86 protein-coding genes and 2 pseudogenes (2 of these 88 running past the window's edge) are annotated in these 115,343 nt (G+C 60.8%); 31 read left to right on the forward strand and 57 right to left on the reverse strand.

Annotation, left to right across the window (positions count from 1 at the left end; translation table 11 throughout):
• The 3 genes from hemE to gltB all read right to left on the reverse strand — a co-directional run.
• On the reverse strand, positions 1-687 hold the 5' portion of the coding sequence (gene hemE, locus AAE484_RS05415; RefSeq protein WP_341937326.1) for a uroporphyrinogen decarboxylase. 399 nt of this gene lie to the left of the window's left edge; the window shows 687 of its 1,086 coding nt (coding positions 1-687); its start codon is at positions 685-687; its stop codon lies beyond the left edge, outside the window.
• Between the two features lie 33 nt (positions 688-720).
• Positions 721-2,139 carry an FAD-dependent oxidoreductase gene (locus tag AAE484_RS05420; protein WP_341937327.1) on the reverse strand — a complete coding sequence of 473 codons (1,419 nt, stop codon included), beginning with the start codon at positions 2,137-2,139 and terminating at the stop codon, positions 721-723.
• A 113-nt stretch (positions 2,140-2,252) separates the two neighbouring features.
• Positions 2,253-6,704 carry a glutamate synthase large subunit gene (gene gltB / locus AAE484_RS05425; protein WP_341937328.1) on the reverse strand — a complete coding sequence of 1,484 codons (4,452 nt, stop codon included), beginning with the start codon at positions 6,702-6,704 and terminating at the stop codon, positions 2,253-2,255.
• A gap of 493 nt (positions 6,705-7,197) precedes the next feature.
• On the opposite strand from gltB, the gene AAE484_RS05430 reads away from it, so the two are divergent.
• Positions 7,198-9,144 carry a hypothetical protein gene (locus tag AAE484_RS05430; protein WP_341937329.1) on the forward strand — a complete coding sequence of 649 codons (1,947 nt, stop codon included), beginning with the start codon at positions 7,198-7,200 and terminating at the stop codon, positions 9,142-9,144.
• A gap of 230 nt (positions 9,145-9,374) precedes the next feature.
• The gene (locus tag AAE484_RS05435) at positions 9,375-11,303 is read left to right on the forward strand and encodes a hypothetical protein (RefSeq protein WP_341937330.1); all 1,929 of its coding nucleotides are present in this window, start codon (positions 9,375-9,377) and stop codon (positions 11,301-11,303) included.
• Here the strand turns inward: AAE484_RS05435 and AAE484_RS05440 are convergent.
• From AAE484_RS05440 to AAE484_RS05475, 8 genes are all read right to left on the reverse strand, one after another.
• Positions 11,292-12,824: an AAA family ATPase gene (locus AAE484_RS05440; protein WP_341937331.1), complete on the reverse strand. Its 1,533-nt coding sequence runs from the start codon at positions 12,822-12,824 to the stop codon at positions 11,292-11,294. The genes AAE484_RS05435 and AAE484_RS05440 overlap by 12 nt on opposite strands.
• 50 nt (positions 12,825-12,874) lie before the next feature.
• Positions 12,875-13,981: a 3-dehydroquinate synthase gene (gene aroB / locus AAE484_RS05445; protein ID WP_341937332.1), complete on the reverse strand. Its 1,107-nt coding sequence runs from the start codon at positions 13,979-13,981 to the stop codon at positions 12,875-12,877.
• A 74-nt stretch (positions 13,982-14,055) separates the two neighbouring features.
• Positions 14,056-14,577 (reverse strand): shikimate kinase AroK, encoded by a 522-nt coding sequence (gene aroK, locus AAE484_RS05450; RefSeq protein WP_341937333.1) that lies wholly within the window; start codon positions 14,575-14,577, stop codon positions 14,056-14,058.
• A gap of 3 nt (positions 14,578-14,580) precedes the next feature.
• Positions 14,581-16,710 carry a type IV pilus secretin PilQ family protein gene (gene pilQ / locus AAE484_RS05455; protein WP_341937334.1) on the reverse strand — a complete coding sequence of 710 codons (2,130 nt, stop codon included), beginning with the start codon at positions 16,708-16,710 and terminating at the stop codon, positions 14,581-14,583.
• A gap of 36 nt (positions 16,711-16,746) precedes the next feature.
• Positions 16,747-17,280: a pilus assembly protein PilP gene (locus AAE484_RS05460; protein WP_341937454.1), complete on the reverse strand. Its 534-nt coding sequence runs from the start codon at positions 17,278-17,280 to the stop codon at positions 16,747-16,749.
• 2 nt (positions 17,281-17,282) lie between these two features.
• The gene (locus tag AAE484_RS05465; RefSeq protein ID WP_341937335.1) at positions 17,283-17,894 is read right to left on the reverse strand and encodes a type 4a pilus biogenesis protein PilO; all 612 of its coding nucleotides are present in this window, start codon (positions 17,892-17,894) and stop codon (positions 17,283-17,285) included.
• A gap of 2 nt (positions 17,895-17,896) precedes the next feature.
• Complete coding sequence (locus AAE484_RS05470) at positions 17,897-18,472, reverse strand: PilN domain-containing protein (RefSeq protein ID WP_341937336.1); 576 nt, start codon at positions 18,470-18,472, stop codon at positions 17,897-17,899.
• A complete protein-coding gene (locus AAE484_RS05475) occupies positions 18,472-19,539 on the reverse strand; it encodes a pilus assembly protein PilM (RefSeq protein ID WP_341937337.1) in 1,068 nt (355 codons plus the stop codon). The genes AAE484_RS05470 and AAE484_RS05475 overlap by 1 nt, the downstream gene beginning before the upstream one ends.
• A gap of 154 nt (positions 19,540-19,693) precedes the next feature.
• On the opposite strand from AAE484_RS05475, the gene AAE484_RS05480 reads away from it, so the two are divergent.
• The gene (locus AAE484_RS05480; protein ID WP_445928831.1) at positions 19,694-22,237 is read left to right on the forward strand and encodes a penicillin-binding protein 1A; all 2,544 of its coding nucleotides are present in this window, start codon (positions 19,694-19,696) and stop codon (positions 22,235-22,237) included.
• A 28-nt stretch (positions 22,238-22,265) separates the two neighbouring features.
• Here AAE484_RS05480 and AAE484_RS05485 read toward each other — a convergent pair whose 3' ends face one another.
• Together AAE484_RS05485 and rpmE are read right to left on the reverse strand one after the other, a co-directional pair.
• Positions 22,266-23,105, reverse strand: a complete 840-nt coding sequence (locus AAE484_RS05485; protein ID WP_341937339.1) for a thermonuclease family protein — start codon at positions 23,103-23,105, stop codon at positions 22,266-22,268.
• A 190-nt stretch (positions 23,106-23,295) separates the two neighbouring features.
• Positions 23,296-23,514 (reverse strand): 50S ribosomal protein L31, encoded by a 219-nt coding sequence (gene rpmE, locus AAE484_RS05490; protein WP_341937340.1) that lies wholly within the window; start codon positions 23,512-23,514, stop codon positions 23,296-23,298.
• A gap of 286 nt (positions 23,515-23,800) precedes the next feature.
• On the opposite strand from rpmE, the gene AAE484_RS05495 reads away from it, so the two are divergent.
• The 6 genes from AAE484_RS05495 to AAE484_RS05520 all read left to right on the forward strand — a co-directional run bounded on the left by AAE484_RS05495 (position 23,801) and on the right by AAE484_RS05520 (position 29,682).
• The gene (locus AAE484_RS05495) at positions 23,801-26,008 is read left to right on the forward strand and encodes a primosomal protein N' (protein ID WP_341937341.1); all 2,208 of its coding nucleotides are present in this window, start codon (positions 23,801-23,803) and stop codon (positions 26,006-26,008) included.
• 101 nt (positions 26,009-26,109) lie between these two features.
• A complete protein-coding gene (locus AAE484_RS05500) occupies positions 26,110-26,685 on the forward strand; it encodes an SPOR domain-containing protein (RefSeq protein WP_341937342.1) in 576 nt (191 codons plus the stop codon).
• A 138-nt stretch (positions 26,686-26,823) separates the two neighbouring features.
• A complete protein-coding gene (hslV, locus tag AAE484_RS05505) occupies positions 26,824-27,363 on the forward strand; it encodes an ATP-dependent protease subunit HslV (RefSeq protein ID WP_341937343.1) in 540 nt (179 codons plus the stop codon).
• Between the two features lie 52 nt (positions 27,364-27,415).
• A complete protein-coding gene (gene hslU / locus AAE484_RS05510) occupies positions 27,416-28,735 on the forward strand; it encodes an ATP-dependent protease ATPase subunit HslU (protein WP_341937344.1) in 1,320 nt (439 codons plus the stop codon).
• A complete protein-coding gene (locus tag AAE484_RS05515; protein WP_341937455.1) occupies positions 28,735-29,106 on the forward strand; it encodes a DUF971 domain-containing protein in 372 nt (123 codons plus the stop codon). The genes hslU and AAE484_RS05515 overlap by 1 nt, the downstream gene beginning before the upstream one ends.
• 33 nt (positions 29,107-29,139) lie before the next feature.
• On the forward strand, positions 29,140-29,682 hold the full coding sequence (locus tag AAE484_RS05520; RefSeq protein ID WP_341937345.1) for a DUF4136 domain-containing protein: 543 nt from the start codon (positions 29,140-29,142) through the stop codon (positions 29,680-29,682).
• 360 nt (positions 29,683-30,042) lie between these two features.
• On the opposite strand, the gene hldE is transcribed toward AAE484_RS05520, so the two are convergent.
• The 7 genes from hldE to AAE484_RS05555 form a co-directional block, all read right to left on the reverse strand.
• Positions 30,043-31,470 (reverse strand): bifunctional D-glycero-beta-D-manno-heptose-7-phosphate kinase/D-glycero-beta-D-manno-heptose 1-phosphate adenylyltransferase HldE, encoded by a 1,428-nt coding sequence (gene hldE, locus AAE484_RS05525; RefSeq protein ID WP_341937346.1) that lies wholly within the window; start codon positions 31,468-31,470, stop codon positions 30,043-30,045.
• Positions 31,471-31,558: 88 nt separating this feature from the next.
• Positions 31,559-33,340 (reverse strand): lipid A export permease/ATP-binding protein MsbA, encoded by a 1,782-nt coding sequence (gene msbA / locus AAE484_RS05530; protein ID WP_341937347.1) that lies wholly within the window; start codon positions 33,338-33,340, stop codon positions 31,559-31,561.
• Positions 33,330-34,208, reverse strand: a complete 879-nt coding sequence (locus tag AAE484_RS05535; RefSeq protein ID WP_341937348.1) for a glycosyltransferase family 2 protein — start codon at positions 34,206-34,208, stop codon at positions 33,330-33,332. The genes msbA and AAE484_RS05535 overlap by 11 nt, the downstream gene beginning before the upstream one ends.
• Before the next feature lies 1 nt (position 34,209).
• The gene (locus AAE484_RS05540; RefSeq protein ID WP_341937349.1) at positions 34,210-35,478 is read right to left on the reverse strand and encodes an O-antigen ligase family protein; all 1,269 of its coding nucleotides are present in this window, start codon (positions 35,476-35,478) and stop codon (positions 34,210-34,212) included.
• 57 nt (positions 35,479-35,535) lie between these two features.
• Entirely contained in the window at positions 35,536-36,465 is a 930-nt protein-coding gene (locus AAE484_RS05545; protein WP_341937350.1) for a branched-chain amino acid transaminase, read from the reverse strand.
• Between the two features lie 47 nt (positions 36,466-36,512).
• Positions 36,513-39,458, reverse strand: a complete 2,946-nt coding sequence (gene glnE / locus AAE484_RS05550; protein ID WP_341937351.1) for a bifunctional [glutamate--ammonia ligase]-adenylyl-L-tyrosine phosphorylase/[glutamate--ammonia-ligase] adenylyltransferase — start codon at positions 39,456-39,458, stop codon at positions 36,513-36,515.
• Between the two features lie 186 nt (positions 39,459-39,644).
• The gene (locus tag AAE484_RS05555; RefSeq protein ID WP_341937352.1) at positions 39,645-41,423 is read right to left on the reverse strand and encodes a GspE/PulE family protein; all 1,779 of its coding nucleotides are present in this window, start codon (positions 41,421-41,423) and stop codon (positions 39,645-39,647) included.
• 198 nt (positions 41,424-41,621) lie between these two features.
• Between AAE484_RS05555 and AAE484_RS05560 the strand changes: the two genes are divergently transcribed.
• The 4 genes from AAE484_RS05560 (at position 41,622) to argA (ending at position 46,260) form a co-directional block, all read left to right on the forward strand.
• Positions 41,622-42,302: a TIGR00153 family protein gene (locus tag AAE484_RS05560; protein ID WP_341937353.1), complete on the forward strand. Its 681-nt coding sequence runs from the start codon at positions 41,622-41,624 to the stop codon at positions 42,300-42,302.
• Positions 42,303-42,328: 26 nt separating this feature from the next.
• A complete protein-coding gene (locus AAE484_RS05565) occupies positions 42,329-43,603 on the forward strand; it encodes an inorganic phosphate transporter (protein WP_341937354.1) in 1,275 nt (424 codons plus the stop codon).
• A 173-nt stretch (positions 43,604-43,776) separates the two neighbouring features.
• Positions 43,777-44,943 carry an acetylornithine deacetylase gene (gene argE / locus AAE484_RS05570; RefSeq protein ID WP_341937355.1) on the forward strand — a complete coding sequence of 389 codons (1,167 nt, stop codon included), beginning with the start codon at positions 43,777-43,779 and terminating at the stop codon, positions 44,941-44,943.
• 3 nt (positions 44,944-44,946) lie between these two features.
• On the forward strand, positions 44,947-46,260 hold the full coding sequence (gene argA, locus AAE484_RS05575; protein WP_341937356.1) for an amino-acid N-acetyltransferase: 1,314 nt from the start codon (positions 44,947-44,949) through the stop codon (positions 46,258-46,260).
• Between the two features lie 96 nt (positions 46,261-46,356).
• On the opposite strand, the gene AAE484_RS05580 is transcribed toward argA, so the two are convergent.
• The 11 genes from AAE484_RS05580 to AAE484_RS05630 all read right to left on the reverse strand — a co-directional run bounded on the left by AAE484_RS05580 (position 46,357) and on the right by AAE484_RS05630 (position 56,962).
• Positions 46,357-47,817 (reverse strand): tetratricopeptide repeat protein, encoded by a 1,461-nt coding sequence (locus AAE484_RS05580; RefSeq protein WP_341937357.1) that lies wholly within the window; start codon positions 47,815-47,817, stop codon positions 46,357-46,359.
• A 15-nt stretch (positions 47,818-47,832) separates the two neighbouring features.
• Positions 47,833-48,387 (reverse strand): energy transducer TonB, encoded by a 555-nt coding sequence (locus AAE484_RS05585; RefSeq protein ID WP_341937358.1) that lies wholly within the window; start codon positions 48,385-48,387, stop codon positions 47,833-47,835.
• Positions 48,388-48,462: 75 nt separating this feature from the next.
• A complete protein-coding gene (locus AAE484_RS05590; protein ID WP_341937359.1) occupies positions 48,463-48,867 on the reverse strand; it encodes an ExbD/TolR family protein in 405 nt (134 codons plus the stop codon).
• A 41-nt stretch (positions 48,868-48,908) separates the two neighbouring features.
• A complete protein-coding gene (locus AAE484_RS05595; RefSeq protein WP_341937360.1) occupies positions 48,909-49,436 on the reverse strand; it encodes a MotA/TolQ/ExbB proton channel family protein in 528 nt (175 codons plus the stop codon).
• Between the two features lie 10 nt (positions 49,437-49,446).
• Entirely contained in the window at positions 49,447-50,829 is a 1,383-nt protein-coding gene (locus AAE484_RS05600) for a MotA/TolQ/ExbB proton channel family protein (RefSeq protein ID WP_341937361.1), read from the reverse strand.
• Positions 50,826-51,608, reverse strand: a complete 783-nt coding sequence (locus AAE484_RS05605) for a DUF3450 domain-containing protein (protein ID WP_341937362.1) — start codon at positions 51,606-51,608, stop codon at positions 50,826-50,828. The genes AAE484_RS05600 and AAE484_RS05605 overlap by 4 nt, the downstream gene beginning before the upstream one ends.
• Positions 51,609-51,889: 281 nt before the next feature.
• Positions 51,890-52,390 carry a dihydrofolate reductase gene (locus tag AAE484_RS05610; protein WP_341937363.1) on the reverse strand — a complete coding sequence of 167 codons (501 nt, stop codon included), beginning with the start codon at positions 52,388-52,390 and terminating at the stop codon, positions 51,890-51,892.
• A 71-nt stretch (positions 52,391-52,461) separates the two neighbouring features.
• Positions 52,462-53,301: a thymidylate synthase gene (locus tag AAE484_RS05615; RefSeq protein ID WP_341937364.1), complete on the reverse strand. Its 840-nt coding sequence runs from the start codon at positions 53,299-53,301 to the stop codon at positions 52,462-52,464.
• A gap of 33 nt (positions 53,302-53,334) precedes the next feature.
• A complete protein-coding gene (gene lgt, locus AAE484_RS05620) occupies positions 53,335-54,165 on the reverse strand; it encodes a prolipoprotein diacylglyceryl transferase (protein WP_341937365.1) in 831 nt (276 codons plus the stop codon).
• Complete coding sequence (gene ptsP, locus AAE484_RS05625) at positions 54,162-56,426, reverse strand: phosphoenolpyruvate--protein phosphotransferase (protein ID WP_341937366.1); 2,265 nt, start codon at positions 56,424-56,426, stop codon at positions 54,162-54,164. Before ptsP ends, lgt begins: the two co-directional genes overlap by 4 nt.
• Entirely contained in the window at positions 56,420-56,962 is a 543-nt protein-coding gene (locus AAE484_RS05630; RefSeq protein WP_341937367.1) for an RNA pyrophosphohydrolase, read from the reverse strand. The genes ptsP and AAE484_RS05630 overlap by 7 nt, the downstream gene beginning before the upstream one ends.
• Positions 56,963-57,115: 153 nt before the next feature.
• Between AAE484_RS05630 and AAE484_RS05635 the strand changes: the two genes are divergently transcribed.
• Both AAE484_RS05635 and AAE484_RS05640 read left to right on the forward strand, forming a co-directional pair.
• Positions 57,116-57,772: a histidinol-phosphatase gene (locus tag AAE484_RS05635; protein ID WP_341937368.1), complete on the forward strand. Its 657-nt coding sequence runs from the start codon at positions 57,116-57,118 to the stop codon at positions 57,770-57,772.
• 2 nt (positions 57,773-57,774) lie between these two features.
• Entirely contained in the window at positions 57,775-58,947 is a 1,173-nt protein-coding gene (locus AAE484_RS05640; RefSeq protein ID WP_341937369.1) for an imelysin family protein, read from the forward strand.
• 44 nt (positions 58,948-58,991) lie between these two features.
• Here the strand turns inward: AAE484_RS05640 and AAE484_RS05645 are convergent, their stop codons facing one another.
• Positions 58,992-60,104, reverse strand: a complete 1,113-nt coding sequence (locus AAE484_RS05645) for a histone deacetylase family protein (RefSeq protein ID WP_341937370.1) — start codon at positions 60,102-60,104, stop codon at positions 58,992-58,994.
• Positions 60,105-60,229: 125 nt separating this feature from the next.
• On the opposite strand from AAE484_RS05645, the gene AAE484_RS05650 reads away from it, so the two are divergent.
• From AAE484_RS05650 to pelA (AAE484_RS05670), 5 genes are all read left to right on the forward strand, one after another.
• Complete coding sequence (locus AAE484_RS05650; RefSeq protein WP_341937371.1) at positions 60,230-61,087, forward strand: PA4780 family RIO1-like protein kinase; 858 nt, start codon at positions 60,230-60,232, stop codon at positions 61,085-61,087.
• Between the two features lie 22 nt (positions 61,088-61,109).
• Positions 61,110-62,351, forward strand: a complete 1,242-nt coding sequence (locus tag AAE484_RS05655) for a glucuronyl esterase domain-containing protein (RefSeq protein WP_341937372.1) — start codon at positions 61,110-61,112, stop codon at positions 62,349-62,351.
• 4 nt (positions 62,352-62,355) lie between these two features.
• Complete coding sequence (locus AAE484_RS05660) at positions 62,356-63,261, forward strand: DUF1853 family protein (protein WP_341937373.1); 906 nt, start codon at positions 62,356-62,358, stop codon at positions 63,259-63,261.
• Between the two features lie 228 nt (positions 63,262-63,489).
• A complete protein-coding gene (gene pelA, locus AAE484_RS05665; protein WP_341937374.1) occupies positions 63,490-65,034 on the forward strand; it encodes a pectate lyase in 1,545 nt (514 codons plus the stop codon).
• Between the two features lie 369 nt (positions 65,035-65,403).
• The gene (pelA, locus tag AAE484_RS05670; protein ID WP_341937375.1) at positions 65,404-67,749 is read left to right on the forward strand and encodes a pectate lyase; all 2,346 of its coding nucleotides are present in this window, start codon (positions 65,404-65,406) and stop codon (positions 67,747-67,749) included.
• Positions 67,750-67,793: 44 nt separating this feature from the next.
• On the opposite strand, the gene AAE484_RS05675 is transcribed toward pelA (AAE484_RS05670), so the two are convergent.
• Positions 67,794-69,197 (reverse strand): glycoside hydrolase family 30 beta sandwich domain-containing protein, encoded by a 1,404-nt coding sequence (locus AAE484_RS05675; RefSeq protein ID WP_341937376.1) that lies wholly within the window; start codon positions 69,195-69,197, stop codon positions 67,794-67,796.
• Between the two features lie 18 nt (positions 69,198-69,215).
• Positions 69,216-71,147 carry a DUF5060 domain-containing protein gene (locus AAE484_RS05680; RefSeq protein ID WP_341937377.1) on the reverse strand — a complete coding sequence of 644 codons (1,932 nt, stop codon included), beginning with the start codon at positions 71,145-71,147 and terminating at the stop codon, positions 69,216-69,218.
• A gap of 222 nt (positions 71,148-71,369) precedes the next feature.
• On the opposite strand from AAE484_RS05680, the gene uvrA reads away from it, so the two are divergent.
• Positions 71,370-76,904 carry an excinuclease ABC subunit UvrA gene (gene uvrA, locus AAE484_RS05685; RefSeq protein WP_341937378.1) on the forward strand — a complete coding sequence of 1,845 codons (5,535 nt, stop codon included), beginning with the start codon at positions 71,370-71,372 and terminating at the stop codon, positions 76,902-76,904.
• A gap of 122 nt (positions 76,905-77,026) precedes the next feature.
• Here the strand turns inward: uvrA and AAE484_RS05690 are convergent, their stop codons facing one another.
• Positions 77,027-77,320 (reverse strand): type II toxin-antitoxin system RelB/DinJ family antitoxin, encoded by a 294-nt coding sequence (locus AAE484_RS05690; RefSeq protein ID WP_341937379.1) that lies wholly within the window; start codon positions 77,318-77,320, stop codon positions 77,027-77,029.
• A gap of 193 nt (positions 77,321-77,513) precedes the next feature.
• Here AAE484_RS05690 and AAE484_RS05695 point away from each other — a divergent pair, with 193 nt between their 5' ends.
• Positions 77,514-79,532: a DUF2075 domain-containing protein gene (locus AAE484_RS05695; protein ID WP_341937380.1), complete on the forward strand. Its 2,019-nt coding sequence runs from the start codon at positions 77,514-77,516 to the stop codon at positions 79,530-79,532.
• Positions 79,533-79,798: 266 nt separating this feature from the next.
• The gene (locus AAE484_RS05700; protein ID WP_341937381.1) at positions 79,799-80,458 is read left to right on the forward strand and encodes a DsbA family oxidoreductase; all 660 of its coding nucleotides are present in this window, start codon (positions 79,799-79,801) and stop codon (positions 80,456-80,458) included.
• A 136-nt stretch (positions 80,459-80,594) separates the two neighbouring features.
• Here AAE484_RS05700 and AAE484_RS05705 read toward each other — a convergent pair whose 3' ends face one another.
• The 3 genes from AAE484_RS05705 to AAE484_RS05715 form a co-directional block, all read right to left on the reverse strand.
• On the reverse strand, positions 80,595-84,158 hold the full coding sequence (locus AAE484_RS05705; RefSeq protein ID WP_341937382.1) for a PVC-type heme-binding CxxCH protein: 3,564 nt from the start codon (positions 84,156-84,158) through the stop codon (positions 80,595-80,597).
• Between the two features lie 81 nt (positions 84,159-84,239).
• Positions 84,240-85,379: a Gfo/Idh/MocA family protein gene (locus AAE484_RS05710; RefSeq protein ID WP_341937383.1), complete on the reverse strand. Its 1,140-nt coding sequence runs from the start codon at positions 85,377-85,379 to the stop codon at positions 84,240-84,242.
• Positions 85,380-85,421: 42 nt separating this feature from the next.
• Positions 85,422-86,273, reverse strand: a complete 852-nt coding sequence (locus tag AAE484_RS05715; protein WP_341937384.1) for a sugar phosphate isomerase/epimerase family protein — start codon at positions 86,271-86,273, stop codon at positions 85,422-85,424.
• A gap of 100 nt (positions 86,274-86,373) precedes the next feature.
• Here AAE484_RS05715 and AAE484_RS05720 point away from each other — a divergent pair, with 100 nt between their 5' ends.
• Positions 86,374-87,114 carry an AraC family transcriptional regulator gene (locus tag AAE484_RS05720; RefSeq protein ID WP_341937385.1) on the forward strand — a complete coding sequence of 247 codons (741 nt, stop codon included), beginning with the start codon at positions 86,374-86,376 and terminating at the stop codon, positions 87,112-87,114.
• Positions 87,115-87,205: 91 nt separating this feature from the next.
• Here the strand turns inward: AAE484_RS05720 and AAE484_RS05725 are convergent, their stop codons facing one another.
• The 4 genes from AAE484_RS05725 to AAE484_RS05740 form a co-directional block, all read right to left on the reverse strand.
• Entirely contained in the window at positions 87,206-88,192 is a 987-nt protein-coding gene (locus AAE484_RS05725; RefSeq protein ID WP_341937386.1) for a sensor domain-containing diguanylate cyclase, read from the reverse strand.
• 160 nt (positions 88,193-88,352) lie between these two features.
• Positions 88,353-89,288, reverse strand: coding sequence for a 5-oxoprolinase subunit C family protein (locus tag AAE484_RS05730; protein WP_341937387.1), 936 nt, complete (start codon positions 89,286-89,288; stop codon positions 88,353-88,355).
• Positions 89,288-89,974: a 5-oxoprolinase subunit PxpB gene (gene pxpB / locus AAE484_RS05735; RefSeq protein WP_341937389.1), complete on the reverse strand. Its 687-nt coding sequence runs from the start codon at positions 89,972-89,974 to the stop codon at positions 89,288-89,290. The genes AAE484_RS05730 and pxpB overlap by 1 nt, the downstream gene beginning before the upstream one ends.
• Positions 89,971-90,744, reverse strand: a complete 774-nt coding sequence (locus tag AAE484_RS05740) for a 5-oxoprolinase subunit PxpA (RefSeq protein WP_341937390.1) — start codon at positions 90,742-90,744, stop codon at positions 89,971-89,973. Before AAE484_RS05740 ends, pxpB begins: the two co-directional genes overlap by 4 nt.
• Positions 90,745-90,941: 197 nt before the next feature.
• Between AAE484_RS05740 and AAE484_RS05745 the strand changes: the two genes are divergently transcribed.
• Positions 90,942-93,368 (forward strand): glycoside hydrolase family 88 protein, encoded by a 2,427-nt coding sequence (locus tag AAE484_RS05745; RefSeq protein ID WP_341937391.1) that lies wholly within the window; start codon positions 90,942-90,944, stop codon positions 93,366-93,368.
• Here AAE484_RS05745 and AAE484_RS05750 read toward each other — a convergent pair.
• The 6 genes from AAE484_RS05750 to AAE484_RS05775 form a co-directional block, all read right to left on the reverse strand.
• Positions 93,358-94,140: an HvfC family RiPP maturation protein gene (locus tag AAE484_RS05750; RefSeq protein ID WP_341937392.1), complete on the reverse strand. Its 783-nt coding sequence runs from the start codon at positions 94,138-94,140 to the stop codon at positions 93,358-93,360. The two genes, AAE484_RS05745 and AAE484_RS05750, sit on opposite strands and share 11 nt — an antisense overlap.
• Positions 94,124-94,981, reverse strand: a complete 858-nt coding sequence (locus AAE484_RS05755) for an HvfB family MNIO-type RiPP peptide maturase (RefSeq protein ID WP_341937393.1) — start codon at positions 94,979-94,981, stop codon at positions 94,124-94,126. The genes AAE484_RS05750 and AAE484_RS05755 overlap by 17 nt, the downstream gene beginning before the upstream one ends.
• A gap of 109 nt (positions 94,982-95,090) precedes the next feature.
• On the reverse strand, positions 95,091-95,426 hold the full coding sequence (locus AAE484_RS05760; RefSeq protein WP_341937394.1) for an HvfA family oxazolone/thioamide-modified RiPP metallophore: 336 nt from the start codon (positions 95,424-95,426) through the stop codon (positions 95,091-95,093).
• 201 nt (positions 95,427-95,627) lie between these two features.
• Positions 95,628-96,260, reverse strand: a complete 633-nt coding sequence (locus tag AAE484_RS05765) for a CDP-alcohol phosphatidyltransferase family protein (RefSeq protein WP_341937395.1) — start codon at positions 96,258-96,260, stop codon at positions 95,628-95,630.
• Positions 96,260-97,954: an ABC transporter permease gene (locus AAE484_RS05770; protein ID WP_341937396.1), complete on the reverse strand. Its 1,695-nt coding sequence runs from the start codon at positions 97,952-97,954 to the stop codon at positions 96,260-96,262. Before AAE484_RS05770 ends, AAE484_RS05765 begins: the two co-directional genes overlap by 1 nt.
• Entirely contained in the window at positions 97,933-99,078 is a 1,146-nt protein-coding gene (locus AAE484_RS05775; RefSeq protein ID WP_341937397.1) for an ABC transporter substrate-binding protein, read from the reverse strand. Before AAE484_RS05775 ends, AAE484_RS05770 begins: the two co-directional genes overlap by 22 nt.
• 83 nt (positions 99,079-99,161) lie before the next feature.
• Here AAE484_RS05775 and AAE484_RS17455 point away from each other — a divergent pair.
• Positions 99,162-99,197: pseudogene (locus AAE484_RS17455) on the forward strand (hypothetical protein).
• Positions 99,198-99,217: 20 nt separating this feature from the next.
• Here the strand turns inward: AAE484_RS17455 and AAE484_RS05780 are convergent.
• From AAE484_RS05780 to AAE484_RS05815, 8 genes and pseudogenes are all read right to left on the reverse strand, one after another.
• Positions 99,218-101,392 (reverse strand): annotated as a pseudogene (locus tag AAE484_RS05780) (TonB-dependent receptor); the annotation flags it as partial.
• A 107-nt stretch (positions 101,393-101,499) separates the two neighbouring features.
• Positions 101,500-102,399 (reverse strand): glutathione-dependent disulfide-bond oxidoreductase, encoded by a 900-nt coding sequence (gene yghU / locus AAE484_RS05785; protein ID WP_341937399.1) that lies wholly within the window; start codon positions 102,397-102,399, stop codon positions 101,500-101,502.
• A 54-nt stretch (positions 102,400-102,453) separates the two neighbouring features.
• On the reverse strand, positions 102,454-103,791 hold the full coding sequence (locus AAE484_RS05790; RefSeq protein WP_341937400.1) for an NfeD family protein: 1,338 nt from the start codon (positions 103,789-103,791) through the stop codon (positions 102,454-102,456).
• A complete protein-coding gene (locus tag AAE484_RS05795) occupies positions 103,791-104,741 on the reverse strand; it encodes an SPFH domain-containing protein (protein ID WP_341937401.1) in 951 nt (316 codons plus the stop codon). Before AAE484_RS05795 ends, AAE484_RS05790 begins: the two co-directional genes overlap by 1 nt.
• Complete coding sequence (locus tag AAE484_RS05800; protein WP_341937402.1) at positions 104,738-105,700, reverse strand: SPFH domain-containing protein; 963 nt, start codon at positions 105,698-105,700, stop codon at positions 104,738-104,740. Before AAE484_RS05800 ends, AAE484_RS05795 begins: the two co-directional genes overlap by 4 nt.
• 83 nt (positions 105,701-105,783) lie before the next feature.
• A complete protein-coding gene (locus tag AAE484_RS05805; protein WP_341937404.1) occupies positions 105,784-106,266 on the reverse strand; it encodes an NfeD family protein in 483 nt (160 codons plus the stop codon).
• A gap of 107 nt (positions 106,267-106,373) precedes the next feature.
• Positions 106,374-107,147, reverse strand: coding sequence for a DUF547 domain-containing protein (locus AAE484_RS05810; protein WP_341937405.1), 774 nt, complete (start codon positions 107,145-107,147; stop codon positions 106,374-106,376).
• 176 nt (positions 107,148-107,323) lie between these two features.
• A complete protein-coding gene (locus tag AAE484_RS05815; protein ID WP_341937406.1) occupies positions 107,324-109,483 on the reverse strand; it encodes an FAD-dependent oxidoreductase in 2,160 nt (719 codons plus the stop codon).
• 198 nt (positions 109,484-109,681) lie between these two features.
• On the opposite strand from AAE484_RS05815, the gene AAE484_RS05820 reads away from it, so the two are divergent.
• A complete protein-coding gene (locus tag AAE484_RS05820; RefSeq protein ID WP_341937407.1) occupies positions 109,682-110,356 on the forward strand; it encodes a haloacid dehalogenase type II in 675 nt (224 codons plus the stop codon).
• A 12-nt stretch (positions 110,357-110,368) separates the two neighbouring features.
• Here the strand turns inward: AAE484_RS05820 and AAE484_RS05825 are convergent, their stop codons facing one another.
• Positions 110,369-111,223 (reverse strand): vitamin K epoxide reductase family protein, encoded by an 855-nt coding sequence (locus AAE484_RS05825; RefSeq protein WP_341937408.1) that lies wholly within the window; start codon positions 111,221-111,223, stop codon positions 110,369-110,371.
• 358 nt (positions 111,224-111,581) lie between these two features.
• Here AAE484_RS05825 and AAE484_RS05830 point away from each other — a divergent pair, with 358 nt between their 5' ends.
• The 4 genes from AAE484_RS05830 to AAE484_RS05845 form a co-directional block, all read left to right on the forward strand.
• On the forward strand, positions 111,582-113,030 hold the full coding sequence (locus AAE484_RS05830; protein ID WP_341937409.1) for a dihydrolipoyl dehydrogenase: 1,449 nt from the start codon (positions 111,582-111,584) through the stop codon (positions 113,028-113,030).
• Between the two features lie 206 nt (positions 113,031-113,236).
• Positions 113,237-113,782, forward strand: coding sequence for a PRC-barrel domain-containing protein (locus tag AAE484_RS05835; RefSeq protein WP_341937410.1), 546 nt, complete (start codon positions 113,237-113,239; stop codon positions 113,780-113,782).
• A 4-nt stretch (positions 113,783-113,786) separates the two neighbouring features.
• Positions 113,787-114,305: a peroxiredoxin-like family protein gene (locus AAE484_RS05840; protein ID WP_341937411.1), complete on the forward strand. Its 519-nt coding sequence runs from the start codon at positions 113,787-113,789 to the stop codon at positions 114,303-114,305.
• A gap of 111 nt (positions 114,306-114,416) precedes the next feature.
• Positions 114,417-115,343: the 5' portion of an AI-2E family transporter gene (locus tag AAE484_RS05845; RefSeq protein ID WP_341937412.1), read on the forward strand. 126 nt of this gene lie beyond the right edge of the window; 927 of the gene's 1,053 nt are visible here — the first part of the coding sequence; it begins with the start codon at positions 114,417-114,419; its stop codon lies beyond the right edge, outside the window.

Raw genomic sequence — 115,343 nt, forward strand, 5'->3', positions numbered from 1 at the left:
CTGCTGCAGATAGCGCAGCGAGAACTCTTCATAGGCTGCGTGGGACAGGGCGCCACCCCAGGTATCAAAAATCTGGATCACCTGGGCGCCAGCGCGGATCTGACCATTCAGGTAGCCGATCACCGACTGCGCCAGTGTGTCCAGCAACTGATGCATCAGCTCGGGGCGGTCGTACATCATCTGCTTGGCAATGCGGAAGTCCCGGCTGGAGCCACCTTCGATCATGTAGGTCGCCAGGGTCCAGGGGCTGCCGGAGAAGCCGATCAGCGGTACCCGTCCACCCAGCTCACGGCGGATGGTTTTGACCGCGTCCAGCACATAGGGCAGATCCGCGTCCGGGTCGACGACATCGAGCGCGTTGATATCGGCTTCGGTGCGCACCGGTTTGCGGAATTTGGGGCCCTCACCCGGCTCGAAATACAGCCCCAGCCCCATGGCATCGGGGATGGTGAGAATATCGGAGAACAGGATGGCCCCGTCCAGCGGGTAGCGCTCCAGCGGCTGGAGCGTGACTTCACAGGCCAGGTCCGGGTTACCGCACAGGCCCATGAAGTCTCCGGCCCGCTCGCGGGTGGCCCGGTACTCGGGCAGATAGCGCCCGGCCTGGCGCATCATCCACACGGGAGTGACGTCGACGGGTTGCCGGGCCAGGGCGCGGAGCAGGCGATCGTTCTTGAGTTCGGTCATAGAAGGCTCAATTGTGGGGTCGAGGCGCGGGGCCTAGACCTCCAGATAGTCGAGAATACCGTCGGCCGCTTCGCGCCCTTCCCAGATGGCGGTGACCACCAGGTCGGAGCCGCGCACCATGTCGCCACCGGCAAAGACTTTGGGGTTCGCGGTCTGGAACTTGTATTCCTGCACTTCCGGCGCTTCCACACCGCCCCAGTCGGAGACCTTGATGCCGTGATCATCAAACCAGGGCGCCGGGCTCGGACGGAAGCCGAATGCCACCAGCACCACATCCGCAGGCAGAACTTCTTCACTGCCGGGCACCGGTTCGGGGCGGCGACGGCCGTTTTCATCCGGCTCGCCCAGCTCGGTGGTCACCACCTTCACACCCTCGACCCGGTCTTCGCCCACAATGGCTACCGGCTGACGGTTGAACAGAAACTTCACGCCCTCCTCTTTGGCGTTGGCCACTTCTCGCCGGGAGCCGGGCATGTTTTCTTCGTCGCGGCGGTAGGCGCAGGTCACGCTCTCGGCGCCCTGGCGAATGGAGGTGCGGTTACAGTCCATGGCCGTGTCACCACCACCCAGAACCACAACACGCTGCCCCTTTACACTGATGAAGTCCTGCGGGTCTTTTTCAAAACCCATGTTGCGGTTCACGTTGGCCACCAGAAACGGCAGCGCATCGTGTACGCCGGGCAGATCTTCACCGGGGAACCCGCCTTTCATGTAGGTGTAGGTCCCCATCCCCATGAAGATGGCATCGTATTCATCCATCAATTCTTCGATGGTGACGTCTTTGCCCACCTCGGTGTTCAGGCGGAACTCCATGCCCATTTCGGTGAAAATTTCCCGACGACGGGTCATCACGTCTTTGTCCAGCTTGAACTCGGGAATGCCAAAGGTCAGAAGACCCCCGATCTCCGGGTAGCGATCGAATACCACTGGCTTGACGCCGCTGCGCACCAGTACATCGGCGCAGCCGAGGCCGGCCGGACCGGCGCCGATGATGGCCACCTTCTTCTCGGTCCATTTGACCTCGGACATGTCCGGCTTCCAGCCCATGGCAAAGGCGGTGTCGGTAATGTACTTTTCGGCGTTGCCGATGGTCACCGCGCCAAAACCGTCATTCAGGGTACAGGCGCCCTCACACAGCCGGTCCTGCGGGCAGACCCGGCCGCAGACCTCGGGCAGGGAGTTGGTCTGGTGGCTCAGCTCGGCCGCCTCGAAGATGTTGCCCTCCGAAATCAGCTTGAGCCAGTTGGGAATGAAGTTGTGTACCGGGCACTTCCACTCGCAGTAGGGGTTGCCACAGTGCAGGCACCGGTGTGACTGACTGGCGGCCTCTTCCTGGGTGAAGGGTTCGTAAATTTCCACAAACTGGTGCTGGCGCACCTCCATATCCTTTTTTGCAGGATCCTGGCGGCCCACATCAATAAACTGGAAATTGTTGCTCAAACGTCCGGCCATAATTACTGCCTCAGCTAATCGGTTGGGACCCGCGCCGCACCGGGCGACGGGTCCGCTCTTTCTTTGTTTGACCTTTCTTTGTCGGGTCGGGCACGCTCAAAGCGCACCCAGGCTTACTCGCCGCGCTTTTCCATGTCGTTGAGCAAGCTGGAAAGGTTCGCGGCCTTGGGTTTCACCAGCCAGAACTTGCCCACGTAACCGTCGAAATCATCGAGCAGGTGCTGGCCCCACTCGCTCTCGGTCTCGCGGACGAATTCGGCAATCACGCCGCGCAGATGGTTGCGATGCGCTTCGAGCGACTCGCCATCCACCCGGTGGATTTCCACCAGCTCGTGGTTGTATCGGTCGACAAAGGTATTGTCTTCATCCAGCACATAGGCAAAGCCACCGGTCATGCCCGCGCCGAAGTTGACGCCGGTGCGGCCCAGCACGGTGATCACACCACCGGTCATGTATTCACAGCAGTGATCGCCCGCGCCTTCCACCACCACATGGGCGCCGGAGTTGCGCACACCACAGCGCTCACCCGCCTGGCCGGCGGCGAATACCTTACCGCCCGTGGCGCCGTATAGGCAGGTGTTGCCCATGATGCTGGTGTCCTGGGACTTGAAGCTGGAATTGCGCGGTGGGCGCAGCACCAGCTTGCCGCCCGCCATGCCTTTGCCGACATAGTCGTTGGCGTCGCCTTCCAGATACATATCCAGGCCGCCCGCGTTCCAGACGCCGAAGCTCTGCCCGGCGACGCCGGTCAACTTCAGCGTAATGGGCGTGTCAGCCATGCCCTGGTTGCCGTGGCGTTTTGCAATCTCACCGCTGATACGCGCGCCGATGGAGCGGTCGCAGTTGGTCACCCGGAACTCGAATTCGCCGCCGGATTTGTCTTCAACCGCCGAGATCACGTCTTTGACCATGGCTTCGGCCAGCTCACCCTTATCGAAGGGGGTGTTGCGGGCCACACCACACAGCTGGGGCTTGGACTCGAGCAAGTCATCGGTGTAGATGATGCGGCTCAGATCCAGACGCTTCTGCTTGCTGGTGGTCCCTTCGATGGCCTCCAGCAGATCCACACGGCCGACCAGGTCCGCCAGGCTGCGCACGCCCATCTGGGCCATCAGCTCACGGGTTTCTTCGGCCACGAACTTGAAGAAGTTCATGGCCATTTCCACGGTGCCGATGTAGTGGTTGCGGCGCAGATCATCGCGCTGGGTCGCCACACCGGTGGCGCAGTTGTTCAGGTGACAGATGCGCAGGTACTTACAGCCCATGGCCACCATGGGCCCGGTACCAAAGCCGAAGCTCTCGGCCCCCAGCATGGCCGCCTTGACCACGTCCAGGCCGGTCTTGAGGCCACCGTCAGTCTGCACCCGCACCTTGTCGCGCAGGTCGTTCGCGCGCAGCATCTGGTGGGTCTCGCTCAAGCCCAGCTCCCAGGGAGAGCCGGCATAGCGGATGGAGGTCAGCGGACTGGCCGCGGTACCGCCGTCGTAACCGGAGATGGTGATCAGGTCGGCGTAGGCCTTGGCCACACCGGCCGCGATGGTGCCCACGCCCGGGCGTGACACCAGCTTGACCGACACCAGGGCATCCGGGTTCACCTGCTTGAGGTCGAAGATCAGCTGAGCCAGATCTTCAATGGAATAGATGTCGTGGTGCGGCGGCGGTGAAATCAGGGTCACTCCGGGCACCGAGAAACGCAGCCGGGCAATCAGCTCATTCACTTTGCCGCCGGGCAACTGGCCGCCCTCACCGGGCTTGGCGCCCTGGGCCACCTTGATCTGGAGCACTTCGGCATTGACCAGGTAGTGCGGTGTCACGCCAAAGCGACCGGAGGCGATCTGCTTGATCTTGGAGACCTTGTCGGTACCAAAGCGGGCCGGGTCTTCGCCGCCCTCACCACTGTTGGAGCGCCCGCCCAGCCGGTTCATGGCCTGGGCCAGACATTCGTGCGCCTCGGGCGAGAGGGCACCGAGCGACATGCCCGCCGAGTCGAAGCGCTTGATGATGTCTTCCATCGGCTCCACTTCACTGAGCGGAATCGGTTTGGCGCCCTCGCGCAACTTGAGCAGGTCACGCAGAGTCGCCACCGGCCGCTCATTGACCAGGCCGGAGTAGTCCCGCCACAGAGCGTAGTCGCCGGACTGGACGGCACGCTGCAGAGTCTGGATCACATCCGGATTGAAGGCGTGATACTCCTGACCGTGCACATACTTGAGAATGCCGCCCTGCACAATCGGCTTGCGCGCCAGCCAGGCGGATTTGGCGATGATCTTCTGATCGTCTTCCAGATCCTCGAAGGTGGCGCCCTGAATGCGCGATTGGGTCCCGGTAAAGCAGGTGTCCACGATTTCATCGGCCAGCCCCACCGCTTCAAACAGCTGGGCGCCCCGGTAGGAGGTGATGGTGGAAATACCCATTTTGGACAGGATCTTGAGCAGCCCCTTGTCCACCCCCTTGCGGTAGCCCTTGTAGGCCTGGTCGGTGTCGAGCAGCAGCTCGCCGGTATCCATCAGGTAGTTCAGTACGTGATAGCTCAGGTAGGGATAGACCGCGGTGGCACCGTAACCGATCAGTGTCGCAATCTGGTGGGAGTCCCGGGCGGTGCCGGTTTCCACCACAATATTGGCGTCGCAGCGCAGTCCCACTTTGGTCAGATGGTGATGCACCGCCCCGGTCGCCAGCAGGGCATGCACCGGCAACTGACCTTTTTCCATGCCATTGTCGCTCAGCACCAGAATGACCTTGCCCGCGGCGACCTGCCGCTCGGCTTCGGCACAGACGTCGGCCACAGCCTGCTTCAGGCTGCTCTGATCGGGGTCGTAGGCCAGCGATACCACAGTCGCTTCGTACCCCGGACGGGGAACGTCCATCAGCGCCCGGAACTTGGCCGGTGACAGAACGGGCGTGCCCAGGATCACCCGGTCAGCGTGCTCTTCGGTTTCTTCATACACCGACAGCTCGCGTCCCAGACAGGTTTCCAGTGACATCACAATGGCTTCGCGCAGCGGGTCGATTGCCGGGTTGGTGACCTGTGCAAACTGCTGACGGAAATAGTCATACAGCGGCCGCTGTTTGGTGGACAGCACCGCCATGGGGGTATCGTCGCCCATGGAGCCTACCGCTTCCTGGCCTCCCTCGGCGAGCGGACGCAGCACCTGGTCGCGCTCCTCAAAGGTCACCTGAAACAGCTTCATATAGGCCTTGAGCTGCTCTTCGCTCAACCCCTCTTCAGCGACATCGTTTTCCAGTGTCGCTTCAATGCGCAGGGCGTTGTCTTTCAACCACTGCCGGTATGGCTGACGGCCCTTGAGCTGCTCGTCAATGTCTTTGGTGTGGTACAGCTTGCCGGTTTCGGTGTCGACCGACAGGATCTGACCGGGCCCCAGACGCCCCTTGGCCACGACGTCTTCAGGCTTATAGCCATAGGTTCCCACTTCGGACGCCACAGTGATTATGTCGTCTTTGGTGATCACCCAACGCGAGGGACGCAGGCCGTTGCGGTCCAGGGTACAGACCGCATAGCGACCGTCGGTGATCACCAGACCGGCGGGACCATCCCAGGGCTCCACATGCATGGAGTTGTATTCGTAGAACGCGCGCAACTGCGGATCCATGTGCTCGACATTCTGCCAGGCCGGCGGCACCAGCATGCGCACCGCCCGGTGCAGTTCCATACCACCGGTAATCAGCACTTCGAGCATATTGTCCAGACTGGAGGAATCGGACCCTTCGCGGTTGACCAGGGGCGCGACACTCTCCAGGTTGGGCAAAAGGGAAGTGCTGAACTTTGAAGTCCGGGCCACCGACCAGTTGCGGTTCCCCATCACGGTATTGATTTCACCGTTGTGGGCCAGCATGCGGAAGGGTTGCGCCAGCGGCCACTGGGGCAGCGTATTGGTGGAGAAGCGCTGGTGGAACACACAGATCGCCGTCTCCAGGCGCGGGTCCGCCAGGTCGGTAAAAAAGCGGGGCAGGTCCACCGGCATCATCAACCCTTTATAGGAGATGACCGTGGAGCTGAAGCTGGCGATATAGAACGACTTGTCCTCGGCCAGCCGGACCTCGGCCTGACGCCGAGCCAGAAACAGGCGGGCATTGAACTCCGCGGAGCTCAGCTCGCCGTCATTGTTGATGAACAGGTGGTTGAAGACCGGCAGGGACTCCAGGGCAATCGGTCCCAGGCAGCCACTGTCGACCGGCACTTCACGCCAGCCCGCCGGCGAGAGCGATTGCGCGCGCAGCTCTTCCTCGACAACCTGGCGGGCACTTTGCGCCTGGGCTTCGTCGGTGCTGAGCATCACCGAGCCCACACCGTAGATGTCGGTCAGTTCAGTATCGCAGGCCTCTTTGGCCACGGCCCGCAGAAATCCGTCCGGCTTTTGCAGCAACAGGCCACAGCCGTCACCGGTCTTGCCATCCGCTGCGATACCGCCGCGGTGAGTCATGCAGGTCAGCGACTCAATGGCGGTCTCGAGCAAGCGGTGGCTGGCCTGGCCCTTCAAGTGGGCAATCAGGCCGAAGCCGCAGTTGTCTTTGAACTCATCTAAGCTGTAGAGGCCCGTGGTCATACGCTGTCTCTCTCGATACCGATAGATCCCGAAGTGTGACACAGCTCACACTCCAGACAAAAAAGCCCCTGCATAAAGGGGCCGGGCAAATGGGCGCAGCATATTACCCGCTCGCCACCGCAAAGGCAAGGCAAACGGGATGCCAACCGCCACTATCTTGTGCTAAAAACGCCGAAAACAGCCGAACACGACGATATCGTCGGCCATTTACAGCCAACGAGTTCATTTTCTGTGACGGGAGCGAACCGGCTCGCCCGGTCGGACACCGGGTCGGGTGACACCGCCTCCGATCCGCGACGCCCGGCGCCGCAACCCGAAACGGGCAAGGCTTCAACGTATCACAATTCGCGGAAAATACCTATAATCCGCCCAAAGGCCCATATTCCGGGCTGAGCGTGCTTTATTCTCGTCCCCAACTGGGCTAACGTTAGAACGACAATAACCGGCACTCTCCTTTATTACTAAAAACGAAACGGCAACTCAGGAAGACACCATGCAAACACCAGATTTCCGGCCACTCCCTCTGAAAACCCTGGCGGCCTTGCTCCTTGGTCTGACCCTCACAGCCTGTGGCGGCGGCGACAGCGGCTCGCGCCTGGATGGCATCAATGATGACGGCGCCGTAGGGGGTGCCAACGGCAACGGCGAAGCTGACAATGAGCCGGCCCAGCTTGGCCGGGGAAGCGCCGACGACTTCGTCGCGGGAGAGATTGAGCTGGGCATAGGCAACGATACCATGCTCACCCCCGGTGGCAGCACCACCCTCAGCGTAACCATGGTTAACAATGCTGGTGAGCTGATCACCAACTCTGTTGATGTCAATTTCAACTCTGATTGCATTTCTTCCGGCGCCGCCACCTTGACCGACACCGATGAAGAGGGCGGCAACAGTGTCAGCACCAACAATGGACGAGCAACAGTCACCTACAATACCAACGGCTGCGCCGGCGACGACCAGGTAACCGCCCGCGCGACTTACGAAGGCCTTGAAGCCGGCAGCGCCAGAGCGACCATCACGGTGGAGGGCGATACTGTCCAGACCCTGGAGTTTATCGGCGCAGAGCCCGACCTAATCAGTCTCAAGGGCACCGGCGGTCTGGAAACCTCAAAAGTGACGTTTCAGGTCAAAGGGGTCACGGGCAGCCCGATGCGTGATGTGGAAGTCCAGTTCGCACTCAGCCCCTCAGGCACCGGCGGCCTGGCTCTGGTAAACACCGACGATACCAGCAACGGCAGTGGCGAGGTGAGCACAACCGTTCAGGCGGGCAACACCCCCACCAGTGTTCGCGTTACCGCGACGACCGTCACCGATGTGGGTGATATCTCTACCCAGTCCAGCGAGCTGGTCGTTTCCACCGGTATTCCCGACCAGAACAGTGCCACCCTGTCAGCGACCGATCTTCATCCGGTCGGGTGGCGTTACGACGGGGTCGAAAGTCAACTGACCATGCGTCTCGCCGACGCGTTCAACAACCCCGCGCCGGACGGCACAGCGGTGACCTTTACTACCAGCGGCGGCTCCGTGGATTCCAGCTGTACCACTCAGGACGGTGCCTGCAGCGTGACCTGGCGCAGTCAGAACCCTCGCCCGGAACCCTCCCAGGGCTTTAATGTCACCGAGGAGCCCATGGGGGTCTTTTGCCCCACCGGCCTCCCTGCGAACACAGCAGGGGAACCCAGTTGCCGCCCGGGCCGGGTTCGGATCTTGGCCACCACGCAGGGTAACGAATCGTTCATCGATAACAACGGCAATGGCCTCTACGACCACGCCAGTGACATATTTCTCTCGGACAATTCCGAAGGTCAGTGCGACCCCAACCGCCCTCTGTCCTATGCCGACGTGGACGTGAACGGCTGCGACGACCTGGGTACGGCCTACCTTGACAAGAATTTCAACCGGGACTACGACAGCGATGAGGAAATCGTCGTGCTGAGTCCCGATGAAGGGAGCAACGGCAGCACCTACCAACCGGGCGATGGCATCTACAATGGCGTACTGTGCAGCGATGCCTCGCGGGACGCGGGCGACTGCAACCGGGACTCCGTGACCGTGCGCGATGACATTATGCTGGTCATGAGCTGTGATGTGCCCTATGTCATGGAAGATGGCGACCTGCCGGGAACACGGGATGTGGTCCTGGGCCCCGGCCAATCCGACACGGTTACCATGCTTCTGGCCGACTGCAACGGCAACGGCATGCCCGCTGGCACCGTAGTGTCCCTCAACGACCAGGCGGCCAACAACGTCCAGACCGCGGTTTTTCCTGACGGTGAGCTGGCCGGCTCTTCAGAGCCAAGCACTATCGGGGTTTCCATTACGGCCGGGGATGATAAAGCCGCCAGCGGAACAGTGCATGTCATTGTTACGGCCCCCACGCCCGGCGGTGAGCTGATCAGCTACCCCGCCTCCATCGGAATCAGCGCTCCTCCCCCTGAGTAAGAGGAAGGGCAGTGACACCAGAGGGCGCAAAGCCCTCTGACCGGGGAACCAGATTCTGGATATCTCTTTACGCGCGGGGCCTTCGGCCCCGTTTCTCGTTGTAGATGGTAGTAATGACTGGCACCTCTTATTGCTAAACGTGCTTTTTCAGCCTGCTAAAAGTGGACTAATGTTAAAAGTGGTAATAGATGACACCCCCTTATCACTAAACGGTAACCCAGGAAGATACCATGCAGACACCAGCCCCCCGGAAGCTCTCCTTGAAATCACTGGCCGTTCTGTTGCTCGGCCTGACACTCTTTGCCTGTGGCAGCGATGACGACGATGACGGTGTTGATGACGGCATTTCAACCCTGGCCAACATCAAGTCTGGCGACAGCACAGGTGACGACAACACCAACGGTGGCAGCGACGCCGATATCGAACCCGCTCAGCTGGGCAGGGGAAGCGCGGAGAATTTTATTCCCGGCGAAATCGGGGTGGGTATTGGCAACGAGGCGACTCTCTCCCCGGGGGGAAGCACGACATTGAGTGTCACCCTGGTTAACAGCAGTGGCGAGCTGATCACCGATTCCGTCGATGTCAGCTTCAACTCTGACTGCATTGCCTCCGGGCGCTCCGTACTCTCGGGCGCGATCGAAGCGGATGGCAATAGCGTCAGCACCAACAATGGCCGCGCGGAAGTGACCTACACCGCCAATGGCTGCACCGGTAACGATCAGGTTACCGCCCGTGCCAGCCACGAGGGAGTCAGCGCGGGAAGTGCCCGGACGACGCTTGAGGTTGAGAGCGATACGATCCAGACCCTGACGTTTATTGGTGCGGATCCCGAGTTGATTGGTTTGAAGGGAACGGGCACCCCGGAAACCTCCAAAGTCACATTCCAGGTATTGGGCAGCGCCGGCGCCCCAATGGGCGACGTGGAGGTAACCTTCGCCCTGACCCCCTCGGGAGTGGGAGGCCTGTCACTGGTCAATTCAACAGGCACCAGCAACGCCAGCGGTGAGGTAAGCACCACGGTACAGTCTGGAACACAGGCTACCACCATCAGAGTAACGGCAACGACTGAGACCAAAACCGGTTCCATTTCAACCCAGTCAAGCCGGCTGGTCGTCTCGACTGGCATTCCGGACCAGAACAGTATGAGCCTGTCCACATCCGACCTCTACCCGGTTTCCTGGAACTACGACGACGAAAGAGAACTGACCATTCGCCTGGCCGATGCCTTCAATAACCCCGCACCGGACGGAACAGCCGTCAACTTTACCACCAGCGGCGGAGCCGTCGATTCAAGCTGCACCACTGAAAATGGCGCCTGCTCGGTCACTTGGCATGGCCAGAGCCCCCGCCCAAGGCCCTCGGCCGGGTTTGAAATCACCGACGACCGGGAGATTATCTGCGGAGACGGTGCGTTCGGGAACTGTCGCCCGGGGCGGGTCAGAGTGTTGGCCACGGCGCTGGGCAACGAGTCTTTCACCGACCTCAACAGCAACGGCGTATACGACCACGACAGCGATATCTTTGTGTCTGACAACGCCAGCGGCCAGTGCGACCCCAACAGACCGACCCCCTATGCCGAAATCGATGAGGCTGGCTGCGATGATCTTGGCAGCGCCTACCTGGACAAAAATTTCACCGGGTCCTACGACAGCAATGAAGAAATCGTGGCTCTCTCGAACGACGAAGACAGCGATGGCGCCAGTTACGCCCCCGGAGACGGTATCTATAACGGGGTGCTCTGCACTCAGGAGGTGGCCTGCAACAAAGAATTCGTCACCATCCGCGACGATATCATGCTGATCATGAGCTGCGAGACTCCCTACCTGATGCCCGACGGCCGCCTACCGGGGCAGAATAATGTCACGTTAGGGCTGGGAGAAACCGCCACAGTCACCATGCTGCTGGCCGACTGCAACGGCAATGGCATGCCTCCAGGAACAACCGTCTCGCTCAACACCGACACTGTCAATAATGTTGAAGCCGATACCAACATCAGCTCAGAAATGGCCGGAAGCCCGGAGCCCCGCACCCTGCAGGTGCTCATGACCGCGGACGACACAGATCCCGCCAGCGGCGCCATATTCGTGAACATCACCGCGCCCAGCCCGAGCGGCAACGTCACCACGACGCCCGTGGGCATCAGTGTGTCAGCGCCCTAGCCCTCTCACTGTCTCTATTTCTTCCTGAACTTCACTCAGCGGGCGGGGCCAGGGCCCCGCGTCTCTCTGAGCGGAGGGGAGCTGCGCTCTCGCCGCGCGCGCCTGCTCTGAGCTGTCAAAGCGACCGGTGACCACCACGAACCAGGGCTCGCCCTGACGGCGGGCCTCAAAGAAGAGCAGATCGCCGCTGTTGGGTTGACGGTCTATATAGTCACGCACAGAGTCCTCAGAGCCCGCGCCCAGTAGTTGCAGGGTGTACTCCGAGGCGCGCCAGGAGAGCAGGACCTGCTCATCTTCCGGTACGTCGGGCAAGGACTGGGGCTCGGGCTCGGGCTCGGGCTCGGCAACAGCCTCTCGCTCCTCCCCGGACGAATCAGGATCGGCTGGGGCCTGACGTTCGGGCGCCCCGGTTTCCGCCTCCGGCTCCGGATCGGAATCGTCTGCGGCGTCATTCAGCAGAGGTTCGGGCTCAATATCGACCCGGGGCTCGGGCTCCTCGGCGGCGCGCGCCGGTTGTGCATCGTTCTGGGCCGCGCGGCTGATATCCAGTGATTGGGTTTCACGTCGCTCCGACAGCCGCGTCGCGGCCTCACCGCCTTCACCTTCGCGTTCCGGCCCGGAATCGCCGCTGTAGACAAACACCATCAGCAGCACACTCAGCAGCGCGGCGACCACGACAATGTGCGCCACCGGCAGAGGGGCGCGCTTTTTTTCCGGCTCGGGAGAGACCGATTCCAGCAGCCATTGCCGGGCACTCTGGTGCAGCGGCGCCAGCCGCCCCTCGGCCCGGCGCCACCAAGGCTCCACTCGCGCTTCGGTGAAGACTTCGGGCCCCATATAGTCCGACATCTCCATCCGGAAATTGAGGTAGTCGGTGGCCTCATCCAGGCTGAAGGGAATCAATTCAAAATCGTGAATCAGCACATCGTGCATATTGAACTGATCCAGGCGATTGACCATCTCCAGATCGGCAAACAACACGATGTGCAACCGCCGGCCGTTCTCCTCCTGCCCCTGGAGGAGACTGATCAGGGCACCGAGAGTTTTCTCATCCAGATGGTGGGCATCGTCAATGATGGTCAGCGCGAGACGATCCTGCTCGTCCGCCATTTGGGCAAAGTGTCGAAGAGCGGCCAGCAGCCGTCCCACGGAAGGGGGATCTTCGTCCAGAGGCAGGGCGAAATGGCTCACCATCTGACCCAGAATATCGTCCGCTCCGGCGCCGGGGCGGGCCTTCAGCAGGCAGATTTCATCCTCGGGCTCGAAGCTTTGGGCCAGCTCTTTTGCCAGCCGGGTTTTGCCGGTGCCGGGCTTGCCCAGCACGGCCAGCAGACTGGCCGTGAACTGACACAGATGTTGCAGCTGATCGAGCAGGGCCCGGCGTCCCCCGCCGCCGAAGAAAGGAAAGTCGGGATCCTCCCGAAAGGGGTCCCCGCTGAGACCATAATGTTGGCGGTAGTCTGCCAGCGGCGCATCCGGACTATCAGCATCTACATTATTATCAGCATCGACACTGTGCATAGCGACCCTCCCGGGGCGATCAGGGACTGTAGTTCTTAAGGTGCCCGAGTTCAGGCGCCGGGCGGCGCGTCGCGCTCATCGGCTCTGCAGGCAGCAAAGGTTTCCTGTAGAAGGTCGGGCTCAATATCGTCAGTGATCAACGCCTTGCCCATTTTCTCCAGCAGCACCAGACGCAGACGACCATCCAGCACTTTTTTATCGACGCCCATAAGACGGATGAAATCATCCGGTGTCATGGTGGCCGGCGCCTTGACCGGCAAATGGGCGCGCTCGAGCAGCGCGACCAGACGGTCCAACTCCCCGGCGCTGATCGCGCCCCGGCGATGGGACAGGTCCGCAGCCATGACCATTCCGGCGGCTACGGCTTCGCCGTGTAACCAGACTCCATATCCCTGGGCCGTTTCGATGGCATGGCCGAAGGTGTGCCCCAGATTGAGGATCGCGCGCAGCCCGCCCTCGCGCTCATCCTGGGCCACCACCCGGGCCTTGTTCTCACAGGAGCGCTTGACCGCGTACGCCAGTGCCTTGGGGTCTTTGGCCAGCAGATCCGGGATATTGGACTCCAGCCATTCGAAAAATTCCTCATCGGCAATCAGACCATACTTGATCACTTCCGCGAGGCCCGCCGACAGTTCTCGCGCCGGCAGGGTTTCCAGAGTCGACATGTCGGCAATCACGGCCCGGGGCTGATAAAAGGCCCCGATCATGTTTTTGCCCAGGCGGTGATTCACCCCGGTCTTGCCGCCCACCGAGGAATCCACCATGGCCAGGAGCGTGGTGGGCAACTGGATAAAGTCCACCCCGCGCTGATAACAGGCGGCGCCAAAGCCGGCCATATCGCCCACCACTCCACCACCGAGGGCGAGCACGGTGGTCGTGCGATTGTGGCGGGCTTCCAGAAGACCGTCGAAGAGCCGGTTGAGGGTTTCCAGTGTTTTGTATTCTTCACCGTCGGGCAGCACGACGCTATCGACCTGATGCCCGTCGAGCAACTCGATCAGAGGCTGGAGATAGAGCGGAGCGATGGTGTCGTTGGTCACCACAAACACCTGGCGACTGCGCAAGTGGCGGACCAACAACTCGTGGCTCTGCAGGAGCTGCTCACCGATGTAAATCGGGTAGCTGCGATCAGCGAGATCAACATTCAATGTTTGCATAACGGAAAAGGACGTTGGTTGTGAGACAGGCCTCCATCTTAGCACAGCCGGTTGTCACCGGCGTGCGGCCGACGTCAGTCGCTGAGGGCCGCCAGACGCTGAACGATATCGTGTGCCACTGCCCTCGGCCCCCGGCGGTCGGTACTCACCACCAGATCGGCCGCCGCACGATAGAGCGGATCGCGTTGCGCCAGCAGATCAATGATTTTCTGGCGCGGGTTGTCCACCTGTAACAGTGGTCGCTTCTTGTCTTTGGCTGTGCGATCCACCAATTGTTCCAGGGAGGCGGTGAGGTAGCAGACCCGACCCGCGCGCTTCATCACCTCGGCGTTTTCGGGACGCAGAATGATGCCGCCGCCAGTGGCGACCACGACCCCGTCCTCCTCCGCCAGCTCGGCCAGAACAGCCGATTCGCGCGCGCGAAAGCCGGCCTCGCCTTCAACGTCAAAAATCCACGGGATATCGGCGCCGGTGCGCTGCTCGATCACCCGATCGCTGTCAAAGAATGGCAGTTTCAACTCGGCCGCCAGGAGGCGGCCGATGGTTGACTTGCCGACCCCCATGGGGCCGACCAGGAATACGTTGGGCTTGGGCATGAATCAGTCAGTCAGGGTGTCGGCCATGATTTTGGGTGTAATGAATACCAGCAACTCACGTTTTTCCTGACTGGTCACGTCGCGCTTGAACAGCCGTCCGAGCACCGGAATATCTCCAAGGAAAGGCACCTTGTCTTCGCCCTCGACCTGCTCCACTTGAAAAATACCGCCGAGCACTACAGTCTGGCCATCCTGAACCAGTACCTTGGTCTGTACCTGGGTCACGTCAATGGTCGGGATACCCGAGGACTGGTTCAGGGCACCGACCGAGTCCTGGTTGATGACCAGCTCCATGATGATGCGGTTGTCCGGAGTGATCTGCGGCACCACGTCAAGCTTCAACACCGCCTCCTTGAAGGCAGTGGTGGTCGCACCGCTGGCGGACGCTTCCTGATAGGGAATTTCGGTACCAGACTCGATGGTGGCCCGCTGCTTGTCACCGGTAATGATTTTGGGCTGGGAGACAATCTCCGCCTGCCCAGTATTTTCGAGCGCGGACAACTCCATATCGATGAAGGCACTGTCGGACAGCACGCTGAAGGCAAAACTGCCGGCGCTGTTATCAACACCCAGATCCACCATCATGTTCTCATCCAGATCCAGGGAACCATTACCGGTCAGCCATTCGGCCGGTGCGCCCGGATCTGAGTCCAGCCCGGCGGTGGAACCGGCGACTTCCACCAGGGCGTCGGAGGACCGATTGAAGCCTACCCCGCCCCAGCGAACACCCATTTCACGACGGAAGTCGGTGTTGGCAATCACCAGACGCGCCTCGATCATGACCTGGCGGATGGGGATATCGATCTGCTCCACTAACCGCTTGAAAGCGGCAATCCGTTCGGAGGTGTCGGTGATGATGATCGAGTTGGTGCGCTCATCGACAATGGCATCCCCGCGTTCGGACAGGACACTGCCGGTCGCCCGGTTGCCGCCCTGGCCGCCGGAGCCGCCACTGCGGCCCTCGCCCTGTTCACCGCGGAACAGCTCGAACATTTCCCGGGCATTGGCGTAGCGTACCCGGATGTACTCGGTGCGCAACGGCGCCAGCTCTTCCAGCTGCTTGCGTGAGGCCAGCTCCTGACGCTCGCGCTCGGCAATTTCGGCAGCGGGAGCGACCATCAGGACATTGCCGTTCTGACGCTTGTCCAGCCCCTTGGTCTTGAGTACCAGGTCCAGTGCCTGATCCCAGGGCACATTGTCCAGGCGCAGGGTGATACGCCCCTGAACCGTATCACTGGCCACCAGATTCAGGTCGGTGAAGTCGGCAATGATCTGCAGCACACTGCGCACTTCGATATCCTGGAAGTTCAGGGAAAGCTTCTCCCCGGTGTAGCTGAACTCCTGATCGCGAGCCTCAATCTCCTGGTCTGTCAGTGGCTTGACGCTGATCACGTACTCATCATCCGCCTGATACGCCATGTAGTCGTACTCACCGCTGGCATCAATACTGAGCACGGTGTCGCCGCCTTCCTGGCGGGCATTGACCATGGACACGGGTGTGGCGAAATCCAGGACATCCAGACGGCGACGCAGCGCTTCCGGCAAATACACACCACCGAGCTGCAAGTCGACCCCGTCACCGGTCTCCATCACGTCCGCGCTGATGTTGTCGTCCGACAGGTTGATAATCACACGGCCTTCGCCTTCCTCACCGCGGCGAAAATCAATGTTGGTGACTTGCGGGCCCCGATCATCGCGCTGTGAGCGCTGTGACGATTCGACCGGCAACTGGGTTTCGGCCGCCGCGGCCTGCGAAACGTACCCGCCCTGAGCGGCGCCCACATCGAGAATGTAGGTATTGCCCTCCACCCGGGCGTTATAAGTGGTCAATTCGGACAGGTTCAGGATCAGGCGGGTACGCCCCTGCGAGCTGAGAACCAACGCACTGCGGCTGTTTTCAAATGCCAGCGGGAACCGGCGCTGCTCCAGCGCGCTCGCGATATCCGGAAAGTCCAGAACAATACGGGCCGGCTGCTCGATGGTGTAACCCTCGGGCTCCGGCGGCGGCTCGTCGAACGTCATCCGGACCTGGAAGCGCTCTCCCGGCAACTCGGAAAACTCAACATTCTCAAGTGATTTGGCCCACAACAGCGAGGGTGTCAGACAAACCAATAATAAGGCTATATTTCGCATGGTTAACCCCAATAAGCACAGTGCTCTCATGACGGCCTATTCCTTTTCTTGTAATTCAATAATTCTGGGACGTGCGACCCAGCCGTTGGCGCCATCGGCGACGATTTCCAGAAGTTGCAATTCCGTGCGTGTGGCCTCCACAATTCTGCCGTGATTTTTACCCATATAGTTACCCTCGGTAACGGAGTGGATGCCGCCGCTGCCATCGTCGATCAGGGCCCAAAGCTGCCCGTCTTTTGTCAGCGTTCCTACCATTGTCAGCGTGGCCACATTGAAGTTTTCGAGATATTCCTTCTCCCGGTTCAGATCCGGCTGCACCTGCTTGCCACTCAACTGGCGCTCCCTCTGTTCCTCGCGTGCGGGCGGCTCAAACGGGCTGCGCATCTGCATGGCACTGTAGGTAAAAGGGCGATAGGGCTGGAAAGCCGGCAGAGGCTCGACCTGTCCGGCGGGCCGGTCTTTGGTCTCCTGAATATATTCCTGCAGGTCGCCATTTTTCGGCGACCCGCCGCATGCGCTCAACAGCGCGAGGCCCAAGCCTAAACTAATAAACGTTATAATTCTGCTCATCACTACTCATCCTGTGACTTATAGCGATAGGTCTTCGCCTCGATCTGCATCGCCAATTCACCGCCGGAGTCTTTCCGGGCAATGGTGAAATCATGCAGCGTTACAATACGCGGCATCCCGGCGACACCGCTGACGAACGTGCCCATATCGTGATAACCACCCTCCACATCAATACTGATCGGCAGCTCGACGTAATACTCAGACTGTTGCTCCGCCTCCAGCCGAATGCTGTTGATATTCAGGCCACTCTCGGAACCACGGGCGTCAATATCTTCCAGCAGTCCCGGCACTTCAGTGTCGCTCGGCAGCCGCGATAGCAGAGCGCCAAACGATTGCTCCATTTCCTTCATCTGTTCACGGTACTGCTCAAGGTTGGCCGCCTGAAAGCTTTTCTGCTCAAAGGTCGTGCGCAGACTGGATTCCTCGGCGACGGCCCGTTCGTGCTGCAGGTTCAGCTCTTTGATCTTCAAATAATAGGTGCCGGCAAAAACGAGCACCACCACCAGCACACAGACAAAAATTCGGCCGGGAAGAGGCCAGACCCCAATGCGATCGATATCAATATCGTTGACATCGAAATCTTTCAGCTGCTCAAGCGTATCGGAAAGCGCCATGATCAGTCCTCTCCCTCGTCATCGTCGGTTTCGTCTGCCGGCGCCGAGGTACGCACCGTCATAATGAAGGAGTTGGCCTGCTCTCCCTGCTCGGGAGCCGCAATCACCGACTTCAGGTTCGGAGCGGCAAACCAGTCCGACTCATCCAGGTTGCGCATGAAGCTGGACACACGGTTGTTGGATTCGGCAATACCCTCCAGACGGATGCTTTCGCCTTCGCGCTGCATCAGATTGAGATAGACGCCGTCGGGGATGGCGCGCACCATATCATCGAAGTAGCGGACAATCACCGGGCGGGTGCCTTCCAGATCCTGAATCACGCGCATGCGCGCCAGCAGCTCTTCGCGCCTCTGCTTCAGCTGTTCAATTTCCGATACCTGCTTTTCCAGGGCGGAAATTTCGGAATTGAGCAACCGGTTGCGCGCATTCTGCTCGGTAATGGCGGACTGCACATTGGATACCCAGAGGAAGGCGAGAAACCCCGAGAGGACCACGACGCCCGCCAGAATCACGAAAAATTCTTTTTTCTTTTCCTGCCGGTAGGCTTCCCGCCAGGGTAATAAGTTGATCTTCGCCATCAGTCAAAACTCCTCAGAGCCAGCCCGGCCGCAATCATCATCGAGGGCGCATCATTGGCCAGCGCCACCGCATTGACCTTTGAAGACACGGACATGTTGGCGAACGGGTTGGCCACCAGGGTCTGAGTGCCCAGCTTCTCTTCGATCAGCCCGACCAGGCTCTCCATGGAGGCGACTCCCCCGGCCAGCACGATATAGTCCACATCGTTGTACTGACTGGCCGAAAAGAAAAACTGCAGCGAGCGGGTCACCTGCTGGACCACGGCCTCCTTGAACGGCCCGAGCACTTCGGATTCATAATCATCGGGCAGGCCGCCCTGCTTTTTGGCCAGACCGGCCTCTTCCATCGACAGACCGTAGCGGCGCTGGATTTCCTCAGTCAGCTGTTTGCCCCCGAACAACTGCTCGCGGGTATAAACCGTCTTGCCATCGACCAGAACGCTCAGCGTGGTCATGGTTGCGCCGATATCGATGACCGCGACCACCTGGCCTTCCTGGTCCTCAAGCTGCTCGGCAACCAGGCCGAACGCCCGCTCCATGGAATAGGCTTCCACGTCCACCACCTCCTCTTTGAGATCGGCCAGCTGCAGGACATTGACCCGCAGGTCAATGTTCTCCCGGCGGCAGGCCGCGAGCAGAACCTCTACCTGGTCGGGATTGCGGGGGGACTCACCCTGGACCTCAAAATCGATGGCAACTTCTTCCAGAGGGAACGGAATGTACTGATCGGCCTCTATAGAGATCTGAGTCTCCAACGCATCGTCGCTAAGGCCGGAGGGCATATCGATCATTTTGGTGATGACCGCAGAACCGGCAACCGCTACGGCGGCACTTTTGAGCTTGGTCTTGGACTGCTTGATCACGGCCCTGACCACCTCGGCGACCGCCTCGGGTTCGTTGATGTTTTTTTCCACCACCGACCCGGGGGGCAGAGGGCGCACGGCGTAGGTCTCGACCCGGAAGCGGTCACCATGCCGACTCAGCTCCAGCAACTTGACGGAGGTCGAACTGATGTCCAGCCCCAAGACCGGTTTGGACCTTTTTTCAAGGAAGCTTAAAATGCCCATTTTTCTATCTATATCCGTAACTTAGAGGAAGTTTATGTTATAGGACTTTAACTTAAGCCTGCAACAAGACTGGACATATGTAAACAGGCAAAAAGCCCGTATAATGCCGCCAGACACCGCCAATTTCGCTAACTTATTAATTATCATAGAAAAAATGCCCATTAAAAAGTCGTACCTGAGAGTTCTTTTCTGGCTGTTTATCGCCGGTTCCAGCGCCAGCCTGGTGGTTTTGGGGGGGTTATACCTCTATCTGAGCCCCAAACTCCCCCCGGTGGAGAGCCTCAGACAAGTCCAATTACAGACCCCCCTGCGGGTTTATTCAAGTGACAGCAAGCTGATTGGTGAATTTGGCGAGCAGCGCCGAACCCCCCTCCGCTTCGATGAACTCCCGGACTTGTACATCAAGGCGTTATTATCCGCCGAAGATGCTGAATTTTACGACCATCCGGGCGTATCTATTCGGGGACTTTTGCGAGCCACGTCACAATTATTGCAAACAGGTGAGATCCAGTCGGGGGGAAGCACCCTTACCATGCAGCTGGCACGGGATTTTTTCCTGAGTCGCGACCAGGTCTTTTCGCGCAAATTCAATGAGATACTGCTGGCTCTTCAGATTGAGAACGAACTCACAAAACAGGAAATTCTCGAGCTGTTCAACAACAAAATGTACTTCGGCAACCGGGCCTACGGCATCCAGGCCGCCGCCCAGATTTACTATGGAAAAGACCTGGATGAGCTGGAACTGCACCAGTGGGCCATGATTGTCGGCGTCCTGAAGGCGCCTTCGGCCTACAACCCTCTGGCCAATCTCGATCGTGCCATGATTCGCCGCAACTGGATTCTGGGCCGGATGCTCGAACTTGAACATATCGATGAACAGACCTACCAGACGGCGGTAAACACTCCCGACAACGCTCGCTACCACGGCGCCACCCTGGAGCTCTACGCTCCTTATGTAGCCGAGCTGGCGCGCCGGGAGGTGGTCGACCGCCTGGGAACGGATGCGGCTTATAACGACGGCTACCGGGTCTACACCACCATCGACAGCCGCCATCAGGCCGTCGCCCAGCGCGCGGTGGTCGACGGCCTGGTCGCCTACGACTGGCGCCATGGCTATCGCGGTCCCGAGGAGCAGCTGGGCAGCCCGCCCGAGGACGGCCTGGAGCGCTGGGTCGAACTGCTGGACGACGTCCCCGTTTTTGGTGGATTGGAGCCCGCCCTGGTCACGGCCGTGAAAGAGCAGTCGGTTCAGGTTGTTCTGGCCAGTGGCGAAGAGGTCGAGCTGGGCTGGGAGCAGGGACTGTCCAGCGCGCGCCGCTATTTCAGTGAGAACACCCGCAGCTCGGCTCCGGAAACCGCCAGCGACGTCCTGGCCGTGGGGGATCTGATCCGGCTCTACCGCATGGACGAGCAGTGGCATCTGCGACAGATCCCCGTGGCCCAGGCCGCCCTGGTGGCGATGGACCCGAAAGATGGCGCCCTGCGTTCGCTGGTGGGTGGCTTTGACTTCCGCCAGAGCAATTTCAACCGCGCTCTGCAGGCCAGCCGTCAACCGGGTTCGAGCTTCAAGCCCTTCGTCTATACCGCCGCCCTGCAGAATGGCTTCACGCCGGCCACCATCGTGAACGACTCGCCCGTGGTCATTCAGGATGCAGCATTGGAGGGCGCCTGGCGCCCGGAAAATGACGGCGGCACTTTTCTGGGCCCGACACGCCTGCGTGAGGCCCTGTATCGCTCCCGCAACCTGGTGTCCATCCGGGTGCTGCGCAACATCGGCCTGCCCGCCCTGATCGACACCCTGGAGCAGTTCGGCTTCAATCGCGAAGAACTGCCGCGCAACCTGTCGCTGGCCCTGGGCAGCCATGCCATGACCCCGGTACAGATGGCCAGCGGCTACGCCGTCTTTGCCAACGGCGGCTTTCGGGTAGAACCCTACCTGGTCTCCCGGATAGAAGATGATGAAGGCGCTCCCGTGCACCAGGCCCGCCCCGCAACAGTGTGCCGCGATTGCAAAGCACCCGAAGAGGAAGAGCCGAACGCGCCGGGCGACAACCTGATTGCCGATATCTACGCCACCGAGCCGGAATCAGAGCCGGAAGAAGAGGCGCGCCTCGATTCGGAACGACCCGCACAGCTCACACTATTGGAAGAGCTTGAGAACGGAAGCGCGGAGGGGGAAGGCCCCGTACTGGAGCCGCTCCCACTAGCCCCAAGGGTCATGGATGAGCGCACCGCTTTCATCATCGACTCGATGTTGCGGGACGTCATTTCCCGCGGCACAGGCCGGCGCGCCCGGGTGCTCGGGCGCGGGGATATCGCGGGCAAGACCGGTACCACCAACGGCCCCCGGGATGCCTGGTTTGCCGGTTACAGTCCGCAGCTGGTCACCGTGGCCTGGCTGGGCTTTGACCAGAATTCGCCGCTGGGGCGCGCCGAATACGGCGGCACGGCGGCCCTGCCCATCTGGATTGACTATATGCGCGCGGCCCTGGCCGACAAGCCGGAGCAGCCGGCACAGCAGCCCAACGGCATCGTCACGGTGCGGATCAACCCGGAGAATGGCCGCCGCGCCCGCCCGGGCGACCCGGATGCCATTTTTGAGATATTCCGCGCGGAGAACGTCCCGCCCTACGAAAATGGCGGCTCCAACTCCAATGGTGGTGGGGAAGATGACGCCCTGCCGGAAGAGCTGTTTTAAGCGCGAAAAACCTTACCCCGAGAACGCCTCAGTCAGAGCTTTTCTGACGGGGCAGGGTCTCGATCGCGTAGGGTGAGCGCAGGGGCATCAACAGCGGCTTGAAGCCGCGCCTGGCCGCGCCGGAGTCCGAGCGGTCCACGACCCAGCCCCGGACTTCGACCCGGCGACCGAGCCAATCGGCCGCCGGGCGGGGCCCGAAATGATCCAGATCGGCCCCGGACACCCGCAATACCAGGGGGCCGTCCAATTCCAGCCATAAGTCCCGATTGTGGGCTACATCCTTCACTGTGCCGATCACCCGTTGAAAGCCCGTGTCATCGGTGCTCAGGGTGGAGGCGGAGCGGGGTTTCCACTGCGGATGGCTCCAGAGCCCATGGCCGGCCTGCCGTGCTTGCCGCTCGTGCTCCGAAAGGCAGGCAGCGAGCATCAGGTTGGGCGGCACGGCGATATGGAAGGCCAGCCCTCGGCGCAGCAGTTGCGCTTCCAGGCTGATGCCGGTGGCGGTGTAGACATGGGCCAGGGTGCGGCCGTAGTGGTCTTTGCGCTCCCGGTCGTAGACCAGTTGCAGTTTGTCGCCGGGTTCGATCAGCGCGCGCAGTTCGTCCCGGGCGGCTTTGGCCAGCGGCTGGGCCGGTTCGCCGTCCCGGGCCAGCTCGGGGGCGTTGATGCCCACCAGCCGGATGCGCCGCTCATCGGCCAGGCGCAGGCTGTCGCCATCGTGCACGGAGTGCAGGTAGGCGGTTTCTCGCTCGGCGCTTTCGGGGAGGGGGCATGATATGGCAAACGCCGGAATCAGCAGGATGGGGAGCACGCTTTGACGAACGGCCCGATTCCGGGGAAGCCTTTCAAGGACACGTTGCAAGTACATCCCTGTAAACTCGAGAGCACTAGTCCCGCGGCTCACGGTCCTTGAAAGGCTTCCCCGGAACCGGGCCTTCGGGCTTCGTAGCGGCCTAACCAAGTGCTTGCTGCAACAAAAAACGCCGAGGGCTCTCACCCTCGGCGTTTTCGATGTTCGGCGTGACGTGGCATCCGGCGTGAGGATCACCACGTGAGCCTTACTTGTTGGTGGCGATGCGGCTGCCGAAACGCTTCTTGAAGCGGTCGATACGGCCACCGGTGTCAACGATCTTCTGCTTGCCGGTGTAGAAGGGGTGGCATTCAGAGCAGACGTCGACCAGGAAATCTTTGCCCAGCGTGGAGCGGGTCTTGATGGTGTTACCGCAACTGCAGGTGGCGGTCACCTCTTCGTACTTGGGGTGCAGGTTCGCTTTCATGTTACTTGCCTTACGTCTTTGTGCCGCCACCCGGTCAATGCCTTGAAGGCCTCTTGCCGAGCACCGCACAACGGTTAATGGGAACGGCTGGAATCAGGGTCGGGGATGGTACCAGAAAACCCGCCCAACGCAAGTGTTTCCGTGGCTGAAAGCGGAGTCGACCGGTTTTTACCTTAAAACCGATGCCAGCAAACCACGGCCAGATGCGTTATTCTGCCCGCCTTCGGTTGTAAGAGCGTGGGACCACCCATGGTCCACCCCGTTTCAGGAGCCTGTTGTCCCGGTCATGTCCGCACCCACGATTCTGGAAATCGCACTGCCCACGCCCCTTCGGCGGCGGTTCGACTATCTGCCGCCCGCTGGCCTGGCGCCGGATGCCCTGCAGCCGGGGACGCGGGTGCAGGTGCCGTTCGGGCGGCAACAGCTGGTGGGGCTGTTGCTCAGGGTGAAAAGTGAGTCTTCACTCCCTCTGGATAAGCTGCGTGCGGCGGAGACGGTGCTCGATCGGGACGCCTTGCTGCCGCCCGAGTTACTGAACTTGTGCCTCTGGGCAGCCGATTATTACCAGTGCCCGGTGGGTGAAGCGCTGCATACCGCCCTGCCGGTACTTCTGCGCCAGGGCGAGGTGGCGCGCGAGCAGGGGGAGCCCTATTGGCACCTCACGACCGAAGGCAAGGGACTGCCCGAGGGCGCACTCAAACGCGCGCCCCGGCAGGCCGAGCTTCTGGCCGCCCTGCAGAGCCGGGGACAGCTCAACCGGACCGATTTTGCCATGCTGGGCATCGCCCGCAGCCAGGTGAAAGCCCTGGAAGACAAGGGGCTGGCGGCCTGTCGTGAGCAAACACTCACTCCGCCGCCGGCGACCGCCATCCTTCGGGAGACGCCGCTGACCCTGTCGGAAGAGCAGCAGGCGGCGCTGGCGCGCATCCCCGCCGAGGGCTTCCAGGCCTGTCTGCTCGATGGCGCCACCGGCAGCGGCAAAACCGAAATCTATCTGCAGGCCATTGCCCGCACCCTGGAACAGGGGCGTCAGGCCCTGGTGCTGGTACCGGAAATCGGTTTGACCCCCCAGACTCTGGCGCGTTTTCAGAGTCGCTTTGCCCAGCCGGTGGTGGCCCTGCACTCGGGCATGAACGATCGCGAGCGCCTGGATGCCTGGCTCCAGGCCCGGGATGGTCGGGCGCGCATCATCATCGGCACCCGCTCGGCCATTTTTACCCCCCTGGCGCAGCCGGGCATCATCATTGTCGATGAGGAGCACGACAGCTCGTTCAAGCAACAGGACGGTTTTCGCTATTCGGCCCGGGACCTGGCGGCCATGCGCGCCAACCGACTGAAGATTCCTCTGATTCTGGGCAGCGCCACACCGGCACTGGAAAGCCTGCACAACGCCCGCACCGGCCGCTACCAGTACCTGCGGCTCAGCCGCCGGGCCGGGGCCGCCCAGGCCCCGACGATTCACCTGAACGACATTCGCCGGCAGACGCTGGAGGAAGGGCTGGCGCCGGATACCCTGAGCGCGATCGGTGAGACACTGCGCAGCGGCAATCAGGTACTGGTGTTTCTGAACCGGCGCGGCTACGCGCCCACCCTGGAATGTCACGACTGCGGCTGGCTGGCCGAATGCGGTCACTGCGACGCTCGCATGACGCTGCACCAGGCGCCGCGCCACCTGCACTGCCACCACTGCGATCACCAGCGCGCGGTGCCCAAAATCTGTCCCTCCTGCCGCAGCAGCCACCTTCAGCCGCTGGGCCAGGGCACCGAGCGCAGCGAGGAAGCGCTGCGCTCACGTTTTCCCGAGACCCGTATCCTGCGCGTCGATCGTGACTCCACCCGGCGCAAGCACGCCTTTCGCGATCTGCTCACCGAGGTGCACAGCGGCGAACCCTGCATTCTGGTCGGCACCCAGATGCTGGCCAAGGGCCACCACTTTCCCGATGTCACCCTGGTGGTCATTCTGGATGCCGACGCCGGACTGTTCAGCACCGACTTTCGCGGCCCGGAGCGGATGGGCCAACTGCTGCTACAGGTCGCCGGCCGGGCCGGGCGCGCCGACAAGCCCGGCCAGGTAATTCTGCAGAGCCACCATACCGACCACCCCCTGGTGCGCACCCTGATGGAACGGGGTTACCACGCCTTCGCCGAGCTGATCCTGAGCGAGCGGCGCCTGACCCAGCTGCCACCCTTCCGCCATCTGGCGCTGGTGCGCGCCGAATCCAAGCGCCCGGAAAACGCCGTGGCCTTTCTGCAGCAGGTGCGCCACCTGGCCGAGCAACATCACCCCGCCAACCATGAACTCGGCTACCTGGGCCCCCTGCCCGCCATGATGGAAAAGCGCGGCGATCGCTTTCGCTATCAATTGCAGCTGAACGCCGCCGGGCGCAAACCCTTGCAGGCGCTGCTCGCGCGTCTGGCGCCGGAGCTGGAAAACCACGCTCTGGCCAAACGCACCCGCTGGTCGATTGATGTGGATCCGCAGGATATGAGCTAGTGGGCTGCGCCACCCATATTGTAACTGGCGGAGCCAGCCCGTCATGAGTACAATTGCCCGCCTGTAAACCCCGACCCTTTTTCGCCTTTTGACTGGCCGCCATGACCCGAGACTTCGCCAAAAAAAGCCGCCCCCAGGCCCGCCGCAATCGCCCCAAGAGCCAGGTGCCGGGCTGGGTGTGGCTGTTTACCGGGTTGGTACTGGGCGGGTTTATCGTGTTTCTGGTAAGCCTGTCGGACGTCGAGTTGCCTGACCAACCCGGAGAGCAGAGCCAACCGCAGGTAAAGGCCGAGCCCAAACCGGAAGAAGAGGCCATCCCCAAGCCGCGCTTTGATTTTTACAAGCTATTGCGCGAGAGCGAAGTGATTGTCCCAGCCACCGAATCCAGCGGAAGCAGCGGCCCTGATCGCGACCAGCAGGCGCAGGAGAGCTCGCCGGATGAGTTCATTCTCCAGGTGGGCTCCTTCCGCCGCTCACAGGAGGCCGACAGCCTGCGCGCTCAGCTGTTGTTGCTAAACCTGGATGCCTATACCGAGAAAGTCACCCTGCGCAATGACGAGGTCTGGCACCGGGTCCTCGTCGGTCCATTCAGTAATCAATCCCGCCTTGCCAGCGCCCGTTCAACCCTCGTATCCAACCAGTACAATGCCCTGGTGCTCAAACGGAAGAAAGAGTAGCCCTCGTTCGGGTATGCCCTAAGTAGGTCGCTGAAACTTCCCTTGCCATACAGACCAAACACCGCTTGAAATTGCGGGCGGCGCCCCCACCTCTGGTATTCATACCTTACAACCAACGAACCAGACAAAGGACGGCTTGTGGAACAGTACCGCGGCACAACCATTCTCTCCGTGCGGCGCAACGGCCAGGTGGCCATTGGCGGCGACGGACAGGTATCCCTGGGCAACACCATCATGAAAGGCAACGCCCGCAAAGTGCGGCGCCTGTTCAAAGACCAGGTGATTGCCGGCTTTGCCGGCGGCACCGCCGACGCCTTCACCCTGTTTGAACGCTTTGAAGCCAAACTCGAAGAACACAACGGCCAGCTGACCCGGGCCGCCGTGGAGCTCGCCAAAGACTGGCGCACCGAGCGCTCCCTGCGCCGCCTCGAGGCCCTGCTGGCGGTCGCCAACGCCGAAGCCTCCCTGATCATCACCGGTAACGGCGACGTGATCCAGCCCGAAGACGACCTGATCGCCATCGGCTCCGGCGGCGCCTTTGCCCAGTCCGCCTCCCGGGCACTGCTGGACAACACCGATCTGGACGCCCGTTCGGTTGTCGAGAAGGGCCTGACCATTGCCGGCGACATCTGCATTTACACCAACCATCAACAGACCATTGAAACTCTCGATTACTGACTATTTGAGAATTTTTGAGAGTTCAGTGCGCTGAAGGAAAAACGAGCCTGTTATGTCGAACATGACCCCGCGTGAAATCGTCCACGAGCTGGACAAACACATCATCGGCCAGCTGGAAGCCAAGCGGGCAGTGGCCATCGCCCTGCGCAACCGCTGGCGTCGGATGCAGGTGGATGAAACCCTGCGCCCGGAGATTACCCCCAAGAACATCCTGATGATCGGTCCCACCGGCGTGGGCAAAACCGAAATCGCCCGCCGTCTGGCCAAGTTGGCCCAGGCGCCGTTCATCAAGGTGGAGGCCACCAAGTTCACCGAAGTGGGCTACGTCGGCCGCGATGTGGAGTCCATCATTCGCGACCTGGTGGACATCTCCATCAAGATGCATCGCGAGCAGGCGATGAAAACCGTCCAGCACCGGGCGGCCGAGGCGGCCGAGGAGCGCATTCTGGATGTGCTGCTGCCACCCCCACGCGGCGGCGACACCGAGAACACCACCGAGTCCAGTACCCGACAGATTTTCCGCAAGAAGTTGCGCGAGGGCGAGCTGGATGAGAAGGAAATCGAAATCGAAGTCTCCAAGGCGCCCATGGGCGTGGAGATCATGGCACCTCCGGGCATGGAGGACATGACCAGCCAGTTGCAGAACATGTTCTCGTCCATGTCCAACGACAAAAAGAAGAAGGCCAAGATGACCGTCAAGCAGGCCTTCAAGCAGCTGCAGGACGAAGAAGCCGGGCGCCTGGTGAACGAAGAGGAAATCAAAACCGACGCCATCCAGTCGGTAGAACAGAACGGCATTGTCTTTCTGGACGAGATCGACAAGGTGGCCAAAAAGGGCGACACCGGCGGCGCCGATGTCTCCCGCGAAGGCGTGCAGCGCGACCTGCTGCCATTGATCGAAGGCTGCACGGTGAGCACCAAGCACGGCATGATCAAGACCGATCATATCCTGTTCATTTCCTCCGGTGCCTTTCACCTGAGCAAGCCCTCGGACCTGATTCCGGAGCTGCAGGGCCGCCTTCCCATTCGTGTGGAGCTTAATGCCCTCACCCCGGATGACTTCGAGCGGATCCTGACCGAGCCCAGCGCTTCGCTGACCGAACAGCACTACGCCCTGCTCAAGACCGAGGGCGTGGAAGTAGTCTTCACCGCCGATGGTATCCGCCGGATCGCCGAGACCGCCTACGACGTCAACGAGCGCACCGAGAACATCGGGGCCCGCCGTCTGCACACCCTGCTGGAGCGCCTGCTGGAAGATGTTTCCTTCGATGCCGGCAGCCAACACACCAAAGTGGAGGTGGATGCCGCCTATGTGGAGAAACACCTGGGCGAGCTGGCCAAAGACGAGGACCTGAGTCGGTATATTCTGTGATGACGCCCGATAAAATCCGGCTGCACAAAAAGTCCCGACAACTCGAGCTGGTTTTTGCCGGGCAGCCGTATCGCCTGGACGCCGAGTACCTGCGGGTGCTCTCGCCCAGCGCGGAGGTGCGCGGCCACGGCGCCGGTCAGGGCACCCTGCCCCACGGCAAGCAGGAAGTCGGCATCGACACCATCGAGGCCGCCGGCAACTACGCGCTGAAAATCGTCTTTGACGACGGCCACGACTCCGGCATCTATACTTGGGATTACCTCCACGACCTCTGCGTCAACTACGAGGCGCACTGGCAGGAGTATCTGGACGCCCTGCACGAGGCCGGCAAGAGCCGGGCGCCCGATACCCAGGTGGTCAAACTGATGTAAAGTGGTGCGGAACACCCGCAAAAGGTGACAGCTATGATTCACGCGCTTCGTATTCCGGCACTGATTTTGGCTCTGGCACTACTGGCCGCCTGTGCCGGCCCCAAGGTCGAGCAGGACTACAACCCCGACACCGATTTTGACCGGGACTGGACCCGCTACGATTGGCGCGGCAGTCAGTCGCAGGTCCCCGGTTACGATGCCCCCCGCCTCAAGCGCACGGCCGAACAGGCCCTGACGGCGCAAGGTTATCAGCTGGCTCCGGACGACCCGGACTTTCTGGTGGATATCAGCGCTCTGACCCGCGCCGCCACCGGTGGCGGCAAATCGCTGGGTCTGTCGATCGGCCTGCCGGTGGGCCGGCACGGCAGCGTGGGGATTGGCGGCAGCAAAAGTCTGGGGGACCAGCAGCGCCAGGAAGGGGTGATCATTGTGGACCTGACCGAGGCGGAATCCGGGCAGCTACTCTGGCGCGGCAGCGCCTCGGGCATCCCCCTGAAGGATTTTGAGCTCGGCCGGCAGGATCAATTGCAGCGGGCCCTGGAACGCCTGTTGGCACAGTTCCCGCCAGAGTCGTAAATCACTCGGGAGACGAGGTTGCATCACGCCCGGCCCGCTCAGGGGTAGGTTCTTCCCGGACACGGCGTGAACCCATCCCTGGGGCCTCTCCACCAACATCCTGTTGGTGACGGTCCGGGAAGAACCTACCCCAGATCGGCCCTCCTTACTTTGTAGCACGCGTCACTAAGCCGAGCGTGGCACTGAGGGCCGGTTTCGGGTGGCCTATTCCAAGACCGTCAACCGCGGGACTAGTGTTGACGAGTTACAGGGATGTACTTGCCACGTGTCTTGGAATAGGCCACCCGAAATCGGACCGGACGCTAATTTGAAGGCAAGTCTCTGTTACACAAGGTTTATCCGGGGCATAGGTCAAAACCATCACTCGCCACCGCGAATTTTGTTGACGATGCCGGTGGTGGAGCAGCTGTCGAAAAAGCGCAGGGTCCGGATTTCGCCGCCGTAGGCTTTGACGATCTCCCAGCCGACCACCTGATCGTCCCGGTAATCGCCGCCTTTGACCAGCACATCCGGTTTCAGGGCCTGCAACAGCCGCTCGGGGGTGTCATCGTCAAACCCCACCACCCAATCGACCGACTCGAGCCCCGCCAACACCGCCATGCGCCGATCCAGCGGATTGATGGGTCGGCCTTCGCCTTTCAGGCGGCGGATGGAGGCATCGCTGTTGACCGCCACAATCAGCCGGTCGCCCAGTTTCCGCGCCTCCTCGAGGTAGCCTACATGGCCGGCGTGGATGATATCGAAACAGCCGTTGGTGAACACCAGGCGCTCACCCCGAAGGCGCGCATCTTCAATCGCCAGCAATAACTGCTCTTCGGTCACCAGGCCCCGCTCGGCGCCCTGCTCCAGCAGAATCGCGCGCCGCAACTCCGGCCCGCTGATGGTAGCCGTCCCCAGCTTGCCCACCACCAGACCCGCCGCCAGATTGGCCAGCGCGGTGGCCTGGGGCAGTGACTGACCCGCCGCCACGGCGGCCGCCAGGGTGGCGATTACCGTATCGCCAGCACCGGTGACATCAAACACTTCCCGCGCCCGCGCCGGCAGATGCAGTTCCGGTTGCCCCGGGCGCAACAGACTCATGCCCTGCTCGCCGCGGGTGATCAGCATCGCCTTGAGATCCAGCTGCTCCATGAGCACGGCACTTTTGTCCACCATCTCCCGCTCGGTGCGGCAGGGGCCCACCACGCCTTCGAGCTCGGTCAGGTTGGGGGTCAAGACATCCGCGCCCCGATAGCGGCTGAAATCCCGTCCCTTGGGGTCCACCAGCACCGGGACGCCGTGACGACGGGCCAGCGCAATCAGCCCCTGACAGTCGTGCAGGCTGCCCTTGGCGTAATCCGACAGGACCAGGGCTTTGACCGTGGGAATGATGGCGGTGGCCTTGGCGAGAAACTCGGAGCTGTCTTCCGGCGCGAAATCCTCTTCAAAATCCATCCTCAGCAGCTGCTGATGTCGGCTGATGGCCCGGAGTTTGGTAATGGTGGGCTTGCTGTCGGACTCCTGCAGGTCGACGCGAATACCGGCGGCCAGCAGTCGATTCTGCAGGCGGTAGCCGGCTTCGTCGCGTCCGACCACTGAGACCAGCGAGGCCCCGGCACCGAGCGCGGCAATATTGAGGCTGACATTCCCCGCGCCCCCCGGGCGATCCTCTTCGCGGCCCACTTTGAACACCGGAACCGGCGCCTCGGGCGAGATACGCGAGGTGGTCCCGTGCCAGTAGCGATCGAGCATCACATCGCCCACCACCAATATCTGGGCCTGCTCAAAAGGAGGATATGTCAGCTGCATAATGCGGTGTCCGTTTAATGTCCCGTCCAGTGTCGCTCTGTGCGTCGCGGCTGTTCATTCATCACCACGCACGGTTCCTCACGGCTGTTTATTCGTCACGAAACTGCATGGAATGCAGGCGGGCATATTGCCCGTCCCGGGCCAGCAGCTCGCTGTGGCTGCCCACCTCGAGAATGCGCCCCTCTCCCATGACCACAATCCGGTCGGCCCGTTCGATGGTGGAGAGTCGGTGGGCCACCACAAAGGTGGTACGCCCCTGCATCACCTGCTCCAGTGCCGCCTGAATGTGCCGCTCGGATTCGGTATCCAGCGCCGAGGTCGCCTCATCGAGCACCAGGATCGGGGCGTCTTTGAGAATCGCCCGGGCAATGGCCAGACGCTGGCGCTGGCCGCCCGACAGCCGGGTACCGCTTTCGCCAATCAGGGTGTCGTACCCCTGGGGTAACTGCTCGATAAACTCATCGGCATGGGCCGCCCTGGCGGCTTCGCGCACGCTGGTCGGATCGGTCACCGACAGCCCGCCGTAGGCAATGTTGCCCTCGACCGAATCATTGAACAGCACCACGTTCTGATTCACCAGCGCCACCTGCTCGCGCAGGTTATCCAGCCGGTAGTCGGTGAGGGGGCGGCCGTCTAGCAGGATGCGACCTTCGCTGGGATCGTAAAAACGCGCCAACAGACTCACCAGCGTGGTCTTGCCGCTGCCGGAGCGGCCCACCAGTGCAATCACCTCCCCGGCCTTCACATCCAGATCAATATCCCGCAGCACCAGTTCATCATCCGGGCTGTAGCGGAAACTCACCTTCTCGAAACGCACATCGCCCTGGGCCCGGGTCACGCGGTATTCGCCGGTATCGCGCTCCGGAGGTTCATCCATCAGCTGGAAAATACTGTCGGCGGCGGCCACGCCCTTCTGGATGGTGGGCACGACCTCACTCAGCTGGCGCAGGGGCTTGAGCACCATGCCGGCGGCAATAAAGTAAGCCACGAACGCCCCGGGGTCATCCAGCTCCATGACCGTCAGCGCCACCAGCAGGAGCAGCCCCATGGACAGCGCCACCAGCATCTGAAGGATGGGGGTATTGAGTGAGGAGGTCAGAACAATTTTCATGTTCTGCAGGTAATTGCGCCAGCTGGCCTGATTGAAGCGTCGCTTCTCGTATTCCTCGCCCCCAAAGCTGCGCATCACCCGATAGCCGTGGATCATTTCCGAGGCCACCTGGGTGATGTCGCCCATGCTGTGCTGCACCTGGGCACTCAGGCGCCGCAGACGTTTGCCCACATAGTTCACCAGTACCGCAATCACCGGGGTCACCAGCAGCAACAGCAGTGTCAGCCGCCAGTCCTTGTATAGCAGATAGCCCATCAGCGCCAGGACGGTGGCGCCCTCCCGCACCAGGGTTTTGAGCGCGTTGGTGGCCGCGGTGGTCACGCCATTGACGTTGTAGGTGATCACCGACATCAGATGCCCGGAGCTGTGCCGGTCAAAGTACTGACCGGGCAGATGCGCCATATGCTCGAACAGTTGCAGGCGCAGGGTGTGCACAATGCGAAAGGAGACCTGGGAGATGAAATAGTTGCCCAGAAAGGCGCCCAGACTGCGTACCAGAACAATGCCGATGATGATGGCCGAGGGAATATAGGCGGGACCGCGCGCCTCATCGTCGATGAAATTCAGCAGGTATTCCATGAACTGCGCCATGGCGGGCTGAGAGGCCGAGTAGAGAACAAACCCGACCACACTGATGGCAAACAGGCCCCAATAGGGCTTCAGGTAGGCCAACAGTCGCAGGTACACCGTCAGTGAAGCGGTATCGGTCTGCCGCAAGCGTTCATCCGGGGCGGCGGGCGGCGCGCCTTTATCGCTCATATTCAGGGGCATCCTCCGAAGGGCTGGTCCGGGTGCGGGTGCGTACCCAGAGGTCGGCGTATTTTATGAAGGTTCCATGGGACATCAACAGCGCCAGCAGAAATCCCGGACGACCGTCCAGAAAACCGCCACGCAAAAGGTACATGCGCACAAAGCAGAAGCACCCGTGCCCCACGGCCGAGGCGAGCGAGGCGGTGCGACCGGCCGAGGCGCGCTCCAGCGCCCACTCTTCGGCGTAATGAGCCGACTTCTGCACCTGATGGCGAACACTGTCATACAGGTGGTGCATGAGTACGCCGTCGAGCCGACGCAGCGGCAGTTTTTTCGGGTTGCGCAGGCGCTCGTGCACCCGGGTCTGGTCATATTCGGCCCGCCCGCGGGGGTAGAGGCGCGGCACCCAGTCCGGATGCATACCGGAGTGGCGGATGTGACGACCAAAACACCAACAGAGCCGATTGACTTCCCAGATGGCCGGCCCCTGGCTGACCGCGTGTCGGATGCTGCGCTCCAGGGTGGGCGTGACGCGCTCATCGGCATCAATCATGAAAATCCAGTGGCACTGCGCCAGAGCCTCGGCGCGCTGGCGCTGGATACCAAAGCCCTCCCAGTCGGAGCGCACTTCGACCCGGGCGCCCCGCTCGCGAGCCAGCTCGGCGGTGCCGTCATCGCTGCCACCGTCAAGCACCACAATTTCATCGGCCCAGGACAGACTGTCCAGGCAGGCGTTCAGCTTGTGCACTTCATTTTTGACGATGAGCACAGCCGAGATCCGGTCGCGGGAGGACTCCGAACCGCTCGATGCTTTGCGTGGAGCCTCGGCGACCTTCTGCGCTTCGGCCGTTTTGTGGCCCTGCTCGTCCGTCACCATGTCATGTCTCCCGGGATCCCCGCTCTTCGCGACGCATCAGAGCCCATAGTACCACCAGCGTGAATGCATACACGGTAACACCGCTATTGTGGTTTAGGAATGCCTGGGTCAACCCGAACATGGCCGTGGCCACTACCAGTGTCACCCCGGCCAGGGCATAGGATTTATGCTCCTGCGAGCCCGCCTGAAGCCGGCGGGCGAACACCGAGAGCGGCACCAGATAGATCAGAATCACCCCCAGGGTCCCCAACAGACCACGCTTGACCTGAACATCCAGCAGATCGTTGTGCAGGTGATCAAACTGCCCGATCAGGCGGCGCGTTCTGGGGTGACTGACGCGCTCCTGCAACGGGCGCAGGTAGTCGGTTTCGCCCCAGCCCAGAAACGGGCGCTCGGCCGCCATATCCAGCCCGCCGCGCCACATGGCCAGGCGCACCCCGACCGACGACTGGGTATGTCCCTCCTGCCAGTAACTGCGAAGCTCGGTGAGTGCCAGACCGAAGCGCTGCTGGATTCCGGTTTGTGGCGTCAGGTAAAGGCCCGCCGACAGGACCGCCAGAATGACCAGGCTCACCGCCAGATAGCGCCGGCGCACCGACCGGCGATAGTGCAGATAAAACAGAACGGCGAGTACCGGCACCGCCAGCCAGCCGCCGCGGGCACCGGAGAAGAGTCCACCCACCAGTCCGCCCAGGGCGCCAAGCAACAACAGCGCCACCCAGAGGCGTGGCCGGGAGCGGCTATTGGCCCAGCCGAGGGCGGCCACGCAGAGGCTGCCGGACAGAAGGCTCAGGTTGCCGAACTGAATGGGGTTCATGTGTCCGCCCACCCGGGGCATGTCGACCGCCAGCTTGCTCCAGGCCGCCCAGAGGCCACCGGCTACGGCCCCAAGAGCGACCCCCGCCCACCAGAAGCCGGCGCGGGGCGGATAGGCCAGCAACAACAGGAGAATCGGCAACGCCAGTAAAAAACGGCTGTACCCCTCGTAGTAACGACTCGATAAACCGTGAACCAGGTTGAGCGCGACATTCACAACGAAAAAGCCCGCCATGAGAATCACCAGGCACCAGTCGTCGCGGGTCAGGTTCAGACCCGGGCGACGCCAGATCAGCACCGCCGAGCAGAAGAACAGAAGCAGAGGACTCAGCGAGTAGCCGCTGGGCACCACCAGACTGATACTGCCTCCAATGAGCAGTGCCCAGGAGACAAACCTGACAAGGTGGGTACGCGAATGGTTGGCCGCCACCGGCTGGTCGAATGAAGCTCCCATTAACTGACGCAAACTCCCCGCAAATCGACGGGCCGGGGCCACAGGCCCCGGCACCGGCTAGTCGTAGACCGGCGCCAGCCAGTCGCTATGATTGGGCAATTTGCCTTTGACTGCATCGAAATAGAGCGATTGCAGACGGGTGGTCATGGGGCCACGCTTACCCTCGCCGATCACCCGGCCATCGAGTTCGCGAATGGGCAGCACTTCGGCCGCGGTACCGGTAAAGAAGGCCTCATCGGCGACATAGACTTCATCGCGGGTAATGCGCTTTTCCCGGACTTCGTAGCCGCAGTCGGCCGCCAGTTGGTAGATGGTGTTGCGGGTAATGCCGTCCAGGCAGGAGGTCAGCTCCGGGGTGTAGATGATCCCGTCGCGGATGATGAACACATTCTCACCGCTGCCTTCGGCCACGTAGCCTTCGTTGTCCAGCAACAGCGCTTCCTCGCAGCCACTGTCCAGCGCTTCGCGCAGGGCCAGCATGGAGTTGATGTAGTTGCCGTTGGCTTTGGCCTTGCACATGGTGATGTTCACATGATGGCGTGTGTAGCTTGAGGTGCGCACCTTGATTCCCATGTCCCGCGCTTCCGGTGACATGTAGGACGGCCAGTGCCAGGCGGCGATCATCACGTGCACCTTGAGGTTGTCCGCGCGCAGCCCCATCCCCTCGGAGCCCAGAAAGGCCATGGGGCGCAGGTAGCTTTCCTGCAGCTTGTTTTCACGCACGACCAGCTTCTGGGCCGCGTTCAGTTCATCCTTGGAAAACGGCAGATCCATACGCATGATGTGGGCGGAGCGGAACAGGCGATCGGTATGCTCCTTGAGCCGGAAAATACAGGTACCGCGCTCGCTGCTTTCATAGGCACGCACGCCTTCGAACACACCCATGCCGTAGTGCAGTGTGTGGGTCAAAACATGGACCTTGGCATCGCGCCAGGGCACCAGTTCGCCATCCAGCCAGATAACGCCGTCGCGATCGGCAAATGACATAGCCAACTCCTAAAAAAGTGAATGCAGCGGCTGACGCTGAACCCCGGTCATTGAGGGGATTCGATCAGTTGCCGCCACAGGCCGGTAACTCGGTTACGTTCGTCGACGAAAAGCTCTTCGCCCTCTAAGACTGCCTCCTGGCGCTGTAACGCGAGGCGGTGGCCGGTCGATCGGTAGGTCTTGTAGACTTCGATCAGCTGAGCGACGGATTCGGCGCTCAATCGGCCGGACTGTTCCAGTGCACCGAGTATGCGGATGTTGTCGGTATACTCGGTCAGCGCGGGCTCTTGCTCGGCCCAGGCTAAAACGGCGTATTGAACCATAAATTCAATATCAACGATACCTCCCGCATCCTGCTTCAGGTTAAATACCTCGCCCTTCTCGGAGGACTTGCTCTGGCTGCCCAGATGCTCGCGCATCTTCTCGCGCATTTTGAGCACTTCCTCGCGCAGAGGTTCCGCGTCCCGGTGCTGGCACAACACCTCGCGCCGCACACGATTGAAATCCCGGGCCAGCTGATCGTGCCCCGCGACCACCCGCGCACGTACCAGCGCCTGATGCTCCCAGGTCCAGGCATCGTTGAGCTGGTATTTTTCAAACGCCGCCAGAGAGTTGGCCAGCATCCCCGCTTCGCCGTTGGGGCGCAGGCGCATGTCCACCTCATAGAGTTTGCCCGAGGGCATCCGACTGTTGAGGATGTGAATGATGCGCTGCCCCAGACGGGTGTAAAACAGGGTGTTATCCAGGGGCTTTTCGCCGTCGGTGCGCCCCTCGGGATCGGCGTCATAGACAAACACCAGATCCAGATCCGAGCCGTGACTGAGCTCGATGCCGCCGAGTTTGCCGTAGCCGACGATAATGAAGTTGGGCGCCTGCTCGGGCTCGCCATCGGCACCGGTGGGTCGACCGTGGCGCAGGACCAGCTGCTCCCAGGCCAGCTGCAGCACATGCTCCAGAATCACCTCGGCAATATGCGTGAGATAGTCACTCACCTTCATCAGCGGCAGGGCACCGGTCACCTCACTCGCTGCCACGCGCAGGGCGTGAGCCGAGCGGAAGTACCGCAGCGTGTCCATGTGCCCTTCCAGATCGTCCCAGGGCAGGCGCAGCACATCGCGGCGCAGCTCATCGCGCAGCTCGTCGATATCGGGCGGTGCGTAGAGGCTTTCGGGGGTCAGCAGCTCATCCAGCAGCGCCGGGAAGCGGGCCAGCTCGTCGGCAATCCAGGGACTGGCCGCGCACAAGCGCACCAGTTGCTGCATTGCCACCGGGTTTTCCACCATCAGCACCAGATAGGCACTGCGACGGGCCACCGACTCCACCAGCGGCTCGATGCGCGCCAGCGCTTCGCCGTCGGCCTCATTCTCCGCCAGCATGGCCAGAAGGCGCGGCATGAAGGCATCCAGGCGATCGCGACTGCTCGCCTGCATCGACATTACCTGTCGGTTCTCGCGTACCGACTTGACCAGCGACAGGACCCGGTCGGCATCCTGTTTAAAACCCTGCTGCGCGAGCCATTTACCCGCTTCGTCGCCCTCCAGACTGCCCTCCCAGAGCGCAACCCAGGCTTCCAGCTCCTCGTCGGTGGCTCCCTGATCGGCGTCGGGGTCAGCGATCACGGCTTTGAATTCCGCACTGACCCGCTCCCGATGGGCGTTGAGCTCGGCCTCGAACGCCTCCCAGTCGTCATAACCCAGGACCCAGGCTATGCGCCGACGCCCCTCATCATCCGAGGGCAGCGCCTGGGTCTGGCGGTCCTGATAGCCCTGGATCGCATGCTCGGTATTGCGCAGAAACTCATAGGCACGCAGCAGGGTCTCACCACTGCCCTCGGGCAGAAAGTCCTCCTGCTCCAACAGAGGCAACAGCTCGCACACCTGGCGCTCGCGCAGACGCGGATCCCGGCCGCCGCGAATCAGCTGGAACACCTGCACCACAAACTCGATTTCCCGAATGCCGCCCTCGCCCAGCTTCACGTCCTGGCTCATACCCCGGCGCTGCACCTGACGGCTGATCAGCCCCTTCATCGAGCGCAGGGAATCGATCACGCTGAAATCGATGTACTGGCGATAGGTAAACGGGCGCAGCAGCACCATCAACTCGTCCGCCGCCGCGTCCGCCCCGACACCGCTGGCCGCCACCGGGCGCGCCTTGATCATCGCGTAGCGCTCCCAGTCCCGACCCTGACTCTGGTAGTACTCCTCCATGGCATCGTAGCTCGACACCAGCGCGCCACTGTCGCCGTAGGGCCGCAAGCGCATGTCCACCCGGAACACAAAGCCCTCGGCACTGGGCGCATCCAGGCTCTTGATCAGCCGTTGCCCGAGACGCGTGAAAAACTCCTGATTGTCGAGACTGCGCTTACCACCCTCGGTCTGCCCGGTCTCGGGAAAGGCGAAAATCAGATCGATATCCGAAGAGACATTCAGCTCACGCGCGCCCAGCTTGCCCATTCCCAGAACAATCATGGGTTGCTCAGTGCCCGACTCGCTCCCCATGGGAACGCCCCAGCGGGGCTTCATCTGCTCAAAATGCCAGTCGAGGGTGTACTGGATGGCCGCTTCGGCAAAGCGCGACAACTCATTGGTAATCGTGCGCATATCCGCCAGCCGATTCAGATCGCGCCAGATGATACGCACCATGGCCCGCTGACGCTGACGGCGCAGTTCCAGATCCAGATCGCTATCGCTCTCGCACCCGGCCAGCGCCTCCTTCAGCCCCGAATACTCCAGATCTTCAAGCGGCCGGAACAACTCGCCGGACTCCACCAACTCCAGCAACAACTCCGGCCGCTGAGTGCAGGTTTTGGCAATATAATCACTGGCCGCAAACGCCCGATTGATCTGCTCGGCGAAATCCTCAGGAGTGACATCGTCGGGTAACTGGGATTCAGGACCGCTCAGCTCACTACTCTTCAGGCTTTCAGCAAAGGCATCAAAGCGCTTGCGCGCCGCTTCTTGCAGTGGGGCCGGGACTTGCTTCTCATCAAACATGCTTCACTCTCAATTCTCAGGAAACCGAATATTCTCAGTGGCTACGAACCTTGGGGAGCCGCCTTGGGGTAAGGCCTTCCAAGACACGTGGCAAGTACATCCCTGTAACTCGTCAACACTAGTCCCGCGGTTGACGGTCTTGGAAGGCCTTACCCCAAGGCGGGGCCAGCCGCGAAGTCCTCATAGTCAGCGTTCTCTCTCCGCCGGCGGTGCCACCCGCATCACCTCTTCCATCGTGGTCAACCCCGCCGCCACCTTCTGCGCCCCGGAAAGACGCAACGTACGCATCCCCTCACGCATCGCCTGCCGACGCAACTCCTGCAGACTCGTCTCATTACCCACCTTATCCTTCACCGTCTCCGACAACAGCAGAATCTCATACAACCCCTGCCGCCCAAGATAACCCGTATTGCGACACTCCAGACAACCCACCGGCCGGTAGACCTTCTCCGGCACCGTCACCTTCCAGGGCGCCACCAACTGCTGCCAATCATCGGCCGTGATCTCACCCTCCTCCTTGCAATGGGGGCAGAGCGTGCGCACCAGCCGCTGGGCCATCACCCCGAGCAGCGTGGCATTGATCAGATAGGGCGGAATACCCAGATCCAGCAGACGCGCCACCGTGGCCGGGGCATCATTGGTGTGGACCGTCGACAGCACCAGGTGGCCGGTCAGCGCCGCCTGAACCGCCATCTGGGCCGTCTCCAGATCGCGGATCTCGCCCACCATGATGATATCCGGATCCTGACGCATCAGGGTGCGGATACCGGCGGCAAAATCCAGCCCGATCTTGTGGTGCACCTGAGTCTGATTGAAATGCTCCTCCACCATCTCGATGGGGTCTTCAATCGTACTGACGTTCACCTCCTCGGTCGCGATCTGGCGCAGAGAGGAATAGAGCGTGGTGGTTTTGCCCGACCCGGTGGGGCCGGTGACCAGGACAATGCCATTGGGCCGTTCCAACATGGTGCGCCAGCGCTGGTAGTCGTCGCCCACCAGCCCCAGGTCGGCAAAACTGCGCAGCAGCACATCCGGGTCGAAAATCCGCAACACCAGCTTTTCGCCAAAGGCGGTGGGCAGGGTGGAGAGTCGCAGCTCCACCTCGCTGTCATCACTGCGACGGGTCTTGATCCGGCCATCCTGGGGTTTGCGCTTCTCCGCGATGTTCATCCGCGCCAGCACCTTGAAGCGGCTGGTCACGGCGTTGGCCACGTTGGCCGGCAACTCGTAGACCGGATGCAGAACGCCGTCGATCCGGAACCGCACCCGGCCCACCTCCCGGCGCGGTTCAATGTGAATATCGCTGGCGCGCTGATCGTAGGCGTACTGCAGCAGCCAGTCGACAATCTTGACCACATGCTGGTCGTTGGCTTCCGGGTCCTCGCTGAAACTGCCCAGATCCACCAACTGCTCAAAATTGCCCGCGCCACTGGCGCCCGGCCCACCACTGGCCCGGTTGACCGAGCGCGCCAGGGTGTAGAACTCCACCATGTGGCGCTCGATGTCGGCCGGATTGGCGATCACCCGGCGCACACTGCGCCGCGCCACGTGCTCAAGCTGGGGCTCCCAGCCGGTAATAAAGGGCTGGGTACAGGCCACCACCACCTGCTCCGGGGTGACATCCACACACAGGATGCCGTGGCGCCGGGCAAAAGCGTAGGACATCACCTCGGTCACCTTGGGCACGTCGATCTTGAGCGGATCGATGTGAAACACCGGCATGCCGGCCTTCTCCGCCAGCCAGCCGGTGAGGGTATCACCGTCGAGCACCTTGCCCGGGCGTGCGCGATCCTCCAGGGACTGGGAGGCAATGTAGGCCAACGGGTGCATCATGGCCTGCTCGCGGGTGCGCGCCGCTCCCAGCAGGGTATTGGCATCCTCCTGCGCGAGGCGCCCGTCAGCCACCAGGTCGTCCACCAGACGGCGCAGATCCAGAGTATGCTGAGCGGTGACCGTGTGCGACATAGAGAGAGTTCCGGGCTGAAAAGTGTCCGTCCGATTGTAGCCTGTCTTGGGACCCGACAACACCACAGAGCCGCCCCAAACATGGATTGGCCAGCCGACGCCAGAGGCTTTTGTCACAAAAATGTCATTTAAAGGGGTGACCCGTGGCCCCGAACTTTTTATACTGCCCGCACTTTTTGCAAAGGGGACTCTTTCATCATGGCTATCAGCAACCCTTTTTCCAACCTTTTTGGGCGCTCGCCCATCAAGCCCATGCAGGAGCATATGGCGGTAGCGGTCAAGGCCGCGGCCGAGCTGGAGAGCTTCTTCGACCGGGTCATCGCCGATGACTGGGACCAGGCCGAGGCGGTGCAGAAGCGCATTACCGACCTCGAGCACGAAGCCGATGCCCTGAAAAAGCAGCTGCGCCTGCACCTGCCCAAGAGCCTGTTCCTGCCGGTACCACGCACAGATCTGCTGGAGCTGTTGAGCCAGCAGGACAAGATCGCCAACTGCGCCAAAGATATTGCCGGCATCATGCTCGGGCGCAAGATGACCATACCGCCCAGTATGCAGGAGAAGACCGTCGCCTACGTCAACGCGGCGGTCAAGGCCTCGGACCAGGCACTGGTGGCGATCAATGAGCTGGACGAGCTGCTGGAAACCGGCTTCAGCGGCCACGAACTGTCCATTGTGGAGAAGATGATCCAGGAGCTGGACGCCCTGGAGCGCAAAACGGACCAGCTGGAAGTGGATATGCGCGCAACGCTCTTCCACCTGGAAGCGGATCTGCCGCCGGTGGATGTGATGTTTCTGTACCGCGTCATCGACTGGATCGGAGATCTGGCCAACCGTGCACAAGACGTAGGTAGCCGTCTGCAGCTCCTGCTGGCGCGCTAATCAATCAATAAGACTGGGGTAACCTCATGACCGTAATCGCCGAATACGGCCACATACTACTGATCCTCGCCTGCGTCTTTGGCCTTTTTATGGCCTGGGGTGTAGGCGCCAATGACGTCGCCAACGCCATGGGCACCTCCGTGGGGTCCCGGGCCCTGACCATCAAACAGGCCATTCTCGTGGCCATGGTGTTCGAATTTCTGGGCGCTTATCTGGCCGGGGGTTCTGTTACCGCCACGGTGCGCAGCGGCATCATTGACCCGGCATTATTGAGCGACACTCCGGAGCTACTGGTGTTCGGGATGCTCTCGGCACTGCTGGCAGCCGGCACCTGGCTATTGATTGCCAGCATTCTGGGATGGCCGGTATCCACCACTCACTCGATTATTGGTGCGATCATCGGCTTTGCGGCCGTTGGCGTCTCGGTGGATGCCGTAGACTGGGACAAGGTAACCACCATCGTCGCCAGCTGGGTGGTTTCTCCACTGCTCGCCGGGACCGTTTCCTTCTGGCTGTTCCGCTCGGTGCAGAAGCTGATTCTCAATACCGAAGACCCCTTCGGCAACGCCAAGCGTTACATTCCTCTGTATATGTTTGCCGTGGGCTTCCTGATCGCCATGGTTACCCTGCTGAAAGGCCTGAAGCATGTTCTCAAAGAGTCCACTTTCAGCCCCAATTTCTTTGAAAGCGGCCTGATTTCCGCCGTCATCGGCATCGTGGTCGCACTGATTGGCATGCGCATGATGCGCAGCATCAAACAGGACGAGGCGGCGGACGCCATCAATCGGTTTACCAGCGTCGAGCGGGTGTTCGGCATTCTGATGATCTTCACCGCCTGTGCCATGGCCTTCGCCCACGGCTCCAATGACGTTGCCAATGCCGTTGGCCCCCTGGCCGCCGTCGTCAGCGTCATCAGCACCGAATCGGTCAACTCCACCGCCGCAGTCCCGGCTTGGGTGCTATTGCTCGGCGCCGCCGGTATTGTCATCGGCCTGGCCACTTACGGCTGGAAAGTGATTGCCACCATTGGCAAGAAAATCACCGAACTGACGCCTAGCCGTGGTTTCGCTGCCGAGCTGGGCGCGGCCGGCACCGTGGTACTCGCCTCGGGCACCGGCCTGCCGGTTTCCACGACGCAGACCCTGGTAGGTGCCGTGCTGGGTGTGGGCCTGGCACGGGGTATCGGTGCACTGAATCTGCGGGTGGTCGGCACCATTTTCATGTCCTGGGTCATTACCCTACCGGCCGGTGCCGGTTTGGCGATTCTGTTTTTCTTCTTCTTCAAGGGTGTGTTCAGTTAAGCGGACTTACTCCATGCGGTGGGCGCAGCCCACCCTACCGCTCCTGAGTAGCGGGCGGAGCTCACCCTACCCTCAGAATGGGTAGGGTGGGCTCTTCCCACCAACGCTCCCGCCCTACCGCAGGCCCCCTTCCTGTATTACACTGCCAACACACTTTCTGACTCTGGCCGTGTATGACTTTCGATCTCAACCGTTACCGCGAACAACTGCAGCAACTGGTGGCGCAGCCTTCTGTCAGCTGTGCGGCGCCCGACTGGGACATGAGCAACCTTCCGGTTATCGAGCTGATCGCGAGCTGGCTCGAGGCACGCGGGTTTACCGCCGAGATTCTGCCTCTGGCCGACCGCCCCGGCAAAGCCAACCTGATCGCCACGCTGGGTTCAGGCCCGGGTGGGCTGGTGTTCTCCGGCCACACGGACACCGTCCCCTATGACGACAACCGCTGGCAGAGCGACCCTTTCACCCTGACCGAACGCGACGGCAAGCTCTACGGCCTGGGCGCGACGGACATGAAGGGGTTCTTTCCCGCCGTATTGGCCGCCATCGACCGCTTGGCCGGCGAACCACTACAGCAGCCGTTGATTGTGCTGGCGACTGCTGACGAAGAGAGCAGCATGAGCGGCGCCCGGGCGCTGGTTGACCAGGGCCGCCCAAAAGGCCGCTATGCCGTCATTGGGGAGCCCACCGAGCTACGCCCGGTGCGCATGCACAAAGGCATCATGATGGAGTCCATCCGCGTCAGGGGCGCCAGCGGTCACTCCTCCAACCCCGCGTTGGGGAAAAACGCCCTGGAGACCATGCACGCGGTCATGGGCGAGTTGCTGTCCTATCGCGGAGAGCTCCAGAGTCGCTACCGCAACCCGGGCTTTCTGGTGGACGTGCCCACCCTGAACCTGGGCTGCATCCACGGAGGCGACAACCCCAACCGTATCTGCGCCGAATGTGAGCTGCATTTCGACCTGCGACCCATGCCGGGCATGGACAATGAGGATCTGCGCCAGGCCATTCAACAACGGCTGACGCCGCTGGCGGAAACGAGCGGCACGGACATTGTTTTTTCCACCCTGTTCGAGGGAGTCGACGCCTTTGAGCAGGACAGCGACTCGGATCTGGTGCGCGCCTGCGAAAAACTCACCGGGCACACCGCTGAAAGTGTCGCCTTTGCCACCGAGGCGCCCTTTTTGCAATCGCTCGGCATGGAGACCCTGGTACTGGGGCCCGGCTCCATCAACCAGGCCCACCAGCCGGACGAGTTCATTGCCATTGATCAGCTGGCACCCTCGGTGGATATATTGAGCGGCCTGATACAACGGTTTTGTCTTTCAGCTAACGGGAATTGATTTGTGTCCAGTAACACTCAAGATTATGTGAAGTGGTTTCGCCACTCCTCCCCTTACATCAACGCCCACCGGGGTAAAACATTTGTACTGATGCTGCCCGGCGAGGCCCTGGTGCACCCCAATTTCGGCAACATCATTTATGACATTGCCCTGCTCAGCAGCCTGGGGGTACGCCTGGTGGTGGTTCACGGCGCCCGGCCCCAGATCGATGCGCGCCTGGCTGAAGCGGGCCTCACCAGCCAGTTTCACCGCAACCTCCGGGTGACCGATGCCGACAACCTGACGCGGGTCACCCAGGCCATCGGTCAGGCCCGCATTCAGGTGGAGGCAGCCCTATCCACCGGCGTGCCCAACTCGCCCATGCACGGCGCCCGCATGCAGGTGCTCAGTGGCAATTTTGCGGTGGCCATGCCGCACGGGGTGCTCGATGGTGTGGATTTGCAGCACACGGGCAAGGTGCGGCGGGTGAACACCCGCTCCCTCAATACCGCCCTGGATTCCGGGGCCATCGCCCTGCTCTCGCCACTGGGTTACTCCACCACGGGTGAAGCCTTCAATCTGTCATTCAGCGACGTCGCCAGCCACGTGGCCACTGCTTTGAGGGCTGACAAAATGCTGGCATTCGTGGAGGCCGACGGTATCCGGGACCGTGAAGGGCAGCTGATACGCCAGCTCGCCCTGCAGGAGTGCCGGGAGTACCTTGAGTCCCGTGGCGAGGCGATAGATATTGACCTGAAACAGGCCCTCAATGCCTGCTATCTGACCTGCCTGCAGGGCGTGCCCCGGGCGCAGCTGATGAGCTATGCCACCGACGGTGCGCTCCTGACCGAGCTGTTTACCCGGGACGGACTGGGCACCATGGTGCACTCGGACAGCTACGAGCAGTTGCGGCGGGCTACTATCGACGATGTTGGCGGTATTCTCGAGCTGTTGGCCCCCCTGGAGAACGAGGGCGTGTTGGTGCGCCGCTCACGGGAGCTGCTGGAAACCGAGATTGAACGTTTTCATGTGCTCGAGAAAGACGGAACCATTATCGCCTGCGCGGCGATCTACCCGTTTGAGGACTCGGCGGAGCTGGCCTGCGTAGTGACCCACCCCGACTATCGCAAGGGTGGACGGGCCGCGGCATTGCTGGGGCAGATGGAAACGCTCGCGCGCCGCCAGGGGATCAAACGCCTGTTTGTCCTGACCACCCAGACCGCTCACTGGTTTATTGAGCAGGGGTTTGTCCAGGCGCAATTGACCGAGTTGCCCGTGGCGCGCCAGAGTCTGTACAACTACCAGCGCAACTCCAAGATTTTCATAAAGGCCCTTTAAACAGCCTGCGGGAAATCCGGTTCATCTCCACCCTGGGCAGACACAAAAAAGCCGGCTTTAAGCCGGCTTTTTTGTGAGCGGGATGGATCAGAAACCTTAGGCTCCAGGCAAGACAATACCGTCCTGTTCTGCCCGTTTCCTTTCCTGCTCCTCAATGCGCTCCTGCTCTCTCTCGAGCTCTTTCTCGCGATTCTGCTCCCGCTTGGCGTAATTGATCCACTGCTTCGCGCTATCCGCGCTGCGCTTGTCTTTGGCCGCTTTTTCCAGGGTTTCAATCGCCTGATCGTAATCGCCCATATTCACATAGGCGGTGCCCATGCGCAGATACACCTGGTCACTCCGATCTACCCCTTTATCCAGTGCTTCTTCACCGGCTTCGATGGAGTCATCGTAGCGCTCCTCCAGCATGTAAAGGGCAGACAGGCGGGCAAACAGATCGCCATCGTCAGACTTCTCGGCGGCCTTTTCCATCTCCTCCATCGCCTTGTCGGTTTCCCGTGCGAGGCTCCAGGAGTTTGCCAGCAGCTCCAGATTTTTGGACGTCGGCTCTATGTACTCATCTTCATAGATCCCTTTGTTCAGAATCTTGGCCGCCTTGTAAGGCACTTCCCGGTCGAGAAACATTGACGCCAGGGAGATCAGGATATTCTCTTTATCCAGGCCGTCGAGCATATAGACCAGCTCAAGCGAGTGCAGACGATCGTCATAGCGTTCCAGAAGACTGTAGATGTCCGAAAGCTGGCGCCAGGTCGATACTTTGGGATAGTCCCGCACCATATTTTCCAGCACTTTCGCGGTGTTTACGTAATCTTCTTTCTCGAAGTACAACAGCCGCTGCATGGCGTACCAGTTCTCTTCAGGGGTTTCGCCGTTGGCCTCAGCCTTGCGGACCGCTTCGTTGACGTGAGCCAGTGCTCGTTCCGAGTTACCCATCTGATAGAAAAGCAGTGAAAAGACGTAGTACTGATCAGCATCGATACTGGTTACCATGTCAGTCCAGTTTTCGAACGCTTCTAAAGCCGCCTCGAAGTTCTCTTCCTGCATGTGCAACTTACCCAGCACCTGCCAGGTGGAAGTTTCAAGTCCAGACGGGATCTGAGGACTTTTGGAAACGACCTCTTCAAACGCGGCAATGGTCTGCTCCATGTTGTCCATCTGGAAATGAACATTGGCCAGGAAGTTGTAAATCTGGGCTTGTTCATACGCGTTGTATTCGTCGATCTTGGCTTCCATCTCCCGCAGCAGACGAAGTGCCTCATCCAGATCGGGCTCCGGTGGCTCTGAGCCATCTTCCGGCGCTTCCGGATCGAGGAAGCTCTGTACTTCGGACAGCTCTTCGCTCAACCCCTGACTGACACCGGGCACCCGACGGGCTTCCGGGCGCTCGCTGGCAGGCTGGATCAAGTCCTGTGCCTGCACAACACCCACTGACCAGACGCTCTGCTCGGGCGCGATGCCATTGACCAGAGTGGTGGACACAACGGGCGCGGTGACCAGTGCCGCCGCCAGGACGCTGCGGTTTAGCGTACCGGCAACAAACGCTCTCAAATTATTCACTGTCATAACTCCCACCTAGTCCTCCAACTCAAACACAAAGCGATAGGAGACACCAGCGACCTCGACCGGCTCGCCATCGATAACGCGGGGACGGAACTTGAAGCGCTCCGCCGCCCGGATGGCGGCCCGATTGAAGATGCTGGTTTCGCGCCCATCAGTGTCGACAGCATCGACCACTTCGACATCTTTAGTGGAGCCGTTGCTCGTCACCGTGAACTGCACGGTCACAAAGCCTTCGATACCACGGGACGCGGCCCGACGCGGATACTCGGGAGCCACAGCAACAATCGGCATGTATTCCCCGTCACCGGAGAAGTTACCGCCCGTTCCCATGCCCATGTTCATATCCATGCCCGGTGCGGCCATGTTGAGCGCCGCAGCGTCAACGTCGGGAGAGTCAAACTCGGGCTCCGGCACGTCGGGCGGCTGATTCTCCGGCTGTTCGGGTTTGTTGGGCTTGGCCGCCTCGTACTGAGTCTCGATCTCGGTATCAGGCATCCGAATGTCAGCGATCCGGCGGGTTTCTTGCTGCTCATCCTGACCCAGGTCTTCATTGATCAGTGATTGCATCAAGAAAAGCAGGCCCAAGGTGACAACAACCGAAAGCGCCGTAGCTATACCTACTCTTGCAAAATTCATAGCAGACTAGTTCTCTTCAGTGGAGACAGCGACGTTGGTAATACCCAGATCGCGCGCGGATTCGGTAATGCTGATTACCATCTCCATGTCGGCGCCCTGATCGGCCTGTATTACCACCGTTCCCTTGGGATTTTCGGCCTGTAAGCGTTCAATCTGAGCCTTGACGCCGCGAGGATCCACTTCCTCTTTATCGATCCAGATCTCGTTATTCTCGTTAACGGCTATCAGAATCGCTGCGTTTTCCTTCGGTTCCGCCATGGTCGCTTCAGGTCGAGTGACTTCAATCCCCGTCTCTTTGATGAATGTAGCAGTCACGATGAAGAAGATCAGCATGATGAACACCACATCGAGCATGGGGGTCAAGTCAATGGCCTGGGCTTCTTCTTCGGGTTTCTCATTATTCCTGCTCATGGGAGATCTCTTAAATACCGGTTAATACTTGGATGTCGGCCTTAGTGATCCATGGTCAAGTGATCGGCAAACAGATGATTTTCGCGCTCGGCAATACCCGTCAGGTAGGTGTTGGCGAACAGCCCTGACAGGGCGGCCACCATACCGGCCATTGTGGGAATGGTGGCGCGCGAAACGCCACCTGCCATCTGCTTGGCATCGCCACCACCGGTCATTGCCAGCACGTTGAACACTTCGATCATACCGGTCACGGTACCAAGCAAGCCCAACAGAGGACACAGGCTGACCATGGTCGCGATCATGTCCATGTTGACATTGATCTTTTCCGATACCCGGGAAATTAAGGCCTGGCGTATCTGGTGAGCATTCCAGGATTTGCGCTCACTGCGGCTCTCCCATTGCTCCAGAGCCGCCTGAACGTCACTTTTCAGACCCCCTTTGAAATACCAGAAGCGCTCAAAGATGAGCGTCCACATCACAAAGGTGAGGATGGCGATGAGCACAAGCACACCGCCCCCCTGATCCAAAAAGGCTTTAATGGCTGCGATTGCTTCCATTATTGCCAGCATGGTTTATCTCCTACTTGCGTTCGGCGTTTTCAGCCACAATGCCAGTCGTCTGCTCATCCAGGATGTGGATGATGCGCTTGGCCCGACCGTTCACAATGGTGTGCAGCAGGACGGTCGGAATGGCGACAACCAGACCCAGCACGGTAGTGATCAGCGCGGAGGAGATACCGCCGGCCATGTTTTTCGGATCGCCTGCACCGAAGATGGTGATTGCCTGGAAGGTCAGAATCATACCCACAACGGTACCCAACAGACCCATCAGCGGCGCAACCGCAGCAATGATCTTCAGCAGGTTCAAGCCGCTTTCAATCTTGGGCCGCTCTTTGAGAACCGCTTCTTCGAGCTTCAGCTCCAGAGTCTCGGTATCAACCGACTTGTTCTCTTCAGCCACTTTCAGGACACGGCCCAGGGGGTTGTTGTCGCTGGGTGTGCTGGATTTGAGCTGAGAGGTCACCTTGGCACTGACGGTGCTCAGGTAGATGATGCGCCACAGACCGAGCAGGAAGCCAAAGATACCAACAGCGGTAATGGTATAACCGACTCCGCCGCCCTGGTGCCAACGCTCACCCCAAGTGGGGCTGTCAATCAGAGCGGTCAACAGTGAACCGCCAGTGGGGCCAGTGGGGTCGATACCCACGCGAACCAGTCCCGATTCGGCGTTCTGCAACCGTTCAGCCGAGTCCTGAATGCTGCCAGAGGGCTGACGTGCCAGCTCTTCCATCTTGTTGCCATCGGGGTTGAAAGCCAGGTATTTGCCATTCGACACCAGGTTGTAGGAGCCGATCCGGACAACTTCCTGCTCTTGCTTCGTGCCACCGGGTTTGATCACCTCACCGGTAAACTCGACAATCTTGCCACTCTCGATCATCTGACGCTGCACTTCGTACCACAGACGCTCGATTTCCTCCATGCTGGGCAGGCGAGTGTTGCTGTTCATCTTGTCAATCAGGCCTGTCAGGAAGCCACCGCGGTCGGGGTACTGGGCGCTGACGATCGAGGTATTGATTGTGGAACGCAGGTCACCGGCGGTAGAAGTCAGGTGGCCAAACAGTTCGCGCAGCGAACCCAGACGCTCATTGAGCTGATCGCGCTTGGCGTCAACTTGCAGCTCCTGTTCGTCGTAGGTTGCCTCGAGCTGTTCAGAGCGCTGCTCTTCAGCATCACGGGTGTTGCGCGCCTGCTGGAGAAGCTCTTCGCGACGGTTCTGCTCCTGACGGAACTCGGCTTCACGCTCACGATGTTCCTGAGATTCGTTGACGCGCGACTCGCGCACCATCTCCAGCAACTCCTCGAGAGAGCCGGCTGTATCAGCGTCTTGGGCCATGGCCACATTGGTGCTCAGCAGACCTGCTGCCAGGGCAACCAGAGAGCCCTTCAAAAACGTCATCTTCATTGTGCTGCCTCCGGAGCCTGAATCGCTAGCATCATGATGTCCTGGGCGGCCTGGTCACGCGCAATGCGCAGTCCTTTCAGGATTGAGTTGCGGTAGGAGTCATCCAGCTCAACCCAAGCTTCCTGTTCGGAGTCCCAGGCACCCTGGCGTTCGGTGTCGGTTGTCTGATACATCAGGGAAACACGGCCGACGCGCAGAATGTTGACTTCGCGCTCCTGACCGTCCACTTCCAGGGTATCGCGGTAGGTGTCGAGGAAACGGCCGTATTCGGATTCGATCCGGTAGGCTTCCAGCACCTGGCGGAATTTCTCGGCAACGGAGATATCGGCGCGGTCCTGGTTTTCCTGCAACGTCTGAATGCGCGCCAGGCGCTCATCCAGATGGAAAGGCATGTCCAGTCTTACGAACTGCTCCAGAGCGTCCAGCATTTTCAGCACCAGCGGCTGAATCTGGCGCTCAATGACCGTGACCTGCTCAATGGATTGATCAAGGTCGTTCAATACGCGCAACTGAGCGTCAATCTGCCGCTCGAGCTGGCTGTTGTAGGTGCGCAGACCTTCGATTTCCTTGTTCACAACTTTGAACTGTTGCATCAGGTCTTCGGTTTCCTGCGCCAGGCGGTCGATCCGCCGCTGGGATTCCTGGGCCATAGTGGTTTTGGCCTCTCCCACCTGGAGTATCTGCTCCAGAGTTTCATCTGCCACGGCAACGCTACCCACTAGCGCGCCGGCAGAAAGCACGGTGGACAGGGCCACGGCTTTCATTCGCTGCTTTTTCATATTTCCCCCAACTCGGGTGCTTGCATCAGATGAGTTTGCGACAGTCAGATGCCACACAACACGTTATCCACACTTTTGCCTCGGTTTACAGAGGCGCCAAGAGCCGCGACGAGGCAGCCAAGAACGCCGCATTGTAATAAGAGGCGTCCTTCACATTCAATGGTTTAGACAAACGGTTTCCCAGCTGGGTAGATCGGTATCACACGGGTAACACATAGTCCCATTGACTGCGTCAAAAAGGTAACACTTGGTCAAAATATAATCAGCCTGAGCGACTGTAATCAAGCTGTCACCTTTTCATATTCCAAGAAAGAGTGTGGTACAGGCGCATCAGATGCGCCAGCTTTCTTGTCTGTTAAAGTCCATTCTGCCGGCGAAAGCTCCGGAAAATAGGCGTCTCCCTCAATCTCCAGATCGATTCGGGTCAGATAGATCCGATCCGTCTGCGCCAGCGCCTGACGATAGATCTCGGCGCCGCCCATGACCATCAGCTCCTCGGCATCGGGCTGCTCCGCGCGCGCGAGCGCCAGGCCTTCCTCCAGGCTGCTCACCCAGCGCACCGCCGGGTCTTCCAAGGGCCTGGGCGAGCGACTGATCACAATGTTGAGACGCCCAGGCAGTGCCCGGCCGATCGACTCATGGGTTTTGCGTCCCATGATCACCGGCTTACCCAGCGTCACCGCCTTGAAGTGCTTCAGATCATCCGGCAACCGCCAGGGTAACTGGTTGTCACGACCGATAACGCCGTTGCGTGCCGTCGCTACAATTATGGCCACTTTCATATTGAATTGTTCCAGAAAACGTGAACAGTTTCACACTGACAAATTGACGTCCCGGGCCGCTGCCCAGTGGCTTACACTGCAATCGGCGCCCTGATCCGGGGATGGGGCTCATAGCCCTCAAACGCGATATCTCCCAGCTCATAGTCGAACAGGCTCGGGGGTCGACGGCCCAGCACCAGCCGCGGCAGCTCCCTGGGCTCCCGCCGCAACTGCTCGTAGACAATATCGTCGGTCAGGTGATTGTGGTAGAGGTGACAGTCGCCAAAGGTATGCACAAAGTCGCCCACCTCCAGATCACACTGCTGCGCGATCATATGGGTCAACAGCGCGTAGCTGGCGATATTGAAAGGCACCCCGAGAAACAGATCGGCGCTGCGCTGATACAGCTGGCAGGACAGACGTCCCTCGGCCACATAGAACTGAAACAGAGTGTGGCAGGCGGCCAGCGCCATACGGCCGGCCGCGGCATTGTCCTGGGGGCTGAGCGACTCGTCCGGCAGATCGGCCGGATTCCAGGCACTGACGATCAGCCGGCGGGAATTCGGATTACGCTTGATCTGTTCCAGCAGCTCGGACAGCTGATCGATGGTCCGTCCATCCGGGCAGGCCCAGCTGCGCCATTGCTTGCCGTACACGGGCCCAAGCTCCCCTTCGGTGGTGGCCCACTCGTTCCAGATTTTGCAGCCGCGCTCCTGCAGCCAGGTGACATCCGTGCGCCCCTGGAGGAACCAGAGCAGCTCGACAATCACGCTTTTCAGATGCACGGTCTTGGTGGTGATCAGCGGAAAGCCGCGGGAGAGGTCAAACCGCAGTTGCCGCCCGAACACCGATCGGGTCCCCGTGCCGGTGCGATCGCCCCGGTCCACGCCGTTATCGATCACATCGCGCATTAAATCCAGATATTGTTGCATCAGTGTCTTTTCATCGTCAGAGAATGGGTTGTGTTACGCGGTCTGCGCTCGTTGACGGCGCAGCGCCAGGCTCCAGATCATCAGCCCCACACCCAACAGCAGCATGGGCAGCGACAGTATCTGCCCGCGGGTCACCCAGCCGAACAGGTCGTATTGGATGTGCTGATCCGGCTGACGGAAAAATTCGGCAAAGATCCGGAAGCTGGCATACAACGTCAGGAACAGGCCGGTGACCGCCCCACGTGGGCGCGGACGGGCCGAGAACCAGTAGACGGCCACAAACAGCACACCGCCCTCCAGCGCCGCCTGATAGAGCTGTGAGGGATGACGTGCGAGCCCGGACGGATCTTTGGGAAAGACCATGGCCCAGGGCACATCGGAGGCACGACCCCACAGCTCCTGGCCGATAAAGTTGCCCAGCCGGCCAAACCCGAGGCCAAGCGGCACCAGGGGCGCCACGAAGTCGGTCAGCGCCAGAAACGGCTTCCTGATCCGGAAGGAGTAAATCACCAGCGCCAGGGTGACCCCGATCAGGCCCCCGTGAAAGGACATGCCGCCCTCCCAGACCCGGAACAGCCAGAGGGGGTCACTCAGCCAGTAGTCAAAGTGGTAGAAAAACACATACCCGAAACGGCCCCCGAGAATGACCCCAAAGGCACTGTAGGTCACCAGGTTTTCCACCTGCTGGCGATTGATGATGGCGTGGGAGAAACCGGCACGATGCATGGCCAGCAACCAGGCGCTGGCAAACGCGATCAGGTACATGATCCCGTACCAGTGAATATCGAGCGGGCCATACTCCTGACCGCCAAACTCAAACGGGCCGATACTCAGGGCTATCGGGTCTAACTCGGGGTAATTCATAGGCTATCGGTATCGGGTCGGATCAGGCGGGTCACCCCGAGCTCGCGCAGGGTGCTGTCAACTTTCTGGGTTATCTGGTCGGCATCAGACAGGGTCATGACTTCGTTCAGCAGAGTACGGGCCTGCTCGAGACTGATATTGCGGATCACGGACTTGACCTTGGGCAGATTGGTGGCGTTCATGGACAATACATCATAACCCATGGCCATCAGCAGAATCGCCGCGCCCGGGTCACCGGCAAACTCGCCGCAGATGCCCACGCTCACGCCTTCACTGTGACCGTCGTCGACCACGCTGCGCAGAGCCCGCAGAACGGCCGGATGAAAGGCCTGATAGACATCGGCCACCCGGGCATTGTTGCGATCCACAGCCAGCAGATACTGGGTCAGGTCGTTACTGCCCACGGACAGGAAGTCCACGCGCGAGGCCAGCTCTCTGGCCTGGTAGACCGCCGAGGGCACCTCGATCATGACCCCGATCGGCGGCAGCTTGACCGCATGCCCCTCTTCGAGCAATTCATTGAACGCCCGGTAAATCAGGATTTTGGCTGCATCCAGCTCGGGCACACTGGTGATCATAGGCAGCAGGATCCGCAGATTATCCAGCCCTTCGCTGGCCTTCATCATCGCGCGGATCTGCGCCAGAAAAATTTCCGGGTGATCCAGCGTCACCCGGATACCGCGCCACCCCAGAAAAGGGTTCGCCTCTTCAATGGGGAAGTAGGGCAACGCCTTGTCACCCCCGATGTCGAGCGTGCGCATGGTGACGGTGTGAGGAGCAAAGGCCGCCAGCTGCTCCTGATAGATGTTGCGCTGCTCCTCTTCACTGGGGAAGCGGTCGCGCAGCAGGAAGGGCACCTCGGTACGGTAGAGCCCCACCCCTTCGGCGCCGCGCTCCAGCGAGCGCACCACGTCGGTCATCAGGCCGGTGTTCACCCAGAGCGTCAGGCGGTAGTGATCGGTGGTCTCGCAGGGAAGGTCCTTGAGCGCTTCAAGCCCCTTGACCAGCTCCTGCTCTTCCAGATAGATCGCTTTGTAGTGCTTGCGCAGCTCCGGGCTCGGATCGCTGTACACCGCTCCTTTATAGCCATCGACAATCACCGGGCGCCCGTCCATCTGGGTGTAGGGCAGATCCACGGCCGCCATCACCGTCGGAATATCCATGGCCCGGGCCAGAATGGCCACGTGGGAGTTACTGGAGCCCTGCACCGAAACCAGGCCGGCGAGCTTGCCCTTGGGGATCTCGCCCAGCATGGAGGCGGTCAGCTCCTCGCCGATCAGAACGGTCTGATCGGGATAAATGCGGCACTTCTGATTGGATTCCTGCAGGTAGGCGAGCACCCGGCGCCCCAGATCGCGCAGATCGGCCGCGCGCTCGCGCAGGTAGGGGTCGTTCATGCTGTTGAAGGTGCGCTCGTGCTCCAGCACCACTTCGGCCCAAGCGGAGGGGGCCGACAGGCCCTGACGGATGCGCTCGGTCACCTCCCCACCCAGGGAGGCATCGTTGAGCATGGCCAGATAGGCGTCAAACAACGCCTGCTCTTCCCGGTTCAGACGGGTTTTGAGCTGCTCTCCCAGACCTTTGATATCGTCGCGCACCGCCTGCAGGCAGCGCTGGAAAAAGGCCAGCTCCGCGTCAATATCCTTACAGGGCTTGGACGGCACCGAGCGCAGATCCGCCGGGGGCGAAATGACCACGGCTTCACCCATGGCTATGCCCGGCGCTCCGGAGACCCCGATGAACTTCGCCTGGGAGGCCTTCTCGCCGATGGCCACCATGACGCCGGTCGCTTCGGCGTGGGCAATGACGCCCGCCAACTGGGCCGACATGGTGACCAGAAACGCCTCGTCGCCCTCGTCGAAACGGCGGCGCTCCACCTGCTGCACCACCAGCACCCCCAGCACCTTCCGGTGATGAATGATGGGCACGCCCAGAAACGAGCTGAAGCGCTCCTCGCCGGTTTCGGGAAAGTACTGGTAGCTCGGGTGGGTTTCGGCTTTTTCCAGATTGATCGGCTCTTCACGGGTGACCACACGCCCGACCAGCCCCTCATCCGCTTTGAGCCGCACCTGACCCACGGCGCTGGGGTTGAGCCCCTCGGTGGCCATCAGCACATAGTCGCCATCCGGCCCGCGCAGATACACCGAGCACACCTGGGTGTGCATGGCAGTTTTTACCCGGGAAACGATGATGGCCAGGGCCGTTTTCAGGTCCCGGGCACCGTTGACTTCCTGGACGATGTTGCGCAGTGAATTCAGCATGAGCGACCGGCCGAGGTTCGGGAGCGGTGAGTGTCCTGCGAGGGTATCAGGCGCGACTGCAGCTGACTCTGGTAAGGCGACAGCTCTTTCATGGCCCGACGATACACTTCCCGCTTGAAGGCCACGACATTACCCAGCGGGTACCAGTAACTCACCCAGCGCCAGTCGTCAAACTCGGCTTTGCCGTCATTATCCAGGGTGATGCCGGTCTCGGGCGAGGTCAGCCGCAAAAGAAACCACTTCTGCTTCTGCCCCAGGCACAAGGGTTGTGAGTTGTGCCGGATCAGGCGGCTGGGTAGCCGATAGCGCAGCCAGCCGCGCGTGCAGGCAAGAATTTCGACATCCTCCTGGCGCAGCCCGACCTCCTCATTCAGCTCCCGGTACAGTGCCTGCTCGGGCGACTCACCGGTATGGATGCCCCCCTGGGGGAACTGCCAGGCGTCCTGGCCACCCACGCGACGCGCCCAGAGCACCTGGCCCTGGTCGTTGGTGAGAATGATCCCCACATTGGGGCGGAAGCCTTCGGCGTCTATCACGGGGCGGTATCAATCCTTACTGTCATTATGGGAATTCACCATCAGGGGCCTATTGTTCCACAAACCCATGACATTCAGCAATTAGCGCGGTTGAGCGCTGCACGGCGAGCGGCTATGCTAGGCGCCTTTGAGCGACCAACCCAAAGGTACCCCGTGAGCCTGGCCATTTTCGACCTCGATAACACCCTCATTGCCGGCGACAGCGACCACCGCTGGGGCGAGTTTCTGGTGCACAAGAACATTGTGGATCCCGAGCTCTACAAAACCCGCAATGATGAGTTCTACCGTGCCTACCAGGCCGGCACGCTCGATATTCAGGCCTACCTGGATTTCGCACTGGAACCTTTTACCCGCCTGAGCGCCGAGGAGCTGTCGGCACTGCGGGAAGAGTTCATGGCCGACTGGATTCAGCCCCTGATGCTGGACAAAGCGGCGGAACTGCTGCGCAGCCATCGCGAACGCGGTCACCACCTGCTGATCATTACCGCCACCAACCGGGTGGTCACCGGCCCCATTGCCGAACGGCTGGGCGTGGACGAGCTGCTCGCCACCGAGGCCGAGCACGACGGGCACCGCTACACCGGCAAAGTGGCCGGCACTCCCTGCTTTCGCGAGGGCAAAGTCACCCGACTGCACCAGTGGTTGGAGCAGAATCCGCACCGCCTCGAGCACAGCTACTTTTACAGCGACTCGGCCAATGACCTGCCACTACTGGAAGCCGTGGGCTATCCAATTGCCGTGGATCCCGACCCGACACTGGAAGCCGCGGCGCGCGAGCGCCGCTGGCCGATCATCAGCCTGAGGAGTTGAGCGTGCGCCGACCTCGATTGCGACTGTCGCCCCAGCGGCTTGTACTGAACGGCCTGGTCCTGCTGGCACTGCTGGCGGGCTGCGACCGCAGCCCGGAAGAGCCGCAGGCGCCTGCAGACACTCCCTCCAGCGAACCGCTGCAGCAGACAGAACCGGAACAGGAAGCGGCCACCGCCCGGGCCTGGCAATTGGGCGGCGACTGGCTGGAAGCCGCGCAGGCCGAATGTCGGGAACTGCACCGGGAGCTGGAGACGTTTCTGGATCAGCCCGAGGAAGCCGCACTGGAGCGCACCCGGGCCCAGTGGCACCAGTGCCACGACCGCTGGCACCGCCTGGCCCCACTGCTGGCACTCAGCGAAAGCAACCCGGGACTGTTCGGTGAGCTGGAGCGCATGGCGTTCAACATCGATGCCCACCCGCTACAGCCGGGCTACCTCGACGCGCTCCCCCAATACCCCCACAGCGGTATCGTCAACGACATCACCCTGGACATCAAAGCCGACACCCTGCGCGACCAGCACGGACTGACCGACTCCACCGATGTCAGCCTCGGCCTGCACGCCATCGAATTTCTGCTCTGGGGCGAGACGGGCAAGCGCCCGGTGTCAGATTACCAGCGTCAAACGCGCGCCGAAGACGAGAACCTGGACAAAGAGTTGACCCAGGAGAAGCTGCCGCGCAACCGGCGGCGTGAGCTGGTTCTGCTGCTGAGCAACCTGCTACAGGATGACCTGCAGTCCATGCACCGGCAATGGACGTCTGAATCCGGCCACCTGCAGCAGACCTACCGCCAGCTGCGACCGGCCAGCCAATTGCAGCTGCTGAAGGGGGCGGCGCGCCAGCTGTTGGAGCAACAACTGGTGACTGAGCTGCAGACCCTGTCCGACCCGGAGCTGGCTCACAACCGCTTTGCCGGAGAGGGCCTGCGCCCAATTCTCAGCGCGCTGCAGGGGTTGCAGACGCTGATGACCCAGGGCGAACAACCCCTGACCCAGTGGCTGGGTGAGCCCGAGGCGACGGCACAATGGCGGGAACAACTGGAAACCATCCCGGCGGACCTGCAGGAGGCAAAAGCAAGCGACGATGAGTTCAGCCCCGACGCGCTGACCTCCCAACTACTGCTGTTGGGGACCTTTCTGCAACCGGTCAACGATCTCGAAGCGGTCGCCCCTTAGCCCGAGGCAGTCGCTTCCTGAAAATCGCCCTTTAAAGACCGCACTTAATAGTCTTCATCCTCGGGCCTCAGGAAGGCGTCGCGATGGAACTCCAACGCTTCTTCCATTTCTTTTAAACCACAGACATCGGGCTCCGGCGGCTCGCCACCCGCCAGCACCCGAAGCACCGCATGAACTCCGTGAGAGAGCGACTCGGTGTTGTAGCCTCCCTCGAGCACAAAGGCCAGACGCCCGTCACACAGCTCATCGGCCAGCGCCTGCACTTCCGCCGTCATGGCAGCAAAGCCCTCATAGGACACATTGAGCGCCAGATCGAACCAGTGCGCATCAAACCCGGCGGACACCAGAATCAAGTCCGGTTTAAAATGAGTCGCGGCGGGCCTCAGTATTTCCTGCATTATTTTGAGGTAGACCACATCGCCCGAGCCGGCAGGTAGCGGCACGTTGACCGTGGCCCCCTCTCCCAGGCCGGCCCCCACTTCTTCCAGCGTTCCGGAGCCCGGGTAAAACGGCGCCGCACGGTGTATATCAAAAAACATCACATCCGGGTCGGCCCAGAAAATGTCCTGGGTACCATTGCCGTGGTGGGCATCCCAATCCAGAATCAGCACCCGCTCACAACCCAATTCAGCCTGGGCGTGGGCGGCGGCAACCGCCACATTATTGAACAGACAGAAACCCCGGGCCCGCACCGGCTCGGCATGGTGGCCCGGCGGTCGCACCAGGGCAAAGGCACTGCGGGCTTTGCCGCTGACCACAGCTTCGGCCGCCGCAATCGACGTTCCCGCCGCGACCTCGGCCGCATCCACGCTGCCGGGCGACACCGCGGTCGTATCCAGATCCAGCCAGGCACTTTTGCCCCGCAAGTCGTAGATGTCATCCAGGTAGGCATTGGTGTGAACCCGAGCCAGTTCCTCCCGGGTGGCCGCCCGCCCCGGCGCAAAACTGACGCCGGGAATCGGCTCCCGCTCCAGCAGCTCCAGAATTTCGGTGACCCGCCCCGGGTGTTCAGGGTACTGCCAGTTCACATTGAGGTCGGCCAATATACGCCGCATCCGCTTGTCGAGCCGCCCGGGCAGAAAGGCCACATTGGTATCCGGCTCGTGCGCCAGCACCCGCTCGTCGTACATCACCAGAACGTCCCGATCATCCTTCACAGTCAGTCACTCCCCGGTTGTTCATCGAAGTTTCAAGATTAGCACGTTTAACACCAGCATAAACCAACACCGACAAAAGCGCTTTGTGCGTTCCATCCGCTCGCAAGATCAGGTATAACGATGCCATGAAAATACCACCCCGAATTCAGCCCCTGGTGGATGACGGTCTGATCGACGAAGTCATCCACCCCCTGATGAGCGGCAAAGAAGCCGCTCTGTTTGTCGTGCGTTGCGGCGGCGAAATCCGCTGCGCCAAAGTCTACAAGGAAGCGAGCAAGCGCAGCTTCAAAAAGGCCGCCCAGTACCGGGAGGGGCGCAAAGTGCGCAACAGCCGGCGGGCCCGCGCCATGGACAAGGGCTCGCGCTACGGTCGCGACCAACAGGAGGAAGCCTGGCAGAGCGCCGAAACCGATGCCCTGCGCCGCCTGGCCGAGGCCGGCGTGCGCGTGCCGGAAACCTACGGCTGCTTTGATGGCGTGCTGTTGATGGAGTTGATCACCGACGATGAGGGCGATGTGGCCCCGCGCCTGGCCGACGTCTACCTGACCGAAGAACAGGCGCTGGAAGACCATGAGCTGATGATGCACTACGTGGTGCGCATGCTCTGTGCCGGCCTGATTCACGGGGACCTGTCGGAATTCAATGTTCTGGTGGACGCCTACGGCCCGGTGATCATCGACCTGCCCCAGGCCGTGGACGCCGCCGCCAACAACAGCGCCCAGCAGATGCTCACCCGCGACATCCACCGGATGCGCGACTACTACGGGCAGTTCGCCCCCGAGATTCTCAACACCCGCTACGCCGAAGAGATCTGGGACTGGTACGAATCCGGCGAGCTGACCCCGGAGACCGTGTTGAGCGGCGAGTTTGACGACCCCGAGGGCGAGGCCCAGGTCGACGATGTCCTGGCGGAAATCAAGGCGGTCATGGCGGAGGAACGGGAGCGGCAGGAGCGCCTGCGCGACAACGAAGACGAAGACTGAATTATAATAAAGGGACACGACGATGCGACAACGACACCTGGCTTTTGATGCTCGCCGGGCGCTGATTCTCGCGCTCTCCTCGGCACTGCTCGCCTGCGGATCCGTCGTGGCCAGCGACGAAAACGCCGGAGCGGATTGTCCAGTCAGCGCCCTGCCCGATGCTGGAGAACTCCCGGCCATTGCCACCCTGCCCGACCCTTTCCTCGGACTTGACGGTGAACGCATCACCGCCCGGGAGGAGTGGCGCTGTCGCCGGGCCGAGATCAAGGCCCAGCTGCAACGCTACGAATCCGGCCCCAAGCCCATCAAGCCGGCCGGGGTCACCGGCGAAGTGAGCACCGGGCAGGTGACCGTGAACGTGGAGCATGAGGGCGAGGCAATCACGTTCAATGCCAGCGTGACCACCCCCGCCGAGGGTGAAGGCCCCTACCCGGCGATGATCGGCATTGGAGCCTCCAACCTGAACAACGACTACCTGACCAGCCAGGGCATTGCGATCATCAATTTCAACAACAACGAAATCGGGGCGCAATCCGGCGGCGAGTCCCGGGGCACGGGTCTGTTTTTCGACCTGTACGGCAGCGACCACCCCGCCAGTTCAATGATCGCCTGGGCCTGGGGCGTCAGCCGACTGATCGATGTACTCGAGGCTTCGGAAGAAAACATCATCGACCCGGGCCGCCTGGGCGTGACCGGCTGCTCACGCAACGGCAAAGGCGCCCTGATGGCCGGGGCCCTGGATGAACGGATCGCACTGACCATCCCGCAGGAATCCGGCGCGGGCGGCGCCGTGAGCTGGCGTGTGGCCCAGTCGCTGGCCGATGACGGAGAGGAGGTGCAGACCCTCAGCCACGCCGCGGGCGAACAGCCCTGGTTCCGCGCTTCGTTCGGGCAGACCTTTGGCGGCGACCAGGTCACCCGCCTGCCCTTTGATCACCATCAGGTGATGGGCATGGTGGCCCCGCGCGGCCTGCTGGTACTCGACAATGACATCAGCTGGCTCGGCCCCCTGCCCGCTTTTGTCGCCACCTCGGCGACCCGGGAAATCTACCGCGCGCTGGGTGTACCCGAGAATGTCGCCTACTCGGAAAATGGCGGACACAGCCACTGCCAGTTCCCGGCTCATCAGCAGGAAGTATTGAGTGCCTATGTTCAGCGCTTTTTGCTGGGCGAGCCCGGCAATACCGACGTCATGAACTCCACCCGGGGAGACACTGACGACGTGAACCGCTGGGTTGAATGGACCACACCGGTGTTGGAATAACCCAATGCCGACCAACGCCGCTTTCACCGATCTCACCCGCTACCGGGTGGCCGCCGTGCGCCATCTGGCCTGGATGTGCCACGCGCCCTCGCTGGTGCGCGACCCTTCGGTGTTCCCGCTCGCCGATTACCTGCCCACCCATGCGCGGGCGATGTTGCACCACTGGGACCAATACCCGCTTGAAGGCCCGCCGGTGCTCACCGACCCACCCCATCCGCGCCTGGGCCTGTACTTTGAACAGCTCTACCGTTGCCTGATAACGGATCTTCTGGGGTGGGAGCTGCTGGCCAACAACCTGCAGATCGCGGGCGCCGAGCGCACCCTGGGCGAACTGGACCTGGTGGTCCGCAACCCCCATACCGGCACCGCAGAGCACCACGAGCTCGCCGTCAAATTCTATCTGGGGTACGGCCCGGCGCAGACGCCCCGGTGGTACGGCCCCAACGCCCGGGACCGGCTGGATCTGAAGACCCGGCGGTTGCTGGAGCACCAGAGCCAGATGACCCGGCGGCCGGAAACCGCCGCGGCCCTTCACGCACTGGGCATCGACGCCCCGCTGAAGGCCCGGCTGTTCATGCCCGGTTACCTGTTTTACCCGCATGATGCCGATTTCCCCGCGCCCGCCCAGGCACCAGATGACCATCAGCGCGGCACCTGGTGCTACCTGGAGACGGCCCGAGCGCTGGACACCGGGCACTGGGTGCACCTGCGCAAACCCCACTGGCTGGGCCCCTGGGTACAGCCCGAAGCACCCGACGCGACGGAGGCCGAAAACGCCCTCGACAGCGTTGAGGCCACCGGCACGCCCCGACTGCTTGCCCGGTTGGAACAAGATCCGAGCAACGGCCAATGGATCGAGGCGGAACGGATATTTGTGGTTCCACCTCACTGGCCGGACTCAAGCCGCTAGCGTCCATTCATCACAGGGGCCGGAGCAAAAAGCGCGACCGAGACCAATATGTATCCGGTTACAGACGCTTTTCTCTCAATTTTATATGCCCGCCTTGTCACCATCCGCAGCACAGATGGCACCCGGTGAGCGTCGGTTACACCGAGGCGTGCCGCCTGGACAAAACCTTGACCACCGGGGGGAAACCTCCCATATTTGCCGGATTATTATATAAAGAGAGAATCAACCATGACCATGAAACCAATCGCCCTTGTTGTGGCGATGAGCGGCCTGCTGGTCGCCTGCGGCGGCTCCGATTCCGCTCCGGATGACGCCTCTTCCAGCTCCAGCAGCGACTCTTCCGCTTCCTCGGAATCGTCCAGCTCCTCAAGCGCCTCCGACCAGGGCGACGAAAATGCGCTGGTGATCCAGGAATACGACACCGGCTTCTGCCGACTGAACGGCACCGTCGACAGCGACAACGACGGCTTTACCGGTATCGGCTTTGCCAACACCGACAATGTGCCCGAGAGTGCGGTCACCTACCGGGTGAGCGTGCCGGATGCCGGCCACTATGCCCTGGAAGTCCGCTTCGCCTCCATTGATACCCGCCCGGGCGATATTCAGGTGAATGAATCCGTGGCGGGCGGGTTCGAGTTCGCCACCACTGGCGGCTGGACCAGCTGGACCACCGAATCCCAGACCGTGGAGCTCAGCGCGGGCGAGAACGACATTGCTCTGGTGGCCACCAGCACCGACGGTCTGCCCAATGTGGACTCCCTGACAGTTGTGGGCAATGGCCCCACCGCTGTGGATTGTGGCGTGAACAGTGACGGCGAGGGCCTGATGCTGCCCCAGGACGGCAACCCGGTGCACAGCCGGTTCAACAGCTCGCGCACCGCCTGGAGTCAGAGCAAGGCGGACATCATTCTGTCCTACCAGTACGATCACGGCGGCTGGCCCAAGAACCAGTCCTACGATTCCATGGGCAGTGGCGGTAATGACCTGGGCACCATCGATAACGGCGCGACCGTGACCGAGATGATCTATCTCGCCCAGGTCTACAAGGATACCGGCGAAGCCAAGTACCGGGATGCGGTACGCAAAGCCATGGATTACCTGCTGGAGGCGCAGTACGCCTCGGGCGGCTGGCCGCAGTTCTACCCCTTGCGGGGCGGCTACTCCGACCACGTCACCTTCAACGATAACGCCATGACCCGCGTGCTCACGGCACTGCATCACGCCAGCCTGGACAACACGCCTTTTGACACCGACCTGTTCACCGACAGCGACCGTGCCGCCATGCAGCACGCCATCAATCGGGGGGTGGACTACATTCTCCAGGCACAGTGGGAGCAGGACGGGGAGCTGACCGTCTGGTGTGCCCAGCACGGCAAAGACGACTACCAGCCCAAACCGGCCCGGGCCTACGAGCTCGAGTCCCTCAGCGGCAGCGAGTCGGTGGAAGTCATCGCCTTTCTGATGACCCAACCCCAGACACCCGAGGTGGAAACGGCGGTCAAGGCGGGCATTGCCTGGTTCCGCAGCCCGGACACCTATCTGGCGGACCACACCTACAACAGCTCGGTTGAGGAAAAGATCGTTTACAGCGAGGGCGACCGGATGTGGTACCGCTTCTACGACCTGGAGACCAACGAAGGCTTCTTCAGCGACCGGGACGGCGGCAAGTATTACGACATCATGGAAATTTCAGCGGAGCGCCGCAACGGCTACAGCTGGGGCGGAAGCTACGGGGAGAAGATCATTTCCTACGCCGATCGCGTCGGCTACTGATAGCCAGCTTCCAGAATACGGCAATAAGCGGGGGCCAGAGGCCCCCGTTTTTTATTCCATCACCACCAATATTGACTCACTTGGCTATAACTTTATTGAAGCGCCGCGCAACTCAATGGGGAATGACGCGCCATCCAACAGTGAATCCATTTACATAACGTTTTTCCTCAACTATACATTTATAGACAAGTGTCAATTGACACCGAAATACATATCTCACGAGATCACATTCGGTTACAGTGCAGTGGCGGGACGGAAGGCGTCCCCTGACCCTCCGCATGAAAACTCCGAAATCTGACCCGTTACGGTACCCCCTGCTGAGCGTCACAAGGACAGAACGTTCCAGTAAAACATGAAGAAGGATCAACCATGGTCTTCCACCGATTTGACCTCATTGTGGTGATGCTCGGCGCTCTGTCTACTTGCGATGGATCCCCTGGGGGGGACTCCTCATCCAACTCGAGCACCAGCAGTGATGCGTCCTCGGAGTCATCCAGTGCAAGCACCAGTAGCGTCGCTTTTTCGGAGTCATCCAGCTCAAGCACCAGTAGCGAAGCATCATCGGATTCATCCAGCACCAGCAGCGTAGCGTCCTCAGGGTCGTCCAGCTCCTCGAGCTCTTCCAGCCAAGGCGAGGCTAGCAGCCTGACAATTCAGGAACTCGACACCGGCTTCTGTCGAGTAGACGGCACTGTGGACAGCAATCACCAGGGTTTCACCGGAACCGGCTTTGCCAATGCCGATCAGGAGCCGGGCAGCGCCGTCACCTACCGGGTCAGCGTTCCGGATACCGGCCACTATGCCCTGAAGGTTCGGTATGCCTCTGTCGGCACCCGTTCCGCCAATGTTCAGGTGAACGGATCCGTTGCGGGCAATTTTGAGTTCGCCACCACCGGCAGTTGGACCAGTTGGACGACCGAATCCCAAACCGTGGAACTGCGCGCCGGCGAGAATGACATTGCCCTGATTGCCACCGTAACGGACGGCCTCCCCAACGTGGATTCACTGACGGTAACCGGCAACAACCCCACCGCTGTGGATTGCAGCGAAAACAGTGGCGGTGACCCCGGAGGTAACACCACCTCCAGCTCAAATACCAGCAGCGCAGCGTCCTCCGAATCGTCCAGCTCAAGTGCCAGCAGCGCAGCGTCATCCAAATCATCCAGCTCAAGCATCAGCAGCGCAGCGTCATCCAAATCTTCCAGCTCAAGCGCCAGCAGCGTGGCGTCCTCCAAATCATCCAGCTCAAGTGCAAGCAGCGAAGCGTCTTCCGGGTCGTCCAGCTCGTCGAGTTCTTCCAGCCCGGGAGACGGTTTCAGCCTGACCATTGAGGAATACGACGCGGGCTTCTGTCGAGTGGACGGCACTGTGGACAACCGCCATGAAGGTTTCACCGGAGTCGGCTATGCCAACACCCATGATGAGCCGGACAGCGCCGTCACCTACCGGGTGAGCGTTCCGGACGCTGGCCACTATGCCCTGGAAGTTCGGTACGCCTCCATCGACACCCGTGCCGCCGATATTCAGGTGAACGAATCCGCTGCAGGCAACTTTGAATTCGCCACCACCGGCAGTTGGACCAGCTGGACGAGCGAATCTGAAACGGTGGAGCTCAGCGCGGGCGAGAATGATATTGCCCTGGTCGCCACTGGGGAAGACGGCCTCCCCAGCGTGGATTCACTGACGGTCATCGGCAACAGCCCCACCGCCGTGAAGTGTGACGACGAGGGCCGGATGCTGCCCCAGGCCGGCAACCCGGTGCACAGCCGGTTCCACAGCGCGCGCACCGCCTGGAGCCAGGACCAGGCGGATATCATTCTGTCCTATCAATACGATCACGGTGGTTGGCCCAGGATCCAGTCCTACGACGACTATTACCACGGCGATGACGATGATGACGACGACAAGGACGAAGACGATAATGATCTGGGAACCATCGACAACGGCGCCACCGTGACCGAAATGATCTTTCTCGCCCAGGTTTACAAGGATACCGGTGATACCAGATACCGGGATGCGGTGCGCAACGCCATGGATTATCTGCTGGATGCACAGTATGCCTCCGGCGGCTGGCCGCAATACTATCCTTTGCGGGGTGACTATTCCGACCACGTCACCTTCAAGAACAACGCCATGACCCGCGTCCTTACGGCTCTGTACCACGCGAGCCTGAACAACACCCCCTTCGATACCGACCTGTTCACCGACAGCGACCGGGCCGCCATGCAGCACGCCATCGAGAGCGGTGTGGATTACATTCTCAAAGCCCAGTGGGAGCGGGGCGGTGACCTGACTGTCTGGTGTGCCCAGCACGACAAAGACGACTACCGACCCGAAGCGGCCCGCGACCACGAGCTGGAATCGCTCAGCGGCAGCGCTTCGGCGGAAATCATCGCCTTCCTCATGACCCAACCGCAGACGACCGTAGTGGAGGCGGCGGTCAAAGCGGGCATCGCCTGGTATCGCAGCCCGGACACCTATCTGGCGGACCACACCTACGACAGTTCAGCCAAGGAAAAAATCGTTTACAGCGAAGGGGACCGGATGTGGTATCGCTTCTACGACCTGGAAACCAACGAAGGCTTCTTCAGCGACCGGGACGGCGGCAAGTACGACGACATCATGGAAATCTCGAATGGGCTCCGCAACAGTTACACCTGGGGCGGAAACTACGGGGAGAAGATCATTTCTTACGCGGATCGCGTTGGCTACTGATGGCCCAATCAGCAATAAACGGGGGCTTTGTGCCCCCGTTTTCTTTACTCCGTCATCAACAGCGTCACGACGCTGCGAGCCTCCAGTGTCGGTATGGACACCGCTCCTTCCGCAAGCGTGACCGACAGCGGAGCCCGGTTGTGAGCCCGGGAGGTTATATAGGCGTCCGCATCGCTCAGGCTCTTCGGTAACTCAACTTCAACCTCCGCGTAATCCTCATCGGAGCGGTTCAGGATGACCACGACCCACTCGCCATCGCCACTGTCATACGCTGTGGCCTCGACGGAATTCAACCCCTCAAGACTCAACTCAACTCGCTGATAACCCGGGCGAACAAATTTCGAGTAATGGGAGAAGGCCCAACCGCGTTTGAGAATCTGCCCACGCTCGGTGCCATACTGGCTATCGCCATCCCCGAGGAAAGAGTAAAAGCGCAGCGACCACCACCAGACGTAGGCGCTCCAGTTGACGTCCATGGACTTGTGCACGCTGGCGAGCACCACATCCAGTGTTTCATCCCACACTGCCGCATTATCGCCGCCCCAGATGGCCGCGCCGTCGCCATCCGCCTTGTGGTAGTTCCACTCGGTCATCCAGCGGGGGATGTTCTTCTCTTCCGCCAATGGGTATGGGGCAAAGTTGCCGCTGTTTTCGGCGTCGTACAGGTGACCGCCGACATAGTCGACATTGGCCAGGGCTTCGGGATCACTCAGGGAGGGATCGGTATAGTCGCGGTTAAAGCGCAGCGACTCGGCAATCAACAGTTCCGCCTGAATCTGATCACCGTAATCCCGGACAAAGTCCCGGATCTCTTCCCCGGTCCACTCGGCGGATTGATAGTCCGGTGCATAATCCGGTTCATTCTGCACGGACATCACATCGATCTCGACGCCCTGCGCCAGCATGAAATCGATGTAGGCATTCAGGTGATCCGCATAGTCCCCGTAATACTCGGGCAGCAACCGGCCGCCGTTATTCTGGCTGTTATCGCTCTTCATGTGCGCCGGCGGCGTCCAGGGCGAGGCCAGAATGGTGACCTCGTCCGAATGGGTTTTCGCCTCCGCCAGGCTGCCCGCCGCGCGATCCCAGTCGGCCGCATCGGGGTCGACAATGGTCCGCAGAATGGAGAAGCCCAACTCGTTTTCCCCTTTGCCCACCAGACTCTGCACTTCGCTGTCGGTCAGCGATTCGGTGACCACATTCCACATGGGCAGCGCCCCGCCAAAGCCGTCCACGGTCTGGTGTCGGACCTCGGGATCGATACGGATGCGATGATTGTCGGCGCTGGAAGAGGACTGAGAAGAATCAGAGGCTTGAGACGACTGACTCGATGACGAGGCGCTGGAGGAGCCCGGCGTGTCCGCCGGGCCCGACGAACCGCCACAGGCGCCAAGCATTAGCGCGGAGGCACCGAGCACTGCGGAGTTGATCAAGGGTTTAAAAAACATGGGCCGTTCCTTATGTTGTTATTGGCGGACCAGTTTGAGCGCCCAGTCCCGCCCGGCCAGCGCCGTACCGCCGGGGAAGGCCTCAAGCTCAATCACGCCATCCGCCGTCGCGGTCACAGTCGTCGGCTCCTGCCACTGCCCCTGTAGCGGATCAAACCAGCGCAGAGTGTAGGACTCGTCCGGGCTGAAACCACTGAGCGCCGGTGCCACCGAGGCGTTCTCGAAGTAAAGCAGGGCCAGATCCGCCTCGGCGGTGCGCATCATGTAGGACCAGCCATCCAGCCCGTCTTCCGGCGCATCGGGCGCTTTGCGCGGGGCAATGTCGTCGGTGGCGGGAATCAGCTCCTGATAGCGCGTCCCTTCGGATAACATGAACGTGTGCAGATGCTGCATGTAGTTCGCCGACTCGTAGCGCAGCGCGTCCCAGATATGGGGCCGGGCGCCGTCGGGCTCCCCGGTGGTGGTAATGTCATAGGCGGCGGTGCCGTGCACGTGCCCGGCCAGGCCACCCGAAAGCACGGAGCCGAACATCTGCGCCCGGGCAAAATAATTGTCCCGCTGCGAGTTGGGCGGCGGCTCCTCGCCGCCGGGTTTGTTGATCTCGTGCAGCCAGCCGGTGTAATAGGGCTCGAAGTTGATCGTGGGCCGGGGCGGGTCCTCGAGGAAGAACTGCGCTTCCAGGTTCTCTCCCACCCGATGGTCGCGCGGCTTGTTGCCCACGCTGTGCATATCCAGCCAGGGGACCTCGTCGCCGGAACCCAGAGTGGTGTGCGTGGCCCGGTCGATCAGCACCGTATGGATCTGACCGAAGGGCGGGCGACCGTAGGTTTCCAGGTGATAGGTCAACGCCTCGTTGAACTGATCGGCGGTGAGGCTGAAGTCCTCCGGCACCCAGTCCAGGTGAATGCCGCTGAACACAAAGTTGTAGGCGCCGTAGCGGGCAATCAGGTACTGGGCGTAGCGGGCGAAACTTTCCTTGAAATCAAAATAGGCATCCCAGGAGGGCCCCACATCGCGCCGCACGGTTTCCAGCAGGGGCACAAAGCCCACCTCGGACAGGTGCGCCATTTTCTTGTCCAGGCTCTGGAAATAGGCCGGCGTCAGGCGATTGAAATCCGATACCCCGGCGTGCTCCTCCGAGGGCGCAAACGGCAGGTGACCGTACTCATCGCGCATGTTCTTGGCGGTGAAGGTGCCCCAGTAACTGACGCCCCCGGAGGCATCGGTGCCCTGCTCGTCGGAGACGTCATACCCGAATTTTTCCCAGGCGTTGCGCAGATAAATGCCGTTCTCGTCCGCATAGGTGCTCGGGTTCAGGTCCGCCTCCCAATTCGGGAAGGCGGCAATCATGCTGACCGAGTTGAAGCCCTGGTTCTTGCGGTAATTGACCGCATCTTCAAAGCCGATGCCCGGGCCCGGATCGTAGTCGTCCGAGGTGGCGGCGTCGCGGAAGGGCAGTCGCCAAGTGGAGCCGGCCAGCCAGGTGTCGCCCACCATAAAATAGGGCGTGCCGTCGGCATACTCCAGCGCGTGGCCGTTCTCGCTCACACCGACAAAGCCGCGCCGGTTGGGATTCTCCCGCTTTTCCGCCTCGCTCCAGCCGGTGGCCGTAAAGCCCCCCTGGCGGTCATTCAGTCCGGCGTCTTCCGGCTGATTGGACTCCAGCTCCCAGGTCCACTCGCCCGGTTCGGTGGCCACCAGGCGCACCACGAAGCGGTTGCCGCCGTCCCAGAAGCCGTAAACCCGCTTGTCAAAATCCGGGCCTTTGAGACGCACCCAGACGTCCACCTCGGTATAGGGGTTGTCGTAGGGATTCTCGGCGTGGAAGACCAACTGCTGCATCTCCCAGGTGCGGACGCCAGCCTGGTCGGGCTTATCGGTAGGTGTGGAGCAGGCCACGAGAGTGAACAGCAGGAGTGCCGACAGGCACAGGCGGGAAAGACGGTTCATAGCAACCCCTTATCAATTTACTTATGATGCTGGGATACTAGCAGAACCTGCCTTAAATACAATGTGACAATAAGATGGCCGCAGCCGGCAATGGCCCTCTCCTCACAGGGCACCGCCCGATCAAACTTTCTGGACAGTGCCTTATCCAAATCCGGGCCTTGGTCGTATTGCCCAACTCCCGTATATTGAGTCTCTCAGTCAACACCGGAGCCAGCCCCCTCTATGTCCCACGATGCCATCATTGTCCGCGGCGCTCGCCAGAACAACCTCAAGAACCTGGATCTGGATATCCCCCTGGGGGAAATGGTGGTGGTGACCGGGGTGAGCGGCTCGGGCAAGTCCACCCTGGCATTCGACACCATCTACGCCGAGGGCCAGCGCCGCTACGTGGAGACCTTCTCCGCCTACGCGCGCCAGTTTCTGGACCGGATGGACAAGCCCGCGGTGGACCTGATCGACGGCATCCCGCCGGCCATCGCCATCGAGCAGAGCAACACGGTGCGCACCTCCCGCTCCACCGTGGGCACCATGACCGAGCTCAACGACTACCTCAAACTGCTGTTTGCCCGGCTGGCGCACCTGTATTGCCAGGGCTGCGGGCGCGAGGTGGTCAAGGACACCTCCCAGAGCGTGGTGGAGGCGCTCTACCGGGACTGGCCCGCCGACCAGCGGCTGATGGTGTGCCTGCCCATCAAGGTGCCGGAAACCCTGAGTGACGATGAGGTCCTGCAGTTGCTGGGCCAACAGGGCTACACCCGGGTCCACCAGCGCGACGGCCACCGGGTGGAGGTGGTGCAGGACCGGCTCAAGCTGACCGACGCCAACCGGGGCCGACTGACCGAAGCCGTGGAAACCGCCCTGCACTACGGCAAGGGGCACGTGCGGGTCTACCCTATGGATGCGGACAAGCGCGTGGGCAAGCCGCAGCGTTTTTCCAGCCACCACCACTGCCCGAGCTGCGATATCGACTACCCGGAGCCCGGCCCCAGTCAATTCTCCTTCAACTCGCCCCTGGGCGCCTGCGAGAGCTGCCGGGGCTTTGGTCGCATCATTGGCGTTGACTATGGCCTGGTGATTCCGGACGAGCGCAAAAGCCTGAAAGACGGCGCGATCAAACCGATCCAGACGCCCTCCTTCAACGAAGTCCAGCGAGACCTGATCCGCTTCGCCAAAAAGCGCGGTATTCCCATCACCAAACCCTGGGCCGAACTGAGCGAAGACCAGAAACAGTGGGTCATCCAGGGCGAAGGCGGCTGGGACAAAGGCGTCTGGTACGGCATCCGGGAGTTTTTCGACTGGCTGGAAAGCAAGTCCTACAAAATGCACATCCGGGTACTGCTGTCCAAATACCGCGCCTACACCCCCTGCAAGGAATGCGGCGGCGCTCGCCTGAAGCCCAGCTCGCTCTGGTGGCGGGTCGGCTCGTTTGAGGCCGCCGAGCAGGCGCTGACCGGCCGCGCCCGTTTTGTGCCCCAGGGCAACCAGCTGCCGAAGGAACGCTTCAACCAGTTGCCGGGCCTGAACATCGCCGATGTGATGCAACTGCCCCTGGCCCGCTGCGCCGACTTTTTTGAAACCATGGGCAACGCCAACGCGGACGAGCCCACCCAACTCCTGCTGGAAGAAATCCGCTCGCGCCTGGGCTACCTGTGCGAAGTGGGCCTGGACTACCTGACCCTGGACCGCCAGTCCCGCACCCTGAGCGGCGGCGAAGTGCAGCGTATCAACCTGACCACGGCGTTGGGCACCTCTCTGGTGAACACCCTGTTCGTGCTGGACGAACCCAGTACCGGCCTGCACCCGCGTGACATACAGCGGCTGGTCAAAGTGCTGCACCGCCTGCGCGATGCCGGCAACTCCCTGCTGGTGGTGGAGCACGACCCCCAGGTGATCCTCGCCGCCGACCGTATTCTGGATATCGGCCCCGGCCCGGGCCGCCACGGCGGCAATATCGAATTCTTCGGCACGCCCAACGCATTGATGCGCAAGGCGGGCAACCTCACCGCCCGCTACCTGAGCGGCAAGGAACAGGTGTCGAGCCCCCAGGCCATCGAGGGCGCGACAGAAAAACAGTCGTTGACCATCCACGGCGCCAGCGAACACAACCTGAAAAACATCGACGTGACCATTCCGTTGAAACAGCTGGTGTGCCTGACCGGTGTGAGCGGTTCCGGTAAATCCACCCTGATGCGCCAGATCCTCTACCCGGCGATTCTCAAACACCTGGGCGAACAGACCGAAGCACCCGGCGTGTACCAGCGCATCGACGGGCTGGAGCAGATCGACCGGGCGGTGATGGTGGACCAGAGCCCCATCGGCAAAACCACCCGCTCCACGCCCGCCACCTACGTGGGCGCCTTCGATGCCATCCGCAAACTCTTTGTTGCCACACCGCTGGCCAAAGAGCGCGGCTATACCCCGGGCACTTTCAGTTTCAACTCCGGCAATGGCCGCTGCCCCACCTGTCAGGGCAACGGCTTCGAGCATGTGGAAATGCAGTTTCTGAGCGATGTGTACCTGCGCTGTCCGGACTGCGACGGCAAACGCTTCCGCGATGAGATTCTGGAAGTGAAACTGCTGCAGGATGCCGACGAGGGTCGCCGGGCGCTGTCAATTGCCGACGCCCTGGCGATGACCGTGGCCGAAGCGCTGGAGTTTTTTCAGGACAAACCCGAAGTGCAGCGCAGCCTGCAACCACTGGCGGACGTAGGCCTGGACTATGTGCAACTGGGCCAGGCCGTGCCCACCCTCAGCGGCGGCGAAGCGCAACGACTGAAACTGGCCGGGCATTTGGCTAACACCAAGGCCAAAGACAAAGAACATATCCTGTTTCTGTTCGACGAGCCCACCACTGGTCTGCACTTTGCCGATATCGCCACCCTGATGGGCGCCTTCCGCCAGTTGCAGACCGCAGGCCATTCGCTGCTGGTGATCGAACACAATCTGGATGTCATTCGCGCCTCGGACTGGTTGATCGACATCGGCCCGGAAGGCGGTGACGCCGGCGGCGAGTTGCTGGCGACGGGCACGCCCGCCCAGATTATGGCGAGCAACAAAGGCTACACCGCCCAGGCATTGCGCGAGTACGAAGAGTCCCTGACCCAGGGCATCGCCCTGCCCGCGCCCACCAAGAAACGCAAACGCAAAACCGATCAGGTGATCAGCGTGCACCATGCGCGCGAACACAACCTGAAGAATATCGACGTCACCATTCCGCGCGATAAACTCACCGTCATCTCCGGTGTGAGCGGCAGTGGTAAAAGCACCCTCGCCTTTGATCTGATTTTTGGCGAAGGCCAGCGCCGCTACCTGGAATCCCTGAACGCCTACGCCCGGCAGTTTGTGCAGCCCGCCTCGCGCCCGGATGTGGATGCCATCTACGGCATTCCCCCGGCCGTGGCCATCGAGCAGCGCACCAGTCGCGGCGGTCGCAAAAGCACCCTGGCGACCCTGACCGAAATCTATCACTACCTGCGGTTGCTATACGTCAAGCTCGGCACCCAACACTGCCCGGAATGCGAAGTACCCATCGAACCGCAGACCCCCGCCGCCATTCTGGCGCGGGTGCAAAAAGACTATCGCCAGCGCGAAGTCACGCTGCTCGCCCCCATGGTGGTGGCGCGCAAAGGCATCTACCGCGAACTGGCCGAATGGGCCGCCGCGCGCGGCTACACGAAACTGCGGGTGGATGGCGAGTATCAACCCACCGACAACTGGCCCAAGCTGGACCGCTACCGCGAGCACAACATCGAACTGCCACTGATGGACGTGACCGTCTCGGCCAACAGCGAGCGGCAATTGATGGACGGCCTGGAACAGGCACTGGATCTGGGCAACGGGATTGTGATTGTCGCCCCGGTTGATAAACGAACCGGCAAACAGGCCGCAGGCGAACGGCTGTTCTCCACCAAGCGCGCCTGCCCCAGCTGCGGCAACGGTTTCGACGAGCTGGACCCGCGCCTGTTCTCCTACAACTCCAAACACGGCTGGTGCCAGCGCTGCTACGGCACTGGGCAGATCATCAAAGGCTTTGACGAGGAGCAGACCGGCGAGGAACGCACCTGGCTGCCGGATGAGGAGCAGGGCACCGAAAAAACCTGTCCAAGCTGCGACGGCCAACGCCTGAACCCAACGGCTCTGGCCGTGCGCTTTCGCGACCGCTCCATCGCCGAGCTGGCCTCACTGCCGGTGGACGCCGCCGAGCAGTGGTTCAAAACCCTCAAACTGAAAACCAATGAACAGGCCATCGCCCGTGACCTGCTGACCGAAATGCACAGCCGCCTGCAGTTTCTGCAGAAAGTCGGGCTCGACTACCTGAGTCTGGACCGCGCCGCGCCCACCCTGAGCGGCGGCGAAGCCCAGCGCATCCGTCTGGCCGCGCAACTGGGTTCCAGCCTCCAGGGCGTGTGCTACGTACTGGACGAGCCCACCATCGGCCTGCACACCCGGGACAACCGCAAACTGATCGAAACCCTGCGCGAGCTGCAACAACAGGGCAACACCGTGGTGGTGGTCGAGCACGACGAAGACACCATCCGCGAAGCCGACCACCTGATCGACATGGGCCCGCGCGCGGGCATCAACGGCGGCGAAGTGGTGGCCCACGGCAGCCTCAAACAGGTCATGGGCAACAAGCGCTCCCTCACCGGGCAGATGCTCTCCGAACCCCTGCGGCACCCCATGCCCGACCTGCGCAACACCACCATGCGCCAGCTCTGGGACAAGGAGAGCCTGCACATCGAGGGCGCTCACCAGAACAACCTGCGCAAGGTCAATGTGAGTGTGCCCCTGCGGCAACTGGTGACCATCACCGGCGTCAGCGGCAGCGGCAAAAGCACCCTGATACGCGGCGTGCTCTACCCCAACCTGAAACAGGCCATCGCCCAGAAACGCAAAACCAAACAGACCTGGACCGGTGCGAGCCAGATCACCGGATGGGAAAGCGTCGACCGCATCCTGGAAGTCGACCAGACCCCCATCGGCAAAACCCCGCGCTCCTGCCCGGCCACCTACATCGGCATCTGGGACACCATCCGCAAACTCTTTGCCGGCACTGTGGACGCGAGACTGCGCGGCTACACCCCCGCCCGCTTTTCCTTCAATGCGGGCGACGGACGCTGCAGCGCCTGCGGCGGCCAGGGTGAACAGAAAATCGAAATGAACTTCCTGCCCGACGTGCGCGTGCCCTGCGACGTGTGCCACGGCTGGCGCTTCAACGACGAGACCCTGAGCGTCACCTACAAGGGCAAACACATCGGCGACGTCCTCGCCATGAACATCGACGAAGCCGTCGAGTTCTTCGCCCCCATCACCAAAGTCCACCACGCCCTGCGCCTGCTGCAGGATGTGGGCCTCGGCTACCTGACCCTGGGCCAACAAAGCCCCACCCTGAGCGGCGGGGAGGCCCAGCGCATCAAACTCGTGGCCGAACTCAGCAAAGCCAACATGACCCCGGAAGACAACAAAGGAAGAAGGTCAGCCCACAACCTCTACGTCCTCGACGAACCCACCGTCGGCCTGCATATGGCCGACGTGGACAAACTCCTGCATGTGCTGCATCGGCTGGTGGACGCGGGCAACTCCGTGCTGGTGATTGAGCACAACCTGGACGTGATTGCCGAGGCGGATTGGGTGATTGATATGGGGCCGGAAGGAGGTAGCCAGGGCGGCAGAGTGATCGCCCAAGGTAGGCCGGAGACATTGGTCAAGCGCAAGCGGTCTTATACGGGACAGTATTTAAGGGACGTTCTGGGTTAAGAGAGTAATAATTTCCCGGGGGGACAGCAGGTGCGTCTGGAGCTTTTCTTCTCCACCTAAACTTTCCGTAGGGCGGATAAGCCGCAGGCGCATCCGCCGCAACCGGTACCGACCACCTTACGTCAGTCACTATTTTGCTTCCCTTCAATTAAAGCCAGGGCCTCACCGACAACCTGTTGATGAGGGCTTCCCGCTCCCGTGTCCGCCAAAGCCTCCAGGACCTTCTCGCGGAACCAGACGTCATGCGCCTCCTGATCAGTTGTAAGGCCTGCGGGCAATCCCCCTTCTTTGCTGACACGGGTCAACAGAATACGGACAGCGTCTGACACCGTCAGGCCAACATCGGCCAGCTTTTGTGCCGCATCCGCTTTGAGTTTGTCATCTACCCGGACATGCAACATTGATGTATGGGCCATGATTGCTACCTCCAAAACTAAGCATGCTTCATTTTGTATCTCATTTGAGATACAGTCAAGCGGAAGAGGCCTTAAATGGAACAGTATTTGGAAGAGATGCTAGGCTAATGGCATTAAAGTCCCCATATAGCTCTCTATGTGGGCCAAAGTTGATTTGCCACCCTGACATAACACCAAAAGGCACAGTTAAAACATGGAATATAGCCTAGAGAACTCCAACGGCATCATTCGCCGATGGATGTACGGCGAAAAGCTGGAGCATTTCCTTCAAAAGGATGCAGACTCGATACTAGGAGAGCTGGGCAGGCACTCCCTTGGCAGCATTGAATCCACTCAGAGGAATGCCTGGAGCGATCAGATTCGCATTATGAAATCTGTTGCGTTCCCGGAGTCGCTGGCTTCAGAAGCTCGCATTTACTTCGAGCTCACCGTGCCGAGGTTAGGTCGTCGCGCCGATGTTGTACTGATAATCGGACACATCATGTTTATCTTAGAGTTCAAAGCGGGTGAATCCACTTTTAACCGTTCGGCACTTGATCAAGTATGGGACTACGCGCTTGATTTTAAGAATTTCCACGACGCCAGTCACGCTCTGAATATTATTCCTGTATTGATTGCGACAGAAGCCCCCAGGCAACCTGTGACGATATGTTCTAGCACCCATAACGACGGGCTGACTCAACCAACCTGCGTAGCGCCCAGTCAAATCGGGGATATCATCCACAACGGCCTAGCTCATTTTCGCGCTCCACTTATTGATGCGGAAGCTTGGGAGCGTGGCCGATACATGCCAACTCCAACCATCGTTGAGGCAGCCCGCGCGCTCTACGCCGGACATGCGGTAGAAGATATATCACGCAGCGACGCTGGCGCGCAGAATCTGCAGGTCACCGCCAAGAAGGTCGACACTATCATTGAGCACTCTCGCAGTGAACGTCGAAAAGCGATCTGCTTCGTGACCGGAGTTCCCGGCGCTGGCAAGACGCTGGTAGGACTGGACGTGGCCACCCGGCACCTCAATCCCAACAGCGAGACTTACAGCGTATTCTTGTCGGGCAATGGACCGTTAGTGGCGGTATTGCGTGAAGCATTAACCCGGGACCGAGTGGAACAGACCCGCCAATTGGGAAACGTCATACGTAAAGGCGACGCCAAGAAAGAAGTCGAAACCTTTATTCAGAACGTGCATCATTTCCGCGATGAGTATTTAAATGACGCTGGCGCCCCTCCCGAACACGTCGTTTTATTTGACGAAGCTCAACGAGCCTGGACCCTCTCGCAAACTAGTAGCTTTATGCAGCAAAAGAAAGGAAAACCGGATTTTAATCAGTCTGAACCGGAGTTCCTAATTTCCTGTCTTGACCGCCATCACGATTGGTCTGTCGTAATTTGTCTGGTAGGCAGCGGACAGGAAATAAATACTGGAGAGGCTGGCATTAGTGAGTGGTTCGACGCCATATTGAAGCGTTTTCAATCGTGGGATGTCTATTTATCATCGAACCTTACCGAAGCAGAGTACCGAGGCGGAGAGACGTTTCAGCGAATAATTCACCGCCCTAATACCTACGTGGATAGCAATTTACACCTCGCCACCTCAATGCGCTCGTTTCGCGCCGAAACACTAAGCCGCTTCGTGCGTGAAGTGCTCGACCTCGAAGTCGAATCTGCTAAAGCCACTCTTTCTGGCCTCCAGGAGCGCTACCCCATTGTGCTTACTCGAAACCTGTCCCGCGCCAAACAGTGGCTTCGCCAACAGGCCCGAGGTTCGGAGCGCTATGGAATTGTCGTCTCTTCACGTGCAGAACGCCTTAAGCCCCACGCCATCGACGTCCGTGTTAAAACTGACCCCGTAAAATGGTTTCTCGAAGGAAAAGAAGACACCCGATCTTCCTATTATCTCGAGGACGTTGCCACGGAATTTCAGGTTCAAGGCCTGGAGCTAGACTGGGCCTGTGTTGTATGGGATGGAGACCTTCGTTTCAACGGCGACCAATGGGCGCACAACCAATTCCGTGGCTCACGATGGACCCGGATCAATAAGGTTGATCGAAAACGCTACTTAGAGAACGCTTACCGAGTGCTCCTGACGCGTGCGCGACAAGGCATGGTAGTCGTCGTGCCCGAAGGAGACGGCAATGACGCGACTCGGCCCCACGACTACTACGACCCCACTTACAACTATTTAAAGTCACTGGGATTAAAGACCCTCTGAGAGACGGCAGACAGGACGGGCTAGTGGTCCACCTATCTACCATTCAAAATCACTTGCTCACCAATGCCAAAATGGTCTTAATCTGTCAGGCACAATCTTTGCGCTCCTTGACGGTGCAGGGCCGGAGGCTGATGCTATAAAGAGGGAGCCGATCAGAAGCCTTGCTGTGGGCAAAGTGAGATGGGGGTTGAATACGGCTCTATCCGCCGTCACCTACCTTATAGCACCTCTGCTACACTCAAAGATCACCTGATCCGGAGCCCCCCATGAAGCATCTACATATCGATATCGTGTCCGACATTGCCTGCCCCTGGTGTGCCATTGGCTACGCCCGGCTGGATCGGGCGAAGCAGGCGCTGGCGGGGGAGATCGAGTTTACCGAGCAGTGGCGGGCCTTTGAGCTGAACCCGGACGATGACGCCGAGCCCGAGCCCATTCTGCCGGCGCTGGCGCGCAAGTACGGCCGGCCGGAGTCGGAGATGCGGGACGCCCAGGCCGATATGATGGCCATTGCCAGGTCGCTGGGGATCAACTTTGAGAAGATGCAGGAGCGCTATACCTGCAATACCTTTGATGCCCACCGGCTGGTCAAGTGGGCCGCCACCCACGATAAGGCCACTTTCATGAAGAAAGCACTGTTCGAGGCCTATTTCGGGCGTGCCGAGGACGTCTCCAAAACCGGGGTGTTGCTCGGCTGCGCCGAGGCCGCCGGGCTGGATGCGGACGAGGCGCAGCGGGTTCTGGAGAGCGACGATTTCGCCCAGGCGGTCATGGACGAGGAGCAGACGTATCAGCGCGCCGGTGTTACGGCTGTGCCGGGGTTTATCGTGAATGATCAGTATCTGATTTCTGGTGCGCAGGATTCTGAGACGTTGGTGGAGGCGTTTCGGAATATTGCGAAGGAGTCGGAGGGGGAAGTTGAGTAGATATAGGTTTTGAGGGATTTGGCCAGGGCGGCGATCAGGTTATGGAAAGGAGGTAACGGTTGCGTTGGGTTGCGGCGGATGCGCCTTAGGCTTATCCGCCCTACGGAAAGTAGTGTAGGGCGGATAAGGTTGGGGGTTAGTCCTCGCCTTCCAGGGTTCTGATGTAGGCTACGACATCTTTCAGCGCCTGGTCGTCGGGTAGCATGTTGGCGAAGGTTGCCATCTGCTGGCCGAGCTCGTCGCGCGGGTCTGAGCCGCGGGCGCCGGAGCGGTAGTTTTCCAGTTGCTTCAGCAGGTACCAGTCGGCCTGGCCGGCGAGGGCCGGGGCGCCCAGGTCGCGGTTGCCCTGACCTTCGGCGCCGTGGCAGGAGGCGCAGCTGCCATAGTGCTGCTCACCCAGCTCGGCATTGCCCTCTACGGTCGCCGAGGTCTCTCTGCGCTCCAGGGTATTCAAGTAATCCGCCAGATCGGCAATGGGGCGCATGGGCTCGGGTTCGGTTTTCAGGAACTCGAGAGCCGCTCGCATGGAAATGCCATCGGGATCGCGGAAGTGTGTGCCGCGCACGCCGGCGTGAAACTTCTGCAGCTGGGTCTGCGCATACCACTCTTCCATGCCCGCGATGGGCGGTGCCGCCTGGGCTCGATCCCCCCCGGCATCGCCGCCGTGACAGCCCGCGCAGTGCTGCTGGTAGAGGGTTTCACCTCTCGAGGCACTGCTCCACTCCCTGAAAGTCGGCTCGAAGCCGTGTTCTTCACTGTATTCGGCGTAAGCCTCTTCCTCAACCTGGTCGAAGTTCAGCTCCAATCCCGGCGAGCGCAGCTTGAGCGCCATTTGTGCGTCGCTGCCCAGCTTGTCAACCAGCGCCTGAAAAGCGGTCAGCTCTGAATCGCTGGGCTCGGCGCCCCGTTCGCGCCAGAGGTCCAACACCACCAGGCTCATCAAACCCAGACGCTCGGTGGGCAGCTCGGACCAGTCCTGCAGGGTGTCGGTCAGATCGTCGACATCGTCGGCGAGAAAGCGTTTGGTCAGGATGTATTCGGGCGTCTGCTCGTGATTTTCAAAGTTGTTCAGCAGGTTGCCCTCGAAGGTGATGTCCGGGTTGATCATCGCCTGCCAGTAGTGGGCATCATGGGTCAGCGCCGCGAGGGTGAACGCCTGTGCCGACCACTCGTCGATGGGCAGTTCGGTACGTTGACGCAGCAGCTGCTCGCCCGCCTGCTCCGACGGTTCCTGCCCGGCGAGTGCCAGCAGCGCCCACAGCCGTGCGCGCGGTTCTTCATCCTCAAGCGACTCGGCCGCAAGCGCCAGATCGATGGGCGTGTCGTTTTCCACCAGTGCCTGTACCGCGTTTTTGCGGGTGGCGCCGGAGGGGTGAGCCAGCGCGCTCTGTACGGCTTCGGACGCTTCATCGGAGGTCGCGGTAAAGGCGCCCAGCCCGTGCAGGGTCCAGATGGCATGAATGGAGGCCACGTCCAGCCCCAATGAGTCGCGCTCAGGCTTGCCGGTCAGTATGGCCCGCAGTGCCGGAACGGCATCGGTGCGCTCTTCGGTGACCAACAGGCGCTGGGCGGTCATGCGCCAGAACATGTTGTCGTTGGACAGGGTGTCCACCAGGGTCGCGGTATCGGCATCGCTCAGATCCAGCGGCTGGTAGTCGGGCGCATCTTTGGCCACCAGACGATAAATCCGGCCGCGCTCGCGGTCGCGCAACGGGTTGACGTGCGCATTGCCCTTGCCTTCTTCGGCATCAAAACCGGCCGATTCTTTGGAGGGAATCGGGTTGTGCTGGATGATGAAGTTGTACCAGTCAGCCACCCACAGTTGCCCGTCGGGGCCCACTTCCATATACACCGGCGAGAGCCACTCATCGGTGCTGCTCAGGATCGAGCCACGGTTTCTGGCTTTATAGCTCACGCTGTCGGGCTGTGCATCGATAAAGAACTGGCCGAGCAGGTGCGCCGTGGGCTCACCCATGAAGGCGCCGCGGTTCCAGAATTTTTCCGGATAGGCGCGCGCGGTATAGAGGCTCAGACCGGAGCCGGCCGTGTAGCGGCCATGGAAGTCGACCTGGAGAAAGTTGTAGGTGGACGGGAAGACGTTCGGGAAGTCGTCAATCTGGGCGGCCATCTGCGGCGCGACGGCATCATCTTTGCCGTAGACATAGTTGCGCCACAGGGGGACATGAAAGATGGGGGCGTTGTTGGCGGTAGAGCCGAACACCTCAAAGTCTTCACTGAAGGCCAGGCCCCAGGTGTTGTTGTTGAACTGACCGATGGGCTCAATGTTGGTGCCATCGAGATCCATCCGGTAGACGCCGTTCTGGAAGCTCTCGCCGTCTTCATCTTCCGGCGCTTCGGAGTAGCCGACCGCGCCCCAGAGGCGATTGTCGTGCCCGTACTCGAGGTTGGATGGGCCCGCATGGGTATCCCGGGTGCCCCAGCCGGTGTTGAGCACTTCGCGCACATCGGCCTTGCCGTCACCGGTGGTGTCTTTGAAGAACAGGAAGTCCGGGGCCTGCGACACCACAAAACCGCCGTTGAGGGGCGTGATGCTGGTGGGAACACTCAAGCCGTCGGCGAACACTTCGCAGCCATTGGCTTGGCCGTCGCCATCGGTGTCTTCACACACGCTGATACGATCGTTACCTCTGCCATCTTCCGCCTGGTCGTTGGGATAGTCCACGGATTCGAGTACGAACAGGCGGCCCTGTTCGTCCCAGGTGAAGGCGATGGGATTGACGATATCCGGCTCGCTGACGAACAGCTGCAATTCAAAACCTTCCGGCACCATGGTCAGAGCCATGGAGTCTTCAACGCTGAAGGCTTTCTGGAATTTCGGGGCCGGCTCGATGCGCCGGTAGTTGGGCACGGTGCCCTCCTCCTGGTAGGTCGCTTCCGGCAGCGTCTCGACCAGGGCGCGATTGGCCTCGCGCTTTTCCTCGCCCACACTCCAGAGAATGCCGCGAATCAACAGGTCGTGAAATTCCGGTTGCCCCCAGGTCCGCTCGTCGTGGCCGTAGGCGGTGTAGAACACCCGGCCCTCGCCCTGCTCGCGCACCCAGGTCCAGGGCTCCTCCTCGCGCAGCATCAGCTCGGTGCGGCCTTCTTCGTTGTGGTCGCTGTGAACGTAGGTTTCATCCCAGGTCTCAAAGGGCTCGAAACCCTGCATGACCGGGTGATCTTCCTGCCCCGGCGCGATGGTGGCGGTAAACTCGCCGGCACCGTGGCTCTTGAAACGGCCGCCGACCAGGTCGACGTAGTCATCAGAGTGACCGAAGCAGGCGCTGGCACTGTGGATGGGCAGGAAGGCACCGCCCTCTTCCACAAAGCGCAGCAGCGCCTCTTCGCGCTCGCTGGACAGCTCGCCGTAGTTGGCGTACAGCATGACCGCATCCACGTCGGCCAGGCCTTCATCGCTCAAGCGGTCGAGATTTTCGACATACTCCATGAAGATCTTTTCACGCCCCAGCGACTGATTGAACAGCGGCGCGTTCTGGTAGGACATGTGGATGCCATCGCCTTCGCGATGGCCGTGGCCGATAAACAACAGATTGATGACGCCATCGTCTTCGCTCGTTGCCGAAGAATCAGGTTCACTGCCTGCTTTGGAACAGCCGATGGCCGGAAGCAACAGTGCCGACAGGAGCAAAGTGCCAAGGCGGGGCCGCCAGGCGGCCCACTTTGTGTTGAGTTTATTCATATTATTACCGCTTTCTCACAGTTTGGTGTCAGGTACAACCGGTCTCTTTGGATCATTGTTTTTGTTGTTCTCGACGAGGTGTTATTCCACCTCGAGCGTAAACGCCGGCATGTGCTTCAGTTCGCCATTCGCCATCGCGGATTCGTGCGCGAGAATGCCCACACAGGTGATGTTGGCCGACTCGATCACATTGGGATAGGCGTTGTAGTTCTCCAGCACGGCGCGGATGAAGTTGTGCACCAGGTGCGGGTGGGAACCACCGTGACCGCCACCCTGGGTGAAGCTCAGGTGCTCGTGCTCTTCATCGTAGACGCCCTGGCCGGTAAACGACTGAATCTCTTCCGGCAGCAGGTGCGCGTAGTCCGGCACTTTGACTTTCTCTGGCACATCCGGCTCGGGCTTGCCGCGCGTGTGCATGACCGGGTCTTCGCCTTCGATCAGGGGCCACTCGTAGGATTTTTCCGAGCCGTAGACATCGAAACTCTCGCGGTACTGACGGGCGGTGTCAAACAGCGAGCGGTAAATGCGCGCGCCCACGTCAGAGTCTTTCATCTGAATGTGGCAGGACTCGATCGCAAAGGGCGAGCCGTAGATTTTGGCAAACTCATCGCGGATCTTGCCCGAGCCGATGCACTGCACCTGGCTGGCCAGCTTGCGCTGCAGGCCCAGTACGGGGCCGACGCAGTGAGTCGCGTAGTGCATGGGCGGCATGCCCTCCCAGTAGCTGGGCCAGCCTTCCATGTCCTGCTGGTGGCTGGCCTGCAGGAACTGAATGCGGCCCAGATCGCCACGGTCATACATCTCTTTGACGAACAGGTACTCGCGGCTGTAGACCACGGTTTCCATCATCATGTAGGTCTTGCCGCTGGCCTTGGCGGCTTTTACGATGCGCTCGCAATCTTCCACGGTGGTGGCCATGGGCACGGTACAGGCCACGTGCTTGCCCGCCTCTAGCGCCATGATGCTGTGCCGGGCGTGGTCGCCAATGGGGGTATTGATGTGCACCGCGTCCACATTGGGGTCGGCCAGCATGTCTTCGTAGGTGGTATAGCGACCGTTTTCGGCCACGTCAAACTTGTCGGCCAGCTCGTTCAGGCTGTCTTTGTTGCGCTGGCACAGAGCCACCACTTCGGCGTTGGGGTGCGCCTGGTAAATGGGAATGAACTCGGCACCAAAGCCCAGGCCAACCAGTCCTACTCGCAATTTGTCGTTATTCGCCATGGTTCAATCTCTCCTAGTCAGATATTTCAGTAAAGCTTATGGTTATGCCTGCGTCCACCAGCGGCGCAGGAACTCCAGCCCTCGGCGGGCAAATTCATCCTGGGTGGGGGCGAAGCGGCGCCAGATGCACACGGCCTCGGCCAGACCGGACGCGTCCGGGGTAAAGCTCTCGATCGACAGCTTGCCGTCGTAACCCACCGCACGCAGGCCCTCGCGCAGCCCGGCCCAGTCGCTGTTGCCGTCGCCGGGTACGCCCCGATGGCTGTCCGAGACCTGCACGTGCACCAGCCGGTCCCCGGCCTGTTTGACCGCCGCGCGAAAGTCGGTTTCTTCGATGTTCATGTGAAAGCTGTCCAGGGCAATGCCCAGGTGGGGGCTGCCCACATCCGCGAGCATGCGTTGGGCGTCCTCGACGGTGCAGACCATGTCGGTTTCAAAGCGGTTAAGCGGCTCCAGCCCCAGACGAACCCCGAGCTCGCCCGCTGTTTTCGACAGCTGGGCCAGGCTCGCCACCGAGCGCTCCCACTCGGCGGTGCGCAGCGCTTCTGTGGACAGGCGGGGCTTGGCCACTGGGGCATAGAGCGGACCAACTAGAACGCTGGAGCCCAGGCCCTCGGCCAGCTTCAGACAGGACTCGAAGTACATCAGGGCTCTGCGGCGGACCTGGGGATACTCGCTACTCAGGTCGCGATCTCCCACCACGGCGGTACAGACCACCGCTTCCAGCCCGAGGTCCTTCAGGACCGGGCGGAGCTGATCCACATCGTAATGCGAGGGGTCTTCAACCGGGAATTCCACAAAATCAAAGCCCAACTCCGCGATCTTTTGCAGCAGCTCCACCTGATCACTGGTAAAAGGCGATGTCCACAACCAGGTGCTGGCGCCAAATTGCATAATAATGTCCCCAAGTTCAGATTTTTGACTGGGGCTTATGCTAGCCCGATTGTCCAGGCGTGGCTTGTACCTTGTCGTAAAAAAATTGTATTATTTCGACATGATTCCATTAGACACGTGGCTGGCAGAACTCGACCCAAGGCACTCAGCCGGGCTGCTGTTCGAGTATATGCCCAGCGTGCTGTACTTCGTCAAAGACCGCGACGGCCACATCATGACGGGCAATCAGGCCTTTGCCGAGCGCTGTGGCTGTCCCAGCGCCCAGGCGCTTTACGGTCGCCGGGATGACACCCTCTTTCCGCTGTACATGGTGGAAAAATTTCGCCGCGATGATGCCGCTGTGTTTCGCACGGCCGAGCCGCTACACGACCTGATCGAACTCTTCCCCACCCGCGAGGGGCTGCCCGAGTGGTGTGTCACTCATAAAGTACCGCTGTTCAACCGAAAGGGGGAGGTGGTGGGCTTGTGTGGCATTGTGCAGAGCTATGAACGCATGCACGACCATCACCAACGACCGATTTTCAAGGTGGTGGAGCATATCCGCTCACACTACGCCGAACGCCTGAACATACCCGATATCGCGCAGCAGTTCGGTTTTTCCCAACGACAGATGGAGCGTCGTTTTGTCGAAACCTTCGGGGCGAGCCCCCGGGAGTATATTATTCGCCTGCGCATTCTGATCGCCTGCGAGCAGCTGCGTACCGGCACGGCCCCCATTTCAGAGGTCGCCCTCGACTGCGGCTTTTACGATCACAGCAGTTTCATCCGCCACTTCAAACGGATGCTGGGCTCCACGCCGCTGGCCTACCGTAAACACCACTTCGGGCAGGCCAGCCAATGATCAACTCACTAAAAAGGCCGGTCGATTCACTCCAGCTCAAAGACGAAATTGCAATATTGAGCGAAGTTTTAGCGTTTGTTTGCTATAAGGTTTATGCCCGGCACTTTTGGTGCGGGTGCTCTGGCTCCATCCGGTTTCGGCCATTGGCTTTGGCCCGATAAAGGGCCTCGTCTGCGCGGCTCAAGGCATCGTGAATGTTCTGATCCTCGAGCCGAACCTGCACGACTCCACCGCTGAGTGTGCAGTCAATCTCAACCTCTCCCGAGCTGACCGTTTGATCTGCAACCACCGCACGGAGCCGTTCCGCCACCGATTGCGTGGTTTCCCAGTCGCTGTCGGGCAGCAGAATGGCAAACTCTTCGCCCCCTACCCGCCCCAACAGGTCGACGGAACGCAAGGCGGCCCGCCAGCGTTTACAGACCACCTCCAGAACCTTGTCGCCCGCCGCGTGACCGTACTGATCGTTGACGTCTTTGAAGTGGTCCAGGTCCAGCATCAGCAGGCCGATGGGTGTGTGAGACCGCTGCGCGCGCTCGACCTCTTCGTTCGCACGTTCGAGAAAGTGGCCGCGGTTGAGCTCCTTTGTCAGGGGGTCGTACCAGGCCATATCGCGCAGCACACACTCTCTCTGTTTGCGATCGGTAATGTCGCGGAAGAACCAGACCCGTCCGAAATAATGCCCGTTGTCGGCGTGCAACCCCATGGAGTGACGCTCAAGCACCGTCCCGTTCCTCAATTCCAGCTCGGTGTGATCCTCTTCATACGGGCGCTCATAGAGCTCCTGAACTCGTCGGATGAACGCTTCCGGGTCCTTGAGCTGAGCCAGGGCGGCATTCATCAGCTTCTCTTCGGGGATGGTGCCGTTTTCATCCAGGTTGGCATCGAGGTAATCGGTGGGGATTTGCCAGGTTTCGATAAAACGCTGGTTGTAGGAAACAATAACGCCATCGCCATCGACGACCAGAATGCCATCGGGGGAAGCTTCCTGAATGGTGCGCAGGAGTGATCGATCAAACTCCGCACTGCTTTGGTAAGCCGTGTGGTAGCGTCTTTTCGGTTCGGGTTCAACATCCATCATTTGCGTCACTGTCCCAGATTGATGTCCATCACTTTTTCCTGAAAGTGCTTACAAGCACGCGTTAGAATCCAGTCTAGTACAGATTGTTCCCAACATGGCGCTGATCTCTCAATGAATTCGGCCAATGAATCGGAACAATGGATCCGACGCCTTTGACCATTCACACACCGAAGAACCGATAAAAACGGGCCAGCCTCCCTTGGGCATCATGGAGCGCGATAGGCTCAAAAGTCACTGTAGTGTGCGGCTGACGCTGCGACAGAGCGAAGGCATCCAGCGGAAATACCGTACCCAGCTTGGGGTAACCTCCAATGGTCTGACGGTCTTTGAGCATGATGATGGGCTGACCGTCGGGCGGTATTTGAACCGTGCCAAAACCGAGCCCCTCAGACACAATGCCGCCCTGTTGCGGGCGCAAGGCTTCGCCCGACAGGCGCACGCCCATGCGATCGCTCTGGGCCGAAATCTGATAATCAGATTGACACAGTTTTTCCAAAAGCCCGGCACCGACTGCTTCGGACTGGTCGCTCGCAATGACCCTGAGGACCAGCGGCCGTTGATAGTCCGGCAGGTACCGCCAGGGCACCCGTAGCGAAGGGCCCGTGCCCTCGGCGCAGGGCAGAAAGTCGCCCTTTGCCAGCGGCCGGCCCCAACCGTCCAGTCCGCCGATCTGTTCGCGCATGACGGTGGAGACGGACCCGAAAGTGGGCGCAATATCGAACCCACCCTGCACCGCCAGGTAACCCCTCACACCCCCACGGGGATGCCCAAAGTGCAGCCGGTCACCGGGCGTGACCGCAAAGGTCTGCCAGGGCGCGAGCACGCGGCCGTTCAATGTGGCCTGCAAGTCGGCGCCGGTAATGGCCATGCGGGTGGCGACCTTTGCCTGCAGTTGCAGACCGCCCAGACAGATTTCCAACTGGGCGCTGCCGGGCGGATTCCCCAACAGGCGATTGGCCCAGAGAAAGGCATGCTCGTCGGCCGCGCCTCCGGGGGACAGTCCCAGATGCTGATAGCCAAAGCGCCCCAGGTCCTGCACCAGGGTCAGGACGCCGGGGTTGATGACCCGGATGCCAGCCGCCGTCTCGCGCGCCATCAGATCACGCCTCCGGCCTCGAGAAATTGCGCCCGCCCGACCGGTACAAAGCGGACCCGGTCGCCGGCGGCCAACGGGCAGAGCGTCTCCCGCTCCCGGTCGAACAGGATCATGGCGGTGCGACCCAGAAGGTTCCAGCCACCCGGGGTGGCAATGGGGTAGACGGCTGTCTGCCGGTCGGCCAGTGCCACAGAACCGACGGGGACGCGCTCACGCGGCGTGGCCAGCCGGGGCGTCGCGATGGACTCGGGCGCATGGCCCATATAGGCAAAGCCCGGCGCAAAGCCGATGGCAAACACCACGTACTCGCACTCGCTGTGCCGGCGGATGAGCTCCTCGATACTGAGTTGATGGTGCGCGGCCACGCGCTCCAGGTCGGGCCCGACCTCGGGGTCATACCAGACGGGGATTTCCACCAGACGTCCAACCTGGGGCTGGCGTTCGTCGAGCTGGCCCAAGAGCCGGGTGATTTTCCGGCCGAGGCTGTCAAAGTCATTCTGCACCGGATCGTAGACCACCATCAGGGTGGTGTAGGAGGGCACCAGGTCTTTCACCTGCCCTTTGAGCCCCTGCGCCAGGCGGTCGGTGGCCACCCGAATGCGGGGCACCTGCGCCGGGTCGATGGTGTCGCCAAAGCGGATGATCAACGCATCGGCTCCGGCGTTCTCGATGCGCCAGGCCGTCATGCCGGGGCATCACCGTAGTGGCGATCCAGAGCGGCGCGAAGATTCTTCACTGCGCGGACCGATTCGTCATTGTCGCCGTGCACACAGAGGGTATCCGCCTCGAGCTCGATGCGTGTGCCCTCGAGCGTTTTCACCGCGCCCTCGCGCGCAAGCATCAGGGATTGTTCCAGAATGGCACTCTCATTGTGGTAGACCGAACCCGCAATGGAGCGAGCCACCAGAAAGCCGTCCCGGTCGTAAGCACGGTCGGCGAAGGCTTCAAACAACAGGGGCACTTCGAACTCTTCGGCAATTGTTCTCAGAGGCGTGTTGTCGGTCCGGGCCAAAACCACCAACGACAGCGTCCGGTCATAGGAGGCCACTGCCTCGAGTACGGCGCGAAGAATGTCGTGGTCTTTCATCATGTCGTTGTAGAGGGCGCCGTGGGGTTTGACGTAGTGCAACGGCTGCCCCTGTGCCCGGCTGATGCCCTCCAGCGCCCCGACCTGGTATTGCACCAGGGCGGTGATTTCGCGCGGGCTGCACTGCATGCTGCGCCGGCCAAAGCCCACCAGGTCCGGGTAGCTGGGGTGCGCCCCGATGCGGGTGCCGGCCTGTTTGGCCAACAGCACCGTACGGGTCATGGTGACCGCGTCGGAGGCATGAAAGCCGCAGGCGATACTGGCCATATCCACCAGTGGCATCACCTCTTCGTCCCGCCCCATGGTCCAGGGACCAAAGCTTTCGCCCATGTCGCAGTTGAGAAGGAGCCGGTTCTGGCCTAATGTCATAGGTGCCTCATCAAACATCAGTGATAGCACCAGTTTACCCTATCGATCAGAATCGGTTCGAGGGGCGTTGAGTCGCCGGGTCGACCGCATGCTTACGACCAGGCCTGTATATAGTATTGTCTTACCACGAGTGCTACCATTCATTTCTGGTCAAAAACCGTCACAAACAATAATGCTAGAGAGTGGAGAATCACCGCATGAGATTCCTTGCACGCGCCCTGTCACTATGCACATTACTACTGGTATTTGGTTGTCAGCATACAGCGGATACCCCACCCCGGGAGTTCACGCCCGAGTCCGTCAAGGCTCTGACCAAAAAAGTGGCCGACTGGCAAATCGAGCACTTCGACGAGCAGGGCAAATACCGCGCCCTGCCCCAGGACCCACCGGAGTGGGCCAACCGCGAGCAGTACCACGACCTGGAGTGGCACAACGGCGCGCTCTACGCGGGCATGAACCAGTGGCGCAAAATCGCCGACGATCCCAAATACACCGAATGGTTGAAAATGATCGGCGAACGCAATGACTGGACGTTACACAAACGCCCCTACCACGCCGATGACCATGTCGTGGGCCAGTTCTATCTTTCTCTGTACGAAGACTTCAACAACCCGGAGATGATCAAGCCCCTGCGGAAGCAGTTTGACTGGATTCTGGACAACCCGAAAACCGGTACCCTGGACTGGAATGCCGAAAACACCCACGCTCACGACCGCTGGGGCTGGTGTGACGCCCTGTTTATGGCGCCCCCGGTCTGGGCACGACTGGCAAAAGTCACCGGAGAGGAGAAATACCTGGACTTCATGCACCAGGAGTACCTCGCCACCTACGATCTGCTCTGGAGTGAGGAAGACCAACTCTTTTTCCGGGACTCCAGCTTCTTCGATCAGTACGAAGAAAATGGGGAGCACATCTACTGGTCCCGTGGCAACGGTTGGGTGTTCGCCGGTCTGGCTCTGATGATTCCCGACCTGCCTCAAGACTGGGAGCATCGTGACTTTTATCTGGCTCTCTACAAAAAAATGGCCCGGAAGATCCGGTCCATCCAGCGCGAGGATGGCACCTGGTCCATGGGCCTGCTCGGAGACCCTGAGCACTACCCGATCAAGGAAACCAGTGGCACCGCCTTTTTCACTTTTGGCCTGGCCTGGGGCATCAATGAGGGCGTTCTCGATCGGGACACCTATCAACCGGTGGTAATGAGTGCCTGGGAGGAACTGGCCGATGCGGTCACCGAGGAGGGGCTTCTGGGGCATGTTCAACCGGTTGGTGCCGAACCGGGGGAGTCTTTTCCGGATTACACCGAGGTCTATGGCGTAGGCGCCTTTCTGGCCGCAGGTTCGGAAGTCTACAAACTGCTTGAATCACAAGAAACAGCCAAGGCAAAAGAAACCGACCACACCGTTCAGACTTTCATGTACAACGGCGGCTGGTGCTGGTTTCAGGATCCGCGCGCCATCATCCACGATGGCCAACTGATTGTCGGCGGCGTGGCCGGAAACGGCATCGGCGATGCGGCGGTGGGTGTGTACGACCTGGAAGAGAACACCATTCTGGGCCGCACCACCCTGCACAAGCACTTCGACCATGACGATCACAACTCTCCCGCGTTTTTTGCCCGCCCGGACGACAGCCTGCTGGCGGTGTACGCCCGTCACAGCACCGAGAACAAGCACTACTACCGCTTTTCCGACACGGACGACCACCTGAACTGGGGCGAAGAGCACACCATCGAGAGCGGTGAGCCGGTCACCTACATGAACCTGTACCACCTGGCCGACGAAGACACCCTGTACAACTTTTACCGGGGCATCGAGTGGAACCCCACCTTCGTCACCTCCGAGGATGAGGGAAAAACCTGGGGCGAGCCCGTTCACTTCATCAAAAGTGAGGTGGAGGGACGCACTCGACCTTACCCCCGTTACGCGAGCAACGGGCAGGACACCGTCGCGGTTTCCTTTACCGACGCTCACCCGCGCGACCACGGCACCAGTATTTACTACGCTGAGTTCCGGAACGGGAATTTCTATACCGCCGATGGCCGTCTGATCAAAAATCTGGAACAGGACGGACCACTGAAGCCATCCGAATCCGAGCGGGTCTATCAGGGTGGCGGTGGCGACTTCCGGGGCCACGAGCTCAGTGCCCACGAAAGCGCCTGGACCAGCTCTATCGTTCTGGACGAGCAGGGTCATCCCCACATCGGCTACTCGCTCTACCTGAGCAACAACGACCAACGCTACCGGCTGGCCTCCTGGGACGGCGAGCAGTGGATCGACCGCGAAGTCGCCCACGCCGGCAGCCGGCTGTACGAGCGCGAGGCCAGCTACACCGGCCTGATCAGTCTCAACCCGGAAGACCCGAGCGAAGTGGTCATTTCAACGGATGTGCACCCCTCGACCGGTGAGGCCCTGGGCGGCAAGCATCAGATCTTCCGCGCTGATATCGGCGAGCAAGACGAAACTTCAACGGTTCAGTGGGAGCAGATCACCCGGGACCCGGCGCGCCACAACATCCGCCCGATGTTCGTCCCGGGTGAGGAGCACGATGCACTCGTCTGGCAGCGCGGCCAATACAACACCTACACCGATTACTACATGGATACCGTCGGAATCATCGAGTAGCTGGGACGCTAATAGCACGGGCGCCCAGCAGGGCGCCCAGATCATACAGCTGCTGCAACAACACTTCTCCTCCGGTCATCAGCGCCTCGGGGTCGATGCCGGGGGCCTCTTCGCTCAGTTGTCGCAGCAAGGCTTCCCCACTTCTGTCCGTCTCTTCCAACAGCGCAAGCAAACGGGCACTGAAGGCGTTCAATGCCATGAAGGCCACCCGATCCTCGCGGTTGCGATAGACCAGCAACCAGGTGGGTTGTTCGGGCGGTTCGACCGGCTGGTATTCGGGAGCAATCTGATGCACCGGGTACTGGTATTCGAGCAACCAGGCCAGCGGTGACAGCACGGGATGGCCCGCAAGCAGATCATCGTTCAGGTCCGCCAGCTCTGCTTCGCTGGGCGCCGGGGCAATGTCCAGTGCCAGCTCCACCCACTCGTAGTGCAGCAGCTCCGCCATGAAGGGTGGGTCCTCCGGGGTGGCTTCGCGCTGGTCAGACTTCACATAGTCCAGGTACTCGCGCCCGATGTCGCAGAACAGGGGACTCCGGCAGCGGTGGTGCCGCATGAAGTTACGCACCTCCCGCTGCCACCATTGCTCGGACATCAGGGATCTGAATACCGGAAAACCGTTACTGAGAAACCCGTTCAGGTTGTTGAAAAACAGATCCTGATAAATCGCCATGCGCCGGGGCTCAATGTTCTCGGGCTCACCCGCGCGCGGGTCGCGAATCGCGCCGGAAAATTCCAGCAGGGCGTCGCGATAGTCAGAGGGCGCCGACATGAAGCACCTCGCTCTGACGGGCGCGAATGGCACGGGTCTGTTGCAACAACTCCGGCAGCGGCGGAATGTTGAAATCCCGTTCCAGTAACGTGGGACAAGCGCCCACATGGTCGTAGGCCACGTCCAGCAGATGCCACACCGGATCCACCACATCGGCGCCGTGGGTATCCACCAGAAGATCTTCGGCCTCCCGGTAGTGCCCGGCAATGTGCATGTAGTGCACCCGATCGGCTGGCATGGAGCGAATGAACACCTCTGGATCATAGCGGTGATTGATGCTGTTGACGTAGACGTTGTTGACGTCCAGCAACAGATCACAGTCGGCTTCGGCCAGCACCGCCTGAATGAAGGTCGCCTCATCCAGCGCGGCAGCCGGGCCGGTGTTGACCGGCGTGTAATAGGAGACATTTTCCACGGCGATGCGCCGTTCGAGAATATCCTGCACCTGCCGGATTCGTCCGGCGATCCAGCGCACGCCCTCTTCGGTAAAAGGTACGGGCATCAGATCGTACAGATGGCCATCGTCACTGCAGGCACTGAGATGTTCGGTATAGAGCGCGATCCGGTGTTCGTCCAGAAACTGTTTGATCCGCTGAACAAAACCGGTATCCAGCGGAGCGGGGCTGCCCAACGACAGTGACAGCCCGTGAGTGGTAAAGGTGTAGCGTTCGGTCAGCGCGCGAAACTGTTTACCCAGGCGCCCTCCCAGGGCCATCCAGTTTTCCGGGGCCACTTCCAGAAAATCTAGCTCGCCATCGGGCTCCACCGGGAGCTGGCTGAGCAGCTCCCGGCGCAGGCCCAATCCGACGCCTTTATCGGGGGGCGGTTTAGCCACTGTCATGGTTCACCCTTAGCACTAATAGTTCTGAACATTAAAAACTCTTGCCGAAGCGGAGAGCCAGACGAAGCCCGGCGGACTTCGTCTGCTCCTGGCTCAGGTAACGGAGCGATCAGGCACCGCATTTGCCTTCGCCACATTTGCCTTCAGCATCCTTGTCTTCTTTGTCCATGCGATCTTTTTTGTCTTCCCCGCATTTGCCTTCACCACACTTGCCTTCGCCGTCGGCTTTGTCCCTGGCTTTGTCTTCGCCGCATTTACCTTCACCACACTTTCCCTCACCACGCTTGCCTTCTGCATCCTTGCTGTGATCATGTGCCAGTTGCGTATAGCCACTGGACATGGACTCGGCGACAAAGGGGTTTTCCGCAACGGTGGCCTGGCTGCTCAAACCGAGCAACAGGGCGGCACTGGCGGAGGCGATCATGGGCTTGTTGAATGATTTCATGGGTGTGCTCCTTTGGAATTAGAGAGTTGTGTCATAACGAAACCGGGTGCTCGAACCACTCCGATCGTTAACCCGTCTGTCGAATCATAGCGCAGGTTTCTTACACGCGGCGTCGACTTTAGACCCCAATCCGGTAAAAGATTCCGGGAATGGCGCCATAATCATCCCATAGCTCAGTATCGACGTCGCCGGCCGTGGTTGTCACTCCACTCTGACCCGCGGAGACAGTGCATTGAGCGTGGTAAACCCCGCCCGAATGCGGGCCACTGTGGTGATCCAGCACATCGCGGCAAAGATACCCGCGAGCCAGGGAAAGTAAGCGGGAAACAGGCAGAAGAGAATCAATGCCACGATGGTTTCAGTCCCCTCGGTCAGCCCGCCCATGTAGTACAGGGACTTCTGCGGGTAATCGGGGCTGTCCAGGTGATACTTGTTGGCCATGATGGCAAAGGCGAGGAAGGTGGTGCCGGTACCGACAAAAGAGAGCATGAGCAACGCCGCCCAGAACGCATTCTGCTCCGGGTTGGCGAGCAGAAAGCCGAAACCGACCGCGCTGTAGAAAATGAAATCGAGCACGATATCGAGAAAGCCGCCGGCATCGCTCAGCCCCTGAATGCGGGCCAGGGCCCCGTCCAGGCCGTCACTCAGGCGATTGAGAATAATGGCGAGCAGTGCCGCCGCGTACCATTCAAACGCAAGCAGCGGCACTGACAGCATGCCGATGGCAAAGCCCCCCAGGGTGGCCTGATCGGCGGTGATGCCGCGTCGATCCAGTTTCTGCGCCAACCAGTTCAGCGGTGGACGGGTCAGGGGGATGAGTCGGGCATCGAGCATCAGGCGACTCCATTATCGGTTGAGGGGTTGTTGTTCAAAGCCGGGCGTCGGCGCCAGATGATCAGGGCAGCCAGTAGCAGCAGGGCCAGTGGCAAGAGCATCTGCCAGAGCGCATAAAACCCCAACAGGCGGCGATCACCCCCGCTGCCGATGTTGACCGCCTCGGTAGTAATGGTCACCACGCGGCCGGCACCGACCAGTTGCGTGGGCAGATACTGGGCGACGCTGACCGAGAAGGCAATGACCCAGGCATAGATCACCGGCTGCTTGAGTATCGGCAGTAGCAGTCGGAACCAGCACACCAGGGACGAATACCCCAGGCTCTGCCCCACCAGCAACCATCGGCGGTTGAACCGGCGGTAATCACCGGAGAGCATCAGATAAGCATAGGGAAAAGTGAACACGCAGTGCGCCCAGAGCACCCAGCCCCAGTGGGGGTCGAGGCGAAACGCACTGAGACCGAACTGCCACCCCATCACCAATGGCAGCTGCGGCACGAACAGCCCCAGCAGCAGGATCCATTGGGGCCAGTAGCGATCCCGCCGGGCCTGCCACTCCAGGCACACCAGGGCCGCGACCAGTCCGACACTGGCGCTGATCAAGGCCAGCCGGAGGGTCTGCCCCAGCAATGGCAGCAGGAAAGGCCATTCGCTCTGCCAGGTCGACAGACTGAAGGCACCGGGCCACAGGTCCGGATAGAACCAGCTCCCGGCGAAGGACCAGACCAGCAGCGCGGCCAGGACGCCCAGCGAGATCAGCGCCATCAGGGGCAGCCAGAGCCGCGCCACCGACTGCAGCGCAGAGCCCACCCGGCTCAACCACCGGGGCGTCATCAGGTCGGTTCGCCGGTGCCAGCGAAGCAGCCCGGTGTACACCCGCTCGTGTTGCCGATTCAGCCATAGCAGGGTCAGGGCGAGAGCCAACAACAGCAGACTCCCCACTACGGCGGAGTGCGCCGCTTGCGCCGAAAAGTCCTGCTGCCACTGAAACACCTGTTGCGCCCAGACGCCCGGCAGGTTGGGGCCGATCAACAGCGGCACATCCACCACCGAGAGGGTATAGATCACCACCGCCGCCATGGGCAGGCGCAGGCGGGTGAGCAGCTCCGGCACCACCAGCAGCCACCAACTCGCGCGGCGGGAGTGGCCCAGGGTCTGCCCGGCCTGCAGGTAGCGCTCGGCGGGGATCTGGGTCAGGGCGCTCTGTACCATCAGCAACAGAAACGGAATTTCTTTGAGCAGCAGGACCCAGAAGAGGGTAAACCAGGAGCGGTCCGCCAGCAGCGCGGAGGCCGGCGGCGATTCAAAGACGCCCAACAGACTGTGCAGCGCGCGCACCAACCAGCCGGTGGGGCTGAACAGGAACAGGACGCCCACCGCGAAGGCCAGATGGGGGATGGACAGAAACGGAGAAAGCCAGCCGAGCAACCGGCGCGGACGGTAATACCCGAAAGCCAGCGCCGTGTAGCAGGCCAGCAGCGGCGCCGTGAAAGCCAGAAGCAGAGAGTAAACCAGGGCGGTGACCAGCCCCGGCGAGTTCAGAAAACCGGTAATGGCCGGCGAGTTCAGATCCACAACCTGACCCAGATAGGGAAGCAGCGACGCCAGTACCGGGACGCCAACCAGCAGTGCCAGACACAACCCGGCCCCGGTCCGGAGACTCAGGGTCCGGTTTATTGGTAGCGCGCGAGCCAATGCTCCTCCAGCACGTCCTGCCAGCTCGCATGCAGCTCCTCCGCTGTGGGCAGCCGATGTGGCTCACTCTTGAGCCGGACTACCGCCGGATCGCCCCAGTGGTCGGTGTCCGCCTTGCGCTGCTGGGCGGGCCCGGAAATCAGGAAATTGATGGCGACTCTGGCCGCCGCCTTGTGGGTGGCATTGCGTGGCACCGCGAGATAGTGGCTGTTGGTGATGGCGCCATGAGCGAAGTGGTGCTGGCTGACATCCTCGGGCAGGCGCCCGGCCCTGATTTTCGCTTCCATTTCCTGGGGATTGAAGCTGAACGCGAGCGCCAGCTGCCCATCCGCCAGCCATTGCCACTGCTGCGCGGCGGACTGGGGAAAGGTCTCGCCCTCCTCCCAGAGCCGGGGGTGCAGCTGGTCAAGGTAATCCCACAGCGCCGGCAGAAGCGCGGCCACCGCCTCATCGTCCGCCGGCTGATACAGGCGCTCGTCATTGTCGGTGAGCGCCTGCAGCAGCGACTTCAGAAAGGTGGTGCCGATAAAATCCGGCGGTTTCGGGTAGCTCACTCGCCCGGGGTTGTCCCTGGCAAAATCCAGCAACGCCTCCGGCGTGATCGACGCGGATGAAAAGGCTCCCTCGCGGGCCACCAGATTGAACTGGCCCATGCCCCAGGGGACCTCGAGGCCATCCACCGGTACGCCAAAGTCACTCAATAGCGGCAGCTCGTCGAGCAGCAGATTTTCGCGATTGGGAATGGTCGTGAGTAGTTCCGGTTCCAGCAGATCATCCCGTTTCAGGGCATGGAAGTTCTCGCCATTGATCCACAGCAGATCCATCGCTCCGCCCTCGGCCCGACCCGCCGCCTGATCGTTGCGCAGCCGGTGCACCGCCTCGGCAATATCGCTGACCTTGACGTGGCGCAGACGGACACCGTACTGCCGGTTCAGCTCCCGATCGGCCCAACGTAAATACTGGTTGACCGAGTCCGAGCCGCCCCAGGCGTAAAAATAGACGGTGTCGCCGCGCGCCTCCTCCAGCACCGACGACCAGTCATCACCGGCGAAGGCACCGCCGCTCCAGAGCAGCAGAGCGGCGACAAGAGGTTTAAAAACGCTGGGTAAACTGAATCTGTACATGCCGTGGCAATTCCGGGAAAACCAGTGAGGAGCCAAAATACCCGCCTTCAAACACCGGTGTCCAGTTTTCCTCATCGGTCAGATTGAAGATGTCCAGACGGATCCGGCTCTGCCCCTGATTGAACTCATAGGCCATATTGGCGTTCAGGGTGAACTGCTCGGGAATGGTCACCGTCTGCCGATAATCCAGCGGGTAGTCGCTGGTGACCACCGCCGAACCACCCACCGACCAGCGCTCATTCAGCGAATAGCCACTGGCGGCCGACAGACTCCAGTCCGGCAGGCCCTGCAGCCGCTGGTTGGAGGGCGGGAAGGCGGCAAAGTTGGGGGCGCCGACGCCGGTCCCTTCGACAATGTCCGGGCGGGAATTGTCGAAGGCATCGGCGACCTGTTCGGCCGCCTGAAAGGCGGCGGAATTGTCAAAATGCGCATCCAGGACGTTCGCGCCGACGCTCGCCCAGGCGCGCTCGCCCCGATAGAACAGCTGGGCCTCAATGCCTTTGGTGGCCACACCGCTGTTGCTGCCATCGCGGTTGCGCAGGCTGCGGGTCTGGTCAAACAGCGCGACATCGGCGTACCAGGGCGAGCCGCTCGGGGCGTATTTCAGGCCCAGCTCGTACAGCGTATTTTCGGTGGCGAAGTTGAGCGGGTCGATCTCGTTGTTGGCACCGAGAACATTGCCACCCGCCATGCTGTTGCTGGTGGATTCGCTGTAACTGGCGGTGGCATACAGGCTGACATCCGCAGTGGCCGAGTAGTGCAGGCTGGCGTCACCGGCCTTGAGAAAGTCGCTGTGACTGTCTCTGGCCGCTTCCACTCCCTCGGGGGCGATGGGATCGCGCGCGGTGACATCGTACCAGTCGCCGCGAACTCCCAATGTCAGGCGCAGTTGATCGGTCAGCGCCTGGCGGTGCTGGGCAAACAGCCCGGCCTGGGTGCTGGTGGAGTCGGTGGTGTCCGACAGGTTGAAGTCGCCCGCGCCGTCACCGTCGATATCGTACTGCGCGCCGGGCGAGACAAACACACCCGGGCGCAGCTCCACCAGACGGGCTTTCTGGTCATCGGTCAGCGGTATTTCACGATTGCTGATCGGACCGGTCAGGTCGGTGGGCAGATCCGCCTCGGTGGTGAACTGACTGTAACCCAGCACTTTGTTGTAGCGGATGTTGGCCCCGAGCGTGGTGTTGTCGATGTGCAGCTCCAATCGGTTTTCCACGGTGTCCGCGCCGTCGACAATTTCCACAAAACTGTTCTGGGCAATTTCTTCACGCTCCAGATGTTCGTAGTAGCTGCGGTTGACCAGACTCACCGAATCGCTCAGCTGTAAATTGAACACCGAGTGCAGCAGCAGCGTCTGTGCGTTGTTGATGTCATCCGGATGGGTGTGCACCCGGTTGCGGGGTATCCTGGTTTCACCGGTGGGGCTGACCACGGCGAAGGCGCCGGGCACGGTAGAGCCGTTGGGCTGCACGCCCTGACCCTGCACATAGAGGCCTTCATCAATCAGCTTTTGCGTGGGCCGGTTGAAACCAGCGTTGTCGGTCCAGTCCACGTCGTAGTACTCCAGTGAGACGTTCCACTCGAGATTCTCCGTGGGCAGCAACCGGTAGGCGCCAAACAGGTTGGTACTTTCGTGACTGGAGAAGTCGTAAAAGCTGTCTTCGTCTTTGTGTTCCAGACTCAGACGAAGGCCCTGACGTTCCGGGTCCAGCACCCAGGAGTAATCCAGGACGGCCCCGTACTGATCCCATTCACCGCCAGTGAGACTCAGGCGACCACTGGGCTCGTCCAGGTCCGGACGCTTGGGCGTGATGTTCACAAAGCCGCCGGTGCGCTGGGTGGTGCCCAGAATCACCGAGGGGGTACCGCGCACAATATCGATCTGACCGATGGAGTTGAACGACAGGGGTATCCCCAGGCCATTGTTGCCCACCTGACGACGCATGCCGGAAGAAAACACTTCCCCCAGCTGGCCGCGCAATGTGGGCAGACTGGGCGCACCGAAGCCCTTGGCCTGAAAGGTATTGGGAGCCACGCGTTGCAGTTGCTGCAGGTTGTCGATGGCGGCTTCGTTGAGCAGATCTTCGGTGACCGGCGTGATTGAGCGGCCGATGTCGGCAATGGTCTGTCCCGGCCCGAAAGGGCCGTTGACCTGATCACTGCGGATATTGCCCATGCCGCTGAGGGCTTCACCGACGACCAGAACGTCTTCGATGGAGGAGGTATTCTGGGCTGTCGCCAACTCGGCCGACGCCAGGCAAACGCCCCCCAGGGCCAGAACCATCCGCTTCACTGCAAAAAACCGCTTTGTCATTCGTGCTTTTCTCCGTCATCAAAAGTCATTGTGTTCAGTTAATGGGTACAGTCCCGCCGGGCTGCAACAGCCCTCCAGAATCTTCTGTCGCGATAGCGGGCAATTTCTTACACATACTCACCCGAAGGAGACTCGCCGGCGGCATCCAGCTTGTCCCGGGTGCGCAATTCAAAGTCGCTGGCGTCGTGGCGTTCCGGTAGCTGTTCGGCCGGATCGCCCCACTGGCGGTTGACCATACGGCCACGCTGCACCGCCGGGCGCTCATCGATCTCCTGCGCCCAGCGCTGCAGGTGTTTGTAGGACTCTATCTGCAGAAACTCGCCGGCATCATACAGTCGACCCAGCGCCAGGACGCCATACCAGGGCCAGTTGGCGATATCGGCCAGGGAGTAGGCGTCCCCGGCCAGATAGCGGTTGTCCGCGAGCTGGCGGTCCAGCACATCGAGCTGGCGCTTGACCTCGGTCGTGAAACGGTCAATGGGGTATTTCATCGGCTCGGGGGCATAGGCATAGAAATGCCCGAAACCGCCTCCCAACAAGGGCGCGGCACCCATCTGCCAGAAAAGCCAGTTGAGGGTCTCCACCCGCGCGGGCCCCTCTTTGGGCAGGAAGGCCCCGAATTTTTCGGCCAGGTGGAGCAGGATCGAGCCCGACTCGAACACCCGGAAAGGTTGTTCCCCGCTATGGTCCATCAGCGCCGGAATCTTGGAGTTGGGGTTGACGGCAACGAAGCCGGTGGAGAACTGCTCGCCCTCCAGAATGTTGATGGGCCAGGCATCGTATTCGGCCCCCGAGTGGCCCAGAGCCAGCAGCTCTTCAAACATGACGGTGACCTTGACGCCATTGGGTGTGCCCAGCGAATACAGCTGAAACGGATGCTTGCCCACCGGCAGAGACTGTTCGTGCCGGGCGCCGGCTTCGGGACGATTGATGCCGGCAAAACGGCCTCCGTTGTCCTCGTCCGGCGTCCATACCTTCGGTGGGGTGTAACTCGTATTGTCACTCATAAATACTACTCCGCTTCGAGGTTAATAGATCGATACGGCGACAGGGACCGACGGTCAACCCGAGGTGGCGGGCTCGACCACCAGCTTGCCGTCATCGGTTTCGCCCACCACCACGATGGCGTCGCCGTGGTGCAGTGGCGTGCGGGTCTGGGCGGGCCAGCGCCGGTCTTCCACCAGCACGTATCCGTCCCGATCGAACGAGACCATGGCTTCGCCGGTTTTGCCCAGGGCGGGATTCTTCTTTTTCCGTCGGCCGGCGGCAAGTCCGCGACCGATCAGAAAGGTGGCGAGCAGAATGGCGGCGCTCACCCCCACGCTGACCGAGAGCACCGTGGAGCGATACTCCTCGGTGGGCGGCATATCAAACAGGTTGACGCTGCCGAGCACAAACGCAATGGCCCCGCCGATACCCAGCACTCCCAGCCCGGCCACAAACAGCTCGGCGAACATCAGCACCAGCCCCACAAACAGCAGCAAGAGGAAGCCAAGATTGACCGGCAGCGCCTGGACGCCCACCAGCCCCAGAATCACGGCGATGATCCCCATCACGCCGGGCAGGGCCAGACCGGGGCTGAGCAACTCGATGTAGATCCCCAGCATACCCAGAGAGATCAGGATGTGGGCGATCTGTGGGTGAGCGATCACTGTCAACAGACGGTCCACCAGCCGGGGCTCCACGGCAACCAGCTCGCGTCCGGACAGATCCAGCGTCAGGGCCTCGCCCTGAAACCGGGTTTCCACACCGGTCACCGCTTCCAGCAGCGCCGAAGCGTCCGGCACCACCCGGTCAATCACCCCGGCCTCCAGCGCCTCGGAGGCGGTGATGCTCTCCGCCTCGGAGACAAAGCGCTCCGCCACCTCGACATTGCGCCCGCGCCGCTCGGCAATGCCGCGCATCAGCGCCCGGGAATCGTTCATGACCTTCTTGGCCATGGTGCCCTCGATATCGCTGCCGTCGCCGGAAACCGGCGAGGAAGCGCCCACGGTGGTGCCCTCGTTCATGACCGCCACATGGGTGGAGAGTAGAATGAAGGCCCCGGCCGAGGTGGCGCCGGCCCCTGTAGGCCCGACATAGCCGATCACAGGCACCGGAGATTCGCCGATGGTCGTGACCATATCCCGGGTGCTGCTGAGCAGACCGCCCGGCGTATCGATCTGCAATATCAGCGCCTCGGCACCGTTGGCCTCCGCCATCTCGATGGCGTGCTCCAACAGACGTGCCGCGCCGGGGTTGATCACCCCCTCGATCCTGACCTGATAGACCGGAGCCCGGGTGGTGGCCTCCTGCCCCACGACGGCCGCAATTCCGCCCATAAGCAGGAGGGCGACGCACAGCGCCAGCCGGACACGGCGTCCGGCGGGCGCTCTACCCCGGGTCAGAGGTCGGTGCATCAGCTGGCCCTCGTGTCCTCGATACGCAGCTCCAGCGCTTCCAGAAGCTGGCTCATGTTGGTCAGATCCGCTGGCAGAATCACCGAGGTGTGGGCGTCCGCCAGGTGGGCAATGTTGTCGATGAACTTCTCCGACATATTGAGCTTGATTGCCTCCTCGCCCCCGGGCTGCACAATGGCGCTGCCGATCTGCTCCAGGGACTTGGCGGTGGCCATAGCGAGGGAGAGTATCTCCGAGGCCTGACCTTCCGCTTCGTTGACCAGCCGCTGGCGCTCACCCTCGGAGAGGTTGATCAGCTCGCGCATGGTGCCCTCGGAGGTATTGATCCGGCTCTGCTTGTCCCCCTCGGCCCGGGCGAGAATGGCCCGGCGCTCGCGCTCGGCGGTCACCTGCTTTTCCATGGCGTTCTGCACGCTGCTGGGCGGCTTGATGTTTTTGATTTCGTAGCGGTGCACGTGCACGCCCCAGGCCTCACCGGCTTCATTGAGGGTGTCCACCACCGCCTGGCTGATCATGTCCCGCTCTTCAAAGGTTTTGTCCAGCTCAAGGGTGCCGATCACCGAGCGGGTGGTGGTCATCGCCAGTTGCATGGCGGCGAAACGGTAGTCGGTCACGCCATAGGTCGCCTTGATGGGATCGGCCACTGACATGTAGATCACGCCGTCCACTTCCACCTGAACTTCGTCCCGGGAGAAGCACTCCTGGGGCGGCACATCGATGGTCTCTTCGCGCAGATCCTGCAGAGCAGTGACCCGGTCGATAAAGGGCATGAGCACATGAAAACCCGGGCCCAGCGTGGCCCGGTAGCGGCCCAGGCGCTCGACAATCAGGGTGGTGCGGGTGGAGACGATGCGGATGGAGCGGAACAGCTCCACCACGATGGTGAAGAAGATGATGCCCCAGACGGCAAAGTTGAACATTTCCAGCGGGCTCAGTTCGGGCATATTCATTGGCTTACTCCTTTAGTTGCGGCCGACGCGGCATTAGTAGCGGCAGACGCCCCAGCGCCTTGTCCCAGATTCTGATTCAGGGCGGTGAGGATGCCCTTGAGGTGGGCCAGATCCGTGGGCAGCACGGAGACATCCGCGTTTTTCATCACCTCCCCGGTGCGGCCGATGAAGTCTTCCACCAGACGCATTTTCACTGCGTAGTCGCCACCGGGCTGCTTGATGGCCCGGGCCACATGCTGCAGGCCCTCGGCCGAGGCCTCGGCGAGAATTTCGATTTCGCTGGCGCGGCCCTTGGCCTCGTTGATGCGCTTCTGCTTTTCGCCCTCGGAGATATTGATCGCCTCCTGACGATGGCCCTCGGAGATCAGAATCTTGGATTCCTTGCCGGCCGTAGCCAGGGTGATGTCGGCGCGCTTCTCCCGCTCGGCTTCCATCTGCTTCTCCAGGGTGTGCACCACCTGTGCCGAGGGCTCGATGTTCTTGATTTCGTAGCGCATCACCTTGATGCCCCAGGGATCGGAGGCCTTGTCAATTTCGCGCACAATGGACTCATTGAGTTTGTCCCGCTCGTAAAAGGTGTCCCCGAGCGTGAGCTTGCCGATTTCCGAACGCATGGTGGTCTGGGCCAGATTGACGCTCGCCATCTGGTAGTCGCCGATACCATAGCTGGCCCGCTTGGCGTCCATGACCTTCAGATATACCAGCCCGTCCACGGCCACCTGAATATTGTCCCGGGTAATACAGCTCTGGGCGGGAATATCAAACACCTGCTCGCGGATTTCATGGCGGTAGGCCACCTTGTCCAGAAAGGGCACGACCACATGAAAGCCCGGCTCCAGTACGCGGCGGAAGTTACCGAAGCGCTCCAGTACACAGGATTGACGCATGGGTACGACGATCATCAGGTTCCAGATGATGATGCCGGCAAAAATGACGAAAATGGTGAGTGCGGTGAACATGAAATGCTCCTTGGGTCCTTGATTGAATGTGCCCTTGGTCATCGGGCGTTGTTGTCGGGGTTGTTCGGGTTTGGCTCCCGACACTACTCCCTTGGGGCGTCACGCTCGGACGGATCAACCGCTTCTACCGTCCAGAGCAGATTATCGCGAAACACAATGCGTACCTCAGCACCCGCCTCCAGGTCCTGATCATTGTGGTAGTTGCGGGCGGCCCAGGTGCTGCCGCGAAAGGTAATGCGGCCTTCGCCGCCGGCGGGAATACGCTCGAACACGACCGCGTGCTGATCGTAGGCGTCCAGATCCTCATCGGTTTTGCCGCGCTCGATCTGGGCGGGAATCAGCTTCTGCACCACCCCGCGCAAGCCGAACAGCAGCAGTAACGAACCGATAAACCAGCTGGTGAAGGCCGCAATCCAGCCCTCGATCAGGCCGGTGTACAGAAGAAGGGAGACCAGAGTGGCGCCAAGGCCCAGAAAAAATACAATCCCGCCGGGCAGAATAAACTCCAGCAGCATCATCACGACGCCGCCGATCAGCCAGAGGGTGAAGAGTTCATAATCCTGCATTGTGTAGATCGTCCTGCATTGTGTTCCCACTATCCATGGTCGTCTTTATGGCAACAAGATAACGCCTTCGTGGGTCCGAAATCCAGTCATTTCCGGAACAGCCCGGCTCAGTGCTCGTTCAGACTCCAGTCGTAATCCAGGAACCGGTAGTCCATCTCACCGGATCTGAGGGTCTCTTGGGCGTCTTCGTCCAGATCCAGCTCCTCTGTGTAGCCGAGGAAAAAGTCATGGAGGCTGTCGATGCCCTGCCAGCCCCGCTCAAAGTCTTCCCGGTACCATTTGAACACCGAGGACACTTCGAGCTGCCCGTCGCGGTAGCGGTTGCGGGTTTCATCGCGCAGGAAGCGCTCGGTGCTGTCTTCGAGTTGTTGCTCGAGCCGCTCGGCGGTGAAAGGCTCGGTGCGCAGTGCGGGGCAGCCGATGGAGGCACAGTTGACGGCGAAGTGGATACGCGGTTCGTTGTAGGCGCCGGGCTCGCGGATGATGTCGTGTTCGACCTGGTCGAGGTGCATGTCTTCACCGAGCAGGGTGAAGAAGCGTTTTTTCCAGGGGTTCTGCCAGAAGGCGCCGATGTCTTTGATGGAATCGAGTGGGCAGTTGTCGATGATGAGTTTCAAGGTAAAGGCGTTGTAGGCGTTGATGAGGAATGCGAGTTGTTGGTCTTTGTTCCAGTTGTCGAAACTGGATTTTTCGACGCCGGAGAGTTGTTCCAGGTATTGGTTGAGGTTGTCCGGCCCGGCTTTGAGCGCCTGGTAATCCACGGTGGAGGCGGTACCGTCTTCACTCCATTCGACGTGGTTTTCAAGCACCTCCGCGTAGGTTTTGTGTTGGTGGTCGAAGTCGTCGGCCAGAGAGGCGTTGCCAAATACCAGAAGCGCCAAGCAGAGGATCTTTTTTATGACGGGAATCACCTTGGGTAACGGCGGATGCGCCTTAGGCTCCGAAGCGTCGGACCGATCCGCCCTACGGGTCGCTTTGTGCCATAGTCTTGCGTAGGGCGGATCGGTCCGACGCTTCGGAGCTGTAAGCGCATCCGCCGCAAATATACGTGACGCTATCATCTGTCACCTCCCCTTCTCCAGGTGTGGTATTTCTCCAACCATTTGAGGACCGCTTCGGGTTTGTGGGCTTTTTTCCACTCGCCGGCGGCGTATTTGTTGGCTTCGGCCAGCGTGGGATAAACGTGGATGGTGCCGAGGATTTTGTTCAGGCCCAGGCCGTGGCGCATGGCGAGGATGAATTCGGCCATGAGGTTGCTCGCTTCGGTGCCGACGATGACGACGCCGAGGATTTTGTCCTTGCCTTTGGGCGTCAGGACTTTGATGAAGCCGGTGGTGCTGCTGTCGGCGATGGCGCGGTCGAGTTCGGCCAGTTCGAAGCGGGTGACTTCGTAATCGATTTCCTGCTCTTTGGCGTCCGCTTCGCTGATGCCCACGCGGGCGATTTCCGGATCCACGAAGGTGGTCCAGGGAATGACGGAGTAGTCGACCTTGAAACGTTTGAATTGTCCGAACAGGGCATTCACGGCCGCGAACCAGGCCATGTGCGCGGCGGTGTGGGTGAACTGGTAGGGACCGGCCACGTCGCCGGCGGCGTAGATGTTGGGGTAGAGAGTCTCCAGGTATTCGTTGGTGACGACGGTGCGCTCGGTCTGGATGCCCAGATCTTCCAGTCCATAACCGGTCAGCCGGGCTTTACGACCGACCGAGACCACAAGTTGGTCGAACGGCAGGCGTTTTTCCTCGCCCTCGTGCTCCACCACCAGAACCTTCTGTTCGCCGTCCAGCTCGCAGCGCAGTGCTTTGTGTTCGGTCAGCACTTCGACACCGTCCTGCTCCAGCGACTGGCGAGCGAGAGCGGACACTTCCTCGTCCTCTTTGGCGAGGATACGGTCGCCCATTTCCACCTGACTGACATGAGAGCCAAGCCGGGCAAAGGCCTGGGACAGTTCCGAGCCAATGGGGCCTCCCCCCAGAAGAACCAGTCGCTCGGGTGGCGAGTCCAGTTCGGCAAAGGTTTCCCAGAGCGTGTCGCTGGTGACATAACCGGTTTCGTCCAGCCCGGGCAGGTCCGGCACCAGGGGCTCGGCCCCGGCGGCGATGACGATGCTGCGGGTGGTCAGGCGCTGGGTGCCGCCATCGTTCAGGGCAATATCGACAGTCCAGGGGTCCACAATGGTGGCGTAGCCGGCCACCACATCGACGCCCAGTTCGGTATAGCGCTCGGCGCTGTCGTGGGGTTCGACCTCCTTGATGACCTTGTGGATTCGCTCCATCACAGCGCGGAAGCTGAAGGTCGGCTGCTGTGCGTTCAGGCCATAGTGGTCGGCGTGGCGCATCTGGTGGGCGACCTTGGCGCTTTTGATCAGCGCCTTGCTGGGAACGCAGCCGTAGTTCAGGCAGTCGCCGCCCATTTTATGGGCTTCCACCAGAGTGACTTTGGCTTTGACCGTCGCGCCAATGTAGGCGGACACCAGACCGCCCGCACCGCCACCGATGACCACCAGGTTGCGATCAAACTGCTTTGGCTTGCTCCAGCCTTTGTAGGCACGGCCCCGCTGAACGATGCGCACAATACCTTTGGCAATCCAGGGGAAAATGCCCAGCAATACAAACGAAAGGATCAGCTCCGGCGAGAAGATGCCGCCCACGCTGTCGATATCCGCCAACTGGGTACCGGCATTCACATAGACGGCCGTGCCACCGAGCATACCCACCTGACTGACCCAGTAGAAGGTCCAGGTTTTCAGCCGGGTCACGCCCATCACCAGGTTGATGACAAAGAAGGGAAACAACGGCACCAGACGCAGGGTGAAAAGGTAAAAAGCACCGTCGCGCTCAATGCCCCGATTGATGGTCTTCAGCCGCTCGCCGAAACGTTTCTGTACCGACTCGCGCAAGACGAACCGCGCCACCAAGAAGGCCAGAGTGGCGCCGATGCTGGAGGCAAAGGACACCAGCACCAGGCCCTGCCACAACCCAAAGAAGGCGCCACCGGCCAGGGTCATGATGGCCGCCCCGGGCAGAGACAGCGCGGTGACGATCACGTAGAACACAAAGTAGACCGCAGGCACCAGCAGGGGGAAGTCGGCCAGCCATTGCTGAAATTGAGCCTGACTGTTTTTCAGTTGCTGCAGGGTCAGGTATTCGTCCAACCCGAACCCAAAGTAGGCGGCCACCAGGGCGGCAACTCCCACCAATAGCATCAAACGTTTCATAGGGCGTCCTTCACTGACGTCGGTTATCGTTGGCGGTCCGCCCGGACCGCAATGTCCTGTATTGTCGACAGGGCCCGGCGTTTCTTACAGAATGGAGCCAGTGGTTACGCCGGGAGTCGGGAAATCGACGATTGCATCCACGGTAACGCATCATAACAACTATTGATTCATTAAAAGCGCCCGGGGAGGGTGACGCTCATGAAGGTACTGCTGTTCGATGTGATTGAGACGCTGTTTTCCCTACAGCCACTTCGCGATCGGGTGAAGAGGGAAGGGCTGAGCGAGCAGTACGCGGATCTGTTTTTTGCCCAGCTGCTGCGTGATGCCTTTGCCCTGTCCGCCACCGGCGTGTTTCAGCCCTTTCCGGCCATCGCCGCCGGAACGCTCAGAGTGATATTGAGCAACGCCGGCGAGCCGGCGGACCCGCCGCAGATCAAGCGCCTGCTGTCGGCCTTTGCCGAGTTGCCGGCCCATTCCGATGTCACCGCCGCGCTGGAGCAGGCTCAAGCGGCGGGGGCAAAAGTCGTCCTGCTGACCAACGGTTCGGCCGACAATACCCGCCAGCTGGTGGCTCAGGCCCATCTGGACCCGCTGGTGGACGACATCGTTTCCATTGACGAGCACTCAATCTGGAAGCCCCAGCCCGCCCTCTATCAGGCGGTGTGCCAGCAGCTCCATACGCCGCCGGCGGACACCACCCTGATTGCCGCCCATGCCTGGGACGTGCACGGCGCCCGCCAGGCAGGCCTGAGGGCGGTATGGGTGGAGCGTCAGGATCACCACTTCCATGAGTTGATGCGTGCGCCACTGGGCGAGGCCCGGACGCTGCCCGAGGCTGTTTCGATGGCTTTGGGCGAATCAGACAGGCACTAAGCCCGATTCCCGCTACCAGTCGAAATCCGCATGGCGGGCGAGTTCCTCCGGCTCCAGAACCCCCTCGTACCGTTGGCCATCGATGATCCAGGTGGGGTAGTTGCTGATTTCTTCACGCACGCAGACGCGGGCCCTGGGTCCGTCGCGACCGAGGGGACTGCACTCCACGTAAGGCAACTGGTCCGACACCTGGTGAAACAGGCGTTTTTGCTGCTGACACGCCGAGCACCAGGAGGCGCCGTAAAAAACGGCCCCGCGCTCCTCCAGGTGCTCGGCCAGAGCTTCGAGTTTCTCGGATGGCGGCGGCTGCAAAAGGTCACTGTAATAATAAATATGAAGGGAACCGACCACCACCAGCGCCAGGGCCGCTGAATTCAGCGGCCAGTACCACCAGACCGGCGGTTTGGTCGCCGCCGGGCGCTGCCAGGCCAGCAGCGCGACGATACCGGCCACCGTTACCAGCGATGCCAGGCACCAGAGGCACACCGTCTGCAGTTCAACCAGACCCACCATCGTCAGGTAGAGGCTGATCGCCAGTCCTGCCACGGCCAGGCGCCACACTCGCTGCCAACGCTTGGTGCGCGCCCGCGTGCTCAGGACCACCACCAGCATCAGGGTATAGAGCGCAAAGCCCCAGAGCGCCAGGGGCAACCCCAAAACCCGGGACCAGCGGCTGTTCTGGACCAGGTCGCAGCCCGAACCTTCACCACACAGCGCCGGCCCCGAGTCCAGAAAGGCAACGCCGGTCAGATAGGCGGTGATCGCCATCCCCAGCCCCAGCAATGCCAGCAGCGGCCAGTTGGGCGGCGCTTCCGCCCGGGGGTGTCTGGTTTTGGTGTTCGGTTTTCGCGCGTGTTTTTTTGCCATGCGGATCGACTCGTTGATGGGTTTTGTTTATTAGGGACCTGGGTCATTACGACGCCGGCTTTACCGGATCTTACCATCTGGGGTGAGATGCACAACGTGCCGGCAATCAGACAGACCGAATCTATTCGCCTGTGCGCTGACTCCGTAGCCAACTATGCTAGCAGTCTCATCTCGACGAACAATGCAAAGATAAAACAGCTGTCCTGCTGTGCGGGTTGAGCGATAGGCATCTGTGCGGGTTGAGCGATAGGGATCAATAAAGCCGTCGTAAAAAGTAGCGGGCCGGGACCTCAGCGCGCCAGCTTCTCTACTAAGCTGAACAGGGTACCCATTAATTTATTTATAAGGAGCTGAAAAGATGGATAGGGATAAGAGAAGGGTGGAAATCGCCATTATCGGCGCCGGCACAGCGGGGCTCACCGCCTATAGAGCCGCGCGCAAGCACACTGAGAACCTGGTACTGATCGAAGGCGGCACTTATGGGACCACCTGCGCCCGGGTCGGCTGTATGCCCAGCAAGCTGCTGATCGCAGCGGCAGAGAGTGCCCACGATGCGGCACAGACCGGGCTGTTCGGTATTCAGGTGGGAGATATCGTGGTCAATGGCGAGCAGGTACTGGAGCGTGTGCGCCGGGAAAGGGACCGATTTGTCGGGTCAGTCCTCGACTCAGTAGACGCGATTCCCGCGGCCCACAAGCTGACCGGTTGCGCCCGCTTCCTCGCGCCGGGCAGGTTGGCGGTCGGGGACGGAATGGAAATCGAGGCGGATCGTATCGTTATCGCCACCGGCTCGAGCCCCAGTATTCCCGATATGTTTCAGGGCCTGGGAGACCGGCTGTTGGTCAGTGACAGCCTGTTCGAATTACCCCCCCTTCCGTCCTCCATCGCGGTATTCGGCTGCGGCGTAGTGGGGCTGGAGCTGGGACAGGCGTTGAGCCGTCTGGGTGTGCGCGTGTCCATGTTCGGCCGAAGTGGGGCCCTCGGCGGTATCGCCGACAACAACATCCGCACCTATGCCGAAGAGTATTTCAATGAAGAGTTTTATCTGGATACCCGTGCCGAGGTGACCGAGCTAATCCGGACTGAGAGCGGTGTCTCCATCCACTTTGTCCATCGTGACAAAGGCGCGGTCACCGAGCGGTTTGACTATGTCCTTGTGGCAACCGGTCGCTCGCCCAACCTGGAGGGTTTGAACCTTGAAGCCAGCGACCTGGCTCTGGATGAAAAGGGCGTTCCGTTGACGGAGCCATCGACGCTCCAATGCGGCGACAACCCGGTTTTCCTGGTGGGTGACGCCAATCAACAGGCGCCCTTTCTCCACGAGGCGGCCAATGAAGGCCGGATCGCCGGGGACAATGCGGGCCGCTACCCGAAAGTGTTCTCCGCCGAACGGCAGTCGCCCTTTTCCGTGGTGTTCTGCAGCCCACAGGTGACCAACGTGGGCCGCCCCGTTGGACGTATGTCGACCGACGAGCGCAAAGACTATGTGATGGGCGAAAGCTCCTTTGAAGATCAGGGGCGCAGCAAAGTGATCGGCAAAAACCGTGGCCTGTTGCAAGTCTATGCCGAGCGCAGCAACGGCGTGTTTGTGGGGGCCGAGATGTTTGGCCCCGCCGCCGAGCATATCGGCCACCTACTGGCCTGGGCCGCGCAGCAGCGCATGACGGTCTCAGCGATGTTGACGATGCCGTTTTATCATCCGGTCATTGAGGAGGGTGTGCGCACCGCCCTCAGGGACCTGCACGACAATCTGAAAGAGGCCACCACCAAAACCGATCCCTGCCTGGAGTGCGGGCCGGGTGGTTAGTGGGCCGTCACTGGCCATCGCGCCTTAGTGCGTTATCGAACCGACATACCCATTCCCCAGGAGTACTTTGGGGTTTCATGCTGAGTGCCAGGTCTTGTGGTGATTCAGTCTCTCCCCCGGGCAATAGCACCCAGGAAGAAAACTTTGATGAGGCGCTTGAAAAGGACATTCTGTCCGGCCAGGAATCAGATTCGAAGGAGATTTGTATGAACAAGCTACATTCATTGGCTTTTTACGCATTGGTTGCTCCAGTCATAACGTTTAGTTCGGTTGCCGTTCTTGCCCAACAATCCGCCGGCCCGGATGTTGATCGTGAACAAGAAAGGCCTCACAGTGATCAAGGCCACACTCGACCCATTCCCGGAAGCACATACAGTAATACCGCAGGCGAGGCTGGCTCGCATGTAGCGGCCGATCAAAACACCAGGCGTGATCAGTCTCACACGCAGCGCCGGGGCTATCTAGGCTCTGTTCCAACCAATGGCATGCAGGCAAGCCATCTGATCGGTGCTGAGATCAATGCCACTGGTGATGATGCTGTGGGCTCGGTGACTGAATTGATTATTGACCAGGACGGCCAGGTCGTGGCAGTTGTAGTCGGCGTCGGTGGTTTCCTGGGCATGGGTAAGAAAAACGTCGCCATCGGCTGGGATGATGTGAAAAGGTCAGGTGGTGATGAGTATCCGAAACTTCAGGTTGATCTGACCCGTGAAGATCTGCGCTCTGCACCCGAGTTTGAAAAGCAGGAGTGAAACCATGTCAATCCAGGCTAAAATCGACAAATCATTTCCCACCATTTCGTTACAGACACTCAGCGGTAAGTCTCTGGCTCTCGGAGAGCCACGCCAGGGACAGTGGCGACTGCTGGTCGTGTACCGGGGCCTGCATTGCCCCATCTGCAAAAAATATCTGGGTCGGATCAACGATATGAAAGCGGACTTTGACAAATTGAATGTGCAAATCGTCGCAGTCTCCACCGACCCAGAGGAAAAGGCCACGAAGCTCGCCTCTGAATTGGATCTGGACTTTGAGGTCGCTTATGGTCTTGGCATTGATCAGGCGCGGGATCTGGGGATGTATATTTCCAATCCTATGGATAGTACAGAGACCGACCGGCCTTTTGCCGAACCGGGATTGTTTTTCATTCGCCCGGATGGCAGATTACACTTTTGCGAAATCTCTAGCGTCCCGTTCTGTCGCCCCGACCTGGAGATGATCAAGATGGGGGTAAGTACTATCCAGGAAAAAGACTACCCACCTCGCGGTATGGGCTGATTAGCACCAGACCGGATTGCGCCTCATCGTGTACTTCGTCATTTGCCACGGCATGACCGCCATATTTCCATGGTTTGCCAGGGCAGTTGGCTGGATCATGTAGGAATGGAAATGGACAGCAATGCAAAGATCATCTTTTATTCGGCAACCATAGTTACCGGCACTTTTTTCCTGGCCTGGGGGCTGGTCGAGGCGAAGGGCGTCTTGGCGCCGCTGACAACTGCGACCGTTCTGGCCCTGGTGATTCTTCCCGTGGCGAAATGGATAGAGAAAAAACTGCCACGGGGAATAGCATCTCTGATCAGCACACTGGCGCTCATGATCATTTCATTGGTATTTATCGTCGCACTTTCGTATCAGACCAAGGTCTTTGTCGACAGCTGGCCCGAAGTCAAACAAACGATGCAGCCCAAGATAGAAACGTGGAAGACGCTTGTGACTGAGAATACATTCCTGGCGGAAGACGACCTCCCGACAGGCGATAGTCTCTCGCTCGAAAAAGAAGGGACTGGAGAGGGAGCGCCGATCGTCAGCATGTTCGGGCGTGGCGCCGGGTATATTGGGACCTATCTTTTGACCTTCATTTACGTATTCTTCATTCTCAACTATCGGCGTCGATTCCGAACGTTTCTGTTGCGATTATTTCCAAATAACGAGGGTGAGGAGGTCAACAAGATCGTTCAGGAGTCGGCGAATGTCGTGCAACAGTACCTCATGGGGAAATTGATACTGATCGCGTTGCTGGCGGTAATCTATTCGATCGGCCTGGGTATTACAGGCGTCAGCAATTTCATTCTCGTGAGCATCATGGCCGCGATTTTGACGCTTATTCCCTACCTGGGCAATATTATAGGATTCGTTTTCGCCATGGTGTTCGGCTACCTGACATCGGGCGACGTCGGAGTGCTTATCGGAATTGTAGCAACCTTTGGGGTTGCCCAGTTCTTCGAGAGTTACGTTCTCCAGCCATATGTGGTGGGACAGAAAGTCGATGTGCATCCCTTCATCGTGATTCTGGCGGTGATCGCGGGCAACGCG

The organism is Marinimicrobium sp. C2-29, assembly GCF_038419845.1.
Classification (GTDB): Bacteria; Pseudomonadota; Gammaproteobacteria; order Pseudomonadales; family Cellvibrionaceae; genus Marinimicrobium.

What these genes read in the sequence shown, in the direction of transcription:
- AAE484_RS05420 (WP_341937327.1), bottom strand. Translation starts at nt 2,139, where the DNA reads ATGGCCGGACGTTTGAGCAACAATTTCCAGTTTATTGATGTGGGCCGC.
- gltB (WP_341937328.1), bottom strand. Translation starts at nt 6,704, where the DNA reads ATGACCACGGGCCTCTACAGCTTAGATGAGTTCAAAGACAACTGCGGC.
- AAE484_RS05430 (WP_341937329.1), top strand. Translation starts at nt 7,198, where the DNA reads ATGCAAACACCAGATTTCCGGCCACTCCCTCTGAAAACCCTGGCGGCC.
- AAE484_RS05435 (WP_341937330.1), top strand. Translation starts at nt 9,375, where the DNA reads ATGCAGACACCAGCCCCCCGGAAGCTCTCCTTGAAATCACTGGCCGTT.
- AAE484_RS05440 (WP_341937331.1), bottom strand. Translation starts at nt 12,824, where the DNA reads ATGCACAGTGTCGATGCTGATAATAATGTAGATGCTGATAGTCCGGAT.
- aroB (WP_341937332.1), bottom strand. Translation starts at nt 13,981, where the DNA reads ATGCAAACATTGAATGTTGATCTCGCTGATCGCAGCTACCCGATTTAC.
- aroK (WP_341937333.1), bottom strand. Translation starts at nt 14,577, where the DNA reads ATGCCCAAGCCCAACGTATTCCTGGTCGGCCCCATGGGGGTCGGCAAG.
- pilQ (WP_341937334.1), bottom strand. Translation starts at nt 16,710, where the DNA reads ATGCGAAATATAGCCTTATTATTGGTTTGTCTGACACCCTCGCTGTTG.
- AAE484_RS05460 (WP_341937454.1), bottom strand. Translation starts at nt 17,280, where the DNA reads ATGAGCAGAATTATAACGTTTATTAGTTTAGGCTTGGGCCTCGCGCTG.
- AAE484_RS05465 (WP_341937335.1), bottom strand. Translation starts at nt 17,894, where the DNA reads ATGGCGCTTTCCGATACGCTTGAGCAGCTGAAAGATTTCGATGTCAAC.
- AAE484_RS05470 (WP_341937336.1), bottom strand. Translation starts at nt 18,472, where the DNA reads ATGGCGAAGATCAACTTATTACCCTGGCGGGAAGCCTACCGGCAGGAA.
- AAE484_RS05475 (WP_341937337.1), bottom strand. Translation starts at nt 19,539, where the DNA reads ATGGGCATTTTAAGCTTCCTTGAAAAAAGGTCCAAACCGGTCTTGGGG.
- AAE484_RS05480 (WP_445928831.1), top strand. Translation starts at nt 19,694, where the DNA reads ATGCCCATTAAAAAGTCGTACCTGAGAGTTCTTTTCTGGCTGTTTATC.
- AAE484_RS05485 (WP_341937339.1), bottom strand. Translation starts at nt 23,105, where the DNA reads ATGTACTTGCAACGTGTCCTTGAAAGGCTTCCCCGGAATCGGGCCGTT.
- rpmE (WP_341937340.1), bottom strand. Translation starts at nt 23,514, where the DNA reads ATGAAAGCGAACCTGCACCCCAAGTACGAAGAGGTGACCGCCACCTGC.
- AAE484_RS05495 (WP_341937341.1), top strand. Translation starts at nt 23,801, where the DNA reads ATGTCCGCACCCACGATTCTGGAAATCGCACTGCCCACGCCCCTTCGG.
- AAE484_RS05500 (WP_341937342.1), top strand. Translation starts at nt 26,110, where the DNA reads ATGACCCGAGACTTCGCCAAAAAAAGCCGCCCCCAGGCCCGCCGCAAT.
- hslU (WP_341937344.1), top strand. Translation starts at nt 27,416, where the DNA reads ATGTCGAACATGACCCCGCGTGAAATCGTCCACGAGCTGGACAAACAC.
- AAE484_RS05515 (WP_341937455.1), top strand. Translation starts at nt 28,735, where the DNA reads ATGACGCCCGATAAAATCCGGCTGCACAAAAAGTCCCGACAACTCGAG.
- AAE484_RS05520 (WP_341937345.1), top strand. Translation starts at nt 29,140, where the DNA reads ATGATTCACGCGCTTCGTATTCCGGCACTGATTTTGGCTCTGGCACTA.
- hldE (WP_341937346.1), bottom strand. Translation starts at nt 31,470, where the DNA reads ATGCAGCTGACATATCCTCCTTTTGAGCAGGCCCAGATATTGGTGGTG.
- msbA (WP_341937347.1), bottom strand. Translation starts at nt 33,340, where the DNA reads ATGAGCGATAAAGGCGCGCCGCCCGCCGCCCCGGATGAACGCTTGCGG.
- AAE484_RS05535 (WP_341937348.1), bottom strand. Translation starts at nt 34,208, where the DNA reads ATGGTGACGGACGAGCAGGGCCACAAAACGGCCGAAGCGCAGAAGGTC.
- AAE484_RS05540 (WP_341937349.1), bottom strand. Translation starts at nt 35,478, where the DNA reads ATGGGAGCTTCATTCGACCAGCCGGTGGCGGCCAACCATTCGCGTACC.
- AAE484_RS05545 (WP_341937350.1), bottom strand. Translation starts at nt 36,465, where the DNA reads ATGTCATTTGCCGATCGCGACGGCGTTATCTGGCTGGATGGCGAACTG.
- glnE (WP_341937351.1), bottom strand. Translation starts at nt 39,458, where the DNA reads ATGTTTGATGAGAAGCAAGTCCCGGCCCCACTGCAAGAAGCGGCGCGC.
- AAE484_RS05555 (WP_341937352.1), bottom strand. Translation starts at nt 41,423, where the DNA reads ATGTCGCACACGGTCACCGCTCAGCATACTCTGGATCTGCGCCGTCTG.
- AAE484_RS05560 (WP_341937353.1), top strand. Translation starts at nt 41,622, where the DNA reads ATGGCTATCAGCAACCCTTTTTCCAACCTTTTTGGGCGCTCGCCCATC.
- AAE484_RS05565 (WP_341937354.1), top strand. Translation starts at nt 42,329, where the DNA reads ATGACCGTAATCGCCGAATACGGCCACATACTACTGATCCTCGCCTGC.
- argE (WP_341937355.1), top strand. Translation starts at nt 43,777, where the DNA reads ATGACTTTCGATCTCAACCGTTACCGCGAACAACTGCAGCAACTGGTG.
- AAE484_RS05585 (WP_341937358.1), bottom strand. Translation starts at nt 48,387, where the DNA reads ATGCAATCACTGATCAATGAAGACCTGGGTCAGGATGAGCAGCAAGAA.
- AAE484_RS05590 (WP_341937359.1), bottom strand. Translation starts at nt 48,867, where the DNA reads ATGAGCAGGAATAATGAGAAACCCGAAGAAGAAGCCCAGGCCATTGAC.
- AAE484_RS05595 (WP_341937360.1), bottom strand. Translation starts at nt 49,436, where the DNA reads ATGCTGGCAATAATGGAAGCAATCGCAGCCATTAAAGCCTTTTTGGAT.
- AAE484_RS05600 (WP_341937361.1), bottom strand. Translation starts at nt 50,829, where the DNA reads ATGAAGATGACGTTTTTGAAGGGCTCTCTGGTTGCCCTGGCAGCAGGT.
- AAE484_RS05605 (WP_341937362.1), bottom strand. Translation starts at nt 51,608, where the DNA reads ATGAAAAAGCAGCGAATGAAAGCCGTGGCCCTGTCCACCGTGCTTTCT.
- AAE484_RS05610 (WP_341937363.1), bottom strand. Translation starts at nt 52,390, where the DNA reads ATGAAAGTGGCCATAATTGTAGCGACGGCACGCAACGGCGTTATCGGT.
- AAE484_RS05615 (WP_341937364.1), bottom strand. Translation starts at nt 53,301, where the DNA reads ATGCAACAATATCTGGATTTAATGCGCGATGTGATCGATAACGGCGTG.
- lgt (WP_341937365.1), bottom strand. Translation starts at nt 54,165, where the DNA reads ATGAATTACCCCGAGTTAGACCCGATAGCCCTGAGTATCGGCCCGTTT.
- ptsP (WP_341937366.1), bottom strand. Translation starts at nt 56,426, where the DNA reads ATGCTGAATTCACTGCGCAACATCGTCCAGGAAGTCAACGGTGCCCGG.
- AAE484_RS05650 (WP_341937371.1), top strand. Translation starts at nt 60,230, where the DNA reads ATGAAAATACCACCCCGAATTCAGCCCCTGGTGGATGACGGTCTGATC.
- AAE484_RS05655 (WP_341937372.1), top strand. Translation starts at nt 61,110, where the DNA reads ATGCGACAACGACACCTGGCTTTTGATGCTCGCCGGGCGCTGATTCTC.
- AAE484_RS05660 (WP_341937373.1), top strand. Translation starts at nt 62,356, where the DNA reads ATGCCGACCAACGCCGCTTTCACCGATCTCACCCGCTACCGGGTGGCC.
- pelA (WP_341937374.1), top strand. Translation starts at nt 63,490, where the DNA reads ATGACCATGAAACCAATCGCCCTTGTTGTGGCGATGAGCGGCCTGCTG.
- pelA (WP_341937375.1), top strand. Translation starts at nt 65,404, where the DNA reads ATGGTCTTCCACCGATTTGACCTCATTGTGGTGATGCTCGGCGCTCTG.
- AAE484_RS05675 (WP_341937376.1), bottom strand. Translation starts at nt 69,197, where the DNA reads ATGTTTTTTAAACCCTTGATCAACTCCGCAGTGCTCGGTGCCTCCGCG.
- AAE484_RS05680 (WP_341937377.1), bottom strand. Translation starts at nt 71,147, where the DNA reads ATGAACCGTCTTTCCCGCCTGTGCCTGTCGGCACTCCTGCTGTTCACT.
- uvrA (WP_341937378.1), top strand. Translation starts at nt 71,370, where the DNA reads ATGTCCCACGATGCCATCATTGTCCGCGGCGCTCGCCAGAACAACCTC.
- AAE484_RS05690 (WP_341937379.1), bottom strand. Translation starts at nt 77,320, where the DNA reads ATGGCCCATACATCAATGTTGCATGTCCGGGTAGATGACAAACTCAAA.
- AAE484_RS05695 (WP_341937380.1), top strand. Translation starts at nt 77,514, where the DNA reads ATGGAATATAGCCTAGAGAACTCCAACGGCATCATTCGCCGATGGATG.
- AAE484_RS05700 (WP_341937381.1), top strand. Translation starts at nt 79,799, where the DNA reads ATGAAGCATCTACATATCGATATCGTGTCCGACATTGCCTGCCCCTGG.
- AAE484_RS05705 (WP_341937382.1), bottom strand. Translation starts at nt 84,158, where the DNA reads ATGAATAAACTCAACACAAAGTGGGCCGCCTGGCGGCCCCGCCTTGGC.
- AAE484_RS05710 (WP_341937383.1), bottom strand. Translation starts at nt 85,379, where the DNA reads ATGGCGAATAACGACAAATTGCGAGTAGGACTGGTTGGCCTGGGCTTT.
- AAE484_RS05715 (WP_341937384.1), bottom strand. Translation starts at nt 86,273, where the DNA reads ATGCAATTTGGCGCCAGCACCTGGTTGTGGACATCGCCTTTTACCAGT.
- AAE484_RS05720 (WP_341937385.1), top strand. Translation starts at nt 86,374, where the DNA reads ATGATTCCATTAGACACGTGGCTGGCAGAACTCGACCCAAGGCACTCA.
- AAE484_RS05725 (WP_341937386.1), bottom strand. Translation starts at nt 88,192, where the DNA reads ATGATGGATGTTGAACCCGAACCGAAAAGACGCTACCACACGGCTTAC.
- AAE484_RS05730 (WP_341937387.1), bottom strand. Translation starts at nt 89,288, where the DNA reads ATGGCGCGCGAGACGGCGGCTGGCATCCGGGTCATCAACCCCGGCGTC.
- pxpB (WP_341937389.1), bottom strand. Translation starts at nt 89,974, where the DNA reads ATGACGGCCTGGCGCATCGAGAACGCCGGAGCCGATGCGTTGATCATC.
- AAE484_RS05740 (WP_341937390.1), bottom strand. Translation starts at nt 90,744, where the DNA reads ATGACATTAGGCCAGAACCGGCTCCTTCTCAACTGCGACATGGGCGAA.
- AAE484_RS05745 (WP_341937391.1), top strand. Translation starts at nt 90,942, where the DNA reads ATGAGATTCCTTGCACGCGCCCTGTCACTATGCACATTACTACTGGTA.
- AAE484_RS05750 (WP_341937392.1), bottom strand. Translation starts at nt 94,140, where the DNA reads ATGTCGGCGCCCTCTGACTATCGCGACGCCCTGCTGGAATTTTCCGGC.
- AAE484_RS05755 (WP_341937393.1), bottom strand. Translation starts at nt 94,981, where the DNA reads ATGACAGTGGCTAAACCGCCCCCCGATAAAGGCGTCGGATTGGGCCTG.
- AAE484_RS05760 (WP_341937394.1), bottom strand. Translation starts at nt 95,426, where the DNA reads ATGAAATCATTCAACAAGCCCATGATCGCCTCCGCCAGTGCCGCCCTG.
- AAE484_RS05765 (WP_341937395.1), bottom strand. Translation starts at nt 96,260, where the DNA reads ATGCTCGATGCCCGACTCATCCCCCTGACCCGTCCACCGCTGAACTGG.
- AAE484_RS05775 (WP_341937397.1), bottom strand. Translation starts at nt 99,078, where the DNA reads ATGTACAGATTCAGTTTACCCAGCGTTTTTAAACCTCTTGTCGCCGCT.
- yghU (WP_341937399.1), bottom strand. Translation starts at nt 102,399, where the DNA reads ATGAGTGACAATACGAGTTACACCCCACCGAAGGTATGGACGCCGGAC.
- AAE484_RS05790 (WP_341937400.1), bottom strand. Translation starts at nt 103,791, where the DNA reads ATGCACCGACCTCTGACCCGGGGTAGAGCGCCCGCCGGACGCCGTGTC.
- AAE484_RS05795 (WP_341937401.1), bottom strand. Translation starts at nt 104,741, where the DNA reads ATGAATATGCCCGAACTGAGCCCGCTGGAAATGTTCAACTTTGCCGTC.
- AAE484_RS05800 (WP_341937402.1), bottom strand. Translation starts at nt 105,700, where the DNA reads ATGTTCACCGCACTCACCATTTTCGTCATTTTTGCCGGCATCATCATC.
- AAE484_RS05805 (WP_341937404.1), bottom strand. Translation starts at nt 106,266, where the DNA reads ATGCAGGATTATGAACTCTTCACCCTCTGGCTGATCGGCGGCGTCGTG.
- AAE484_RS05815 (WP_341937406.1), bottom strand. Translation starts at nt 109,483, where the DNA reads ATGAAACGTTTGATGCTATTGGTGGGAGTTGCCGCCCTGGTGGCCGCC.
- AAE484_RS05820 (WP_341937407.1), top strand. Translation starts at nt 109,682, where the DNA reads ATGAAGGTACTGCTGTTCGATGTGATTGAGACGCTGTTTTCCCTACAG.
- AAE484_RS05825 (WP_341937408.1), bottom strand. Translation starts at nt 111,223, where the DNA reads ATGGCAAAAAAACACGCGCGAAAACCGAACACCAAAACCAGACACCCC.
- AAE484_RS05830 (WP_341937409.1), top strand. Translation starts at nt 111,582, where the DNA reads ATGGATAGGGATAAGAGAAGGGTGGAAATCGCCATTATCGGCGCCGGC.
- AAE484_RS05835 (WP_341937410.1), top strand. Translation starts at nt 113,237, where the DNA reads ATGAACAAGCTACATTCATTGGCTTTTTACGCATTGGTTGCTCCAGTC.
- AAE484_RS05840 (WP_341937411.1), top strand. Translation starts at nt 113,787, where the DNA reads ATGTCAATCCAGGCTAAAATCGACAAATCATTTCCCACCATTTCGTTA.